Source organism: Stenotrophomonas sp. As-7 (assembly GCF_030291015.1).
Taxonomy (GTDB): domain Bacteria; phylum Pseudomonadota; class Gammaproteobacteria; order Xanthomonadales; family Xanthomonadaceae; genus Stenotrophomonas; species Stenotrophomonas lactitubi.
The window spans coordinates 4,237,425-4,351,044 of the sequence record NZ_CP127405.1; the positions used below are offsets into that span (position 1 = coordinate 4,237,425).

Consider the following 113,620-nt stretch of genomic DNA (forward strand, 5'->3'; position numbering starts at 1 on the left):
CTGGGCCGAATCGGCCAGGCAGACCTTCGGCAGCTGCAACAACAACCAGACCTTCAGCGGCGGTGGCACCCCGGGCCCGAACACGCCGCCATCGGTGTCCACCACCACGCCGGCACAGGGCAGCAGCACCTTCCCGGCCGCCGCCGACCTGGAAGTGGTGTTCAGCGAGACGGTCAACCTCGCCAGCGACGCCTTCGCACTGACCTGCGGCACCTCCGGCAGCGTACCGCTGACCTGGCCGGCCAGCGGCAAGAGCGTGAAGCTGTCGACCAATACCGCGCTGGTCGCCGGTGAAGCCTGCCGCTTCGACATCCGTGCCGCACGCATCACCGATGCGCAGGGTGCCCGCCCGGCGACCGACAGCCGCATCGCCTTCACCGTGGCCACCACCACCGGCAACCCGGACCCGGGCAATCCCGGCGGCCCGGCGGGCTACTACTCGAAGGTCAACACCAGCAGCCCCAGCCAGCTGCGCTGCTCGCTGCACGCCACCATCAAGGGCCACACCGCGTATCCGTACAGCGGCTCGGGCACCAGCACCTGGACCATCCTGGAGATCGCCGACGAAGATCCGAACAACAGCGGCCGGATCCTCGATGCCTATCGCAACCGCAGCTACACCAAGGTGACCGACCGTGCCGGCAGCGGCGGTGGCCTGAAGTACAACCGCGAGCACACCTGGCCCAATTCGCTGGGCTTTGCCAGCACCACCGGCGACAAGGGCCTGCCGTACGCGCCCTACACCGACACCCACATGCTGTACCTGACCGACGCACAGTGGAACGCCGACCGCGGCAACAAGCCGTTCGGCAAGTGCGATGCCAACTGTGGCGAGCGTGCCACCGAGGCCAACAACGGCCAGGGCGGCGGCAGCGGTGGTTACCCGGGCAATTCGAACTGGGTGCGCACGCCGGATGGCAATGCCGGTACCTTCGAGGTGTGGGGCCATCGCAAGGGCGACATGGCACGTGCGGTGATGTACATGGCCATCCGCTATGAAGGGGGCAAGGATGCGGCCACCGGCCAGTCCGAACCGGACCTGGAACTGACCGACGACCGCAGCAAGATCGTCAAGACCAGCAGTTCGCCGGCCTACATGGGGCTGCTGTCGACCCTGATCGACTGGCACCTGTCCGATCCGCCGGATGCCGCCGAGCAGGCGCGCAATGACGTGATCTACAGCTTCCAGGGCAATCGCAACCCGTTCATCGACCACCCCGAGTGGGCCACCCCGGCCCTGTTCACCTCGGCCAAGCCGGCCACCTGCCAGCTGGCCAACTGACCGCGCAACGCTGCGGTCCACTGCCGTCGCCGGGCCCTGCCCCGGCGACGGCCCTATACTCGACGGTCATGTCGAACGTCGATCCCGTCCTGCTGCTGTTGACCACCTGCCCGGACCGGGCCAGTGCCGAGCGCATCGCGCACGCGCTGGTCGCCGAGCACCTGGCTGCCTGCGTCACCCGCCTGGACGGCGCACAGTCGACGTACCGCTGGCAGGGCGAGGTCACCACCGACGCCGAACTGCAGCTGCTGGTGAAGACCACCGCAAGCCGTGTCGATGAAGCCATCGCCCGGATCGTCGAACTGCATCCGTATGAACTCCCGGAGTGCATTGCGGTCGAAACCCGGGCCGGCCTGCCGGCGTATCTGGACTGGATCCGGGCACAGACCCGGGAGGACACTGATTGAAGACTCTGTTTGCGCGTGGCGCCGCCTTGTGCGCCCTGTTGTGGCTTTCATTGCCGGCCTTCGCGCTGGATGAAAAAGATCTGCTGCCGGTGGACCAGGCGTTCGCGCTGACCGCCAGCGCGCCCGAACGTGGCCAGATCCAACTGCAGTTCAAGATCGCCCCCGGCTATTACCTGTATCGCCACCGCACCACGGTGAAGGCCGATCCTGCCTTCAATGCCGCTGCGCTGCAGATGCCCGCAGGCAAGAAGCACCACGACGATTTCTTCGGTGAGGTGGAGACCTACCGCGAGCGCCTGCAGGCCACCCTGCCCGGCGCGCCCACCGATGCCGCCGGCACCATCAGCCTGGAAGTGCGTTACCAGGGCTGCGCCGATGCCGGTGTGTGCTACCCGCCGCAGAAGCGCGTAGTGCAGGTGACCCTGCCCGGCGCGGGCGGTGCGGCTGCCACGCTGCCGACCGCACGCGCCACCGGCGCCAGTGCGTTCAACAACCCGTTGGCTGGCGCCGGCAGTGGCGGTGGCCTGCGGCTGCCGGGCACCAGCAACAGCCAGGCACTGCCGCTGCCGTCGGAACAGGCATTCGGCTTCGATGCCATCGCCAGCGATGGCAACACGCTGCTGCTGCGCTTCAGCCCGGCACCGGGCTATTACCTCTATCGCGACCGCACCTCGCTGAAGCTGGAAGGCAGCCCCGGGGTACTGGCCGACAAGCCGCGTTGGCCGGCGGCGCAATCGCACCGCGACGAGCACTTCGGTGACGTGGCGGTCTATTTCAACCAGGTGGAAGTGCCGGTGCCGTTGCGCCGCAGCCGCGCCGAGGCCGTAGACAGCACGCTGGTGGTGACCTTCCAGGGCTGCCAGACCGATGGCATCTGCTACCCGCCGATGACCCGCCGGGTGAAGTTGTCGATCCCCGCCGGCAAGGCCAACGCCACCAGTGATGCACCTGCTGCACGCGACGAAGTGATCCGTTCGCTGCCCGCTTCGACCGCTGCCAGCACCCGCGAGGCCGCCAACGGCACGCCGCTGCGCCTGCTTCCGACCGTGCCCAACGACGCGCCGGCCGCCACGGGTGGTGCCGACGCCAGCAGCGGCGCGCGCGATGCCTTCGCTGCCGACGCGCAGCAGGACAATGCGCTGCGTACCAAGGCCCCCAGCCGCGTGCCGAAAACCGACAGCTCGTTGCTGTGGGTACTGCTGCTGGCGCTGGGCGGTGGCCTGGTGCTGAATCTGATGCCCTGCGTGCTGCCGATCCTGTCGCTGAAAGTGCTGAGCCTGGCGCAGAGCGGCGAAAGCCCCGAACGCGCCCGCAGCCATGCCATGTGGTACACGCTGGGCGTGCTGGTTGCCTTCGCAGTGATCGGCGCGCTGATGGTCGGCCTGCGCATGCTCGGCAACGCGGTCGGCATCGGTTTCCAGCTGCAGCATCCCGGCGTGGTCGCGGCGTTGGCCTACATCATGTTCGCGGTGGGCCTGAGCCTGTCCGGCGTGTTCACCATGGGCGGCGGCATCGGCAACTTCGGCCAGTCGCTGGCGCGACGCAGTGGCCCGGCCGGCGACTTCTTCACCGGCGTGCTGGCCTGCGTGGTCGGAAGTGCCTGCGTGGGTCCGTTCTTCGGTCCGGCGGTGGCCTATGCCTTCGTTGCACCGCCGGTGGCGGCGATGCTGGTGTTCCTGTTCCTCGGCCTGGGCCTGGCCCTGCCGTTCCTGCTGATCGGTTTCGTGCCGGCGCTGGCCCGTCGCCTGCCCAAGCCGGGCCAGTGGATGGAAACCCTGAAGCACGTGCTGGCCTTCCCGATGTATGCCGCCGCATTGTGGCTGCTGTGGGTGCTGGGCAAGCAGCGCGGTGTGGATGGCATGGCGCTGGCGCTGGGTGGCCTGCTGCTGCTCACCGGTGGCCTGTGGCTGTTCGAGCGCAGCCGCTGGCGCAGCCAGCGCGCGGCCGGGCTGCTGGGCGTGCTGCTGGTGATCGCGGCGCTGGTGCCGGTGTGGGCCGTGACCCAGCTGGCACCGCCGGCTCGTGCCGCGCAGGCGAGCAGCGAGAACGTGGTGGAGTATTCGCCGCAGATGCTGGACCGCCTGCGCGCCGACAACCGCGTGGTGTTCGTCAACATGACCGCCGACTGGTGCGTGAGCTGCAAGGCCAACGAGCGCGCGGTGCTGTCGCGTCCGGAGTTCAAGGAACTGCTCAAGCGTACCAACGCGGTGTACATGCGCGGCGACTACACCAATGTGGACCCGCAGATCACCGCCTTCCTGGATGAGCACAAGGCCGTGGGCGTGCCGCTGTACGTGGTATACGGCCCCGGCGCACCGCCGACGGTGCTGCCCACCCTGCTGACCCAGGCGCTGGTGGAAGAAGCGCTGCTGCGCACCGCACGATGAAGTGGCAACGGCCAGCACTGCTGTGGACAGCGGTGCTGGCTGCCGGGCTTGGTCTGTGGGCCGGCAATCGGCTGGCGCCGGCGCCGGCGGCGCAAACCCCAGCGCCTGTTGCCGTGTCACCGCCAGCGCTGCCGATGCTGCGCCCTGGTGATCCGCTGCCGGCGCTGGTCCTGCCCAATGGCGAAGGCCACGCGCTGGATATCCGCGAACGCTTCAAGGGCCGGCCATTGCTGGTCAATGTCTGGGCCAGCTGGTGCGGCCCGTGCGTGGAAGAAATGCCCGAGCTGGCCCGCTTTGCCGAGGGCCAGGGCACGCGCGGCGTACAGGTGTTGGGCATGGCGCTGGATACACCGGACGGCGTGCGCGATTTCCTGCAGCGGGTGCCGGTGAACTATCCCATCGTGCTGGATACCCCGGGCCCACGCGATGCCAGCGTGCAGTTGGGCAATGCGCAGGGCCTGCTGCCGTACAGCGTGCTGTTCGATGCGCAGGGCCGGATGGTGAAGGCCAAGCTCGGCCCGTTCGCGCACGGCGAGATCGAAGGCTGGGCGAAGTAAGGTCGGCAGGGCTGCGCCCTGCACCTGCAGAAGCCGAATCAACGGCAACAGCGGGCGTCCGTGGGATGGCGGGGCGGTGTCGGAGTGCGGGGACGCCGCAAGTACGTCCTTGTAGGCTTGGCCGCGGCATCCATGCCGCGGACACCCCGCACTCCGACACCGCCCCACCTCTGACAGATTTCCGGCGTCTGATGGATCCACCTCATGCGTGGATGAATCTCCATCGGAATCGAATATTTCGACAATTGAACGAAGAGCATCCACGCATGGCGTGGATCTACCGTGTCGACCAAGGTCGACACCCACCAAGAGCAGGCCATGCCATTCCGACAGACCGCGGAAATCTGTCGAAGGCGGGGTGGGTCCGGTTGCGGGGGCGTGAGCGCCATGGATGGCGCGACCGAGCTTACAGGGACGTACTTGCAGCGTCCCCCGCAACCGGACCCACCCCGCCATCCCACGGAATGCACGCTTCTGCCGTTGCTTCGGCTGTTGCCGTTGAGGTTGCCGGCCAGCGGCCGGCACTATCGCTTCGGCGGGTGCAGGGCGCAGCCCTGCCGGCAACCCCTCCTTGACCGCAGCGGCCCGCGACCCGGAGAATTACGAGATTAATTCTCATTTGCTGTTGCGCAGGATGCGGGCGGCAGCCTCGACGGCCCTCGATCCCGATGTTCAAGAACGTCCTGTTCCAACTGCACTGGCTGCTGGGCATCAGCGCGGGTGCCATCCTGGCCGTGATGGGCCTGAGCGGCGCCGTCCTGTCGTTCGAGGATGAGCTGCTGCGCGCAGCAAATCCTGGCTTCGCCGCCATCGCCGAACACCATGCCGACAACCAGCAACCGCTCGCGTTAAGTGAACTGGTGCCGTTGCTGCAGGCGGGCAGCGAGCGGCCGCTGCAGCGGCTGCGGGTGGATGCCAGCGGCCAGCGACCGTCTGTCGCGCGCTTTGCCGGTGGCAAGGACCACTGGGTGTATTTCGACCCCTACAGCGGCGAGCGCTTCAGTGCGCTGCGCGGGCAGGCTTTCTTCGATTTCGTCGAGGACCTGCACCGCCATATGGTTGCCGGCGAACGCGGCTCGTGGATCACCGGCAGCTGCGCGATCGCCCTGCTGTTCTTCACCCTGTCCGGGTTGTACCTGCGCTGGCCGCGTCGCTGGTGGCACTTGCGCAGCTGGTTGGCGGTGGAGTGGGCGCGCAAGGGCCGCGGCTTCCTGTGGAGCCTGCATTCGGTGATCGGCACCTGGGTACTGCTGATCTACCTGATGAGCGCGCTGACCGGGTTGTGGTGGTCGTTCGACTGGTACCGCAACGGGCTGACCCAGCTGCTGGGTGTCGCGCCACACGCCAAGCACAGACTCGCCACGGATCTTCCCCTGGATCTGCACAATGTCGAGGCCACGCTGTATGCGCTGCCCGGTGTGCGTCAGGGCTTCATCGACCTGCGCCTGCCGGAGAAGCCCGGTCAAGCGCTCAACGTGAGGGTGATGTCGGCTGACCCCGCTCAACGCGGTGGCCATCACGACCGGGCGCATGACCTGCTGCAGCTCGACCCGGCCACCGGCGCGGTTCTCGACGCGCGCCCGTACGCACGCCAGGGGGCCGGCGGCCAGCTCACCACCAGCATGTTCGCCCTGCACTCGGGCAGCTTCTTCGGCATGCCCGGACGCATCGTGGTGATGCTCAGCAGCCTGGGCATGTGCCTGTTCTTCGTCACCGGTTGGCTGCTGTACCTGGACCGCCGCCGCGGCCAGCGCGCCGCGCGCGCGCTGCGGCAGACCGTTCCGGCAGCAGCACTCCACGCCGGGGGCACACCGTGGCTGGTGGTGCATGCCAGCCAGAGCGGCCTGGCCGAACAGTTGGCCTGGCGTGCGGCGGCACAGCTGCAGGCGGCCGGCCACGGGGTGCAGGTACTGCCGCTTGCGCGCGTGACTGCCACGCAGCTGCAAGCCACCACACAGGCGCTGTTCGTGCTCAGCACCTTCGGTGATGGCGAGCCACCGGACAACGCACGGCGCAGCGCGCGCCAACTGCTGGCACAGATGCCGGCGTTGTCCGGACTGCGCTACGGCATGCTGGCATTGGGCGACCACCAGTACGAGCGGTTCTGCGGATTCGGCATGCAGATGGACTACTGGCTGACCCGCGCGGGCGCACAGCCGTTGTTCGCGCGAATCGATGTCGATGCAGCTTCGGTGGCGGCGCTGCGCCAGTGGCAGATGCAGCTGACCGGGCTGACCGGCATCGACACCGATGACAGCGTGCTGCCAGCCGCCACGGTGATGCATGACTGGCGTCTGCTCGGCCGCACCCTGCTCAACGCCGGCAGCATCGGTGGCCAGATCTGGAAGATCCGCTTGGCACCACCGGCTGATGTCGATTGGCAGGCCGGCGACATCCTGCATATCGCGCCACGCCATGACGCGCTGCATGTGCACACAGTGCTGCGGGCGCATGGCCTGGATCCCGTGCAGACGGTACTTATCGACGGTGCTGCGAAAACGCTGTTGGAACAGGCCAGCGAACGCGCGCTGCCCGAAGCCGGCAGTGCAGTGCGAATACAGGATGCAGGGCAGTGGCTGTCAGGCCTGCCAACACTGCCCGGGCGTGAATACTCCATCGCCTCATGCGCCGCCGATGGCGAGGTGGAACTGGTGGTCCGGCTGGTCCACGACGCAGCAGGTCGCGCGGGGCTGGGCTCGGGCTGGTTGGCGCTGCATGCGCCGTTGAAGGGTGCGGTTGCGGCCCGCGTGCATCGCAACCCTGGCTTCCATCGGCAGCCAGGTGCACCAATGGTGCTGATCGGCAACGGCACGGGCATCGCCGGCCTGCGCAGCCTGCTGCGCGAAGCGGCGCATCACGGTGAGCACGGTCATTGGCTGCTGTTCGGCGAGCGCCAGCGCGCGCACGACTTCCTGTTCGCCGAGGAAATCATCCGATGGCAGGCTGACGCGCACCTGCTGCGGTTGGATCAGGCGTACTCGCGTGATGTCGACGATGGCAGCTACGTGCAGCATCGCCTGCGTGCTGCGGTGGATGAACTGCACGCGTGGCTGGCACGCGGTGCGGTGATCCATGTGTGTGGATCGCTGCATGGCATGGCCGAAGGCGTGGATCAGGTGCTGCGCGAGGCACTGGGCGATGAAGCGGTGGAACTGCTGCTGGAGAACGGACGGTACCGGCGCGACGTGTATTGAGTCCATTCGCCGGGCATGGCCCGGCGTTACCCGTCATGGGTTTCAACAGTAGCGCCGGGCCATGCCCGGCGAAGGCGATCAGGCCATCACGCTGCCGCGCGCGGGCGTCGCTCGGGCAGTAGTCGGAACGCTGCAACCGCTTCGGCCAGCGCCTGCACCTGGGCCTGCATCTGCGCGGTCGATGCGCCGGCCTCTTCCACCAGGCTCGCGTTGCGCTGCGTGCTGGCCTCCATCTGCACGACGGTCTGGTTCACCTGGGCGATGCCCGCATGTTGCTCGTGCGACGCACTGCGGATACCCGCCAGCAACCCGGCCAACTGCTGCACGCTGCTGACGATCTCGTCCATCGTGGCGCCCGCCTGCTCGGCCTGCGTACTGCCCTGGCCTACCCGCGCCACCGAGTCCTCGATCAGTCCCTTGATCTGCTTGGCCGCGTCCGCACTACGCTGGGCCAGCAAGCGGACTTCGGCCGCCACCACCGCGAAGCTGCGACCCTGCTCGCCTGCACGCGCCGCCTCCACCGCCGCGTTGAGGGCCAGGATATTGGTCTGGAACGCGATGCCATCGATCAGCTGGATGATGTCGCCGATGCGACGCGACGACGCGCTGATGCCCTGCATGGTCGCCACCACCTGGCCGACCGCAGTGCCGCCACGCTCGGCAACCTTGGCGGCGTCGCGTACCAGTCCATCGGCCAGCCCCGCCGCGTCGGCATTGCGGCCGACGGTGTCGGTCAGCTCATGCATGGATGCCGCGGTTTCCTCCAGGTTGGCCGCTTGCTGCTCGGTGCGCTGGGACAGATCGTGATGGCCGGCGACGATCTCGCTGACACCCACATCCAGGCGCACCGTGGCCTGCTGGATACGGGTGACGATGTGGCCCAGCTGCGCGACAGTGGCGTTGGCATCGTCACGCATGCGGGCGAACACGCCCTGCAGGTCGCCCTCCATGCGTACGCTCAGGTCACCGCGTGCCAGTGCGGCCAGCAGCGCCTGCAGGTCGCCCAGGTTGGTCTCGAAAGTGGACAGCAGGCGATTGATGCTGGTCGACAGCGTGCGTACGAACCCCTGCTTGCCCTCCAGCGCGATGCGACCCTGCAGCTCGCCATGCGCCGCCGCATCGACCAGTGCCGCCACTTCGGTTTCCAGCAGCGTTTCAAGCGCGCGGCTGCGCCATTCCACCGCAACGCCAAGGAAATGGTCGTCCTCGACGATGGCATTGGCGATCAACTGATACCGGGTACCGGCGTGGCCGATCTCACGCTCTTCGCGCTGACGGACACCGATCAGTCCCGCCAGCGCCGGATGCAGGCGGACCGCGTCGCTGCCGAGCAATGCCTCTGCGGGAAGCGCCAGCAGCTGCAGCAGCGCCGGGTTTGCGTAGGCCACCTGCCCTTCCGCATCAACCACCATCAAGCCGGTCTGGGCACTGTCCAGCGCCTGCCGCACGCGCGTGTTGCCGCGTGCCAACGCGCGTTCGGTCTCGGTGCGCGCACGCAGGCGCTGCTGCATGTCGACCAGGCGCTGCGCGAGCTGGCCGATCTCATCATTGGCGTTGTGCACGCGCAGCGTGGTGTCGAGCCGGTCATCCGCGATATCGCCTGCAAAGCGCAGGGTGTCCTGGATCGGTCGACGCACCGCGCGCACCACGAGTACCAGGCTGGTGATCAGCACGCTGGCCACCAGCAGCAGGGTAGCCACGAACAGCACGCTGGCCATCCTTGCACCCGATCGCTGACGCAGTTGTGCCTGTTCCAGTGCTGCAACCTGAGCCTGCTGGAAAGCGGTCAATGCCGGGCCCACGGCCGCCGCAGTCTCAAGCAGCGACTGTGCCTCCACGTCCAGGCCGACGCGTGCAGCGGTATAGCCCAGCAATGCGGCCTGGTAGGCCTCCATTCCGTTGCGCACGCGCTCCTGCACGTCAGCTGGCAGGCCGGCCAACGCCAGATCGAAGGGCAGCTTTTCTTCGCTGGCACGATCGGCGTGGGTGGAATCGCCATCGAGCAGCAGCAATGCTTCCTGGCGCCGCATCCGCTGCACATGCAGGGACAGCGCAGGGCGCTCCAGCGCATCCACCTGCGCCTGCAGCGCGTCGGCGGCCTGCTGCAGTTGAGCGGCCAGACCAGCGTCGCCGCGCCCCATCTCATCCACCCGTTCGAACAACGCGGCGATGCCCTGTGAGAAGGCATCGACAGCCTCGGCCATCGCCTGCAGCACCTTGCGCCGGCCCGCGTCCATCGGCATGCCACGCAACGCCTGCAGGTCCTGCTTCAACATCTGTTGCGTGGCCAGCAACTGGCTGCGGTCCGCATCATCGAAACTGCGCGCATACTGGGTCTGCAGGCGCCGGGCCTCGGCCACCCGGGCGGCCAGCGAAGCAACGCGGTTACTGCCGTGCTGGTAGCTGGCCTGATCGCGTGCCGCCTGCGTGCTCGCATGGCTGGTCCAGGCGTGGACGGCGGCGATGGCCACCAGGCCCAGGCTGCAGACCAGCAACGTCGCCTTGAGCTTGTCGGCGACGCTGAGCCGATGTGGCTGCAGCCAGCGCAGCAGGCCAGGGAAACGGGAACGCAACCCGACAACGCGGCTACGCAGGGACCGAAGGTGGGGAACGACGGCCGACATGACAGACTCCAGGCGGAAGGACGCACCTTTATCGACCGGTTGCAGCGGAACTTTAGCGCTGAACTGAATCCTGCCGCGCGCAGTGACCAGTCGCCGCTGTTGTACCGGCCGCAGGCGACGGGGGGATGACACCGGCGAGGCACACTTGACCTCAACCCCGGTTGCGGTAGCACAGTGGAGCCCCCCGCCCGTGGTGCCTGCCATGTCCATCGACGTCCCCCGCTACCTGCAGCGCCTGCAGCTGGATGCCCCGCCACCGCTCACGCTGGCCGGGCTGACCCTGCTGCAGCAGCGCCACAACGCCCTGCTGCCGTTCGAGACCCTTACCAGCCTGCTGCGCGATGCGGTCGCCATCGACCTGGACAGCGTCCAGCACAAGCTGCTGCACGCGCAGCGCGGCGGCTACTGCTTCGAACTCAATGGCGCGTTCCTGGCCCTGCTGCAGGCCCTGGGCTTCGATGCGCAGCCGCTGAGCGCACGGGTGCTGCTGTCGGCTGCAGAGGGCGAGCTGACCGCGCGTACGCACCTGCTCCTGCGGGTGCGTCTGCAGGAAGCGGACTGGTTGGTCGATACCGGCTTCGGCAGCCTGACCCCGACCGTGCCACTGCGCCTGCATGAGACCGCAGTCCAGGACACACCGCATGAGCGCTACCGCGTGCAGCGGCTGGAGGATGGCGACTTCATGCTTGCCGCCGAAGCAGGGGATGACTGGCGGGCGCTGTACCGCTTCGACCTGCAGCCACCGGCGCCGATCGATAACGAAGTGGGCAACTGGTACGTGTGTACGCATCCGCAGTCGAGCTTTCCTGGCCAACTGCGTGCATCACTGACCGGGCCGGATTGGCGACGCACCATCGGCAGCGGCAACTACACCGAATATCGCCCGGGCCGGGTACCGGCCAAGCGCCCGCTGCGCGATGTGCAGGACGTGCGCGAGGTGCTGCAGCAGGGCTTCGGCATGCGCCTTCCGGACGATCCGCGATTGGATCCGGCCATTGCCGACTGGCTGCAGCGATCGCGCGCCGCGTCCGTGTAGCGCCACGCGATGTTCGGCTGCTGACCTCTGGGCTATGAGGTGACGGGCGCCTGCAGGGCGATCCGGTTGCCCTCGCTGTCGCGGATCTCGGCCACCCGCCAGTCACCGGCCACGTCCGGGCCGAAGCACAGCACCGCGCCAGCCTGAAGGGCACGCTGCAGGCTGTGATCCAGATCGTCCACGCCCAGGTAGATACGCGGACCCTGCTCCGAGGGCAGGTAGTCAGCACCGTGCACCAGCGCCATGCTGGCACCCGCGCCCCTATCGTTGAATGGCAGGTACGCCATCCGGCAGTCATGCACGGTGATCGGCGTATCGATGTCCACCTGCAGCCATTGCCGGTAGAACGCCATGGCACGGTCCAGGTCGGCAGCGGGAACTTCAACGTGCAGGATGGGATTCATGGTGATCAGGCTGGGCATGCAGGCGGATGAAACACAGGATCGCAGCTCTGCACACCACACGATACGGCCACAGCTGGCATGCTGGAACGCCCCGCCGTACCGGAGTCCACCAATGTCCCTGGCCGATCACCGTCATGCGTTGGCCCCGCTCGGCTACCTGCGCGTAGCCATCAACCTCGGCAACCCGGTGCTGGCCCAAGGCGACGCCGATGCACCACGCGGGCCATCGGTGGAACTGGCCACCGCGCTGGCACAGCGGCTGGGTGTGCAGGCCCGCTTCAGTTGCCACAACGCCGCCGCATCAGTGGTGGCAGCGGCGAGCGACGATGCGTGGGACCTGGCCTTCCTGGCGGTGGACCCGGCACGCGCCGACCGCATTGCCTTCAGTGCACCGTATGTGGAGATCGAAGGAACCTACCTGGTGCGCAATGACAGCCCAGCACGGCAGGTTGCAGATCTCGATCGCGACGGGCTGCGCATCGCAGTGGGCCGCGGCGCCGCCTATGATCTGTTCCTCAGCCGCGAGCTGCAGCAGGCAACGATTGAGCGTGCCGATACCTCGGCCGCGGCCATAACCCTGTTCGACCAGCAGCGGCTGGATGCAGCGGCCGGCGTACGCCAACCCCTGCAGGCCTGGGCACAGGCGCATGCCGGCCATCGCGTGCTGGCAGATCGCTTCACCGTGATCCAGCAGGCGGTCGCAGCGCCCGTTGCTCGACCCGCAGCGGCGTTGCAGGCAGTGTTCGCGGAAGTGGAGGCCATCAAGGCCGGGCCGTTGCTGGGCGAAGCCTTTGCACGTGCCGGGCAGGCGGTCACGCTGGTGCGCTGACGCACACTCCCCGTCACTACGCTCGCTTGGCGCTATCCCGCGTCCGCGGCCTGCATGTGCCGCACATGCTCGGCTGCCTGCGCGTGCAGCCATTCGCGGAAGGCCAGGAAGCCACGGTGGCGTATCGAGCGCTGCGGGTACACCAGCCAATGCGGCCATGCGGTTTTCAGGCGCAGGTCCGACAACGCAACCAACTGGCCGGAATCCAGCAGCAGGCGCGCCCGCGTGACCCGTCCCAGCGCAACACCAACGCCGTCCAGTGCGGCGCGATGGTGGGCCTCGGAATCATCCAGCACCGCCACGAACCGCGCAGGCGGGCGTTCGCCGATCAGCGCGAACCATGCGCCCCACGCGCCGTCGGGGTCTCCCAGCAGCGGCCACTGCGCCAACGGGACGTGGCCGATGCCGCCCATGCGCTCGATCAGTGCAGGGCTGGCCATGGGCAGCAGCCATTCGTCGAACAACGGTTCCACCACCAGTCCCGGCCATTGTCCGCTGCCCAGCCGCAGTGCTGCATCGAACTGCAGTTGCCGGTCGAAGTCGATCAGCCGCTCGCTCGACTGCAGATTGATTTCGATTTGTGGATGCGCGGCCACGAAGTTGCCCAGCCGTGGCACCAGCCATGCGCTGGCCATCGACGGCACGGCACTGAGGGTGAGCACATGCTCGGGTCGCGCAGCGTAGGGCTGGAAGGCGTCGTTGATCGCATCCAAGTGGGGGCCGACCTGATCCAGCAGCCGCTGCCCTTCCAGGGTCAAGGCCACACCCCGCGCCTGCCGTATCAGCAGCGGCTGGCCCAGGCGCTCTTCGAGCTGGCGCATCTGATGGCTGAGCGCACTGACCGTCAGGTTCATCGACGCGGCGGCGCGGGACAGGTTGCCCAGGCGTGCGGCAGCGACGAAGCCCTGCAGGGCATGCAGCGGTGGGCGGGACATAAGCCTTGAATTCCTCTCAAGTCGACCTTGCGGAAATGTCGCTTTTTGCGCCCCCATGCTGCCCCTATCGTGCATTCCACTCAAGTGGAGGCACGATCATGAACATCTTCAGCGGTCTGTTGTTCCTGCAGGGTCATGTGACCAACGTTGCCCTGGCCCAGCGCCTGGCCGAACCGGTTCCCGCAGCGCCCGATGCGCGCCAGACACCGCGGCCGGCCAACGTCCCGGCCACCTCGGGAAGTGTCACCACCCGCGCTGCAGGTGCTCCGGCAACCACGGCTCCGGATCGATAGCGAGCGCGCGATACGCATCGATGGCTTCGCGCAGTGCGGCCACACCGACCGGCGTGCGCAGGCTTTCCTCTTCCGGCACCTGCGCTGCGGCCCAGTCATGCAGCCGGTCCAGACGCTGGACCATCGCCGCCCGCAGCCACAGCCGCAGCGGATACGTGTGATAGCCCTGCTGTGCCAGCGCACGTACCGCCTCGGCCAAGGCGGCGTTGGCCCCGCGCACCCATTCGGTGCGCCCACCAGCCTTGTCCTGCACCGTCATCGGCGCCGGCGCACGATGCAGCTTGAAGGGCCGGCGCAACTGCAGTTCCAGGTCACGCGCATCCCGCTCTGATTCCGCCTCGACCAGCGCGCCCGCTTCCAGATCGAAGAACTCGAACCAGCGCCTATGCAGCGCACTGATCCGACCCAGCGGATCGCGCGAGAAACCAATCTTCGCGTAGTCCTCCCAGGCACAGGGAAAGACATAAGCGAACACGCGTCCATCGATGCGGATATCGGAGTCCATGGCCACAGGATCACCTGACGGGCATTCGCAGGATGTGCAGCCAATGCCCACGACAGGCAAGCTTCCGGCTACGCTTGCACGCCATGCCTTCATCACACGCCCCTCGCCTGCCGGTGTCATCGATCACGATCGATGCCCTCTCCCTCGACATCCTCCAGCAGCAGCATGCGGAACTGCGACGACCGCCGGCCTCGCTGACCAAGCTGATGACGGCCTACACCGCGTATGACCTGCTCGCGCAGTCGGGCGGTTCGTGGTCGGACACGATCGCCATCGATCCGTGCGACGTACACGAGGTGGCCGACGATGAAACGCGGATGGGCCTGGTGCCCGGTGAACGCATCGCCCTCGGCAGACTGCTGGAGGGCCTGATGGTGGTTTCCGGCAACGATGCCGCGCTCGCCCTGGCCCGTCACCTGGCCGGATCGCAGGCGGCGTTCGCGCAGCACATGAACGACCACGCGCGGGCGCTGGGCCTGCACGATACGCACTTCATCTCCGCGTCCGGCATCACCACCCCGGGCCATCTGTCGACCGCGCGCGACATGGCGATGCTGGCCGCCCACCTGCTTGCCCGCTACCCCGATCTGCTGGCAATCACCGCACAGCGCAGCTTCGCGCACCGCACGCTGCAGAAGGCGAACCAGAACGCCCTGCTCGGCGAAAACGGTGTGGATGGCTTGAAGACCGGTTACACCCAGGCTGCGGGTTTCTGCCTGGCGGCCACCGCCCGTCGCTGGTGCGCTGGACACGCCCTGCCGCTGCGCCTGATCAACGTGGTGCTGGGCGCTGATTCCCGTGCGTCGCGCGATGAGCAGGTGCGGGCGCAGCTTGATGCGGGCTTTGCCATTGCCGCGGCGGCCGAGGCCCAGCGTGTGTGACGGGCAGACCGGGCAGACACCACGGGCAATGCGCTCTATAGTCCAGCGCCCGAAGGAGTACCCCATCGATGGATCGACGTCTCTTGTGCTGGATGCTTGCGCTGTTCTGCACGTTCTCTGCGGCACTCACCCATGCCGGTGAACTCGCTCCTGCCGAGAGCGACGCGCTGCAGAAGGACGTGCGATCGCTGCTGTCCACGTTCGCCCGCGTCGATACCGATGCCATGATCGCGCGCACCCATCCCAGCGTGAAGCGGTTTGCCGGCGGCGATGCGGCCTATGCCAAGGCCGCACGCGATGCGATGAAGACACTCGACGACATGGGCGTGAAGGTCATCAGCGATGATGTCGGTGAACCGACCCGCACCTATGCTGCCGGCGCCGAAGAAGTCTGCTTCGTGCCACGGACCACGGTGTTCACCGTCGACGCGCAGACGGTGAAAAGCCTCGCCTTCATGGTCGCCATCCGGCCGGTGGGCGGTACGCAGTGGCGCTACATCGATGGTGCCGCGATGCAGGCGATGCCGGAGCTGCTGCGACAGCTGTTGCCGGACCTGCAGCCTGACGTGCCACTGCCCCCGGTCCGCGTCGAGCAACTCCAGGTCGCTCCGCGCACATGATTCAGGTGCTGCGCTTGACGATGGCGACGATCACCCGCTCCAGCTCGGCCTCGGCGGCCGCATGTTCCACCGCATCGGCCGCAACCGCTTCAGACAGGGTTTCGGCGGCACCAAGGATGGCCCAGAGGCCGCTGGCCGGTACGACCTCTCCCGCTGCGAACGGTCCCAGCCACTGCGCGCACTTGTCGATGAAATCCTGCTGATAGCGACGGCGCACCTCCCGCAGTTCCGGCGATCCCGCCAGCGCAGCGAGAATGTCCTGGATCTCGCTGCCCTGTGACAGCACGCAATCGATATAGCCGGAGGCAATGGCATGCGCACGCTCCTTCAGCCGCGCCTTCGCGCTGCCGATGCGCTCATCGAAGACCACGGTCTGCCTCTGGTCATAGTCGGCATACAGCGCGGCCAGCAAACCGTTGCGGGTTTCGAAGTGGTCGTAGGCCAGCGGTTTGGCAACACCTGCCGCCTCCGCCAGACGACCCAACGTCAGCGCATCGGTTCCCTCTTCGCCGACCAGCGCCCACGCCACGTCCAGCAGCTGGCGGGCACGCTGTTCGCGGGTCAAGCGACGACGGGGCTCAGGCACGGCAGGGCTGGAAGACAAGGGTGATCGTCAGAGTGCAGGGGTTCCGATCTTACGTCCGATGTCCACCGCCGTCTGCAGATGCGTTGCGGCCATGCCGCTGTCGGCATCCAGCAGCAGCGTGGATGACAGCACCGGCGCTCCGCAGTAATCGAAGATGCCCTGGTCGATCTGGGTCTTCATCGCCTCGCCATAGCCGCGCCGGTCGATCATCTGCTGGCCGGCGCCGCCCAGCCCCACCAGATGCACCTGCAGCCGCTGCATCTTCTTTTCCACCTTGCCATCGGCACCTTCGTCATAGGCCCAGCCCTGGGTGAACACGCGATCGATCCAGCCCTTCAGCAGCGCCGGGAACGACCACCAGTAGAGCGGATAGACCAGCACGAGCGTGTCGGCCGCATCCAGCCGTGCGTGCTCGGCAGCCACATCGGCCGGCAGCGTCGTGGTCCTGCGGAAGAAGGCGTGGTCCTGCGCGTTGAAGCGTGGATCGAAACCTTCCGCCATCAGATCCACGGTGGTGACCGTGTTGCCGGCATTGGCGTTGACGATGGCCTCGCCGATCCGCGCCGCTACGGCGTGGGTGAGCGAGGAAGGTTCAGGGTGGGCGACAACGATATGGGTGTGCATGAGGGGGCTCTCGATCTCTTTAGTTACCAATAGTAACTATTGAGCGCACAGGCAACAGCATCACTGATAGGACGCTGTCGCGCGGCTCATGTGAGAACCCTGCATGCATGGGAACCCATGCCCTCCATGCAGCGTTCACCGAACCTGCTCCGGACTGCAACGGACGCCCACGTAAGGTCACCGCTCTCCCCCAGCAAAGGTGTCGACGCATGGCCATCAAGACCGCAGAAGACCTGTTCATCCACGAACTGTCCGATATCTACAGCGCCGAGAAGCAGCTGACCAAGGCTCTGCCGCGGCTGGCCCGCGCAGCAGAAAATCCCGAACTGGCCACCGCCTTCGAGACCCACCTGGAAGAAACCCAGGGCCAGATCGAACGCATCGACCGGGTTGTCGAGCTGCTGGGCATCCGCCTCAAGCGGATCAAGTGCGCGGCAATGGAAGGCCTGGTAGAGGAAGGAAAGGAAGTGATCGATACCATCGACGAAGGGCCGGTGCGCGATGCCGCCTTGATCGGTGGTGCACAGAAGGTCGAGCACTACGAAATCGCGTCCTACGGCACCATCGCCGCCCTGGCCAAGCAGCTGGGCTACAAAGAGGCGCTGCCGCTGCTGCTGGAAACGTTGGAAGAAGAAAAGGCCACTGACGAGAAACTGACGTTGCTGGCCAAGAGCGGCGGTAACGCGCGGGCTGCTCAGGCCGCCTGATTCCATGGCAGACGCATGGCCGAGGCCGCCAGGGAGGGCGGCCACGGCCAGCAGCAGAACACGCAGATCACAGTTGCGCCTTCGCGCCGAAAGCACACCAGGCAGCCATGGTCTTGATGCTGGAAAGCAGAAACTTTACGCACCACCGCAGCATTCGCACGACAACACACCATGCAAAGCAGCAATGAACGACCCGCGACACTTCCGCGCCTGCTCCTTGTGGAAGACCAGCTCGATCTGGCCGATCTGATGGAACAGGCCCTGACCGACGAAGGCAATGAGATAGCCCACGCCAACAGTGTCTTCGAGGCATTGGGCATGCTCGACAGTGGCCACTTCGACGGCGCTGTGCTGGACGTGGAACTTCGCGACGGCGTGGTGTTTCCCGTTGCCGATCGGCTGCTGGAGCTCGGCATCCCCTATCTTTTCGCTTCGGCGGTATACGACCAGCTGGTGCCGGTCAGGCATCGGTGTGCGCCCTTCCTGGCCAAGCCGTTCCATGTGCAGGGCCTGCAGCGCGCGGTACGTGAAGCGCTCGGCAGGACGCCCCCCTCACCTGCACCGTCGCACTGACCGGCCCGTACCTACGGCTTGAACAACCCGTTGAGCTCGGCACCTGACGGGGTGCCCGGCAGTGCGTCGAATGATCCGCTGCCGAGCATCTGCTCCGATGCCCTGAGGAAGCCTGCCCACGCACTGCGGGCCAGCGCACCGCCGACACTGACCCGGCGCACGCCAAGGCCGGCCGCCTGCTGCAGCGTCATCTGCCCGGGCGAACCGATCAGCAGGTTGACCGGCTTGCCACCGGCGGCATCCACTACGGCGCGGATCTGCGCTGCGCTGCGGATGCCAGGCGCATACAGGCAATCCGCACCCGCCTGCGCATAGGCGCGGATGCGGGCCAACGTGTCGTCCAGGTCAGGCCGCCCGACAAAGAAGTTTTCCGCGCGCCCCACCAGCATCACGTCGTGCCCGCTTTCGTCGATGGCACGGCGCGCTGCGCTGAGGCGCGCCACGCTGTCTTCGATGCTGCGCAGCGGATGTTCCGCATCGCCGGTGGAATCCTCGATCGACAGGCCGGCCACCCCGGTGTCGATCGCCATCGACACACTCTCGTGCACCGCCTCCGGGCTGCTGCCGAAACCATCTTCGAAGTCGGCGTTCACTGGCAGATCGGTTGCCGCCGCCATCGTCCGCAGATGGGCGAGGATCTCATCGCGACCCATCGCCCCATCAGGCTGCCCGTGGGCCCAGGCGTGGCCGGAGCTGGTGGTGGCCAATGCCTGCGCACCCAGCCGCGCCAGCGCCACGGCACTGCCAACATCCCATGGATTGGGCAGCAGGAAGCATCCGGATGCATGAAGCGCCCTGAAGGCAGCGCGGCGGTTCTGGATTGCGTCGGCACTCATCACGGACTCCTGGTTGATACGCCTTCCCAAGCTGCCAGCAGGACAACGATCACTTGGCAGCGCGCTTCACGCCACCGCCGCCCGGTGCCGCTGTCGTCTGCAACTGCAGCCCCTGCAGCACCGCCTTGTCCAGCTTCGCCGCCACGCCAACACTGCGCCCGGCCAGGTTGGCCACCTGGTACTGCACCGCCACGCCCAGCACCTGGGTCGCCTCGGACAACGTCAATCCATAGGCCTGGCGCAGCCACTGCAGCATGCCCGAGGTGGCGATGCGCAGCGCATCATCGCTGGAGCCGCCCTGGCCCAGGGTCATGATCTGCGTTGCCGATTCCACCCGCGGCGTTGTGATCGCATGCTGCTTCAGCAGCTCGACCTTCACCTCCACATCCAGCGACGTCTCCAGCGCCCACTGCGTGGTTTCGCCATCGCCCTGCAACGCATGGCCATCACCCAGGTACATCAGCGCGCCGGGCTGCTGCACGGGCAGGTAGACCGTATTGCCTTCGACCACGGCGTTGAAATCCATGTTGCCGCCGAAATCGGCGGTATCGCCGGTGGAGAAGGGTGGATAGCCGAAGCCGGGCGCCAGCGCCAGGCCGCCGAGCATCGGCTTCACCGGCACTTCGAAATGCCGCAGGCCACCACTTGCGCCCTGCGGACGGGCGACGCCCCTGCTGCGGTCCAGTTGCCAGCGCACGGGCTTGCCCAGCCCGCTGGCTTCGGCGGCCACCCGCGGTGTCTTCAAGCGCCCCACCAGGCCATCCAGGCTGTCGGCATGGTCGCGGTTGAGCTTCAGCGAGGTCAGCGTGATCGCCAGCGTATCGCCCGGTTCGGCACCGACCACGAAGAACGGCCCCACCTGCGGATTGCCGAACAGCGCACGGGTAACGCCGTTCTCGTCCACGCCGCCAGAATCCAGCGTGCGGGTCTGCACCGAGTCTCCCGGCCAGATCACCAGCACCGGCGCGCGGTCGGCGCTGAACGTATTGGAATAGTCGGTCGGCGTGAACACATGGCGTTGCGGTGCGGTCGAGGCCCGCGCCGGTACTTTCCAGGTACTGAAGGCGTGGACGGCACGCGCGTCGCGGTTGTTGGTGTCCGGCTGATCGCTCTGTCCCTGCATCCGCGCACCGTCAATGCGCCCATCGAACTGGTAGCGCTGGCCCTGGCTGTCCGTTGCGGTGAACACCATCTGTCCGGCGCTCAGGGTGCCGGTGACCGGGTCGGCATCCAGCCGACCGGCGATACGCCCGCCCTGCACGTCCAGATGCAGGGTCTGGTAGTTCCTGTTGCCCCACAGGTCGGTGGCAACGATCCATTGTTCGGCAGCCAGCGCATTCAAAGGCAGCATTGCCAGCAGAAGTGCGGGCAATCGCAGGGAGATAGGCAAGGCGGGCATCCGTGAACGCCGACATGGCGGGTAGGCGCAGTGTAGGAATGCCATGGCAACCTCCGCAGTGTCGAACGTAATGCGGCCCGGCAGCATCTCCCGGGCAGGGGGATGGTCGGCACGCGCAATTTCCTCTATCTATAGGAAGCCTCCCCGCGCCCGTCCGCCACGCAACCACGCGGACGAGGGCATTTTTCAAACAATTGTTTTAAACACCACTAATTTCGCCGAACTGGACAGCATCCTCAGCTTCCGCCAGACTGCCGCCCTTTCCCGTCAATCGGATCCCATGGCGAAGCTGCTGGTCCTGCATGGCCCCAACCTCAACCTGCTCGGCACCCGCGAGCCGGAGGTCTACGGCCACACCACGCTGGCGGACATCGACCAGGCGCTGGTCGCCCAGGCCGCTGCCGCAGGTCATGCGCTGGAGAGCCTGCAGTCCAACGCCGAGCACGTGCTGGTGGATCGTGTGCAGGCCGCGCGCAACGACGGAACCGCCTTCATCCTGATCAACCCGGCCGCCTTCACGCATACCTCGGTTGCCCTGCGCGATGCGCTGGCGGCGGTGGCCGTGCCGTTCATCGAGATCCACCTGTCCAACCCGCATACCCGCGAACCCTTCCGCCAGCACAGCTATTTCAGCGACAAGGCCGTTGGCGTGGTGTGTGGCTTCGGCGCCGACAGCTACCGCTATGCGATGGACGCGGCGTTGGCACGCGTGCAGGCTGCCGCCGCGTCATGAGCCTGTCGCGCGTCCTCGCCAGCGTTGTGCTGTGGGCCGGCCTGTGCGGCGTTGCCGCCGCGTCCGACCGTGAGGTCGAAGGCATCGACTGCGCGCACCCGACCACCACGATGGAGAGCGACCTGTGCGCCTCGGACGTGGCAGCGGCCGCCGACGTCGAACTCAATGCCGTCTACGCCCAGGCCCGCAGGCAGCTGCGCACGCCGGCCAACGGTGGCAGCTGCAGCTACTGCGGCAACGCCGAACAGGAACTGGTGCTGGCCCAGCGCGCATGGATGCAGCTGCGCGATCACGACTGCCAGGCGGTGTACGCCCTCAATTCCGACGGCACCGCGCGCAATGGCGCACAGATGCGCTGCCTGATCACCCTCGCGCGCGACCGTACCCGGCAGCTGCGCGACTTCTACGAACTGCTTTGACCCGAGCGCAACGCGCTTCCCACCACACTGACATCAAAGAGCAAAGAGGCCACCATGGATCTCCGCAAAATCAAGAAGCTGATCGACCTGCTGGAAGAGTCGAACCTGGCTGAAATCGAAATCAAGGAAGGCGAAGAGTCGGTGCGCCTGTCGCGCGCTCCGGTGTCCGGCTACGGCATGATGCAGGCCCAGCCGCAGATGATGATGGCCGCCCCGGCCGTCGCCCAGCCGGCTACCCCGGCAATGCCGATGCAGTCGCCGACCGAAGCCTCCACCGGCGGCACCGCCAAGCCGGGCAACGCGCTGCCGGAAGGCCACGTGCTGCGCTCGCCGATGGTCGGCACCTTCTACGCCTCGTCCGCACCGGACAAGCCGGCGTTCGTCAGCATCGGCCAGCAGGTCAAGGCCGGCGAGACGTTGGCCATCATCGAAGCGATGAAGATGTTCAACCCGATCGAAGCCGATGCGTCGGGCACCATCGTCGCCATCCTCGGCGAGAACGGCCAGCCGGTGGAATTCGACCAGCCGCTGTTCGTGATCGGCTAAGGGGCGGCTGCCATGCTCGACAAAGTCGTCATCGCCAACCGAGGGGAAATCGCGCTGCGCATCCTGCGCGCGTGCAACACCCTGGGCATCCGCACGGTGGCCGTGCACTCCACGGTCGACCGCAACCTCAAGCACGTGGCCATGGCCGATGAATCGGTCTGCATCGGTCCGGCGCCGTCGGCGGAAAGCTACCTCAACATTCCGGCGTTGATCGCCGCGGCCGAGGTCACCGACGCCCAGGCCATCCACCCGGGGTATGGCTTCCTGTCCGAGAACGCCAACTTCGCCGAGCGCGTGGAAGAGTCCGGCTTCATCTTCATCGGCCCGAAGGCAGACACCATCCGCCTGATGGGCGACAAGGTCGAAGCGATCCGCGCCATGAAGTCCGCCGGTGTGCCGTGCGTGCCCGGCTCGGGCGGCCCGCTCGGCGATGACATCGTCGCCAACACCAAGATCGCCCGTGAGATCGGCTACCCGGTCATCATCAAGGCGGCCGGCGGCGGCGGTGGCCGCGGCATGCGCGTGGTGCACGCCGAAGCCTCGCTGAAGACCTCCATCGAGACCACCAAGAGCGAGGCCAAGGCCGCGTTCGGCAATGGCGAGGTCTACATGGAGAAGTTCCTGGAGAATCCGCGCCACGTGGAGATCCAGGTACTGGCCGACGGCCAGGGCAATGCCATCCATCTCGGCGAGCGCGACTGCTCGATGCAGCGTCGTCACCAGAAGGTGGTCGAGGAAGCACCGGCACCGGGCATCACCACCGAGCAGCGCGAGCAGATCGGCAAGGTGTGCGTGGAAGCCTGCATCCGCATCGGCTACCGCGGCGCCGGCACCTTCGAGTTCCTGTACGAAGACGGCCGTTTCTACTTCATCGAGATGAACACCCGCATCCAGGTGGAGCACCCGGTCACCGAGATGGTCACCGGCATCGACCTGGTCGCCGAACAGCTGAAGATCGCTGCCGGCCAGAAGCTGTCGATCAAGCAGAGCGACGTGGTGCTGAGCGGTCATGCGATCGAGTGCCGCATCAACGCCGAAGACGCCGAAACCTTCGTGCCGAGCCCGGGCACCATCACCGGCTTCCACGCACCGGGTGGCCCCGGCGTGCGCGTCGATACCCACATCTACAGTGGCTACCGCGTGCCGTCGAACTACGACTCGATGATCGGCAAGCTGATCGTGCACGGCCCGGACCGCGAGACCGCCATCGCCCGCATGCGGGTGGCGCTGAGCGAGATGGTGGTCGATGGCATCAAGACCAACATCGCCCTGCAGCAGCGCATCATGCGTGACAAGGGCTTCCAGGCCGGTGGCCAGAACATCCACTATCTGGAAAAGCGCCTTGCCGAGCGCAAGAGCAAGCCGATCGCGTTGACCTGATCGGCTGCGGTTGTCGCTGCACACGAAAAGGGCGGGGATTTCCCTGCCCTTTTCTGTTTACCGTCCGGTAGCGCGCCGGGCCATGCCCGGCGCTACCTTCAACGCTTGTCGGCAACTTCCGCAGGAATCTGCGAGTTCGCCAAAGGACGCACGCCGTTCGGCGAGGTCGGATCGACGATCACCATGGTCTCGCTGGAGCCATCCGGCCACACCACCTGGAAGGTGCTGCCAGCCGGCAACGACGAGAACGGCACGCCACTCTGCGCGCGGTAAACGGCGGCAACCTGGCTGGCGCCTGCACGGCGCACGTCTTCCTGTGTCTTCACCGAGGTCAGTTCCACCTTCGACAGACGCCGGTAGCGGTCCTCGTAGGTGTCGATCATCAGCAGGCCTACCGCACCTGCCGAATACGCCACAAACAACACCACCCAGAACCAGAACTTGGCCCCATGCAGGAATCGACGGTAATTCATCGTCCGTCCCTCGTTCCAATCAATCGCTTGATCCATTCCTTCATTTTCCCCGCACCTTGCCGCGAAACCGCGGCGTCATACACAAAATCACGGAAGTCCTGCGTTCCATCCGGCGAACAGATCCCTCCATTCGCACAAAAGCTGTTGACCAGCACGCTGTCGGCTCCACAGGGAAGACCGAGTTCGCAGGCCGCAACCCGCCATGCCAGTTCACTGAGCTGTTCTCCGGCGACCATGCCGACGAGCGCCTTGTCGCCGGCCGCGCGCAACCCCATGCCCGGCGCGATCGCCATATAGGCTTCCGGATCGCGCGAGGTACGTACGCGCTCGACCAGGTCACGACGGTACTGCTCGTTGTCGTGCAGCGGCTCACCTTCCGCAAACAGTGCCGCTTCGGCAGCGAGGTTGCCCTGCTGGGCCGCACGACGCCGCTCGCCGAGCACCAGCGCCGGCCCCAGCTTGTCGCCGGGCACGAAGCCACCGCAGCGCTGCGCCACCCGCTCGCGCGCCTCCACCATCTCCGGTGCAGCACTCAGGCCAAGGCCGGACAGCACGTTGTTGTCCAAGCGGTAGCCACCCGGATCAACGGCGTACTGCGCGCAGTAGTCGTAGACCCGGCTGAGCATCCAGCGCGCCTCGTGGTTGCCCTGGTCGGCCTGCACACGCAGGCGCTGCGCGTAGGCGTACAGATCGGTGGCACCTTCGATGTCGGCGCGGATGTCCAGCGGCAGGCCCGAAGGCAGCGCGGTGCCACGTTCAAAAGCGGCGAGGCGGCGTGCCAGGGCTTCCGGCATCACCGGTGCCAGCGTCCCCTGCGTATCGCCGGCCTGGGCAGCCAGCGGCACATCGACGTGCGCGACCATGTCCCGGCTGTGGCCATTGGCCCGATAACCGGCCACGCCCAGCACGGCCACGGCCGGCAGGACGAGCAACCAGGTTTTCAGGGTCGGGGCGAAAGCCATCGGCAACGGTCGGTGGTACGGCGCACAGGAAAGCGCCGAGTTTAGCAAGGCCCGTCAGGCCTGTCTGAATCGGCTTCGTTCATCTCAAGGCATACGGAGACGCCCTGATGGTCTAGCATGGCCCCCTTTCCCGCGATTGCCCTCACCGCCATGCCGTTTCTGGAACTGACCCTGCGTTGCACCGAAGCCACCCAGCCCCGCTATGAGAATGCGCTGGAGGACGTCGGCGCGCTGGCGGTGACCCTGCTTGATGCCCAAGCCGACACCAGCAACGAGCAGGCCATCCTGGAACCCGGCGTGGGTGAGACTCCGCTGTGGGACACCCTCGTGCTCAGCGCGCTGTTCCCGGCCGACAGCAACGCCCTGCTGCTGCTGGCCGCGCTGGAAGCGTTCGACCCGGAGCTGGACTGGAGCAGCGGCAGCTTCCGCGCCGTGGAAGACCAGGACTGGGAGCGCGCGTGGCTGGACCAGTTCCAGCCGATGGACTTCGGCAGCCGCACCTGGATCGTGCCGTGGAACCATGAGCTGCCGGAGGCCGCGCAGGCTGCCGACGCCGCCATCGTGCGCCTCGACCCGGGCCTGGCGTTCGGCTCGGGCACCCACCCGACCACCGCGCTGTGCCTGCGCTGGCTGGACCAGTTGGCCGTTGATGGCCAGCTGCGGGGCCAGCGCGTACTCGACTTCGGCTGTGGCTCGGGCATTCTCGCCCTGGCCGCGTTGAAGCTTGGTGCCGCCCAGGCCATCGGCGTGGACAACGACCCGCAGGCGCTGATCGCCACCGCCGACAATGCCGAACGCAATGGCGAACAGGCACGCATGCAGGTGTACCTGCCGCAGGACGAGCCGGTTGCCACCTATCCGATCGTGGTCGCCAACATCCTGGCCTCCGCGCTGGATGCACTGGCCGAACTGCTGGCCGCCCGTGTCGCCACCGGTGGTCGCATTGCCCTGTCGGGCATCCTGCATGGCCAGGAAGACGAACTGCTGCAGCGCTATGCGGCGTGGTTCGACGACCTGCAGGCCACCCAGGACGGCGACTGGATGCGTATCACCGGCGTACGCCGCGCCTGATCGTGGTTGAATGACCGCTGGATCCGAGCCCGCGCCCTGAGCATGTCCGAGCCGAACCCACCGCGCCGTCCCCTGGCCACGTTCCTGCGCACCGCGCAGGAACGCGATGCCACGCCTGAAGCCACCGGACCGCGCGAACCGGTGGCGACCGATGCAGCGCCGGTGATCGACGACATCGACCCGGCAACGGACATCGTGGCGGCAACAGAAGCAGAATCGCTGGTTGCCGATGATCCAATAATCGAACCGGCCTTCACTGCCACACCCGGCATCGTTGCCACCGTCGCCGATGCGCCCAGCTTCCTCGGCGCGCGCCCACGGGCGCAGCCAACCCCTCGCTGGCATTGGCTGCTGGTGGCCGCATTGGCGCTGCTGCTGTTGCTGCAGAGCGTGCTTGCCGATCGTGCACGGCTGGCCGCCGATGCCGGCACCCGGCCGTGGATCGGCGCGCTGTGCAACGTGCTGCGCTGCACGCTGCCCGCCTGGCGCGAGCCCGCTGCGTTCACCATGACCAGCCGTGAAATCCGCCCGTTGCCGGCCCAGGCGGGCGTCCTGCAGATCCAGGCCAGCATCCGCAACGACGCGCGCTGGCCGCAGGCATGGCCGGATCTGCGCCTGTCGCTGTCCGATGCCGATGGTCGCGTGATCGGCACCGGCGTGTTCACACCGGCGCAGTACCTCGGTGAAAACCCCGGGGCGGCCCCGCTGGAACCGGGTCAAAGCGCACGCATCGCCTTCCGTGTGCAGGAGCCTGCCGCATCCACGGTCGCATTCACCTTCGAGTTCCTTTGACCTTGGCCGGACCGTCCGGCCGTGGCAGGTCGGGCACGCTCGCGCTAGACTGACCACCATCACCTCATCCGGTCCGGCGCCCCGCGTGCATGGACCAACCAGATCGGGAACCCCCTTGAACGCTGTCCTTTCTCGTCCTGACAACAGTCGTGGCGCTGCCCGGCCACCGCTGCGCGAACACGTGGCCCAGTCCGTGCGCCGTTACCTGCGCGACCTCGATGGATGCGATGCGGACGATGTCTACGAAATCGTGCTGCGCGAGATGGAGATTCCACTGTTCGTGGAAGTGCTCAACCATTGCGAAGGCAACCAGAGCCGCGCGGCCGCGATGCTGGGCATCCACCGCGCCACCCTGCGCAAGAAGCTGAAGGAATACGGCATCAGCGCGTAAGCGCAGCACGCCGGGCATGGCCCGGCGCTACCGATTCCGGGTCCGCCTGGTTCCAGTAGATCCACGCCATGCGTGGATGGCCCTCCGGCGGAATCAGCCGCCGCCGCCCGCCTTCCAGTAATACCGCACCACGTGGAAGAACACCGGCGCGGCGAAGCACACTGAATCCAGCCGATCGAGCATGCCGCCATGGCCCTCGATCATGTTGCCCCAGTCCTTGATGCCGCGGTCGCGCTTGATCGCCGACATCACCAGGCCGCCCCAGAACCCCATCAGGTTGATCAGCAGCGACAGGCCGAACGCCTGCAGTGGCGTGAACGGGGTGATCCACCAGAGCGCGGCTCCCAGCGCGCTGGCACAGAGCACGCCGCCGACGAAGCCCTCCACCGTCTTCGACGGCGACAGCTTCGGCGCGATCAGGTGCTTGCCCAGCAGCTTGCCCCAGATGTACTGCAGCACGTCCGACGACTGCACCACGATCACCAGGAAGGCGAACAGCAGCACGTTGCGCGCCGGATCGTAGCCCGGCACACGCAGGTTCAGCAGCAGCGGCACGTGCGAGATGCAGAACACGCAGATCATCAGGCCCCACTGCACCTTCGACGTGCGCTCCAGGTAGTGGGTGGTATCACCGCCGATGGTGGCCAGGATCGGCAGGAACAGGAACGCATATACCGGAATCAACAGCGTGTACATGCCATACCAGTCGATCCACACGAGGTAGTACTGCCACGGCAGCACGATGTAGAACGCGGCCAGCAAGGCGTAGTAATCGCCTGATCGTGTCGGTGCCAGGGTGATGAACTCACGCAGTGCGAACAGCGAGATGATCGCGAACAGCACGATCACGCCGGCGCGTCCGAAGAACAGCGCCAGCCCCACCACGATGGCCATTACCCACCACGCGCGGATACGCGAGACCAGGTTGGCGATCACCGCGCTGGGCTTGCCGCGCTGGCGCCAGCGCAGGGTTTCTGACACCAGCGTGGCCAGCACCAGCACCGCACCCACACCGGCGAACAGCAGGCCGGTCTGCTGGCCCACACTGCGTGCGGCCAGATCACCGGACATATCGATCATGAAGCTCATGCGCGGCCTCCGTTCGGGGCCAGGGCCAGCAGCGCCTGCCGGCTGCGCGCCAGGAACGCGGCCTTGTCCTCATCGGCCTGCAGCCGCAGCGGCGTACCGAAGGTCGCCGTGCACAGCAGCGGCAGCGGCAGGAAACGCCCCTTCGGCATCACCCGCTTGAGGTTGTCGATCCACACCGGCACGAACTCCAGCTCCGGGCGTTGCCGGGCCAGGTGGTAGATGCCGCTCTTGAACGGCAGCAGCGGCTCATCGCCGATGTTGCGCGTGCCTTCCGGAAACAGGATCAACGAACAGCCCTCATCCACCGCATCACGCAGCACCTGCAGAGGATCCTGATGGCGGTTGCCCGCCTCACGTTCCACCAGCACGCCATTGAACACCGCGTCGATCAGATAGCGACGCAGACCATCGCGCTGCCAGTACTCGGCGGCGGCGACCGGCCGCACCTGGCGCCGCAGTGCCGGCGGCATCGACGACCAGATCAGCACGAAATCACCATGGCTGGCATGGTTGCCGTAGTAGACGCGGTGCTCGCTGGACGGCGCGCAGCCGACCCACAGCGCGCGTGCGCCGGTCACTACATGGATGGCCGCACTGCAGGCGCGGGCGATCAGTTCAGCGAACATCGGCACCTCCGGTCAGGTCTGCGGCCACAGCACGGCCAGCAGCAGGGCAGCGAACTGCAGCAGCGTGGCGGCGTACTGGCGCATCAGCAGGCGACGCATGCCGATCCAGCGTCCGTCCCAGCCACGCGTCGGCGCCTGTGCGTCCAGCCTGCGCAGGCCGGCCGTATGCAGTGCCTGGTCCACCCGTTGTGCCGCGTCTTCGCCCTGCAGGCCCTCCTGCTGCAGCAAGCGCAACAGGCTGGCATCCAACTGCACCCGCACCGCGTAATACGCCTGCACAACGCCTGCAACCAGGCTCAGCAGCAGCAACCCAGCGGCGAACATCGCCAGGCCCGGCTCGATGCCCAGCAGCAACAGCGCCACCAGCAGCAGTCCCAGCGACAACGCGGCAGGCAAACGTCCCTGTCGCAGCAGCAGATGCATCATCGGCAGATCGGGCACAGCGCTCATGCAGCGGTCTCCTGCGCGGCAGCGGCCGCGATCACCTGTAGATGAACGTCATGCAGCACGATGCTCGGCCGCGCGGTGCGTACCATCGCCACCGCTTCGGCCACATCGCGCGCACGGCCGCTGCGCAGCAACCAGGTCGCCACGCTGGCCGCGCTGCGCGAATAGCCCAGTGCACAGCAGACCAGCACGGGGCCATGATCGCGCAGGCGTTCGATGGCGTCCGCCGCGGCACGCAGCTGCGCCGCCGATGGCACCACCAGGTCCAGCATCGGCACGCTGGCATACGCTGCCCCTGGCGCACGACAGGAAAGCTCGGCACAGGTGTCGACCACGCCCACCAAGGGCACGGGCAGTGCAGCACTGGGCAGGCGACCCAGCCAGACCGCGTCGATGACCGGCACCGGCTGCGGCGCGCGGCGCGTCCACAACCGCGAGTTGATCCACGCCGCACCCAGGTACGGTGCCAGCAGCCAGCGCGCCGCCATCGTCAACCGGCCATCGGCGCGCTTCTGGAACACCGCCGTGCCCAGCCCGGCATAGGCCAACGACACCAGCAGCAACGACACCATCGGCCACAGCAGCCACAACGCGGTGCCGCGCAACATCACCACCGGCACCAGCAGCAGGCCGGCACCGAGTGCATACACCGCCGCCAGCCGCCAACGTTTCGGGTCGCCCGTGGCCTGCCACGCACGCAGCGGCGGCGTGCCCTGCTCCGGCCACAGCCACACGCACAGCCAGCCGGCCAGCAGCCCGGTGGGAATGTCGATGAAGTGGTGCTGGAACGTGGTCAGCACCGAAATGCCGATCAGCAGCGCCCATACGTGCAGCAGCAGCCGCCAGGCCCCGTGCAGGTACTGCGCGAACTTCACCCACAGCACGATCAGCAGCACGATGTGCAGCGACGGCGCCTGGTTGAAGGGCTTGTCGAAGCCCAACAGCACATCGAACAACCAGCCGAACACACCGCCGATTTCCGGTCGCTCGAAACTGAAGCGCAATGGCCACAGCAGGAAGCACGTCACTGCGATCACCTGCGCACTGAGCAGGCGCAACGCGTGCCGGTCCAGCTCCAGCCGACGCCGGCACAGGAAGAACGAAATCGCATAGAACAGGTCGATCGACCAGTACGGCACGATCGTCCACGGTACGAACGGAATCCGCGTTTCCCAGGCAAATGCCATCACCGGCAGCTGGGCGTGGCGGCCAGCCATCCAGTTGGCAAAGCCATAGCTGGCGAAGAAGAACGGCCCCAGCAGGGCCAGCCACAGCAGGGCGCGCCGCCACGGACGCGCCTCGCTCGGTGATGCGGTTGCCACCAGCGTCGCCATCACGCGATCCGGCGTGCCAGCGATACGGTGAAGATGCCGAAGTCATCGATACGCTGGGCCACCTTCTGGAAGCCGGCCAGGCGCACCAGTTCGTCCATCTCGTGCTGGGTACGGCGGCGCATCACCCACGCCGCGCCACCACGGTGGCTGGTCAGTGCACGCGCGATGAACTCCAGCTGCGGATGCCACGGCTGCCCGGTATAGGCCAGGTAACCGCCCACCGGCACCGTCGCGGCGATGCCCTGCAGCGAACGCAGCACCGCATCGTTGTCCGGGAACAGTTCGTACAGGCCGGACACCACCGCCAGCGTCGGCGCCGGGTCCACTGCCGCCAGCTGCGCCGGATCGAACGCATCGCCCTGTTCGAAGCGGGCGATGTCGGCCGCGCCAAGGCGCTCGATCAAGGCCTTGCCCTGGGTCACGTTCAGATCGCTGAAATCGCGCAGCACGATGCGGTCGGCACGCTGCTCGCCCTGGCCAAGTGCTTCCAGCACGTAACGTCCATGGCCGGCAGCCACGTCCAGCACGCGCACCGGTGCGCCCTGCCCGCGCAGTCGCTGGGCGGCATCGCGCAGCAGCTCCTGCAGGTGCTTGCCGCGCACGCGGATGCCGCGCCAACCGATCGCATCCAGATAGTTGCGGTCGACCATCCGGCCCAGCGGGCCCTTGCCCCGCGCCTCATCACGGTAGATGTAGTCCAGCGTGCTGCCCGAGTCGAAACCGGTCTGCAGGCCCAGCGCGATGCCTTCGGACAGCGTGCCACCGAAGCGCAGGCCACCGCGCACCACGCGCCAGCGCAGGTCGGCCAGGCTGTTGCGCTCCGGCGGCCACGACAGGATCTCCGATTCTTCGAAGGTCGGGCCATGCCGATGCGCATCGCGCCGCGACAGTTCCTGCAGCGGTTCGGCAAAGCGCGCCTGGATGAAGCTGCGGACGCGAGCCAGTGCCGGTGCACGGTCGCGCTCGCCCAGGGTGTCGTGGAAGAAGCCCGGCAGGTGCACGCGCTCCTTGATCGGGCTGGACAGACGTTCGTAGAAACGGTCCTGCGGGCCGCGATGCACCACGAAGTCCGAACCGGACACCAGCAATTGCACCGGCACGCTGATCGCCTGCGCGTCGGCCACGATGCGGTCGGCGGCTTCGTACAGGCCCAGCAGTACGCGCACCGAGATCGGCCGGGTGATCAGCGGATCGGTGCGGTAGCTTTCCACCCGTGCCGGGTCGTGGGTCAGCCACTGCGGCTTGACGTAGCTGTTGACGAAGAAGTTGCCGCGCAACTTCTGCATCAGCGCCAGCCCAGCGCGTGCGAACGGCACGTACAGCTTCACCTTGAAGGCGGGCGAGGCCATCACCAGCGCGCGCAACCGCGGCGCGTAATCGTGCACCCAGGTGGCGGCAACCACTGCGCCCACGCTTTGTGCGATGACCACGATGTCCTCCACCGCGATGCCATGCTCGGCACCGATGTGGGCGATGAAGCTGTCCAGGTCGCGTACCAGCGCCGGGAAGCCCGGTGCGTCGCCGCGCGTGCCGGGCGAGCGGCCGTTGCCGCGTGCATCCCATGCAAAGAAAGCCGTGTCGGGCAGGTCCAGTTCGTCGACCAGATGGGTGACCCGGCCAGAGTGTTCATGGCCGCGATGCAGCAGCACGATGGCCTTGGCCGGCGTGGTTGCCGTGGTGCTCGGCCAGTACCGGTAGAACAGCGGTACCTGGTCGAAGCTGTGGAATTCCCGTTCCTGCGCCTGACGCATGCAATCTCCGTATTGATAGGGCGTGTAGTCTTGTTGTGATTACCGCTGCGGTGTCGCTGCGGCTTCCTTCAATCCCTGGCGTACGCGGTTGACCATCGTCACCCCGCACAACACCGCCATCGCAGCGGCCACGCCACTGACCGTCATCGCACCGCCCCAGCCAAACGCCAGCAGCAGGCCCAGCACGCCAATCACGAACGCGCGGTCGCTCTTGCCCATCGGGCCGTCATAGCGGCGGCTCGCTCCGACCATCAAACCCAGTACGCCGGCGTACTCGCTCAGCGCGGCGGCCCAGGCCAGCAGCCACAGTGCCTCCGCACGCACGCCCGGTACGCTGAGCAGGCTCAGGTACAGCGCCGCGTCGGCGATCACATCGCACAACTCGTTCAGATAGGCGCCCAGCCGCGACTGCTGGCCGAACTCGCGGGCCAGCATGCCGTCAACCGCGTTGAGGGCCATGCGCAGCAGCATCCACAGCGGCAGCGCCAGATACAGCAGCGGCTGGGCGGGGGCGCAGTACCACACGGCAGCAGCCACCAGCAGCGAGACCACGGCCGCAGCCACGGTCACCGCGTTGGCGGTGACGCCCATGCGGTACAGGCCGCGTACGGCCGGACGCAGCAGGTCCTGGAAACGTCCTTTCAATGCATAGATCGACACGATCTGAACCCGCTAATCCTTGGCAGTGCGGGCACAGCCTACCTGATTGCGACAGCGCCACGTATCGAATTGCTCCCAATGCCGGTCCATGCGGGCGCTGCCGAGCGGACCGCGACGGGGGACTGCACCGGCCAATTTCCCCCACCAGCGCCCGCCACCGGCCCCCACCGCCTACAATATCGGCCCCGCTCCGCTGCCGATTGCCCTGTCCCCATGACTGCTGATCTGTTGCCCGTCCGTCGGGCCCTCCTCTCCGTTTCCGACAAGACCGGCCTGGTCGAGCTGGCCACCGCGCTGGCTGCACGCGGCGTGGAGCTGCTGTCCACCGGCGGTACCGCCAAGGCGATCCGCGATGCCGGCCTGGCCGTGAAGGACGTTGCCGAGGTCACCGGCTTCCCGGAAATGATGGATGGCCGGGTCAAGACCCTGCATCCAATGGTGCACGGCGGCCTGCTGGGCCGTTCCGGCCTGGACGACGCGGTGATGGCCGAGCACGGCATCGGCGCCATCGATCTGCTGGTGCTGAACCTGTATCCGTTCGAAGCGGTCACCGCCAAGGCCGACTGCACCCTGGCCGATGCGGTGGAGAACATCGACATCGGTGGCCCGGCGATGCTGCGCTCGGCGGCCAAGAACTTCGCCCGCGTGGCCGTGGCTACCGACCCGTCGCAGTACGCCGAACTGCTGGCATCGCTAGACGCCAACGACGGCCAGCTGTCGGCCGGCACCCGTTTCGCGTTCTCGGTAGCCGCGTTCAACCGCGTCGCCCAGTACGACGCGGCGATCAGCAACTACCTGTCTGCCGTCACCGCCACCGACGCTGCCGTGCCGGTGCGTGCCGAGTACCCGGCGCAGATGAATTCCACCTTTGTGAAGGTGATGGACCTGCGCTACGGCGAGAACCCGCACCAGAGCGGCGCGTTCTACCGCGACCTGCATCCGGTGCCGGGCACGCTGGCCACCTTCCAGCAGCTGCAGGGCAAGGAACTGAGCTACAACAACCTGGCCGATGCCGATGCGGCATGGGAATGCGTGCGTCAGTTCGATGCGCCGGCCTGTGTCATCGTCAAGCATGCAAACCCGTGCGGCGTGGCCGTTGGTGCCGGCAATGGCGATGCCTACGAGCTGGCCTACGCCACCGACCCGACCAGCGCCTTCGGCGGCATCATCGCCTTCAACAAGCCGCTCGACGCTGCTACCGCGCAGGTGATCCTCGACCGCCAGTTCGTGGAAGTGCTGATCGCCCCGGATTACGAACCGGCCGCGCTGGAATACGCGCAGAAGAAGGCCAACGTGCGCGTGCTGCGCATCCCGCATGGTGATGGCCTGAACAACTTCGACAACAAGCGCGTGGGCTCCGGCCTGCTGCTGCAGTCCTCGGACAACCGCGGCATGACCCGCGACGAACTGAAGGTGGTCAGCAAGCTGGCGCCGACCGACAAGCAGTTCACCGACCTGCTGTTCGCCTGGAAGGTCGCCAAGTTCGTGAAGTCCAACGCGATTGTCTATGCCAAGGACAACCGCACCATCGGTGTCGGTGCCGGCCAGATGAGCCGCGTGTACTCCGCGCGCATCGCTGGCATCAAGGCGGCCGATGCGAACCTGGTGGTGGAGGGCTCGGTGATGGCCTCCGATGCATTCTTCCCGTTCCGCGATGGCATCGACGCTGCAGCCGCGGCCGGCATCAAGGCGGTGATCCAGCCGGGCGGCTCGATGCGCGATGCCGAAGTCATCGCCGCCGCCGACGAGCACGGCCTGGCCATGGTGTTCACCGGCGTCCGCCACTTCCGTCACTGATTACTGGAGCGACACGGATGTCTGCAGTCTCTTTGAAACCGCTCGCCGTGCTCGCCTTCGTTGGCACGGCGCTGCTGGCCGGCTGCAAGCCGGCCGCCGAACCCACAGCTGCCCCGCAGGCAGAACCTGCAAAGGCGGCCACCGCCGAGCCCACTGCCCATATCAGCCGCACCGCGCGGCTGCAGGCGTTCCTGACCGGGCGCTACGGCAAGGACGCCAAGCTCTCAGGTGAGTGGCGCGGCACCTGGACCCAGGAAGGCGAAACCCGTCCCGTGGACTGGCAGGTCTGCGCCGAGCAGCCGGTGGTGACCGGCGACAGCTGGCAGCAGCTGCTGGCAGTGTGCGGTGCGCTGGCCGATGGCGCGCACATCGACCCGGGAACCATCGACTTCTTCGTGCTGCATCCCAAGGGCGAAGGCTTCGAAGTCGTGAGCGAACTGACCGGCGAGCGCTTCGGCAGTGGCGGTCAGCCCGGCAGCGCCAGCATCATCCGCGCTGGCAGCGATTTCTACGGCTTCCGCGTCGAAGATGGCTGGTTCGGCCAGGGCTTCTCGCTGCTCTCGCAGTCACTGATCCTGCCGGGGCCAAAGGGACTGGTCGCCACCGGCAACGTGCGCAGCCACATCGACAACGACGCCCAGTACGAATGCGAGAACGTCGACGCGGCCGCCGACCCCGACACTGCCGAGGACTGCCGCACCCGTCGCTTCAGCATCGACTTCGCGCTGCGCTTCGATGACAGCGATCGCAACGCGCGCGTCTGGCCGCTGCTGATCGAGGAAACCGGCAACACCTGCGGCGGCAAGCGGGTGCGGCAGGAGCACCGCTTCACCCTGGACCCGAAGTCCTGGACCTATTCCTTCCCCGAATCACTGCGACGCGAAGGCTGCGAGTGAGCCACGCGCGCCGCCGGGGATATCGACCTTCCCTTCCCACGCAATCTGGAATCTCGTGATGAACGTACTTGTCATCGGCTCTGGCGGCCGCGAACACGCCCTGGCATGGAAGCTGGCCCAGTCCTCCCGTGTCACTGAAGTGCTCGTGGCGCCCGGCAATGCCGGCACCGCCAACGAAGACAAGTGCCGCAACGTCGCGGTGAAGGTCACCGACATCGATGGCCTGCTCGCCCTGGCCCAGGCAGAAGGCGTAGCGCTGACCGTGGTCGGCCCGGAAGTGCCGCTGGTGGCCGGCGTGGTCGACCGTTTCCGCGCCGCCGGCCTGCGCATCTTCGGGCCGACGGCTGCCGCCGCGCAGCTGGAAGGCAGCAAGGCCTACGCCAAGGATTTCCTGGCACGCCACAACATCCCCACCGCGTTCTATTCCGTGCACACCGAGGTGGACGCGGCACTGGCCTACCTGCGCGAGAAGGGCGCGCCGATCGTGGTCAAGGCCGACGGCCTGGCCGCCGGCAAGGGCGTGATCGTGGCGATGACCCTGGCCGAAGCCGAAGACGCGGTGCGTGACATGCTTTCGGGCAACGCCTTCGGCGATGCCGGCGCGCGCGTGGTGATCGAGGAATTCCTCGACGGCGAGGAAGCCAGCTTCATTTCGATGGTCGATGGCGTGCATGCACTGCCGATGGCCACCTCGCAGGATCACAAGCGCGTCGGCGACGGCGACACCGGCCCGAACACCGGTGGCATGGGTGCGTACTCGCCGGCCCCGGTGGTCACGCCCGAGGTGCATGCACGGGTGATGCGCGAGGTGGTCAACCCGACCGTGCAGGGCATGATCGCCGACGGCATTCCGTTCACCGGCTTCCTCTACGCGGGCCTGATGATCGATGCCAGCGGCGCGCCGAAGGTGATCGAGTTCAACGTGCGTTTCGGCGACCCCGAAACCCAGCCGGTGATGCTGCGCCTGCAGTCGGACCTGGTGGAGCTGCTGGAAGCGGCGATCGATGGCCGCCTGGACCAGGTCGACGCGCAGTGGGATCCGCGCCCGTCGCTGGGCGTAGTGTTGGCCGCGAAGCCGTACCCGGAATCGCCGATCACCGGTGAGGTGATATCCGGCCTGGATGAGGTGCCGGCAACGGCCAAGGTGTTCCATGCAGGTACGACGCTGGATGCGCAGGGCCAGGTGCTCAGCGCCGGCGGCCGCGTGCTGTGCGTGGCTGCACTGGGTGACAGCGTGCGCGATGCACAGGCGAACGCCTATGCCGGCGTGGCCAAGGTGAGCTGGGCCAATGCGTTCCACCGCACCGATATCGGCTGGCGTGCGATCGCGCGGGAAGGTTGAGGCAGGCACGGCATCAAGGCATCCACGCATGGCGTGGATCTACTGGTGCTGTACCAGCCCCACAAACAGAAAAGGCCCGGCATTGCCGGGCCTTTTCGTCAATCAGGCGCGTCACCGCCTTACGCGGTAAACAGCGCCTTCATCTTCTTCAGCGCGTTCGCTTCAACCTGGCGGATACGCTCGGCCGACACGCCGTACTCGTCCGCCAGTTCCTGCAGCGTCACCTTGCTGTCCGCATCCAGCCAGCGGCGGCGGATGATGTCGCGCGAACGCGCATCCAGTTCCGCCAGGCCTTCGCGCAGCAGCTGCATCTGGTTGTCTTCGCTGTCCTCGCGCTCGTAGGCCATCGACGGATCTTCGTCATTGGCCACCAGATACGCAGCCGGCGACGGCGGTGCATGGTCGTTGTCTTCGTCGGTCGGCGCATCGAAACCGATATCGCGGCCGGACAGACGCGATTCCATTTCCAGCACTTCGCGCTCGGACACGTTCAGGTCCTTGGCCACCGCGGTGACTTCGGCGGCGTTCATCCAGCCCAGGCGCTTCTTCGACTTGCGCAGGTTGAAGAACAGCTTGCGCTGCGCCTTGGTCGTGGCGACCTTGACGATGCGCCAGTTCTTCAGGATGAACTCGTGCATCTCGGCACGGATCCAATGCACGGCGAAGGACACCAGGCGCACGCCCATGTCGGGGTCGAAGCGCTTGACCGCCTTCATCAGGCCGATGTTGCCTTCCTGGATCAGGTCGCCCAGCGCAAGGCCGTAGCCGTTGTAGCCGCGGGCCACGTGCACCACGAAGCGCAGGTGCGAATGCACCAGCTCACGGGCAGCGTCCAGATCATTGCCGTCGCGGAAGCGACGGGCCAGGTCCTGTTCGTTATCGACCGACAGCACCGGGATCTGGTGCACGGCACCGATATAGGCGTCCAGCGAACCGAGCGCACTGGGAATCGGCAGATTGTTTGCCACAAGGGCAGTAGAGGTGTTCTGGCTCATAGGCACCCATCTTAGCAGTCAGGGAATTGGACTGCTAAAGGAGGAAAAAGTTCCAGCATTCCACTGATGAAACACTGGTCCCAAACAGAGCCCTACCGTAACGCGATTTGATGACAGTGGCGAGCGCGCTTTTCGGGATACACAATCCCTTGTAATTCAATCCCCTGGCCCGGAAAACACGGCCATTCCGGGTCAAAGGGAGCTGAACGGGCGGCGGTTTCGCCCCTCAATCACCGGGCAGCGTTGCCCGCCGTTCAGCCCGAAGGCGCCAGCGAGGCCCGCGGCGGCAGTGACCAGTCGATCGGGGCCTGCCCGCGGCGCTGCAGGTACTCGTTGGCCATCGAAAAATGACGGCAGCCGAGGAAGCCACGGTGGGCCGACAGCGGCGAGGGATGCGGCGATTTCAGCACGCGGTGGCGACCACCATCAATCACCTTGCCCTTCTGCTGCGCGTAGGCGCCCCAGAGCATGAACACCAGGCCCTCGCGCTCGCGGTTGAGCACGTCCACCACGTGGTCGGTGAAGCCTTCCCAGCCGCGCCCCTGGTGGGCGCCGGCCTTGCCCTCTTCCACCGTCAGCACGGCGTTGAGCAGCAGCACGCCGCGCTGTGCCCAGGGAATCAGGCAGCCGTGGTCGGGGCGCGGGATGGCGAGGTCGCCCTCGATCTCCTTGTAGATGTTCAACAGCGACGGCGGCACCGGCACACCCGGCTGCACCGAGAAACTCAGGCCATGGGCCTGTCCACGACCGTGGTACGGGTCCTGGCCGAGGATGACCACTTTCACCTGATCGAACGGGGTGGCATCGAACGCGGCGAAGATCTGCGGGCCGGGCGGAAACACCGCCGCGCCGCTGGCCTTGCGCTGCCGCAGGAAGCTGGACAGCTCGCGCATCTGCGGCTGCAGCAGGTAATCGCCCACACGCTGTTTCCAGCTCGGTTCCAGCTGGATCGCCGGGGTGTCCACTATTTCATCGATCATCGCAACACGTCATCGCAACAGGGGTCCATCATTCAACCGGGCCAGCCGCAGCTGGAACAGCACCTTGGTGATCAACAGGCGCTCTTCGATCGGCTTCAGCACCAGATCGTTGGCGCCAGCCTGCAGCAGGCCGGTCTGGTTGTGCGGATTGCCATCGCCGGTCATCACCAGCACCGGCAGGCGGCGCTTGCCGTAGCCGAAGTCCACGCGCACGCGCTGCACCACGTCACGGCCGCTCAGCTCTCCCTTCAGGGTCACATCGGTCAGCACCAGATCGATGCGATGGCGGCTGCGCCCCAGCGATTCGGCGGTCAGCAGGGTGAACGCTTCTTCGGCGCTGACCACATGCATCACGTTGAGCTGCTGGCGCTCGAGCATGCGCTTGGTCGCCTCGGCCACCACCCGGCTGTCCTCGATATAGAGGATGGTCGCGCCGGGAATGGTCTGCGGCTGCACGTAGCCGCGCACGAACGTCGCCAGGGCCTCGTGGCCCAGCGATTTGTCGAAGTAGTCGGTGACGTACTCGGTGAAACGGCGCTGCTCCAGGTGCTGCTGGGCATCGCCGGAGACCACGATCACCGGCACATAGGCCTGCCCGGCGGCTTCACGCACCGTCCGTGCCAGCGCCAGCCCGTCGCCATCGCGCAGGGTCAGCGAGGTGGTGACCAGATCAACCGGGCCCTGCGCCAGCGCATGTTGGGCGTCTTCGATGCTGTCGCAGCCGATCACCTCCACGCCCGGCAGATCGCGCTGCAGGACGTCGGCGATCAGCTTGCGCACCAGCTTGGAACCGTCAACCACCATCACCCGCGTCGCGGGCCCTTCAAGGTGCTTCAGCGCTTGCGGTTGCATGCCGGTCTCAGGTGTCGGTCGGGCGGGTCTGGCGGAGGAAGTGACCGGTCACCAGCCACGCACCCAGCCAGCCCAGCAGCAAGGTGCCGAGCAGCACCAGGCTGCCATGCAGCAGGTCCAGGCCATGCAGCACGAACGGGCTGCCATAGCTGCGCGACAGTTCGGCCAGGGGTGCGCGCAGGGCGGCACCGGCAATGCCGATCAGGCCCAGCGCGACTGCGCCGGCGCCCAGGCCATACCAGGCGCCCAGGTACAGGAACGGGCGGCGGATGAAGCCATCGCTGGCGCCGAGCAGCTGCAGTACGCCGATTTCCTCGCGGCGGGCCTGGATGTCCAGGCGCACGGTGTTGCCGACCACCAGCGCGGCGCCGACGCCGAGCAGCACCGACAGCACCTGCACCAGCCGCGCGCCGAACGCGAGCCATGCATCCAGGCGCTGGCGCCACAACGCGTCATGCTGGACCAGGTCCGCCCCGGGCAGGCTTTCCAGCGCGCGTGCCAGCCGCGCATCGTCCTGGCCCTGGCCGGGAGTGATCACCAGCAGCGAGGGCAGCGGGTTGTCGTTGAGTGCGTCGATGGCTTCGCCGAGACCGGCCTGGCGCAGTTCCTCCAGGCCCTGTTCCGGCGTGCGCACGGTGACGCTGGCCACATCCGGGCGATCGCGCAGTTCACCGGCCAGGCGCAGCGCACCGGGGCCGTCGACGTCGGCCTTCAGGAAGACGTTGATATCGCGCGACTGCTGCACGCTGCCGGCGAACTGCTTGAGGTTGTCCAGCGCGATCGACAGGCCCAGCGGCAGCGCCAGGGCCAGCGCCATGACCATCACGGTCAGCAGCGTCGCCCACGGTTTGCGGCAGGCGCGGCCGAGGCTGAACACCACGCTGTGCACGTGATGCTGGAACCACACGCCCAGGCGCGACGGCGCAGCGGCTTCGGTGTTTTCGTTCTTGGCCATGGTTACTCCGCCAGATCCTGCGGCGAGATGTCGTCCACCAGCCGGCCGTGGTCGAGGATCAGCACGCGCTTGCGCATGTGGCGCAGCAGCGGCAGGTCATGGCTGACCACCAGCACGCTGGTGCCGCGCGCGGGCAGCTCGGCGAACAGGGACATGATTTCCGCCGCCAGGGTCGGGTCGAGGTTGCCGGTCGGCTCGTCGGCCACCAGCAGCTTGGGTTCGCCGACGATCGCACGGGCGATGCCGACGCGCTGCTGCTCACCAGCCGACAGCTGCGAGGGCAGCGCCTTCTCGCGGTGCCCCAGGCCCATGCGCTCGAGCACCGAACGCACGCGCTTGTTGATGTCGCCACGGCGGGTGCCGCGCAGGATCAGCGGCAGGGCCACGTTCTCGGCGATGGAGCGGTCCATCAGCAGGCGGTGGTCCTGGTAGACCGCGCCGACCGCGCGTCGATGCCGCGGCACATCGCCGCCGCGCACCTTCAGCAGGTTGCGCTCGTCGAACATCACCGCGCCGCGGCTGGGCCGCTCGTCGAGGTGGATCAACTTGAGCAGGGTGCTCTTGCCCGCCCCCGAGTGACCGGTGACGAACAGCATTTCGCCCGGCGCGACCTCGAAGCTGACATCGGTCAGGGCTTCGTGGCCACCGGCGTACTGTTTGCTGACATTGTCGAAGCGCAGGACACTCATGCCCCGATTATGCAGGACCGGCGCGACAGATCGGTAGCGCCGGGCCGCATGGTGGGTGCCGACCGTTGGTCGGCACACCCTTGATGCCACCCGACCAACGGTCGGGTGCTACCGGATCAGTTGCCCGACAGCATCCGGCGGATCTTGCGGCCGATACGGGTCAGGAACGAGTCGCCGGCATCGGCGCTGGTACGCACCGGCTTGGCCACCACCTGCACCGGGGTGACCGGGCCGGCACTGTTGCCGGCGTTGCTTGCCACGCCCTCGGCACCCTCGACCGGACGGCCGTGGCGACGACGACGACGCTTGCGCGGCTTGCGCTCGCCGTCCACCGCACCTTCCGGCGCAACCTCAGCGCGCGGCGGACGCGGGGCCTGCACAGCAGCGGCTTCGGCCGTCACCGCGCCCTCGACGGCTGCGGCGGCAACCTGCTCGCCTTCCACACGCGGCTTGCGCGGGCCACGCGGACGGCGTTCGCCGCTGCGCTCGCCATCACGGCCACCACGCCCGGCGCCAGCACCGCTGCCGGAACGACCGCCACTACGGCCGCCGCCACGACGCTCTTCCTCGGCGGCACGCGCTTCGCGTGCTTCGCGGAAGATCTGGCCGACGCTTTCGTTCTCGTCGCCTTCCTCACCCGGTGCCGGGGCGGCACGCTCCGGGCGCGGCAGCGAGGTCAGGATCTCGCTGGTGACCGCTTCAACCGGGATCTTCTGCTCGATGTAGGCCTCGATGTCCGGCAGGCCCATCGCGTACCGCTCGCAGGCGAAGCTGATGGCATCGCCTTCCTCGCCCAGGCGGGCGGTACGGCCGATGCGGTGCACGTAGTCTTCGGCGTCGAACGGCAGGTCGTAGTTGTAGACGTACTTGATGCCGTCGATGTGCAGGCCGCGGGCGGCCACGTCGGTCGCCACCAGGATTTCCAGCTGGCCCTTCTGGAAGCGGTTGAGCAGGCTCTCACGCTTCTTCTGCGGCACGTCGCCGGACAGCACGCCGACGCGGTAGCCAGCACGTTCCAGCGAGCGCGCCACGCGCTCGACGAACACCTTGGTGTTGACGAAGACCATGGTGCGCGCGCCTTCGCTGCGCGACAGCAGGCCCAGCAGCAGCGGGATCTTCTCTTCGTCGGCCGGGAAATAGATGCGCTGGCGCACGCGCGCGGCGGTGATGGTCTCGGCTTCGACCACCAGCTTCTGCGGCTCGTTCATGTGCTCATAGGCCAGCTCGAGCACGCGGTGGCTCAAGGTGGCGCTGAACAGCAGGGTCTGGCGGGTGGAACGCTCCGGCATGCGGCGCAGCAGGAAGCGGATGTCCTTGATGAAGCCCAGGTCGAACATGCGGTCGGCTTCGTCCAGCACGCAGATCTCGCAGGCGTGCAGCGAGACCACCTTGTGCTGCTTGACGTAGTCGATCAGGCGGCCGGGGGTGGCGATGATCACGTCCACGCCCTGCTGCAGGATCTCGCGCTGCTTGTCGTAATCCACGCCGCCGTACACCAGGGCGAAACGCAGGCCGAGGTCGGAACCGAACTTGACCGCATCCTTGTGGATCTGGATGGCCAGTTCGCGGGTCGGGGCCAGGATCAGCGCGCGCGGATCTTCCGGCTTGCGATCGGCCAGCGCCGGACGCGTCAGCAGGCGGTTCACGACAGCGACCAGGAAGGCCAGCGTCTTGCCGGTGCCGGTCTGGGCCTGGCCGGCGACGTCGCCACCGGGCAGCGCGACCGGCAGGGTCAGCGCCTGGATGGGCGTGCAGCGGGTGAATCCGGCTCCTTCAAGACCGGCCTGCAGGGCCGGATGCAGATCGAAGGAGGAAAAAGTCAAATCGGTCAGCGGTTTGTCGCTCATGTGTCCGTCTTGGTATGGCCACGCGCCTGCGGGCGGCGGCACTGAAATCTGTCTGGGGCTCCGTCGCAAACTGCGGCCCCTGCGGCGGGTCGGGCTGGCCGGGACCCCTCGGGTCCGCGCGCCGCACAATGCCCCAGTTTACCGCACTCGGGCCGGCAAACCGGAATCAGGCGTCTCAGAGCTTACGGAGACGCACCTCTTCACCCCGCAGTACCGCGCTTGAACAGCGGCGCATGCGCCCATGGCCTACCGCGCCAGCACCCCCATTTCAGCCATGGACAGTGAAATCGGACACATACCGTGCTCAACCCCGATCACGATACGCTGGGTTCCAGCCAGCATCTGTCCGCGCCCTGCGATAGGGGTACACTGCCGGCCGTGAGCGTCCAGGCATCCCGCCGAACGCACCGTGGCAGTCCGCCGCGAGGCAACGACGAGGGTCACGCCACCGGGCATGGCCCAGTTCACCCACCTCCGGCCTGGCCGGGTGCAATCCAAGACGAGAAACCAAGATGAGCGACAAGGTTGTACACGTCGGCGATGCCGACTTTGATAGCGCCGTACTGAATTCCAAGGAACCGGTGCTGGTCGATTTCTGGGCCGAATGGTGTGGCCCCTGCAAGATGATCGCCCCGGCACTGGACGAACTGGCTGATGCCTACCAGGGCCGCGCCAAGATCGCCAAGGTCAACGTGGACAACAACCGCGCGCTGGCCGCCAAGTACCACGTGCGTTCGATTCCCTACCTGGTCGTCTTCAAGGATGGCGAGAAGGTCGGCGAGCAGATTGGTGCCGTTGGCAAGGCCCAGCTGGCCGGCCTGCTGGACAAGGCCCTGGCCTGATCCTGCGGGTGACCGGCAGCCGTTTTCCACGGCTGCCGGGCGGGCGCCCCGGCGCCTGACTGAATACCGTATCCGGCGACCCTTGCGTGGCGCCGCGGGCCGATGATAGTGTCGGCATATCCGGCCGCGTTCGCGTGCCGCATCTTCTGGACGCAGTTTCTTCCAGACCCATTCCCAATGTTCGCCGCCCCAGCCGGGCGCTCGCACCTTCAAGCGAGGAATAACGCTCTTGTCCGATAACACTTCCGAAACCGGTAGCGCTGATGCGCCCGCCGAAAAGCGCGTGCGCAAAGCCCGCGTAACCAAGGCTGCCGCTCCGGCCGCCGCCGAAACCAGCGCTCCGGCGCAGCCTGCCCTGCCGCTGGCAGCCGCGCCCGAAGCGCCGGCACCGGCCGCAGCGCCTTCCGCGCCGAGCGCACCCGCCGCCGAGGCCCCTGCCAGCAGTGGCGGTGGCGAAGGTGGTGAGGGCCGCGAATCCGGCCAGCCGCGGCAGTCGCAGCAGAACAACCAGGGCGGCGGCCAGAACCAGAACCCCTACAACCAGGGCGGCCAGCAGGGCCAGCAGGGCCAGGGCAACCGCCGTGACCGTTTCCGCAACCGCCGCGACCGTGATCGCAATGGCGGTGGCGGTGGTGGCGGCAACGGCGGTCGCTTCCGCGATGACGGCATGCCCAACGACAACGGTGAACAGCAGCCGTTCGTACCGCGTCCGCACGCCAACGTGCCCGAGGGCTTCCCGGTCTATTCGCTGAGCGACCTCAAGCGCATGCCGGCCCAGAAACTGCTGGATATCGCCGAGCAGCTGCAGATTTCCGAAGGCGTGGCCCGTGCCCGCAAGCAGGACGTGATCTTCGCGCTGCTGAAGGTACTGACCCGCCACGGTGACGGCGTGGCCGCCGACGGCGTGCTGGAAATCCTGCCGGACGGCTTTGGCTTCCTGCGCGCGGCCGAAGCCAGCTACCTGGCCGGCCCGGACGATACCTACATCTCGCCCAGCCAGATCCGCCGCTTCAACCTGCGTACCGGCGACCACCTGTCCGGCCGCATCCGCTTCCCGAAGGACGGCGAGCGCTACTTCGCGCTGTCGATCGTGGACACCATCAACGGTGAGCCGCTGGAAGCGTCGAAGAACAAGGTGCTGTTCGAGAACCTGACCCCCCTGTTCCCGCGTCGCCGCTTCACCCTGGAGCGCGGCAACGGTTCCTCGGAAGACATTACCGGTCGCATCCTCGACCTGATGGCACCGCAGGGCAAGGGCCAGCGTTCGCTCATCGTTTCCCAGCCGAAGGCCGGCAAGACGATGATGATGCAGCAGGTCGCCACGGCCATCACCACCAACCATCCGGACGTGCACCTGATCGTGCTGCTGATCGATGAGCGCCCGGAAGAAGTGACCGAAATGCAGCGCACCGTGCGCGGCGAAGTCATCAGCTCGACCTTCGACGAACCGGCCGCGCGCCACGTGCAGGTGGCCGAAATGGTGATCGAGCGCGCCAAGCGCCTGGTAGAGCACAAGAAGGACGTGGTGATCCTGCTCGACTCGATCACCCGCCTGGCACGTGCCTACAACAACGTGGTGCCGAGCTCGGGCAAGGTGCTGACCGGTGGTGTGGACGCCAACGCCCTGCACCGTCCGAAGCGCTTCTTCGGTGCCGCACGCAACGTGGAAGAAGGCGGCAGCCTGACCATCATCGCCACCGCGCTGGTCGATACCGGCTCGAAGATGGACGAGGTGATCTACGAAGAGTTCAAGGGCACCGGCAACAGCGAAGTGCACCTGAGCCGCCGCATCTCTGAAAAGCGCGTGTTCCCGGCCATCGACATCAACCGCTCGGGCACCCGTCGCGAAGACCTGCTGATCGAGCCGGAGCTGCTGCAGAAGATCTGGATCCTGCGCAAGCTGCTGCATCCGATGGATGAAATGACGGCGATGGAATTCCTGCTCGACAAGATGAAGAACACCAAGTCCAACGACGAGTTCTTCGGTTCGATGAAGCGCTGATCGCGCGGCATTGATGCACTACGAAAAGGCCCCGCGATGCGGGGCTTTTTCTTTGGAAGGCGGCAGGACAGACGGCTTCACTTCGCGGGCCGGCGTTTTGGCGATAATCTGCGGGAAAAATGCCTGACTCTCCGCCCCGGCCGTGCTGGCCGGGCCGCCGATTCCCGCTGTCGCCCCATCCGGAGGATCCGGCGGGTCCAGCCCTGCCCGATCCTTCAACCGCATGCGCACACTGTCCCCCCGGCTCAACCTGGGCAAGCTGATCCTTGCCCTGGCCCTGCTCAGCGCCGTCATCGCCCTGGCCAATACGCTGCTTGCCAGCTATCGCGTGCAGCGCGACCAGCTGGTGGGCAACACCCTGGAAGCCAACCGCGTGTATGCCACCAAGCTGGCCGAGACCACGCAGAACTTCCTGCTGGCCGCGCAGCAGCAGCTGGCCTATGCCGCAACCCGGCTAGGCAACAGCGACATGGACCCTGCCCAGGCGCAGGATGAGGCCAGCCGCCTGCAGCTGCAGTCCAGCAGCTTCAACTCCTCGCTGGTGGTGGCCAGCGACGGGCGGGTGATCGCGACCTCGCCGCAGAGCCTGCAGCTGCAGGGCGAGATCCTGCGCAGCGCCGGCAGCAAGGCAGCACTCGATCGGCGCGAGCCGATGATCAGCGATCCCTACCAGTCGGCCACCGGCAAGCTGCTGATCTCGATCTCGCACCCGGTGTTCGACCGCAGCGGCCAGTACCGCGGCTATGTCAGCGGCACCCTGTACCTGCGCCAGCGCAGTGCGCTCAACACCCTGCTGGGTACGCACTACTACCGCGATGGTTCCTACCTGTACGTGGTGGACCGCCATGGACGTCTGATCTATCACAACAACGCCAAGGAAGTGGGCACCTACGCGTTGAACAACCCGGCGGTGAAAGAGGTGATGCGCGGCCAGCGCGGTGCGCAGCAGGTGCTCAACAACCACAAGGTGGCGATGCTGGCCGGTTACGCGCCCGTCGCGGCAACCGGCTGGGGCATTGTCGCGCAGCGCCCGACCGAGGCGACGCTGCAACCGCTGTCACGGCTGATGTCGGCGGTGATCTGGAATGCCATTCCGCTGGGCGTGTTGTCGCTGCTGATCACCTGGTGGTTCGCCCGCCGCATTTCGCTGCCGCTGTGGCAGCTGGCGCGCAACGTGCAGGATGGCGAAGACACCGGCAATGCGATCAGCCACGTCAATGGCATCCGAGCCTGGTACTTCGAAGTGGCGCAGCTGAAACAGGCCGTGCTGTACAGCTTCAGTGCGCTGCAGGATCGGATCGGCACGCTCAACCGGGCCAGCCGCACCGATCCGCTGACCGGCCTGCTCAACCGTCGCGGACTGCAGCAGGCGCTCGACGCACTGCAGGCGCAGGGCCTGCCGTTTGCGATCCTGACGCTGGATATCGACCGCTTCAAGTCGATCAACGACAGCCACGGTCACGACGTCGGTGATGCGGCCATCGTGCATATCGCCGAACAGATGCGCCGCCATTCGCGCGAGACCGACGTGCTGTGCCGCGCCGGTGGCGAGGAGTTCCTGGTGCTGCTGCCGGGCGTTGGCATCGAAGCGGCCCGGCAGACCGGCGAGCGCCTGCGCCAGGCCATCGCCGACGAACCCTTCGCGCCGGTGGGCACGATCACCGTATCGCTGGGTGTGGCCCATTTCCCCAGTTTCCACACCGATCCGGAACAGGCACTGCGCCTGGCCGACAAGGCCCTGTACCTGGCCAAGGAGCAGGGCCGCAACCGGGTCGTGGTGTACCCGCACGCCGATTGAGCACACCGATTGAAGCGGGATGCGCCGGGACCGGTCCGGGGCATCCCGCAATGACGCATCAGCCCAGCGGGGTGAGCAGGCGCGGGCCTTCCTGCGCGCGTCCGACCATGTACACACCGCCTTCGGGCAGCAGATCGGTTCCGGCGACCAGGGCGTCCTCGCCGGTCTTCCACGGCGCCTGCTGGCGCGGGCCGGGGATGTAGGCGGCCCAGCGGCCGTAGCGCTCGCGCGAATCCTCGAAGGCGTAGCGCACCGGTACGCGTACGGTCCAGAAGTCGCGATCCTTTGCCTCGCCAGTGGTGGGTGGGGTGAACGTCCAACGTTTCGCATTCCTGACGCTGGCCTTGGCCAGGATATCGCGTAGCTGGTTCATCGCGCGCGCGGTGCCAATCACGGTCAGATTGGTCTGCTCGGCGATCACATCAGCCACCCTGCCATCACGGCCGACCTTGACCAGCAGCATGACCGTGCCCTCGCCCTGCATCGTCACCGCCATCGGTGGGTACTCCGGCGCGCGCAGTCCGTTGCTGGTCACCTTGTCGGTGCTGACCTCACGCTCGCCACCTGCTTTGCTGAAATTGGCATCGACCAGGCGCACACGCATGCTGCCTTCGTCCGGGTTGTCGGCGATCAGCCGCAGGCGCACCGCAGTGCGTGCCTGTACGGGCTTGCCATCGACCAGCACCGGTTCGAAACGCCAGCCCTGCACGGCGTTGTCCACGAAGCCGGCAATACCCGCATCGACTTTTTCGCGACGGTCGAGCTGGAACATTTCAACCTGGCCTTCGCGGCCGATGTCGATGACGCCGCTGAGGGTCATGCTTGCCTCGGCCTGCTTGCGTACCTCGCGCGCGGTCTGCGCAGCGGCGGTATCGATCAGCACCGCACCGCCACCCACGGCAAGGGCCAACGCCAGGAAAAGAGAAGAACGCATCACAGCCACTCCTTGTGCATGAAAACGATGAAGTCTGACGCCCGGGCCGATGCAACCTGGGGTCGGTTGGCCGACATCACTGCTCGGCAAGCGGGGTCAACAGACGCAGCCCGCGGGTGGCGCCGTCGACCATGTACACGCCGCCGGCCGGCAACAGGTCACTGCCGACCTGCGCGGCATCCCCGGTGGTGCGCCACGGGGCCTGCTGGCGCGGGCCGGGAATGTAGGCCTGCCAGCGCCCGTAGGGGCTGGGCGGTTGCCTGCTGCCCGTCTCGCTCAGCGCGAAGGTGACCGGCACGCGCACGGTCCAGAACGCCAGGCCTTTGTCCTCACCGGAGGTCGGCGGCGTGAACGTCCACTTGCGGGCCTCGCTGATGCTGGCCTTGGCCAGCATGTCGCGCATCTTCTTCATTGCGTGCTCGGGGGCGACCACGCCCATGTTCACCTGTTCGGCGACGACATCGGCAACCGCGCCGTCACGCTCGACCTTGACCAGCAGCATCACCTCGCCCTGTGCACCGACGCGGAAAGCCGCTTCCGGATAGCGCGGAGGCCGCATCTGGTTGGCAGTCACCGCGTCGGTGGCCTTTTCGTCGTACTCGCTGAAGTCCACGCTGGTCATGCGCACTTCGGTGTTGCCGTCAGCCCCGGGCCGGCCCAGCAGACGCACGCGCAACGGTGCATGTTTCGCCACGGGCTTGCCGTCCACCAGCGTGGGCTCGAACTGCCACTTGCGGATCGTGCCGTCCACGAACGCAGCGATGGCAGGCGCGATCGACGCCCGCTGGTCGAGCACCAGGCCGGTGACCGCGCCATCTGCGGCGACATCGATGTTGCCGGTCAAGACCATGCTGGCTTCAGCGGTGGCCCGCACCGCGCGCGTACTCTGCGCTGCGGCATCGGTGCTGAGCAGGGAGCCAGCGGTGCCGATCGCAAGCGCGAAGGCGAGAAACAGCGGAGAACGCATCATGGCCCGATCCTTGGTGATGAAGATGCCGAGATTACCCGAGTTTCCAGCCGCCGGTACAGCCGATCACGCCAACCGCTGCACAGTCGAATACGGGGGTGTGTCCGGATAATCACCCGCCGCAAAGCGCGCCTGCAGCGCCTGCCACCAGGCGGGGTCGAACAGATGCCGATAGTGCTCGCGTACCGCCGCCAGCTCCTGCGCCGGCAAGCCCATGAATGGCCCGAACCGCTCCGGGAACACATCGCGCGGACCGACATGGAACCAGGGCTCGTCGGCCATCGCTTCTTCGGCGGAGCTTGGCCTGGGCCAGGCGCGGAATACGCAGTCGCTGACCAGGCACAACTCGTCGTAGTCGTAGAACACGGCACGGCCGTGGCGCGACACGCCGAAGTTCTTCGGCAGCATGTCACCGGGGAAAATGTTGTTGCGCGCCATGTCGGTTATCGCCTGCGCATAGTCGAGCACGGCTGCACGCACGGCCTCGCCAGCCTGCTCGCGCAGGTAGAGGTTCAGTGGCCGGAAGCGACGCTGCACGTAGCACAACGCGATCTCCACCTCGTCGCCGTCCACGCGCACGCTCTGCGCGCACTGCTGCAGCAGCTCGTCCAGCAACGCCGGGGCAAAGCGTTCGCGCGGGAAACGCAGGTGCCGGTAGGGCTGTGCATCGAGCAGGCGGCCAACACGATCGAGGTTGAACACCAGCGCGTACTTTTCCTCCACCTGCTGGCGCGACATCGCCTTGGGCCAGGCAAAGCGGTCGCGGATCAGCTTGAACACCAGCGGATAGCTGGGCAGGGTGAACACCGCCATGACCATGCCCGGTGTGCCTTCGGCATGCGCCAGGCGCTCGTTCGGGTGTTCATTGAAGTGGCGGAAGAACGTCCGGTAGCGCTCGGTCTTGCCCTGCTTGGCGCGTCCGAGCACGGTGTAGATCTCGTCGATCGGCTTGCCCGGCAGCAGGCTGCGCAGGAACACCACGGCATCGCCAACGGTGCCCAGGTCGGCCTGGAAATAGCTGCGTGACACGCCGAACAGGTGGGCCACATCGCGACGCCGGGTCAGCACGGCATCGGCACGCAGGCCCTGGTCATCGTTGACCAGCGCGATCACGCACGGCGAGAAACGGTGTTCGCCGAACACGCGGCCGACCAGATAGGCGCGACGCTCGCGGTAGAACACGGTATCGAGCAGTTCGATGCTGCGTACTGGCGTGTCGCCCCAGTGCGCCAGATCGTCCTGCAGGCGCACGGCGATGGCGGCGGCACAGCGCAGCTGGTGCGCATAGGGAACATCAAAGCGGTAGTCGGCCAGCACCCGCTGCAGCGCCTCCACCGGCCGCGTCGGCGAAATGGCATAGGTATGCCGCGCCACCGGATGCGTGATTGCATCGGAGGGCTCGACATCGAAGGCGATGAACTCCACTTCCGGATCCACGCCACGGATGGCGAACAGCCGCCGCGCCAGGGTGTTGTAGAAGGTCTTGTACAGCTCTGCGTCGATCAGATCCTGCAGCAGAGCGCTGTAGTGCGCGTTCACCTGCAACCACAGCGCGCGTTCGCTGATGGCGTCACCGGCCAGCCGTCGCAGTGCATCCATCTGCTCGGCGATGCACTGGTCGTAGAGGGCGATGCGCTCCACCGCATCGTGGCGCGCCGCTGCCCAGTCACGCTGCTCGAAGCGCTTCCGCGCGCGGGCCGTGATCACCGCGAAACGAGTGTGGTACTGCTCGAAACCATCGCGGATGGCACCGGCAATGCGCGGCGCCAGCTCGGCAGCGATGTCAGGCTTGGACATGCACAGCTCACCCGGGAAGACCGGCTCCACCATACGCTGGCGTGGGGTAGCTTGTGTAGCGCCGAGCCATGTTCGGCTGCTTCTGCCTGGGAGAACCAGACAAACGCAACCATTCCTACAGACCCGGCGCCCCCCTGCTGCTTACCATTTCAGGCCAAGTAACGGCAAAAGGTGACGCATGCAGCAAATGACCCTGATCCCACGCATGGAGGAAGGCAACGTAATCCCGCAGCGCGCCCGCGACGGCTACATCAGCGCGACAGCGCTTTGCCAGTCCGTCGGCAAGCGCTGGTCCGACTACCGCGCATTGAAATCGACAGGCGAGTTCATCGAGGAGCTGACCACGCAGACCGGGCTTGCGGAGGACCAGCTCATCCACGTGGTGTCCGGGGGCAATGCGGCGATGCAGGGCACCTGGATCCACCCCTACCTGGCCATCAATCTCGGCCAGTGGCTGTCGCGCAAGTTCGCGGTGAAGGTATCGCAGTGGGTGGTGGAATGGCAGCAGGGCCGTGCGAACGCGGTCATGCCCGCCCACATCGAGCGCTACATGCAGAACCGTTCGAAGGTACCTTATACGCACTTCTCGATGTTGAACGAGCTGACCCTGAACCTGATTGCGCCGCTCGAACAGGCCGGCTACACCCTGCCGCAGGAGCTGGTGCCGGACATCTCCGAGGGCCGGTTGTTCTGCAAGTGGCTGCGCGATCACAAGGGTATCGAGCCCAACACCTTCGACACCTATGAGCACAGCTATCCAGACGGCCGCAACGTGCAGGCAAAGCTCTATCCGAACGAGCTCTACGAAGACTTCCGCCGGCACTTCAACGAAACCTGGCTTCCCCTGCACGCGCCCAGATACTTTGCTGCGCGCGACACGCAGGCGCTGACGTTCGTACGTACGCTCCTGCTGCCTTCGACGTGACATCGCACCGGAACGATCCCTGGCGTGCCGTGCAGCAGCCAGGGATCGACGCCATCGAGCCGGTTCAGATCGCCAGCTCGGCCTCCACGTCCTGCACCTTGCGCCGCGCCAGGGCGAGGTTGGACTTGGTCCGGTCCAGCACGATGTAGAAGAACAGGCCCTTCTTCTTCGCCACCGGGCGCATGATGTGGTACGCCTTTCCGAGCGAGATCAGGATGTCCTCGATGCAATCGTTGAGGTTGAGCGAGGCCGCGGTTTTCATCTTCGCGCGGATCACTTCGGTATTGCCGGCGGCAGCCACTTCCATGTCCATGCCCGAACCGGCCTCGCCCAGCAGCATGCCGCTCTCGTAGTCGACCAGCGCCACGGCCTGCGCGCCATCGATGCCCATCAGTGCAGCCAACGAATCATTCAATCCAGCCACGTTGCACCCCTCTCAATGTTGGTTCGAGCCCCTCGTTCCCCTGCGGCCGGGCTCACGATCCGCTGAGTTCGGCCAGGATCGCCTGGCCACATTCCCTGCTCTGCCACAGCACCTGGCCGATCACGCTGCGCTGGTCGCAGGCCGCCATCAGCAGCAGCGGTGCTCGACCTTCGGCCTGGATCGCGAGCATCAGTACCTTGCCGCCGGCGGCCTCCAGCATCAGCGTCTGCAGATCGCCCAGTGCCAGCTCGCGCCCCACCGCCGCAGCCAGGGCCAGCATTGCGCTGGTCATCGCCGCCAGGCGTTCACCGCGCCCCTCCGCACCAGCGCTGACCAGGGCAAAGCCATCGACACTGGCCAGCACCACGGTCCGTACCCCTTCCACCCGTTGCTGCAGGTCCTGCAGCAACGGTTGCAGGCGCTCACGCTGCTGCGCGTCCGGCAACGGCGCGCCTTGTCCATCAGCCATGTGCGGCCACCAGTGCATGCGCTTCCATTTCGCTCATCAGTACGTCCATCAGCAGCAGTCCTTGTTCGCGGTCACGGGCGTCCACGGCCAGCAACGGCAGCGGCTGGCCATCGAGGCGGGCGCGATCGGCCCAGTCATCCAGTGCCGCTGCCGGCACCTGGTCGAGATGGGTCACCGCCACCACCAGGGCCAATGCCGGACCGAACGGGCGCAGCACCTGCAGGTAAGCGTCCAGCTCAGCGGCCACCCCGGCCCGACGCGCGTCGAGCAGCAGCACGGCACCGCGCGCGCCCTGCAGCAGGATCGGCCACAGGAAATCGAAGCGCTGCTGGCCGGGCGTGCCGTAGAGACGCAGGCGCTCGCCGTTGGGCAGGTCGATATCGGCGTAGTCCAGCGCCACCGTGGTCGACGCCTTGTCCGCACCCGCGCGGTCGCTGTTGGCTACATCGGTGTCGACAACCGCGCCGGCGGCGATGCTGCGTACCAAGGTCGACTTGCCGCTGCCCATGCCGCCGAGCACCACCACCTTGTGCTCACGCATCGCGGTCACTCCCGCGCAGCGTGCGCCACAGGCGTGCGAGCAGGCTGGTGTCGGCAGTGCTGGCACGTGCGCCCGACAGCGGTGCGGCAGGCGCGACCTGCAGCTGTGCATAACCGCACAGGTAGGCGGCGTGGATGAAATCGCGCACGGCGGCGGCGGGAAGATCCAGCAGCATCGCGCATTCGTCCACCGTGCAGGCACGCTTGAGCAGCAGCGAACACAGACGGAAGCCATCGTGATCGTGGCCGAGCACGCGGAAATCCGGCCAGCGCAGCAGCTTCACCGACGCCCCGCGCAGGCGCTCGTCCAAGGCCTGCCAGTGGCGGCTGCGCTGTGCCCATTGCCACAGCAGCGGACGCAGCGGCAATCGCGTGCGGTCACCCGCCAGTGCCTGCAGCTGCGCCAGCTGCAATGCATCCAGAAACAGATGCTCGAAGCCCTGTGCCAGACGTTCCACCAGCACCGTGGCCGGCTCGTGCAGCAGCACCGCCTGGTCCTGTTCCAGATCCAGCAGCAACAGCGGCTCTGCGCCCTCGCCCAACAGCGCCTGGCCCTGCCGCAATGGCAGGCGCTCGCGCAATAGACGGGTGATCGCGTGCGCACCGTCCGCCAGGCGGATCGGTGTCGCTGCGGCACCGGCCTGCATGCCGCGTAGTGCGCGTCCTATCGCGCCATCATCCAATACGTCCTGGCCACCATCGCCTTCGCGCAACTGGCCACCGAGGTCTTCGATCCAGCAGTGCAGCCGCGGGCGCTGCTGGCGCATGCGTAGTGCCGCGTTGCGCAGCGCTGGCGTATCGCGGATCACCAGCAGGTCGCAGTCGTCCAGGTCCTGGCTGCGGCGGATCTGCCCGTCGGGCAACGCCGAGGCCAGCCGCAACCGTTGCAGCAGGGCCTGTTCGCCTTGGATATCGGTTCCCACTACGAGCACGCGTGCCATCCGTGTTCCCCGTGCGACCACCTCCCCGGCGGTCTCGCATCGCCAAGGCTAGGCCATGGCTTGCCGCCATCGTCGTGATCGACTGCTCATATTGGTGGCAGTAGTGAACAGGCACGCGTCCGTTCTGCGACGGCCATCGCGGGCAAGTTTCATGCCGTGTTGACGGCATTCCGACAGACGACGGATTTCACGGTTTTTGGCCCGAGTAGACCTACGCCACGGGTGGGGTCAGCTCCCTCTGCGGTGCAGAGGGATCTGACCCCGGCCCTCAAAAAAGAAACCCGCGCCGGAGCGCGGGTTTCAAGGTCACGACCGGGCAGCGATGGATCAGCCGCGCAACTGTTCCAGCGCAGCATTGAAGGTCGCGCTCGGACGCATCGCGGCAGCGGCCTTGGCCACGTCCGGACGGTAGTAGCCACCGATGTCCACGGCCTTGCCCTGCACCGCGATCAGCTCGTCGACGATCTTCTGCTCGTTGTCGGCCAGCGCCTTCGCCAACGGAGCGAAGCGTGCCTGCAGTGCAGCGTCTTCGTTCTGCGCAGCCAGCGCCTGCGCCCAGTACAGGGCGATGTAGAAGTGGCTGCCACGGTTGTCGATGCCACCCAGCTTGCGCGACGGCGACTTGTCGTTGTCCAGGAACTGACCGTTGGCCTCGTCCAGCGCCTTGGCCAGCACGCGGGCAGCGGCGTTGTCGTAACGATTGCCGAGGTGCTCCAGCGACGCAGCCAGGGCCAGGAATTCACCCAGCGAATCCCAACGCAGGTAGTCCTCTTCGACGAACTGCTGCACGTGCTTCGGGGCCGAACCACCGGCGCCGGTCTCGAACAGGCCACCACCGGCCATCAGCGGCACGATCGACAGCATCTTGGCGCTGGTACCCAGCTCCATGATCGGGAACAGGTCGGTGAGGTAATCGCGCAGCACGTTGCCGGTCACCGAAATGGTGTCCTCGCCCTTGCGGATGCGGGCCAGCGAGAACGCGGTCGCTTCCACCGGCGGCAGGATGCGGATGTCCAGGCCGTTGGTGTCGTGGTCCTTCAGGTACGTCTCGACCTTGGCGATGACCTGCGCGTCGTGGGCACGGGCGGCGTCCAGCCAGAACACGGCCGGGGTGCTGCTCAGGCGGGCGCGTTCGACGGCCAGCTTGACCCAGTCCTGGATCGGCGCGTCCTTGGTCTGGCACATGCGCCAGATATCGCCCGCTTCCACGGCGTGTTCGAACACCACCGCGCCGGCGTCGTCGGTGACCTTGACCACGCCGTCGGCAGCGATCTGGAAGGTCTTGTCGTGCGAACCGTACTCTTCAGCCTTCTGCGCCATCAGGCCGACGTTGGGCACCGAGCCCATGGTGGCCGGGTTGAAGGCACCGTTGGCCTTGCAGTCGTCGATGACGGCCTGGTACACACCGGCATAGCAGCGGTCCGGAATGACCGCCTTGGTATCCTGCAGCTTGCCTTCGGCGTTCCACATCTTGCCGGAGTCGCGGATCATCGCCGGCATCGAGGCGTCGACGATCACGTCGCTCGGCACGTGCAGGTTGGTGATGCCCTTGTCCGAGTTGACCATGGCCACGCCCGGGCGCTGTGCATACTCGGCGGCCAGGTCGGCTTCGATGGCGGTGCGGGTGGCTTCGGGCAGCGACGGCAGGCGCGCGGCCAGGTCACCGATGCCGTTGTTGGCATCGAAACCGGCCTGCTTGAGCACGTCGGCGTGCTTGGCCAGCACGTCCTTGTAGAACTCGTTGACCGCTACGCCGAACATGATCGGGTCGGAGACCTTCATCATGGTCGCCTTCAGGTGCAGCGAGAACAGCACGCCCTGGGCCTTGGCATCGGCGATCTGCTCGCCGATGAAAGCGGCCAGTGCCTTGCGGCTCATCACCGCGGCGTCGACGATCTCGCCGGCCTTGACCGCGGTCTTTTCCTTCAGCACGACGGTGCTGCCGTCGTTGCCGTGGAAGGTGATCTTCAGCGACCCGGCGTTGGCCAGCGTGGCCGACTTCTCGCTGCCGTAGAAATCGCCGGCGGCCATGTGCGCGACGTGCGACTTCGAATCGGACGCCCAGGCGCCCATACGGTGCGGATGCTTGCGGGCGTAGTTCTTCACCGACAGCGGTGCGCGCCGATCGGAGTTGCCTTCGCGCAGCACCGGATTGACCGCACTGCCCTTGACCTTGTCGTAGCGCGCCTTGTAGTCGCGCTGCTGGTCGTCGGCCGGGGTTTCCGGATAATCCGGCAGCGGATAACCCTGGTCCTGCAGTTCCTTGATGGCCGCCTTCAGCTGCGGCACCGAGGCGGAGATGTTCGGCAGCTTGATGATGTTGGCGTCGGGGGTGGTCGCCAGCTGGCCCAGCTCGGCCAGGTCATCGTTGACCTTCTGCGCATCGCTCAGCAGTTCCGGGAACAGCGAGAGGATGCGGCCGGACAGCGAGATGTCACGGGTTTCCACCGCGATGCCGGCGGTGGAGGTGTAGGCGTCGACGATCGGCAGCAGCGACTGGGTGGCCAGGAACGGTGCTTCGTCGGTCAGCGTGTAGAGGATCTTGGACATGGGGGACTTGGACTCTGTAGCAGTGCTCAGGGGAAGGCCGGCGCCAGCGCCGGGCCACGTGCAACCGTGTCGCTTTTCTCCGCCGCCGTCAGGGTGGGCGCGCGCCGGGGAAACCCCTGCATTGTCGCGTTTTCAGCCGCGCGGGGCAAAGCCGCGCCATACGCGGCGGTACTGGACCGCTGTGTTTCGTCATTGGCTCGCTTCCGGCCTGGAAACTGAGACTTGATGGCTAGTTCGACTTCTCGCGCGTTGAGGCACGCATGACCCACTCCGACAATCGCTGCCCCCACTCGGCACGCCTCGGACAGATCAATGTTTGTGAGCGCTTGCTTTGTTGGAAGCTGCAGATGCGGAATCCCCCAACGACGGTGGCGAGGCTGGCGAGTTCATCTGCTGTCGCTGCAGCACCTCGGATGTGCAGCGAACCGGCACCAGACACGCTGGGTCGAACGTAAACGTCGTACCGGGTGGAACGTCCTTCCGCCTTTGCGTATCCCGACACGGCGAATCCGCTCTCTGTGAAACGCAGCTCCGGCGTGCTTCCGGGAGCGGGCCTTTCAGGTGCATCGCCCTCGTAGATCAACGCGACTTCCCGATCCTCGCGTCTGACGCGGTGCACGCCGAAGTCAACAGGTGCCTCATAGGTCACGGACATGCCTGTCGGCACCCGTAGACAGGCCCCGTATAGGAAGTGGTCGCAACTGTAGCTCCACAGACTAGATTCCTGGGCCCACGAAGTGAGCGGGCACAGGAAAGCGAAGAAAACCAGAATCCGTGCAAGCATCTCAACGCTCCCGTTTCTGAACCGCCGAATCCCCCTCCACGATTCCACCGATGGCATGGCTGTCAATCACACCAGGAACCCTATTCATGATTCCGTCGCCGCCCGCAGGATTTGGCTGCCCCGTCGTCTTGTCATAAAGATCATCCACACCGCCAAGATGTGACATTTCATGAGGAACAACACCCTTGTCAAATCTATCCAGAACATTGATCTCGGCCTTCTTTCCGCCTAACTCCGCGAAACTCCGTCCGCTGCGGTGGGAGGTTTCCCCGTTGACAAGTTTTATCTCATTACGGGCGGCCCGCGGGGTCCGTTTATCAATGTCAGTGACCTCGACCGTCACGCGCGTCTCCTTTCCGCCAATATCATAGGTTCCTGACATTGATGCCACCTGCTCTTTGAAGGTCGCTATGTTCTTGGGTGTCGCACCATCCCCTGAAAACTTTGTTGGGAAGCTGATTTTTACCGAACCGTCCTTCATCCGCGTAACCACAGGAACTCTGCCGTCCGGATCGACAAAGTTGTAAGGACTGCTATTGGCGTATCGGTACCTGTTGAAGAGGGAAGACTTCCCACCATAGGCAGCGACGGGATCTACACTGAGAAAAGCACCGATTTCGGGAGAGTAGTATCGTTGCTGCATATAATTGAGACCTGTCGTGGAATCAAACACATGGCCTGAGTAACCAGGACCATCTGCCGCGGCGATTCCAACGACAGAGCCATAAGGTTCGTATGCAAATCTCTCGATCACGTTCCCGTGTGAGTCCGTAATAGCCACCGGACTCCCAAGTGCATCCGTATGAACATAGGTGACTACTTCACCGTCCGCCGACGCCATTGCCAGCGTGAGAACAATCCAGTCGAGCATCCCATCCCTCCCACATTTTCGTATCCCGTTCAGCGTACCCGAGATCCCCCTCGATCAAGCATCGCCCAGAAAAAAAGACGCAGCCTCGCGGCTGCGTCCATCGTGAGTCCAACCGGGAGAGAGTCGGCGGGACTTACTTGACCTCGAACTCCTGCGGCGTTCCGGCCGCCTTACCATCAACCATGACTTCGGCGCGGTACTTGCCGGCCGGCCAGCCATTGGCATTCTTGAAGGTGATGTTGGTGGTCTCGGCACCGCTGGTGTTCAGGGTTGCGTTCTGCTCGCCGGCCACCTGGCCATCCTGGAAGGTCAGCTTGGCGCCGACGGTGACATTGTTGGCTGCGCCATCGGTCTTCACCGAGACGACCACATCATCCTTCGGCGCGAACAGGGCGGCAGTGGCCACCGACTTGTCAGCAGCGGCAGACTTGCCGACGGTGACCGCCGACACCGCTACGGCCGATGCAGCCATCGGCGGCGGCGCGCCGGTCATCGGCGCGGGCGCTTCGGCCGGCGTGGTCGCTGCCGGAGCCGCGTTGTTGTCTGCGGTTTCTTCCTTCTTCTTGCAGCCCACCAGGGCGACACTGCCCAGCAGCGCGGCCAGCAGGGCATTCTGAAGCGGGGTCGTCTTGATCATTCGGGGTTCCTCACAGGGATTGTCGAACGGCGATTGGATCGCCGGCATTACTTCGGCGGCAGTTTCAGGGTCTGGCCCGGGAAGATCTTGTCCGGGTCGTCGAGCACATCGCGGTTGGCTTCGAAGATCTTCTTCCAGGCGTTGGCATCGCCCAGGTGCTGCTTGGCGATCTTCGACAGCGAATCACCCTTCTGCACGGTGTAGGTGCCACCGCTGACCACCTCGGCGGTACTGTCCACCGAGGCACTGACGCCGGAGAAGTCCGCCTTGGGGACCTGCTGGGCGGTACTGTCGACGCTGCCACTGACGCCGGAGAAATCGGCTTTCTTCTCGGTACTCATCCACACACTCCCGTCTGTATGACTACATGGCTGGCACGGTGTCATAGAGGTTGTTAAATGGGGATGGTGCCGATGTGAAGCCGCCCCCCGGGGCGGCTGAACAATCGAGGCGGAACGCCCCCGATGGGCTCGCCGGGCATGGCCCGGCACTACCCGCCACAAGGCGGCCCCACGGTAGCGCCGGGCCATGCCCGGCGACGCTTATTGCCGCAGTTCGCGGTAGGTCGCGGCCGGGGCGGCGATGCCGTGGCTGGCGCGCCACGGGTTGATGTCCAGGCCACCGCGACGGGTATAGCGGGCTTCCACCTCCAGCCACTGCGGTCGGCAGCGCGCGGACACTTCACTGAAGATGCGCTCGACGCACTGCTCGTGGAATTCGGCGTGCTCGCGGTAGCTGACCAGGTAGCGCAGCAGGCCGGCACGATCGATCTGCGGGCCGCGATAGCGCACGCTGACGGTGGCCCAGTCCGGCTGACCGGTGACCGGGCAGTTGGACTTCAGCAGGGCCGAGACCAGAGTCTCCTCCACCAGCGCATCGGCGTTGGCCGACAGATAGTCCGCCTGCGGCGGGCCATAGCAGTCGATGTCCACATCAAGGCCGTCGATCAACTCGCCCAGCGGCGACTCGCGCAGCGCCGGCAGCCCGAACGTGACCTGGACCGGGGCACCGGCGCAGGCCGACAGGTCGGCGACGAGACGCTCACGCAGGGCTTCGGCACTGTCCAGGCGGGTGCTGTTGAGCGAGTTCAGGTACAGCTTGAACGACTTCGACTCGATCAGCCGCGACGAGGTGCACGGCACCTGCACGGTGGCGACGGCGACCTGCGGTTTGCCACGCGGGTCGAGCCAGCTCAGCTCGAAGGCGTGCCAGCGGTCGTGGCCGACGAACGGCAGCGCGGCCTCGTCCAGGCCGATCTCGGCGCGGGCGCCGACGCGGGGGATGGGAAACAGCAGGCCGGGATCGTACTGCGACGGGTAACTGACCTCGCGACCGAGGCTGGAGTCCTGTGGGGTGTTCATGGTGCTTATTGTATCGCGCGCAGGGCGGGCCCTCGGCCGGGTCGGCCAACGGCGGAGCCCCTCCGTGGTGGGTGGGTTGGTCGCGTACAGCCGGGATTCTGGGTTTGGCCGGGCGGGGAGGCTGGGCAGGGGGCGCTGCAAGTACGTCCATGTAAGCTCGGTCGCCGCATCCATGCGGCTCACGCCCCTGCCCAGCCTCCCCGCCCGGCCTCTGACAGTTTCCTGCGCGCGGCCGCCACCACGGGAAAGATCAGGAAAATCAAAATCAAAAGCCGATGCTTCAGACGTTCATGACGTCCGCCGTGTCGACCAAGGTCGACACCTACCAAAGCAGGATGTCGTTCCGACAGCAGCAGGAAACTGTCGAAGGCGGGGTGGGTCCGGTGGCAGGGGCGTGAGCGCCATGGATGGCGCGACCGAGGCTACAGGGACGTACTTGCGCCGTCCCCTGCCACCGGATCCACCCCGCCATCCCTCGGATAGCCAGCTTTTGCCGTTGCTCCGGCTGTTGCCGTTGCCTCGGCGGGTGCAGGGCTGCAGGCCCTGCCTGCAACCCTCACCCCGCCGGGGTGCCGGCGCCGTGCAGGTAATCCAGGCTCACCTGCAGCAGCGCGCGGAATCCGACATCCAGCGCCTTCTCATCCAGCAGGAACTTCGGCGAATGATTGGCCGGCGCCGTCGCCGGGTCGATGCCCACGCTGGTGGAGCCGACGAAGAAGAACATGCCCGGCACTTCCTTGGCGTACAGCGAGAAATCCTCCGCGCCCATCTGCAGCGGCGGCTCGTACACGTTGTCCTTGCCCACCACCGCCTGCAGGCTTGGCAGCATCTTCGCGGTCAACGCCGGGTCGTTCACCGTGGCCGGGTTGCCTTCCGATTCGTAGATGTCGGTCACCGCCTTGGCCCCGTGCGCGGCAGCCGTATGCTCGGCCACGTTGCGCAGGTCGGCGAAGATCTGCTGGCGCATGCCTTCGTCGAAGGTGCGGATGGTGCCGACCATCTCCACTTCATCGGGAATGATGTTGTAGCGGATGCCGCCGTTGATCGCGCCGAAGGTCAGCACCGCCGGCTGCTTGGAGAGGTTGGCGCGGCGGCTGACGATGGTCTGTGCGGTGCCGATCAGATCGGCAGTGGCCACAATCGGGTCGACGCCGTTCCACGGTGCCGAGCCATGCGTCTGCCGGCCGATCACCTTGATGCCGAAACGATCGGACGCGGCCATCAGCGGGCCACCGCGCACCGCGATCTGCCCTGCCTGCACGCTGGAGAACACATGCAGGCCGAATACGGCTTCCGGCTTGAAGTCGGCAAACAGGCCTTCCTTCAGCATCAGCGCTGCACCGCCCTCTTCCGGCGGCGGCGCACCTTCCTCGGACGGCTGGAAGATCAGCATCACCTGGCCCGGCAGATCCTTCTTCATCGCCACCAGCGCTTCGGCCACGCCCAGCAGGGTGGCGGTGTGCGCGTCATGACCACAGGCGTGCATCACGCCTACGGTCTGCCCGCGGTACTGCGCAGTGGCCTTGGAGGCGAACGGCAAGCCGGTCTGCTCGGTCACCGGCAGTGCGTCCATGTCGGCGCGCAGGGCGATCTTCGGGCCGGGCTTGCCGCCTTCGATGATCGCCACCACGCCGTGGTGGGCGATGCCGGTCTTCGGCTTCAGGCCCATCGCACGCAGGCGCTTGGCGACCTCGGCGGAGGTGCGCTCCTCGCGATTGGACAGTTCCGGGTGCTGATGGAAATCGCGTCGCCATTCAACCACCTTGGCCTGCAGGCGCTGCGCGGCAGCGGTCACTTCCGGGCGCTGGGCGTCCTCGGCATGGGCAAGGGCCGGCAGGGCCAGCAGCAGGGCGGACAGCAGCAACGAACGGCGCATCTCGATCTCCACGGAAGGGGTCTGCACCTGAATGTAGGGCAACCTCGCCGCTACGGGAACCTCCACCGTCGCCCACCGGTCTGAGCGCCCGTCCCATCCGTCATGCAGGAAACCCGGTGGGCCACAGGTATGCTTTGCGCATTGCCACCCGGGGTGCCACCCCGTCCAGCCCTCTTGGAGTCTTGAATGTCACGTGTTTGGAAGATCGTGCTGCTGGTCGTGGCGGTACTGGTGCTGGCCGTGGTCGGCCTGCGCGTACTCGGTGGCGGCAAGGACAAGGCCGCGGGGCAGGAAGCAGGCGCCCGTGAGGGTGGTGAAGATCCCGATGCCGGCCCGGTGCCGGTGACCGTGGTCGATGCCGTACGCCAGGACGTGCCGGTGTATGCCAGCGCGCTGGGCACGGTGACCGCGATGAACACCGTGACCGTCAGCCCGCAGGTGGGCGGCCAGCTGATGAGCCTCAATTTCCGCGAAGGCCAGGAAGTGAAGAAGGGCGACGTGCTGGCGGTGATCGACCCGCGCACCGCCCAGGCCAGCTATGACCAGGCCGTTGCCTCCAAGCGCCAGAACGAAGCCCTGCTGGCCACCGCGCGCTCGAACTACCAGCGCTCGAACGCGCCGGAGTACCGCCAGTTCGTGGCCAAGACCGATCTGGATACACAACGAAACCAGGTGGCACAGTACGAAAGCGCAGTGGCGGCCAATGAAGCCAGCATGCGTTCGGCGCAGGTGCAGCTGCAGTACACCAAGGTCACCGCGCCGATCACCGGTATCGCCGGCATCCGCGCGGTCGACGCCGGCAATGTGGTCAACGCCGGCACCGCACTGGTCACCCTGACCCAGATCCATCCGATCCACGTGCTGTTCAACCTGCCCGAACGCCAGCTCGGCGACGTGCGCCAAGCGCAGACCGCCGGCAGCGTGCCGGTCGCAGCGCTGGACCGCGCCGATTCGCACGTGCTCAGCGGCGACGGCAAGCTGGATGTGGTCGACAACCTGATCAGCGCCGACAGCGGCACCTTCAAGGCGCGCGCGGTGTTCGACAACACCGACAACGGCCTGTGGCCGGGCCAGTTCGTCAATGTGCGCATGCAGTTGCGCACCATCGGCGGCGGCGTGGTGATCCCCACCCAGGCAGTGCTGCGTGGCCCAGACGGCGAGTACGTCTACGTCGTGCAGGGCGACAACACGGTGAAGATGCAGACTGTGCGCAGTGGCGTGGAAGTGGGCGACAGCCAGGTGCAGATCGCCGAAGGCCTGAAAGGTGGCGAGCGCGTGGTCAGCGAAGGCCAGTTCCGCCTGAAGCCGGGCAGCAAGGTGACCGCGCTGAAGCCGGGCGAGACGCCGGCTGCACCGACCGAGGCCGAACTGAAGGCCGCCGAACAGAAGAGTGGTGGCGGTCGCCGCGGTGGTGGCCCGCGCTGAGCGCAGGCCCCTGCTCTTCCCCGCGCCGGCGATCCCGCCGGCGCTGCCATTGAAGTGCCAGCAAGGATCAGTCCGTGGGCTTTTCGACGATCTTCATCCGCCGCCCGATTGCCACCTCGCTGTTGATGGCGGGCTTGTTGCTCCTGGGCATCCTCGGTTACCGCAAGCTGCCGGTGTCGGCGCTGCCGGAAATCGATGCGCCCAGCCTGGTGGTGACCACCCAGTACCCCGGTGCCAACGCCACCACCATGGCCTCGCTGGTGACCACGCCGCTGGAGCGCCAGTTCGGGCAGATCTCCGGGCTGGAACTGATGACCTCCGATTCCTCGGCGGGGTTGTCCACGATCATCCTGCAGTTCTCGATGGACCGCGACATCGACATCGCCGCACAGGATGTGCAGGCGGCGATCCGCCAGGCCACCCTGCCCTCGTCGCTGCCGTACCAGCCGGTCTACAACCGGGTGAATCCGGCAGACGCGGCCATCGTCACCCTCAAGCTGACCTCCGATACGCGGCCGCTGCGCGACGTCAACAACTACGCGGACTCGATCCTCGCCCAGCGCCTGTCGCAGGTGCAGGGCGTGGGCCTGGTGTCGATCGCCGGCAACGTGCGTCCGGCCGTGCGCATCCAGGTCAATCCGGCGCAGCTGTCCAACATGGGCCTGACCCTGGAAGAGCTGCGCAGCGCGCTCACCCAGGCCAACGTCAACGCGCCGAAGGGCTCGTTGAACGGCAAGACCCAGTCCTACAGCATCGGCACCAACGACCAGCTGGCCAGTGCCGCCGAGTACCGCGACACCATCATCAGCTACAGGAACGGCCGCCCGGTGCGGCTGTCCGACGTGGCCGAAGTGATCGATGGCGTGGAGAACGACCAGCTGGCCGCATGGGCCGATGGCAAGCCGGCGGTGCTGCTGGAAGTGCGCCGCCAGCCCGGCGCCAACATCGTGCAGACCGTGGAGCGCATCCGCGCGCTGCTGCCGCAGCTGCAGGGCGTGCTGCCGGCCGACGTGCACCTGGACGTGTTCTCCGACCGCACCGAAACCATCCGCGCGTCGGTGCATGAAGTGCAGTTCACCCTGATCCTGACCATCGGCCTGGTGGTGGCGGTGATCTTCGTGTTCCTGCGCCGGTTCTGGGCCACGATCATTCCCTCGGTGGCGGTGCCGTTGTCGCTGGCCGGCACCTTCGCGGTGATGGCCTTTACCGGCATGTCGCTGGACAACCTCTCGCTGATGGCCCTGGTGGTGGCCACCGGCTTCGTGGTCGACGATGCGATCGTGATGATCGAGAACATCGTGCGCTACATCGAACAAGGCAAGAGTGGCAAGGAAGCGGCCGAGATCGGTGCGCGCCAGATCGGCTTCACCGTGCTGTCGCTGACGGTTTCACTGGTGGCGGTGTTCCTGCCGCTGCTGCTGATGCCCGGCGTCACCGGCCGCCTGTTCCACGAGTTCGCCTGGGTGCTGAGCATCGCCGTGGTGCTGTCGATGCTGATCTCGCTGACGCTCACCCCGATGATGTGCGCCTACCTGCTCAAGCCCGATGCGCTGCCCGAGGGCGAGGACGCGCACGAGCGTGCCGCCGCGGCCGGCAAGCAGAACCTGTGGACGCGCACCGTCGGCCTGTACGAGCGCAGCCTGGACTGGGTGCTGGAACACCAGCCCCTCACCCTGGCCGTGGCCGCTGCCGCGCTGGTGTTGACCGTGCTGCTGTACGTGTTGATTCCCAAGGGCCTGTTGCCCGAACAGGACACCGGCCTGATCACCGCCGTGGTCCAGGCCGACCAGAACATCGCGTTCCCGCAGATGGAGCAGCGTACCAAGCAGGTGGCCGAAGCGCTGCGCAAGGACCCGGACGTGACCGGCGTATCGGCCTTCATCGGCGCCGGCAGCATGAATCCCACCCTCAACCAGGGCCAGCTGTCGATCGTGCTGAAAGAGCGCGGCGAGCGCGATGGACTGGATGACATCCTGCCGCGCCTGCAGAAGTCCGTCGCCGGCATTCCCGGCGTGGCGCTGTACCTGAAGCCGGTACAAGACGTGACCCTGGACACCCGCGTGGCCGCCACCGAGTACCAGTACTCGCTGTCGGACGTGGACAGCGCGGAGGTGGCACTGCAGGCCAACCGCCTGACCCAGGCGCTGCGCCAGCGCCCGGAACTGGCCGACGTCGACAACAACCTGTCCAACCAGGGCCGCGCACTGGAATTGAACATCGACCGCGACAAGGCCAGCGTGCTGGGCGTGCCGATGCAGACCATCGACGACACGCTCTACGATGCGTTCGGCCAGCGCCAGATCTCGACCATCTTCACCGAGCTCAACCAGTACCGGGTGGTGCTGGAAGTGGCGCCGCAGTTCCGCACCAGCACTGCGCTGATGGAACAGCTGGCGGTCGCCTCCAATGGTGCCGGCGCGCTGACCGGTACCAATGCGACCAGCTTCGGCCAGGTCACCTCGTCCAACTCGTCCACCGCCACCGGTATCGGCGCGCAGAACACCGGCATCACCGTCGGTGCGGGCAGCATCATCCCGCTGTCGGCGCTGGCCGAGGCCAAGGTGTCCAGCGCGCCGCTGCTGGTCAGCCACCAGCAGCAGCTGCCTGCGGTGACGGTGTCGTTCAACGTCGCCCCGGGCTATTCGCTGTCCGATGCGGTCAAGGCCATCGAAGAGACCAAGACCAGCCTGGACATGCCGGCACACGTGCATGCGCAGTTCATCGGCAAGGCCGCCGAATTCACCGGCAGCCAGACCGACGTGGTGTGGCTGCTGCTGGCGTCGCTGGTGGTGATCTACATCGTGCTGGGCGTGCTGTACGAGAGCTACATCCACCCGATCACGATCATCTCGACCCTGCCGCCGGCCGGCGTCGGCGCGCTGCTGGCACTGATGGTCTGTGGCCTGAGCCTGTCGGTGGACGGCATCGTCGGCATCGTGCTGCTGATCGGCATCGTCAAGAAGAACGGCATCATGATGGTCGACTTCGCCATCGAGGCGCGGCGCACCGGCGCCAACGCGCGCGAGGCCATCCGCCGCGCCTGCCTGCTGCGCTTCCGCCCGATCATGATGACCACCGCGGCGGCCATGCTCGGCGCGTTGCCGCTGGCGCTGGGCACCGGCATCGGCTCGGAACTGCGTCGCCCGCTGGGCATCGCCATCGTCGGCGGCCTGCTGCTGTCACAGCTGGTGACCCTGTACACCACGCCGGTGATCTACCTGTACATGGAGCGCTTCTCGGAATGGCTTGCACGTCGCCGTGAACAGCGCGCGCTGCGTGATGGCACGGTGCAGGAGCCGCAGGCATGACCCTGGCCCCGCACCTCCGGCGGGCCGCACGATGAATCTGTCCGGCCCCTTCATCCGCCGTCCGATCGGCACTGCCCTGCTGGCCATCGGCTTGTTCATGGTCGGCGTGATCTGCTACCTGCGGCTCGGCGTGTCGGCACTGCCGAACATCGAGATCCCGGTGATCTTCGTGCACGCCAGCCAGTCCGGTGCGGACGCAGCGACCATGGCCTCCACGGTGACCGCGCCGCTGGAGCGCCACCTCGGCCAGCTGCCGGGCATCGACCGCATGCGCTCGTCGAGCTCGGAAGGCAGCTCGCTGGTGTTCATGATCTTCCAGAGCGACCGCGACATCGATTCGGCTGCGCTGGACGTACAGACAGCGATCAATTCGGCGCAGGCCGACCTGCCCTCGGGCATGGGCTCGCCGATGTACCAGAAGGCGAACCCGAACGACGACCCGGTGATCGCCATCGCGCTGACGTCGCAGACGCAGTCCGCCGATGAGCTGTACAACGTCGCCGACTCGCTGCTGGCCCAGCGCATCCGCCAGATCGGTGGTGTCGCCTCGGTGGATATCGCCGGTGCCTCGACGCCGGCGGTGCGCGTGGACGTCAACCTGCGCCTGATGAACGCGCTGGGACTGACCGCCGACGACCTGCGCAATGCCGTGCGCGCGGCCAACGTGACCTCGCCCACCGGCTTCCTCAGCGATGGCAACACCACCACCGCGATCATCGCCAACGACTCGGTCGCCCGCGCCGCCGACTTCGCAGATCTGGTGGTGAAGACCCAGGGCGATGGCCGGGTGATCCGCCTGAAGGACATCGCCAACGTCTACGACGGCCAGCAGGATGCCTACCAGGCCGCGTGGTTCGACCACAAACCGGCCGTGGTGATGTATGTGTTCACCCGTGCCGGCGCCAACATCGTCGAGACCGTGGACCGGGTGAAAGCGCAGATTCCCGCCTTGCGCGATTACCTGCAGCCGGGCACCACGATGACGCCCTACTTCGACCGCACCCCGACCATCCGGTCGTCGCTGCATGAAGTGCAGATCACCCTGCTGATCAGCCTGGCGATGGTGGTGCTGACGATGGCGCTGTTCCTGCGCCGGTTGGCACCGACGCTGATCGCTGCGGTCACCGTGCCGCTGTCACTGGCCGGTGCCGCGCTGGTGATGTACGTGATGGGTTTCACCCTGAACAACCTGAGCCTGCTGGCGCTGGTGATCGCGATCGGCTTCGTGGTCGACGATGCGATCGTGGTGATCGAGAACATCATGCGCCACCTCGACGAGGGCATGCCGCGGATGCAGGCGGCCTTCGCCGGTGCGCGCGAAATCGGCTTCACCATCGTCTCGATCACCGCCTCGCTTGTGGCGGTGTTCATCCCGTTGCTGTTCGCCAGCGGCATGATGGGCGCGTTCTTCCGCGAGTTCACCGTGACCCTGGTGGCGGCGATCGTGGTGTCGATGATCGTTTCGCTGACGCTGACCCCGGCGCTGTGCAGCCGCTTCCTCAGCGCACACGACCAGAAGGCGGCACCATCGCGCTTCGGCCGCTGGCTCGATGCCGGTCACGAGCGGATGCTGCGCATCTACACCGTGTTCCTTGATTTCTCGCTGCGCCATGCGTTGCTGCTGTCGTTGACGCCGTTGATCCTGATCGGCGTCACCATCTTCCTGTTCGGTGCGGTGAAGAAGGGTGCGTTCCCGCCGCAGGACACCGGCCTGATCTGGGGCCGCGCCAACTCCAGTGCGACGGTGTCCTTCGAGGACATGGTCAGCCGCCAGCGGCGCATCACCGACATGCTGATGGCCGACCCGGCGGTGAAGACCGTGGGCGTACGCCTGGGCAGTGGCCGCCAGGGCTCCAGCGCACAGTTCAACGTCGAACTGAAGTCGCGCAAGGAAGGCCGTCGCGAAACCACAGCGCATGCACTGGCGCGGTTGAGTGCGAAGGCTGACCGCTACCCGGACCTGCAGCTGCGCCTGCGCGCGATCCAGGACCTGCCCAGCAATGATGGTGGCGGCAACAGCCAGGGCGCGCAGTACCGCGTCTCGCTGCAGGGCAACGATCTGGCCGCGCTGCAGGAATGGCTGCCCAAGCTGCAGGCGGCATTGAAGAAGAACCCGAAGCTGCGTGATGTCGGCACCGACGTCGACAATGCCGGGCTGCGCCAGAACATCGAGATCGACCGTGCCAAGGCCGCGCGCCTGGGCATCTCGGTCGGCGCCATCGACGGTGCGCTGTACGGCGCCTTCGGCCAGCGCCAGATCTCCACCATCTACTCGGACATCAACCAGTACAGCGTGGTGGTCAATGCGCTGCCATCGCAGACCGCCACGCCCGCGGCGCTGGACGAAGTGCATGTGCGCGCACGCAACGGCGAGATGGTGCCGATCACCGCGGTGGCCAGACAGGCGCCGGGCCTGGCGCCCTCGCAGATCACCCATGAAAACCAGTACACGACGATGGATCTGAGTTACAACCTCGCCCCCGGCGTCAGCATGGGCGAGGCCAAGGCCATCATCGACAGCACCGTGGCCGGCATGCGCATGCCCGGCGACATCCGCCTGGCCGATGACGCGGGCTTCGGCTTCAACTCCGACCCCAGCGACATGCTGATCCTGGTACTGGCGGCGATCCTCACCGTCTATCTGGTACTGGGCATCCTGTACGAAAGCCTGATCCACCCGGTGACGATCCTGTCCACGCTGCCGGCAGCCGGCGTGGGTGCGTTGCTGGCGTTGTTCGGCACCAACACCGAACTGTCGGTGATCTCGATGATCGCGCTGGTGCTGCTGATCGGCATCGTCAAGAAGAACGCGATCATGATGATCGACTTCGCCCTGGTGGCGCAGCGCGAACATGGGCTGACTCCGCGCGAGGCGGCACGCGAAGCCAGCATCGTGCGTTTCCGCCCGATCATGATGACCACGATGGTGGCGATCCTGGCCGCGGTGCCGCTGGCGATCGGCCTGGGTGAAGGTTCGGAACTGCGTCGCCCGCTGGGCATCGCGATGATCGGTGGTTTGCTGTTCTCGCAGAGCCTGACCCTGCTCAGCACGCCGGCGCTGTACGTGATCTTCTCGTGCCTGGCCGAGCGCTGGAAGGCGCGGCGCGCGCGCAGGCGTGAAGCGAAGCTGCTCAGGCGCGCGCAGCGGGCGTAGCAAGGCCCATCCACGCATGGCGTGGATCTACTGCAACACCTGCCTCTGGTGGGTGCGGACCGTTGGTCCGCACCCCGATGGCATTTGACGCGCTGTAACGAAAAGAGAACAATTCTCATCCAGCCATGGTCCTGCGCCCCCTTGCGGCGCCCCGCTGCCGTTGCCGGCACGCCTGTGTGATCCCAGCCACCGACCTTTCCCCCCTGCATGGGCGGATGGCCCGTGGCCGCCCGCCGAGGATCTCCATCGATGTTGCCCATCCGCTCCCCCCGCCTGGCCGTGCTGGCCGTAGCGCTGTCCGCCGCCTGCACTGCCCACGCCGAATCCCCGGCCGAATCCCGCAGCGCCACCGATCTGGACGCAGTCAAGGTCATCGCCGAGCGTACCCACACCGAGGCTGGCGCCCTGGGCGATCGCGCCCTGCGTGATACCCCGTTTGCGATCACCGCGGTCGGCCGTGAGCAGATCGAACAGCGCCAGGTCGTGTCGCTGGGCGAAGCCTTCCTGCTCGACCCCTCGGTCACCACGCAGGTAAGCGCGTATGCCAGCGGCTGGAGCTCGCCGATCCGCAACCGCGGCATCGACCTGAACTTCGACAGCTACCGGGTCAACGGCCTGCAGGTCTCGTCCTGGGGCACCGAATGGCCGCTGGAAGTGATGGAACAGGTCGATCTGCTGAAGGGCCCCGGTGGGTTCCTGTACGGCTTCGGCGCACCTGGCGGCATCGTCAACTACATCACCAAGAAGCCGACCGAAGTACCGACCTTCTCCGCCCAGCTCGGCTGGCGCGAGCAGGGCATCGTCAGCGGCGGCATCGACGTCGGTGGCCGCTTCGGCAACGAGCAGATGTTCGGCTACCGCTTCAACGCGTACCAGGAGAAGGGCGAAACCTTCAACGGCGGCCATGTCGATCGCAAGGTCGGCGCGCTGTCGCTGGACGCGCGCCTGAGTGATGCGCTCACCTGGACCTTCGACGGCGTATTCCAGTCGCGCGACCTGCGCGAGGAATCACCGCAGTACTACTTCCGTGGCCTGACGTCGCTGCCGCGGCCGATCGCCGGCGATGTCGACAACAGCGTGCCTGGCACTTACTACGACACCCGTTCCAGCCTGCTGTCCACCGCACTGAACTGGCAGATCAACAGCGACTGGAAGGCCAGCCTGAGCTATGGCGTCACCACCTCGTGGAACGACGTCAACAAGATCTTCGCCTACATCGATGACCTCAACGGCGACTACGACGTCAATGTCTACGAACTCGGCGGCAAGAGCGAGTGGAAGCTGGCGCAGGCACTGGTGCAGGGCAGCTTCGGCACGGGCCCGCTGCGGCACCAGCTGGTGGCCGGCGTCAGCCACCAGACCGGGCTGGGCTGGGACCGTCCTTACGAGTTCAGCCTGATCGGCCGCGCCAACCTGTACCAGCGCCATGACATCCGCCACGACGCAGTCGGTTCGCGGGTGATGAGCCGCGGTGACGAGACCGTGCAGCAGGCGGTGTTCGTCAGCGATACCGTCGACCTCGGCCATGGCTGGTCGGTGCTGGCCGGCTGGCGCTACAACGATTTCGAGACCAAGGGCGCGTACCACACCTATCCGGTCACCCCGACCTATGCGGTGATGTTCAAGCCCAGCGAGGCCGTCACCCTGTATGCCAGCTACATCGAGTCGCTGGAAGCCGGCGGCCGCGTGGGCAACAGCTACGTCAATGCCGGCGATGTGCTCGACCCCACCATCAGCAAGCAGTACGAGATCGGCGCCAAGGTTGAAGCGGATCGCTGGAACGCGAACGTCGCTGCGTTCCGCCTGGAGCGCGGCGCCAACATCGATCAGCTGACCGATGCAGGCAAGCGCCTGGTGCAGGATGGCATCACCCTGTACGAAGGCATCGAAGCCAGCGCCGACCTGCACCTGACCGATGCGCTGACCGTCGGCGGTGGCGTGACCTGGCTGGACCCGACCTACGACAAGCTGTCCCCGGGCAGCGCGGCGCAGCAAGGCAACCGCACCGTCGGTGCTGCACGCTGGAGCGGCGTGCTGCACGCCACCTACCAGCTGCCGTGGGTGGACGGGCTGGAGACCTATGCCGCCGTGCGCTACTACGGCGATGTCTGGTATGACGCCGACAACACCCTGAAGCTGCCCGACTACACGCTCGTCAATGCCGGCATCGGCTACCGCCTGCTGGCCTCCGGCCATCCGGTGACCCTGCGTGCCAGCGTGGAGAACCTGGCCAACCGCAGGTACTGGTCCAATGCGGGCGTCGGCCTGCCGCGCACCTTCGCGCTGAGCGTGCGGTTCGACATGTAAGCAACCGGCAAACGGTAGTGCCGGCCGCTGGCCGGCTCCTCGCACCTTCGTCCGGGCTCATGAGGAGCCGGCCAGCGGCTGGCACTACCTGGCATCGAGCGGAAAATCATCCACGCATGGCGTGGATCTACCATTTCACGCGCGGCCCGCAATAATGGAGGTCGATCCTTCCGCCGAGCCTGCATGTCCGCACGCGAATCCCGCCTCAGCCGCCTGTGGGCCCACGAGAAGGCCAGCTATGGCCTGCGGGTGTTCATTGCCCTGACAGCGGCCCTGGCCGTGTGCTGGCACCTGGATGCACTGACCGCTCTGCCCGGCGTGTTCCTGGGCATCATCGCCAGCGCCATTGCCGAGACCGATGACAACTGGTGGGGCCGGACCAAGGCCGTGCTGCTGTCGCTGCTGTGCTTCTGCCTGGCGGCGGCCTCGGTGATCTGGCTGTTCCCCTGGCCGTGGATCTTCATCACGGCCCTGGCGCTGTCCACGTTCGGCCTGACACTGCTCGGTGCACTCGGCGAGCGCTACGCGTCCATCGCCCAGGCGACCGTCACCCTGGCCATCTACACCATGATCGGCCTGGAGCAGCATGGCGCCCACGACCTGCACAGTGCGCTGGATGCGGTCAGCCACCTGCTGGCGGGCGCGGTCTGGTACGGGTTGCTGTCGATTCTGTGGACCACGCTGTTCGCCAACCGGCCGGTGCGCGAGCGCGTGGCGCGCCTGTACGTGGAACTGGGCCGTTACCTGCAGCTCAAGGCCGCTCTGTTCGAACCCGTGCGCGAGGCGGACCTGCAGCGCCGCCAGCTCGACCTGGCCGAGCAGAACCGCCGCGTGGTCGGTGCGCTGAACGAAGCGAAGACGGCGATCCTGGCACGCTTTGGCCGCTCCGGCCGGCCCGGCGTCAACTCCGGCCTGTACCTGCGCCTGTACTACATGGCACAGGATTTCCATGAGCGCGCCAGCTCCTCCCACTATCCGTACGGCGCGCTGGTCGATGCGTTCTTCCACAGCGACGTGCTGTACCGCTGCCAGCGCCTGCTGGACCTGCAGGGCCAGGCCTGTGCACGGCTGGGCGAAGCGATCCGGCTGCGCCGCCCGTTCGTCTACGGCGAGAGCAACCAGCAGGCTGGGCGCGACCTGGCCGATGCGCTGACCTACCTGCGCGACCAGCAACGCCCGCAGTGGCAGCGTCTGCTCGGCTCGCTGGACCTGCTGGTGCACAACCTGCGCAGCATCGAGCGCCGCCTGCTCGATGCCGAACGTTCCGAAGCCAGCCTGGACAACGTCGACACCCGTCTGCGCGACAGCAACCCGCACACCCTGCGCGAAATGGGCGTGCGCCTGCGCCAGCAGCTCACCCCGGGCTCGGTGCTGTTCCGCCATGGCCTGCGCATGGCGCTGGCACTGATCGCCGGTTTCGTTGCCATCCGTCTGTTCAATGCACAGAACGGCTCGTGGGTGCTGCTGACCATCGTGTTCGTGTGCCGGCCCAGTTTCGGCGCCACCCGCCAGCGCCTGGCCCAGCGCATCGTCGGCACGCTGGCCGGCCTGGTACTGACCTGGGCGCTGCTGCAGCTGTTCCCCCGGCTGGAGATCCAGCTGCTGATCGCGCTGCTGTCGGCGCTGCTGTTCTTCTTCACCCGTACCGACCGCTATCTGGTCGCCTCGGCCGCCATCACGGTGATGGCGCTGACCTGCTTCAACCTGATCGGCGACGGCTTCGTACTGATCGTGCCGCGCATGGTCGATACGATCCTCGGCTGCGCGATCGCAGCCGCCGCCGCGTTCCTGATCCTGCCGGACTGGCAGGGCCGACAGTTGCACCGCGTGCTGGCGCGGGTGCTGGATACCGCCGCCCGTTATCTGGAATCGGTGCTGGGTCAGTACCGCAGCGGCATGCGCGACGATCTGGCCTACCGCATCGCCCGCCGCGACATGCACAACGCCGATGCCGCACTGTCCACCGCTTTGTCGAACATGCTGCGCGAACCGGGCCACGTGCGTCGCAACCTCGATTCGGGTTTCCACTTCCTGGCGTTGTCCAACACCCTGCTCGGGCACCTGTCGGCGCTGGGTGCGCACCGCGACCAGGTCGACAGCTATGCGGGTGATCCACTGGCGCTGGCCGCTGGCGAGCGGGTGCGCAAAGCGCTGCAGCAGCTGGCGTCGGCATTGACTGCGCAGCAGCCGGTGTCGGAAGAAGACAACGATGCCGATCGTGCGGTGGCGGCGGAACTGGAACAGCTCGATGAGACGATGCCGCCGAAACTGCAGCTGATCCGCACGCAGATGGCGCTGGTGCTGCGGATGCTGCCGAAGGTGAGAGCGGCGGCGAATGGCGCGGTGCGTGGTTTGAGCTGACGGCATCCACGCGTGGCGTGGATCTACGGGTACGGCTGACGGCCGTGCAACATCGTGTTGCGTCCACAGCGGCATTCCGATCACGCCCCGGCGCCGATACTGCCGTGTCGCCCACGCAGGATCTCCCCCATGAAGATCGAACTCAACGACCGCACCGCGCTGGTCACCGCCTCCACCGCTGGCATCGGCCACGCCATCGCGCAGGGGCTCGCCGCCGCCGGTGCGCAGGTCATCCTCAATGGCCGCAGCGCCGACAGCGTGGAACGCGCGCGCCAGCGCCTGCTGGCTGCCCTTCCCGGTGCCAACGTGCTGGGCGTGGCTGCCGACCTGTCCGACGCCAGCGGTGTCGACACCCTGCTGGCCGCCCTGCCGGGGAAGGTCGACATCCTGGTCAACAATGCCGGCATCTTCGGCCCGCAGGATTTCTTCGAAACCGACGATGCCACCTGGGAGCAGTACTGGCAGACCAACGTCATGTCCGGCGTGCGCCTGTCGCGCGCCCTGCTGCCGGCGATGGTCGACGCCGGCTGGGGCCGCGTGCTGTTCATCTCCTCCGAATCGGCACGCAACATTCCGGCCGACATGATCCATTACGGCGTCAGCAAGACTGCGCAGCTGTCGCTGTCGCGCGGCCTGGCCAAGCGCGTGGCCGGCAGCGGCGTCACCGTCAATGCGGTGCTGCCCGGCCCGACGTTGTCCGACGGCTTCGCAACGATGTTCGAAGAAGAACGCGCGCGTAGCGGCAAGCCGCTGGAACAGATCGGCCGTGAGTTCGTGATGGCCCATCGTCCTGCGTCGGTGATCCAGCGCGCGGCCACGGTCGAGGAAGTGGCCAGCATGGTGGTCTACCTTGCCTCGCCGCAGGCGTCGGCCACCTCCGGCGCAGCGTTGCGGGTCGACGGCGGCGTGGTCGACGATATCGTCTGAGGTTCTCAGGTGTGCGGACCAACGGTCCGCACCCACCGTCCGTACCCAGGGGGTCTGAGTAGATCCACGCCATGCGTGGATGCATGCCGCCACGGTCCCGACAGATGGGCAGGAATGCTAGGCTGCGCCGGTCCAAGGAGGTTCCATGTCCGGTCACAACCAGTTCGCCCTGCTGCGCCAGCGCCGTTTCCTGCCGTTCTTCATCGTGCAGGGGTTGGGTGCCTTCAACGACAACGTGTACCGGCAGGCGATCATCGGCCTGCTGTTCTACCTCGGCGTTGCCGAGAGCGAGCGCACGCTCTACACCAACCTGGCGCCGGCGCTGTTCATCCTGCCCTACTTCCTGTTCTCCGCCCTGGCCGGGCAGATCGCGGAAAAGCTGGAGAAATCGCGACTGATCGTGATCACCACCACCATGGAGATCGTGATCATGACGCTGGCCGCGGTGGGCTTTCTCACCGAGAGCCTGCCGGTGCTGCTGGTGGCCCTGTTCTGCACGGGCCTGCAATCCACCCTGTTCGGTCCGGTGAAGTACTCGGTGCTGCCCTCGGTACTGCGCCCGGAAGAACTGACCGGTGGCAATGGCCTGGTCGAGATGGGCACGTCGATGTCGATCCTGACCGGCATGATCGTCGGCGGCCTGGTGTTCACTCTGGCCGGCACCCATGGCCCGATCGTGGCTGCCACGGCGGTCATCGCGCTGGCGATCTGCGGCAACCTGGCCGCGCGCATGATCCCCAAGGTCGATGCCGGCGCCCCTGATCTGAAGATCAACTGGAACCCGATCCCCGAATCGCTGGCCGTGCTGCGCATGGCCAGGAAACAGAAATCGGTACGCAACGCCATCCTCGGCGTGTCCTGGTTCTGGTTCGTCGGCACCATCCTCACCGCGCAGCTGCCGTCCTATGCGGTCACCAACCTCGGTGGCGAGCCCACCCTGTACATCTTCGCGCTGGCGCTATTCTCGGTCGGCACCGGCGTCGGTTCGCTGCTGTGCGAAAAGCTGTCGGCACGCACCGTGGAGATCGGCCTGGTGCCACTGGGCGCGTTCGGCATGACCGCGTTCCTGCTGGACCTGTACTTCGCACGCGCCGGTGAAGCCACCGCGCAGGGCCTGTCGGTCACCCAGTTCGTGCATCAAACCGGCAGCATCCGCATCATCGTCGACCTGCTCGGCATCGGCCTGTTCACCGGTTTCTTCGTGGTGCCGCTGTTCGCATTGATCCAGAGCCGCACGCCGAAATCGGAGATGTCGCGCGTGTTCGCCGCGCTGAACATCCAGAACTCCGGCTTCATCGTCGCAGCGGCGGTACTTGGCCTGCTCACCCAGCGCCTGCTCGGCTGGACCATCCCGCAGCTGTTCCTGGCATTGGCCATCGCCAACGCGGTGGTAGCGATCTACATCTTCACCATCGTCCCCGAATTCCTGATGCGTTTCCTCAGCTGGGTGATGGTGCGCACGCTGTATCGCCTGCGCCCGCATGGCATCGAGGGCAACGTACCCGATGAAGGTGCCGCACTGCTGGTCTGCAACCACGTCAGCTACATGGACGCGCTGATCCTGTCGGCGACGATTCCGCGCCCGGTGCGATTCGTCATGTACTACAAGATCTTCAACATCCCGGTGATGCGCTGGATTTTCCGCACCGCCAAGGCGATTCCGATCGCCGGTGCGCGCGAAGATCCTGCGCTGATGCAGCGTGCGTTCGATGAAGTCGATGCCGCACTCGCCGAGGGCGAGCTGGTGTGCATCTTCCCGGAAGGCGCATTGACCCGCGACGGCACGATGGCACCGTTCAAATCCGGCGTGGAGAAGATCCTCGAACGCCGCCCGGTGCCGGTGGTGCCGATGGCCCTGCGCGGCATGTGGTCGAGCATGTGGAGCCGCCGCGATACCCGCCTGGGCCGCATGCGCGTGCCCCGCCGGTTCCGGGCGACCGTAGAGGTGGTCGCGGCACCGGCCGTGGATGGCCATTCGACCGATGCCGCCGCCCTGGAAGCCCAGGTCCGCACCCTGCGCGGCGATCTCGCCTGAGGGGCCGATCACGCCGCAGCGTGCCCTGAAAGCCGGCGCCAAGCGCCGGCTTTTTCTTGTCCCGTCAAGCACCAAAGGCGACGGGATCTGGCTGTAACCGCATACATGCGTCGCAGGTTGCGGTAGATTACGCACCCACAGGGGGGAGGTTCGGCCTGTCTACGACACGCCGACCGCCAAGGAATGGAGTCTTGCTTTGAATCAACCGCCACCGCTCAGCCGTCCGGTCTACATCCCCAACCATCTGGTCTGGGCGATCCTGACGACGCTGTTCTGCTGCCTGCCGTTGGGCGTGGTGTCGATCGTGTATGCCGCCCAGGTCGATGGTCGCCGCGCGGCCGGTGACCTGCCGGGGGCCTACAGCGCGTCGCGCAAGGCGGGCTGGTGGGCAGTGGCTTCGGCCGTTGCCCTGCCGGTCCTGTTGCTGTTGTGGTTCGGGCTGTTCGGCGGCTTGGCCGTGCTGGGCGCTCTATCCGACCTTTGATTCACCACCACCACCCATCGAGGAGCTTGAACCATGAACACCAGTACCCCGCAGGTCCCCAACAATCTGGTCTGGGCCATCCTGTCCACCCTGTTCTGCTGCCTGCCGGCCGGCATCGTGTCGATCGTCTACGCCGCCCAGGTCAACGGCAAGCTGGCTGCTGGCGACGTCGCCGGTGCCCGTGATTCGGCCGACAAGGCCAAGAAGTGGGCCATGTGGTCGGCCATCGCCGCCGTCGTCGTCATGGTGCTGTACTTCATCGTGATCATGGCCGTTGGCGGCCTGGGCGCCCTGAGCGGCGGCAACGGCAGCTACTGATGCCCGCGACGGGGTCCGGCCACGCGCCGGATCCCGCTCCTGCATGTCCGCACTTCCCGCTCGTTCCCGCCTGGCCCGCTGGGCCCCGCTGCTGGCCGCTTCCGGCCTGGCTGCGGGTGCCGCCGTGGTCCTGCGCCACGTCAATCCGTATGTCTCCGGCAATCCGCTGCCGGGCTGCCCGCTGTATGCACTGACCGGCTTCTACTGCCCCGGCTGCGGCAGCACGCGCTGCCTGTATTCACTGGTCCACTTCGACCTGCCCGGCGCGATGGCGATGAACCCGTTGCTGGTCATCAGCCTGCCCTTCCTGTTCCTGATGCTGCTCAACATGGCTGGCGTGCGCCCGCGCGTGCTCGATCCGCTGATGCGGGTACTGGCCAGTCCCACGTTCTGGCTGTGGCTGCTGCCGGGCTATGCCGTGCTGCGCAACCTGCCGTGGGCGCCGTTCACCGCGCTGGCTCCGGTGTAGTTTCCAGCCAACGGCGCAGCCCCTCGTGGTGGTCGTTGAAGGCAGAAGCCGTTGGGGTTGGCCGGGCGGGTGGGCTGCGCAGGGGCGCCGTAAACCCATCCATGGGGGCTCGGGCGCGCCATCCATGGCGCTTACGCCCCTGCGCAACCCACCCGCCCGGCCACAGACAATTTCCGTGCGCGTCCACCACGGAAAAGAAAGAGAAGATCAAAAGCGGAAGCGGATCGCTTCGCTCTGCATCCACGCATGGCGTGGATCTACCGTGTCGACCAAGGTCGACACCTACCAACAGCCGCCGGAATCTGTCGGGGGTGGGGCTGCAAGCCCTGCAAAGCAACTAGGTCACCCAGCCTGCTATCACCAGCACGGCAAGCGCCGCCAGCCACAGCAGCAGCATCCGCCACACCAGGCTCATCGCATCACGCAGGTCCGGCAGCCGCTGCCACACCGGCAGCAGGCCGGCTTCGGTGTAATCGTGTGCATCTTCGCGCAGTTCGGCATTGACGCTGGCACGCGCCACCGCGCCCAGGAAACCAATGTCGCCGGCCAAGCGCTCACCATGCGCCTGGCGCCATGCCTTCCAGGCGGTGTCGAAGTTGCCCACCAGGGCCATCGAGAACGCCATCAACTGGGCCACCGGCCACTCGATCCAGCCCAGCAGCCGCTGCGCCAGCGCCAGCGGTTCCACCGGCACGCGCGCACGCATCGGGCTTTCCGCCATCAATGCCAGCAGGCGATAACCGAGCGCACCCACCGGCCCCAGCAGCAGGAACCAGAACAGCACCGCGAACCAGCGCCGCAGTGCGTTGAGCACGGTCGCTTCGACCAGCGAAGGAACATCCTCGCGCAGGCTGCCACCGGCCGACTGCAGGTTGCGTACCGCCGCCTGCCGGGTCGGTGCATCGTCGGCATCGATGATTGCTTCGATGTCGCGGTCCAGATCCCGCGGGCCCCAGCACCAGGCCAGCACGGCCACGCCCAGCAGCAGCGCCGGCAGGCCGAACAGCACCCCGCGCAGCAGCCAGGCGACCAGTGCCATCAGCAGCAGTGGCGGTACGATCGCCAGCGCCACGCCGGCGGCCCCCTGCCAGGCCCGACCACCGTGCGCGTCCAGCCAGCCCAGCCAGCGCCGGAAGCCGTCGAAACGGCGCAGCGACGCGGCAGCGGCCGGGGCGACATGGCCGAGGGCCAGTGCCACCAACACGGCGACCAGGGTGGTGAACATGGCAGGTCTCCCTACGAGCAAGCGTTCGGCGTCGCTACCTTACCTGTCGCAGCGCCGCCGTCAGCGGTGAACCGTACTGTAACCGGCAGCGTGTTCAGGTGGCGGCAATGCTGGCGCCGCCGGACGCCGGTTGCTGGCGGTACCAATGCTCGATCAGGCCCCGCGAAATGGAGATCGGCGGCGACAGACGGATGCCTTCACCATCGTCCTCGACGTCACGTGCGAGGGCAGCTCCCACCTCTTCGGCGCTGAACCAGCGCGCGTCTTCCAGCTCCCCATCCACGGTCGGCACGTCGTCCTGTGCCTGCGCCCGGAAACCGACCATCAATGCACCGGGGAACGGCCAGGGCTGCGAGCCCAGGTACTGGCAGGCGGTCACCCGCACCTTGCTCTCTTCGTGCACTTCGCGCGCTACGGTCTGTTCGAAGGTCTCGCCCGGCTCGACAAAGCCGGCCAGCACCGAATAGCGGCGCGGCGCCCAGTTGGACTGGCGGCCCAGCAACAGCCGTCCCTGGTTTTCCACGGCGACGATCACTGCCGGATCAACGCGCGGGTAGTGCTCGGTCGCGCACTGCGGGCAGCGGCCGACGAAGCCGCCACGGGCGAACGTCACGGCCGTGCCGCAGACGCCGCAGAAGCGGGTGCGCGACTGCCAGTAGGACATGCCGCGGGCATAGCTGAAGGCGGTGGCATCGGCCACGGTCCACAGCAGTGCGGCCTGGCGCAGATCGAGGCGGCGTGGGGCGGTGACGGTCACGCTGGCAGCTTCCACCGAGAACCACGCCTGCTCGCCACGCAGGCCGAGGAAGATGGCGACACCGGGCCCGCCACCGACATCAGCGCCGGTCAGCGCCAACGGCTGGTCGTCATCACCGGTGAAGGCGGTGCCGTCCTGGTCCAGGACAAGAATGCGCGCATCCGGCCACAGGCGCGCCAGAGCATCGGCATCTTCGCGCATGGCATCGGCGCGCTCCAACGGTTCACCCACGAAGGCAAAACCGGAAAGCGGCGAAGGAGAAGTGAGCATCCAGCTAGCCTGCCGCCAATCGATGCGGGTGGCAAGGTCGGCGCTGTGCGCAATCTGCTGTTGTGGTTGCAGGACAGGCCATCCACGCATGGCGTGGATCTACCGAAGGCACCGCGCGGGGCGCATGCCCCACGCCCTGCAATTACATGCTGAAACTGCTGCCGCAGCCGCAGGTGGTCTTGGCGTTCGGATTGCGGATCACGAACTGCGCACCGGTCAGGCTCTCGGTGTAATCCACCTCGGCGCCCATCAGGTACTGCAGGCTGAGCGGATCGACCAGCAGGGTGACCCCGCTGGTCTGCACCGCCAGGTCATCGCCGGCACGGTTCTCATCGAACTCGAACCCGTACTGGAAGCCCGAACAGCCGCCACCCTCGATGTACACGCGCAACGACAGGTCGGGGTTGCCCTCGTCCTGGATCAGTTCCTTGACCTTGGCCGCAGCGGCCTCGGTGAAGTTCAGCGGCCGATCCAGCGACTGGTAGTCGGGCGCGGCGGCCGGCGTGGCGCCGGGGAGGGAGACGAGCGTGTTCATGGGCTCAGCATGGGGGCGCAGGCGGTGGCTTTCAAGCCATCGCCTCGGCCAGCTTGCGGCGCGCGGCGGTGTCGCCCTTGCCGTCACCGGCGTCCTGGCTCTCCGGCGCTGGCAGGGCCTGCATCGGGGCGCTGGCATGGATCAGCCGGCCGTTCAGCTGGGCGCCCGCATTCATTTCCACTACCTGGTAATGAACGTTGCCGTTGACCCGGGCACTCGGGGTCAGTTCGACCTTCTCGGTGGCATGCACGTCGCCGTCCAGACGGCCACTGATGACCACCACCTGGGCACGGATCTCGCCTTCGATCACGCCGTGCTCGGCGAGGGTCAGGGTCGCCGCGCTGGCGCCCTCCTGGGCAATCACCTTGCCGTGGATGCGACCTTCCACGTACAGGCCACCACTGAATTCCACATCGCCACGGATCACCACCTGGTTGCCGATCAGGGCATCCACCACCAGTTGGCCATCACGGCTGGATTTGCTGCTTCCGAACATCTGCCTACTCCCCTTTGCTGGCCGGTGCGCCGGCCTGTTTCCAGTCGAATACCTGCGTGGTGCCCCCCGCACCACTCCCCAATGTCACCTTCACCCGTTGCGGGGTGAAGTCAGCCGGCAGCATCACGCTGCCGGTGAGCTGCTGGAAGTACCGGAACGAGTAATCCTGTCCCGGCACCTTGCTGCGCTGGTGCAGCTCGTCCCAGCTGATGGTGGCCAGCTTGCCGTTCTTCACGCCTTCCACCGTGAAACGCATCTGCCCCTGGCTGATCGCCCCCCGGTTGAGGTTCTGGGTCAGCACCACGCTGTACTGCCAGGTGCCGGCCGATTCCGGGCTGAATTCAATCGAATGGGTGTTCAGGCCCTTGCGCTGGCTGGTCGAGCCCACCAGGCGTTCGTAGAAGGCGACGTCAGCACGCAGGCCAGCGATCTCTTCATCGCGCTCGGCCAGCGAAGACTGCACTTCGTTGTTGGCGGCGCGGCTGATGCGGTCCGACGCTTCCAGCGTGGCCTGCTTCTGCTGCAGCTCGGTCAACTGGGTCTGCAGGGTATCGGCGCGCTTCTCGGCAACCTGCACGCGCTGGCCCTGTTCACCGCGCGGCGCACCCAGCCAGCAGCCACCCAGCACCGCAAGCACCAGGCTCAGTAGCCAGATGCCCGCGATCACCAGCAGGCGACGGCGGTCGGCAGGTGGTTGCGGGGCACCGGGAAGGCGGACCTGCACACGCATGGGAGGGCGGTTGTTCATGGGTAGTCTCCGTGGCATCGCAGTGGCGACGCCAGTACGGCCCCTGGGGCAAACGACGGGCTAGTGTATGACAGGAACGGCAGGTTTCCCCCGTGCCGGCCGGCACCGGGCGGTGGCATTCAGCCACTCCATCGTCGATAGTGTGGCACCCCGCACAGTTCCGCCGCCGGAGCCCGCCATGACCGAAGCCCACCTGTTCGTGATCGGCATCCTGCTGGCCTGGCTGGCCGGTATCCGCGTCTACCTCACCGTATTCGGCGTCGGCATTGCCGGCCTGCTCGGCTGGGTCGACCTGCCACCGGCACTGCAGGCCACCGAGTCGTGGTGGGTGCTGGGCACGTCGGCGGCGCTGGCCATCGCCGAATTCTTCGCGGACAAGATTCCCGGCGTCGATTCAGCCTGGGACCTGGTGCAGACCCTGGCGCGCGTACCCGCCGGTGCCTTCCTCGCAGCAGCGACATTGTCACCCGATGGCGATCTGGGCACCGGTGCACTGGTGGCCGGCGCGGGCGTTGCACTGGCCAGCCACGGCCTGAAGGCCGGCACCCGCGCCCTGCTCAACACATCGCCGGAGCCGGCCAGCAACTGGATCGCCTCGGCGGCCGAAGATACCGTGGTGATCGGCGGGCTGGCGCTCGCGCTGGCGCATCCATGGATCGCGCTGGTGGTGGTGCTGGCCTGCAGCCTGGCCGGTGCATTGCTGGTCTGGCTGGTCTGGCGCACCCTGTGGAAAAGCGTGCGCTGGTTGGCACGTGGCGGCAGCGACGACGGACAACGGCAACCCGGTACCGGCTGATCGGCGGGCTTGTCGCATAATGGCCACGAACACCAGGAGCATCGATGGCCGCAAACGAATCCGCCACGGGCCCCCGCCCGGGACGCGCTGAAACCCCTCCGGCCGATCATTGGCAACGTTGGGCCGCCCCCTTGGCTGCGGCCACGCCTGCCGAGGCACCGCCGTCAGCGACCGTGCAGATGCCGGCCTCGTCAGCACCCAGCGACGGTACCCGACTGGCTGCTCCGCCGCCGCTGCCCTCCGCCGCAGCACTGCCAGAGGCGGGCAACAATGACATGGCGCCTGTCGACGCCGACTCGCCCTACCGCGTGCTGATCGTCGAAGACGACCGTGCCCAGGCGCTGTTCGCGCAGAGCGTGCTGCATGGCGCCGGCATGCAGGCGATCGTGCTCGGCGACGCCGATGGCGTGCAGCAGGCCATCCGCGAGCAACGCCCGGACCTGATCCTGATGGATCTGCACCTGCCCGGGCTGGATGGCATGCGGCTGACCGCGATGATCCGCCAGCAGCCCGGCATGCAGCTGCTGCCGATCGTATTCCTCAGCGGCGATCCGGACCCGGAGCGCCAGTTCGAAGTGCTCGACTGCGGCGCCGACGATTACCTGAGCAAGCCGATCCGGCCGCGCCACCTGATCGCCGCGGTGGCCAACCGTATCCGCCGCGCACGCGCGCAGGCCGCAACCCTGCCGGGTGCCAACGGCGCACCGGCGACCAGCAACCCGGAAACCGGGCTGCCCACGCGCCACCACGTGCTGCAGCAGCTCAACGCAACGCTTGCCCAGCACGAACGCGGTGGCGTGTTCTTCGTGGAAATCTCCAGCGCGCTGGGCCTGCGCGAGCGCTACGGCTACGCGGCCTTCGAGCGGCTGATGGTGCAGGCCGGGCAACGCCTTGCCGAAGCCGGCCATCCGCACCTGTTGGCGCGCCTGAACGACAACAGCTTCCTGCTGCTGGCACGCAACACCGATGAGGAGAGCCTGGAAGCGATCGCCGGCACCCTGCGCGAGCAGCTGTCCGCGCGCGCCTTCGTGATCCGCGACGACGAATCGGTGCACCTGCGTGGCGTGGTCGGCTACGCGCCGCTGTCGCCGGGTTTCGACGATGCCAGCAGCGCCCTGGAAGCGGTCGAACGCACCACCCTGCAGGCACGCCTGCTCAGCGCCGGTGTGGCGGGCCACGTGCACCGCCAGGTGACCACCGAGCAGGAGCACCTGGCGCTGCTGGAAGGCCAGCTGGAGCTCGCTTACCAGCCGATCGTCGCCGTCGCCGGCGGCAGCAGCGCGCAGTACCAGCTGCTGCTGCGCCTGCGCCGGACCGATGGCAGCGTGCTGACCGCCGGCCAGGTGATTCCGGCGGCCGAAGCTGCCGGCCGCATCGCCGACCTCGACCAGCAGGTGCTGGAGCATGCGATGGGCCTGCTCGACCTGTATCGCCATGCCACCCAACCGCTGAACCTGTTCGTTTCGCAGTCGCTGCGTACCCTGCAGCGCGATGCCTTCGCCGACTGGCTGCTGGAATCGCTGCAGCAACGCCGCCTGCCCGGCAGCGCGCTGGTGATCGACGTGCGCCTGCCCGATGCGCTGATCCACACCGTGCCGTTGCAGCAGTTCTGCCAGCGCATGGCCAGCGTCGGCGTGCGCTTCTGCCTGAGCCAGTTCGAACCGGGCAGCGAAGCCCTGGCCCTGCTCACCCAGCTGCCGCTGTCGTTCGTGCGCATGGCCGCACGCTTTTCCAGCAGCCACTCCAACCCGGATACGCGCGAAGAACTGCGCCAATCGATCGAGCAGGCGCATGCAGCCGGCCTGCAGATCATCGGCCAGCAGATCGAGGATCCGCAGGCAGCGGCCGCGATGTGGGTCGGTGGTGTCGATTACATCCAGGGCAACATGGTGCAGTCGGCCGGCAGCGACCTGAACTTCGACTTCCACAACGCGGTGCTCTGAGTGGCATCGACGGTCGCGCTGCTGGCGGTGCTGGCCTTGGCCATCATCGCCCTGCTGGTACAGGGCCTGCGATTGCGTTCGCGCGGTCACGCGCTGGCGGTACTGCAGCGCGACCGCATCACCCTGATCAGCGAGCGCGACCAGCTGCGGCGCACCACCGAGCGCCAGGGCCAGCTGGAACATCAGCTGCTGCAGGCCAAGCAGGCGGCCGAAGCGGCGGTGCTGGCCAAGGGCGAGTTCCTGGCCACCATGAGCCATGAGATCCGCACGCCGCTCAACGGCATCCTGCCGATGCTGGAGCTGATCGCCCGTGGTCCACTCGGCGAGGACCAGCGGCAGATGCTGGCCACTGCCTCGGCCAGCTCGCAGCAGCTGCTGCGCATCGTCGATGACATCCTCGATTACTCGCGACTGGAAGCGCAGGCACTGGAACTGGAGATCACCAGCTTCAACCTGCGCGAGCTGCTCGACGGCGTGGTGCAGCTGCTGCAGCGCGCCGCCGAAGCCAAGGGCCTGACGCTGAGCCTGCAACTGGATCCGGCCGTGCGCCTGCCGGTACGCGGCGACCCGGTGCGCCTGCGCCAGGTACTGGGCAACCTGCTGGCCAATGCCATCAAATTCACCGCACGTGGCCAGGTGCAGCTGCGCGTGCAGCGGCTGGGCGAAGGCCCCGCCCAGCACCAGCTGCGTTTCGAAGTGGTCGACACCGGCATCGGCATCGATGAGGCCCAGCAGGCGCGGCTGTTCCAGTCCTTCAGCCAGGCCGACGCGTCCACCACCCGCATCTACGGTGGCACCGGCCTGGGCCTGGCCATCTGCAAGCGCATCACCGACCTGATGCATGGCGACATCGGCGTGCGGTCCACCCCGGGACAGGGTGCAACCTTCTGGTTCGAAATACCGCTGCTGAAGGTCCCCGGCGATCTGCCGGCGCTGGCACGCTCGCCGGCAGCGCTGCTGCTGTACACCGCCGATACGCAGCTGCAGCTACGCGTCGAACGCATCGCCGCGCACCACGGCCTGCAGGTACAGCTGCTGGCCAGCATCGATGAGGCAATGGAACGCCTGCGCGCAGCGCCACGTCCGGGCCAGAGCACGCCGGCATGGCTGCTGATCGACGCGCGCCAACGCCGCAATGGCGAGGCGGCCCTGCAGCGGGCCCTGGCCGAGCGCGGTGCCGACGACACGCTGCAGGTACTGTGGCTGCAGGACGATCCGATCACGCTGCGACCGCGCCAGCAGCAGCTGCACAGCACATTCAACGATGCCGCCCTGCACGCACTGCTGGCGCAGCCAACCGCCATCGCGCGTCCGGCAGCGCTGCTGGCCAACGCCGAAGACGCACAGCCGGCCGCCATGCTGCCGTCATTGGATCTGCGTGTCCTGCTGGTCGAGGACAATACGGTCAACCGGATGGTGGCCGAGCACCTGCTGCGGGTCTTCCAGTGCCAGGTGCGCAACGCCGCCGACGGCGAGCAGGCCCTCGCACTGTTGCGCGAAGGTGGAATCGACGTCGTGCTGATGGACTGCCAGATGCCGGTGCTCGACGGCTACGGCGCAACACAGCGCTGGCGCGAGGAAGAAGCCGATGCGGGGCGCACGCGGCTGCCGATCATCGCGATGACTGCGAATGCCATGGCGGGTGATCGCGAACGTTGCCTGCAGGCAGGCATGGACGACTATCTGTCCAAGCCGATCGCGCGGGAGGCGCTGCATGCGTTGCTGCAACGTTGGGGCCAGGCATCCGCGGATCGCGCACATGCAGCGCTGCCGGAACCTGTGCAATTGCCCGCAGCGCCGAGCGCGCCCGACGGCGAAGGCCCGCGCGATGAACGAGCACGCTCGATCCCGATTCCACAGCCGGTGCTTGATCGCAGCGTGCTGGATGAGCTGCACGCGGTGATCGGCGATGCCGCTGCGCAGATCGTGACGGTATTCCTGGAAGACGCACCGCAGTTGGTGCAGCAGTTGCAGCAGGCAGCGCAGGGCAACGACATCGAACGCCTGCAGGCGCTGTCGCACAGCCTGAAATCCTCCAGTGCCAACGTCGGTGCGCTGTCGCTGTCAGCAGTGGCGCGGCGGATCGAACACGAAGCCCGCAGTGGCAGCCTGCAGCGCCCTGCCGTGGCAGTAGCGCTGCTGGTGGCGGAGTTCGCCCGCGCACGCGTGGCGCTGACCGGCTATCTCGCCGGCCAGGCCCGCTGAATCACTCTTCGAGCTTGCTCAGCAGGTACTTCGGCTCACCGATGCGCTCGATCAGCTCCAGCTGGGTTTCCAGCCAGTCGATGTGCTCTTCCTCGGAGTCGAGGATCTTCACGAACAGCTGGCGGCTGACGTAGTCGCCGACCGAATCGGCGTAGGCCACCGCTTCGCGCAGAGTGACCACCCCATCGCGTTCCAGCGACAGATCGCACTGCAGGATCTCGGTCGGGTTCTCACCGATACGCAGCTTGCCCAGCGCCTGGAAGTTCGGCAGGCCTTCGAGGAACAGGATGCGATCGGCGAGCATGTCGGCATGCTTCATTTCCTCGATCGATTCCTTGTACTCGTGTTCGGCCAGTTCCTTGATGCCCCAGTTCTTCAGCATCTTGGCGTGCAGGAAGTACTGGTTGATCGCGGTCAGCTCGTTGTAGAGGACCTTGTTGAGGAATTCGATGACCTTGGTGTCGCCCTTCATGGGGATGCTCCTGCACGCTGAAATCGCGGGCACTGTAACGCCTTGCGCGCGCGCGTGAAGGAACGCGAATCGTGCGCATTGGCCAGTGCGGCCAGCAATGAATATCAGGAGAGCGCGGCGTCAACGCGCCGCGAAACGACTCAGGCGACCTGCGCCAGGCCCAGTACCGGCAGCGGCAGATCGTGGGTGGCACGTGCCTTGGCCAGCAGATCGCCGGCCATGTCCAGGCAGGAACCGCAGGTCGCGCCGCATCCGGTACGCATGGTCAGCTCGGCCACCGACGTGACGCCATGGCTGGCGGCTTCGCGGATCTGGTGGTCGGTAACACCGTTGCAGATGCAGACGTACACGGGCGGGAACCAGGGCAGCAGGCCAGTAGCGGCCTGGTCGCTATTCCAATGGAAACGAGAATGGTTGTCAATCAGAGACCTGAACCATTCTCGATACGGTTCAGCGTCCCGCCGAACCCGCCCGCGATGAGGGGGCTACAGACGCAGCAGCCCTAGCGCCAGCACCGGTGCACTGAAGAAGACGATCAGCCACTGCACGCCCCCGCCTGCCGCTCTCAGCCGCAGCAGGTGGTCCGCCAGCAACAGCGCACCTGCACAGGTCGCGAAGGCGAGGCACGCCCCCAGCGCAAGCGGCATCCATGCGAGGTCGCCGAGAACCACCACGCTCAACAACAGCCAGGGGAGGCTTGCCAGGCGGACAACCAGTCCTTGCCGGAAATAGCCGGCAGCGCTGCGTTGCGACCGATCGACCCGCTCGTTGCGCAGCCTGCGCGTCAAACCGCCCCCGGTTCACCCTTGGCTTTCCGCGGCCAGTACCCGCCGCGCATGGGTGTGCGCTTCCTGGGCCTGTCATGGCCGGCGGCGTGGCCTGGCATCCAGGCCTCGGCAGCGCTCTTGGGCATGGCACTGATGCCCTGCCCCGCCACCCCCTGGGCCAACGGCGCCAGATGCCGCAGGGCGCGCGCATAGACGCCACGCTTGAACACCACCACATGCTCCACCGGGTACCAGAAGTCGACCCAGCGCCAATGATCGAACTCGGGCGAGTCGGTATGGTCCAGGCTGACGTGGGCCTCGTCACCGGTCAGGCGCAGCAGGAACCAGACCTGCTTCTGGCCGATGCAGACCTGGCGTTCATTGCGGCGGATGGCACGCGCCGGCAGCTTGTAACGCAGCCAGCCCGGTGTCGCCCCGAGCACTTCAACGTGCTCCGGCAACAGCCCGGTCTCTTCCTGCAGTTCACGATACATGGCCTCGACAGGCGTCTCGTCGGTGTTCATGCCACCCTGCGGGAACTGCCAGCCATCCCGGCGCACACGTCGTGCCCAGAACACCTGCCCGTCCTGCCGCATCAGCACGATGCCGACGTTCGGTCGATAGCCGTCCGGATCGATCACGATGCGGACTCCTAAGAAAATCTACTGGTTGGGACTATCCCATGCCGTCTGTCGGGCCACAAGCTCGATACAAAGGTGTTGACAGTCCTTGTACACATCAGCAGAATAGCGGGCTCACCAAGGCTATGTAGCTCAGCCGGTTAGAGCACAGCACTCATAATGCTGGGGTCGGTGGTTCGAGTCCACCCATAGCCACCACACTGAAAATCAAGTTGTTTTTCAGCGTGAAGAGTGAGAAAATAGTTACACGTTACATTGCCCCTTAGCCAAGCGGTAAGGCACCTGACTCTGACTCAGGCATCGGTGGTTCGAATCCATCAGGGGCAGCCAAATTAAACGCGAAAGGCCAGATCGAAAGATCTGGCCTTTTGCGTTCGATCTGGTCACGCATTCCACCTTATCCCCGCGCCTGTCGGCGCACCCCTTGAACATCAAGGGGCCTCTCCTTCAGACAGAACTCCGGGGTCGGGTATGCGGAACCACGAGGAGCGCGGGCCGCTGGCCGGCAACCTCGAAATGCACACCCCCAGAACGACAAAAGCCCGGCCGAAGCCGGGCTTTTGCTTTTCCAGCCAGCGGGCTCCCGAAGGAGCCCAACCAGGCGCGGCAGATCAGCGCTTGGAGAACTGGGTGGCGCGGCGGGCCTTGTGCAGACCGACCTTCTTACGTTCGACTTCGCGGGCATCGCGGGTCATGAAGCCGGCCTTGCGCAGCTCGGACTTCAGGGTTTCGTCGTACTCGACCAGAGCACGGGCGATGCCCAGACGGATCGCACCGGCCTGGCCGGTGGTGCCGCCGCCAGCGGCGGTGACCAGGATGTCGAAGCTCTCGGTGTTCTTGGTCAGCTCGAGCGGCTGGCGCACGATCATGCGAGCGGTCTCACGGCCGAAGAACTCGTCCAGCGGACGGCCATTGACGGTGATGTTGCCCGAACCCTTGCGCAGGAACACGCGAGCGGTGGAGGACTTGCGGCGGCCAGTGCCGTAGTTTTGAGTGATAGCCATGATTAGATATCCAGAACCTGCGGCTGCTGTGCGGCGTGCGGATGCTCAGTGCCGGCGTAGACCTTGAGCTTGCGGTACATCTGGCGACCCAGCGTGCCCTTCGGCAGCATGCCCTTGACGGCGGTCTCGATCACGCGCTCCGGGTGGCGCTCAAGCGCCTGGGCGAGGGATTCGGTCTTCAGGTTGCCGATGTAACCGGTGAAACGGTGATACATCTTGTCCTGCAGCTTCTTGCCGGTGACGACAATCTTTTCTGCATTGATGACGACCAGGTAGTCGCCGGTATCAACGTGCGGGGTGTAGACCGGCTTGTGCTTGCCACGCAGACGGCGGGCCAGCTCGGTGCAGAGACGGCCCAGGGTCTTGCCCTCGGCGTCAACGAGGTACCAGTCGCGCTGGACGGTCTCGTTCTTGGCAGTGAAAGTGCTCATGAAGAACTCTTGGTTAGGTCGGGCTCATTGCGGCGAAGGACTCGCCGGAACTCTGCCACGCGTTGTGAAAGGTGGAGCGTAAGGGGCGGCATTGTACGCAGCTTGGCTGGCGGGTGCAAGCCGGCATCCGCCCCGGGTTGGCAGGGGGCCGGGGCCGGGCGAGAATCGGGCCTCCCCCGCTCCACGCCGTGCCGCCATGACCGTGCTTCGCCAGACCACCCCGCTGGACCACCTGCTGACCGAGGCGCAGCGCGCCCTGGACACGGTGTTCGGCAACCCGCCGGCCAGCCGCCCTTATCCGGCCACGGACACCGGCGAGCCCGGCATGGACAGCGCGCAGCGTCGCCACGCGGCCGGGCTGATGCGGATCAACCATGTCGGTGAGGTCTGCGCCCAGGGCCTGTATTTCGGCCAGGCCGCGGTGGCGCGCGATCCGGCGACCCGCGAGCATCTGCTGGAAGCGGCCCAGGAAGAGACCGATCATCTGGCGTGGTGCGCCACCCGCCTGGGCGAGCTGGACAGCCGCCCGAGCCTGTTCAATCCGCTCTGGTACGCCGGCAGCTACACCATCGGCACCCTGGCCGGGCTGCGTGGCGATGGCTGGAACCTGGGTTTCGTGGTCGAGACCGAGCGCCAGGTGGAAGCCCATCTGGACGAACACCTGGTCGACCTGCCGGCCGGCGACCTGCGCAGCCGCGCGGTCATCCGGGTGATGAAGGAAGACGAGGCCCGGCATGCCGAGCACGCCGAGCAGGCCGGCGCACGCCGCCTGCCGTTCCCGATTCCCGGCGCGATGGCGCTGGCCTCAAAGGTGATGAAGACCATTGCCTACCGCATTTGAGGGGAGCCCCCACCAACGGTGGGGCCCACCAAACCTCACGGTGGGGCCCGACGTTGGTCGGGCCACCTTTCAGTTGGGCGACACCAGCTTCAGGCCAATCACGCCGGCCACGATCAGGCCCACGCAGGCCAGGCGTGCCGGCGAGGCGCTGTCGTTGAACAGATAGATGCCCAGCACCGTCACGCCCATGGCGCCGATGCCGGTCCAGATCGCATAGGCCGTGCCGACCGGAATGTTCTTCATCGCCTGGCTCATCAGGTACAGGCTGATCAGGGCCGACACCACCGTCAGGGCGGTCGGCACGGGTTTGCTGAAACCTTCGGAGTACTTCATTCCAAGGGCGAATCCGATCTCGAACAGACCGGCCAGCAGCAGATAGATCCAGGGCATGGGTGGGGGCTCCTTACCTTTTTTGAGAAAAACGAAACGGCCCGGTGTTTTCACACCGGGCCGTAGGTCGGTACATCGCCGTGGAACTGAAGATTGCGCCAAGCGCAGGCTCCACGGGGCGGGGCGTCCCGCCTGGGTGGCGATGCCTGACGGCATCGCGCATGGGTCACTCAGCCAGGTTGCGGCCGTGGAACAGCTCTTCGATCTCACGACGCAGCAGCGCCTCGATCTTCATGCGTTCCTTGAACGAGATGTTCTTGGCCTTCTCCTCGAACAGGTACTGGTCCAGGTCGAAGTCCTTCAGGTGCATCTTCGTGTGGAAGATGTTTTCCTGGTAGACGTTAACGTCGAACATCTCGTAACGCGACTTGATGTTCTTGGCCAGGAAGTTCTGGATCGAGTTGATCTTGTGATCGATGTAGTGCTTTTTGCCCTTCACATCACGCGTGAAGCCACGGACACGGTAGTCCATGATCACGATGTCCGATTCCAGGCTCTCGATCAGGTAGTTCAGTGCCTTCAACGGCGAAATGACGCCGCAGGTAGCCACGTCGATATCGGCGCGGAAGGTGGCAATGCCTTCCTGCGGGTGCGTTTCCGGATAGGTGTGCACGGTGATGTGCGACTTGTCCATGTGCGCGACCACGGCATCGGAAATCAACTCCTTGCCGGCCTGCTTCTTGTCGATCACCGGCTCTTCGGAGATCAGGATCGTCACCGAGGCACCCTGCGGATCGTAATCCTGGCGCGCCACGTTGAGGATGTTGGCGCCGATGATCTCAGCGACATCGGTCAAGATTTGAGTAAGCCTGTCGGCGTTGTACTCTTCATCGATGTATTCAATGTAACGCTGACGCTCCTCTTCGGTGCGCGCGTAACACACGTCATAGATGTTGAAGCTCAGCGCCTTGGTGAGGTTGTTGAAACCCTGCAACCTCAGGCGAGGCAACGGCTTGACCACGGCGGTCGATTCCTGTGTAAGAAGGGAAAGGGTGAATTATGCGGCATAAGTGTCTCCAGGGGGAACGTGAAGACGCTCAGCTTCTGGCACACTGTTTGCCCTTAACAATTGCGCTGGTTAAGCTCCGCTATCGACCCCGTGAATCCGTTCATGCGCAGAGGGAGCGCCCCTATCGTGTCAACCGTGCGCCTAGCTAGCAGCCCATTGGCCTTGGACATCGCAACAATCGACCGCTTTCTGGCCCACAGCCACAGGCGGCGCTATCCCACCCGTACCGACGTCTTCCGACCCGGTGACCCGGCTGGCACCCTGTATTACGTCATCAGCGGCTCGGTTTCGATCATGGCCGAGGAGGAGGAGGACCGTGAGCTGGTGCTGGGCTATTTCGGCGCTGGCGAGTTCGTCGGCGAGATGGGCCTGTTCGTGGAGTCGGACCGCCGCGAGGTGATCCTGCGCACCCGGACTGCCTGTGAGCTGGCCGAAATCAGCTACGAGCGGCTGCATCAACTGTTCCTCGGCCCGCTGTCGGCTGATGCCCCGCGCCTGCTGTACGCGCTGGGCCAGCAGATCTCCAAGCGCCTGCTGGACACCAGCCGCAAGGCCAGCCGTCTGGCCTTCCTGGATGTCACCGACCGTATCGTGCGCACCCTGCACGATCTGGCGCAGGAGCCGGAGTCGATGACTCACCCGCAGGGCAGCCAGCTGCGCGTCTCACGCCAGGAACTGGCCCGTCTGGTCGGCTGCTCGCGCGAAATGGCCGGCCGGGTGTTGAAGAAGCTGCAGACCGACGGCCTGCTGCACGCCCGCGGCAAGACCGTGGTGCTGTACGGCACCCGTTGATCGACAGATGTCCGCCGGGCATGGCCCGGCGCTACCCCAAGGTCTCCACCACGGTAGCGCCGGGTCATGCCCGGCGGGTCGTCGTACGTGCGACACGCCATCGCATGTCGCGCACACCCGCATCCGCTAGGCTCGATCCATGGAGCTGAGCAGCGAATTCTGGTGGTTCATCCTCATCGGCCTCGGCGCACAGCTGGTCGATGGCGCGCTGGGCATGGCATTCGGACTGGTTTCTTCATCAGTGCTGCTCAGCATGGGGCTGCCTCCCGCACAGGTCAGCGCCAGCGTGCATACCGCTGAAGTGTTCACCACCGGGGCCTCCGGTGTGTCGCATCTGGTCGCCGGCAATGTCGACAAACGCCTGTTCTTCCGCCTCGCCCTGCCCGGCGCACTGGGCGGTGCACTCGGCGCGTACGTGCTGACACAGGTCCCTGGCGACCTGATCCGCCCGCTGATCTACCTGTACCTGCTGGTGCTGGCCATCATCATCCTGGCCCGCGCGGCCGGCCGCTGGATGCCCAAGGGCGAGATCCGCCGGGTGCCGGTGCTGGGTTTCTTCGCCGGCCTGCTCGATGCCAGCGGCGGCGGCGGCTGGGGCCCGGTGGCCACCTCCACCCTGCTGGCCCGCGGCGGTCAGGCCAGGACCACGATCGGCACCGTCAACGCGGCCGAGTTCGTGGTCACCTTGACCATTTCGGCCACGTTCCTGCTGTCGATGGGCATGCAGCACCTGCAGATCGTCGCCGGCCTGCTGATCGGCGGCATGATGGCCGCGCCGGTGGCGGCGGTGCTGGTGAAGCGGGTGAAGGAACGCTGGGTACTGGTCGCAGTGGGCGTGCTGGTGCTGGGCATCAGCCTGTTCCAGGTGGGCCATGCGCTGTTCGGGTATCTGTACCGCTGAGCGCTCGCCGGGCATGGCCCGGCGCTACCCGCGTGGGATGCGGTAGTGCCGGCCGCTGGCCGGCAACCTCATGGCCTGCGGAAGCGCGTGCACGGTTGCCGGCCAGCGCCCGGCACTACCGGATCCTTGCCCCACGCCCGGCGGGCAGGCGGGATCGATTACGCCTTGTCGCCGCCCCGGTCCACGCAACCCCAGTTGAGGATGCGGGTGCCGGCCGGCAGCACGCGACGGAAGAATTCCACCTTGGCAGGCTTCGGATTGACCACCACCGGCGCTTTCGCCGCAAGCAGCAGCGGCAGGTCGGCAGTGCTGTCTGAGTAGGCGATATCGATGTCGCCGTAGCCGCGCTCGCGCAGCATGCGCATCTTCTCTTCGTTGTGGCAGTGACGGGTCGGCCCTACCCCGCCCAGACGCGGCCCCACTTCGGTGCCGATCACCGGCACGTCCTGGTGGGCGACGAAGGCCAGGATCGCGCGGGCAAGCTCCGGCGGTGCGCCGGTGGCCACCACCACGCGATCGCCCTTGGCACGGTGCGCGGCGAACACCTCCAGCGCCTGCGGCAGCAGCTTGGCGCGCATCTGCGCCTCGTTGCGCAGCACGTAGGCATCGATCACCTTGTTGAACTCGCGGGCGCGATGCAGGCCGAAGCTGCCGATCCAGACGTAGACCGAAATGCCGGCACGGCGGGTCGGCAGCATCGCTACCATCGGCCCGGCAATCGGAGTGACCAGCAACGCCGCCAGCATCCGCAGCGGGTTGCGCTTGATCAGCGAGGCGAACAGGTGGGTACCCGAATCGCCGTCATACAGGGTGTGGTCGAAGTCGAAGACCACCAGCGGCGCATCCTCGCGCGGCGTTGGATAGTACGTTTTCATGCTGCGAAGAATAGCTGACGCAGACCCTCGCCCGGCTCTTCCACGCGCATGAAGGCCTCGCCGACCAGGAACGAGTGGATGCCGGCATCGCGCATCAGCGCCACATCCTGCGGGCCGAGAATGCCACTCTCGGTGACCAGCAGGCGGTCGCGCGGCACGGCCAGGCGCATGTCCAGGGTGGTCTGCAGCGACACCTCGAAGGTGCGCAGGTTGCGGTTGTTGATGCCGATCATCGGCGCCGGCACCTGCAGCGCACGCTCCAGCTCGTCGATGTCGTGCACTTCCACCAGCACATCCATGCCCAGCGACATCGCCAGTTCGGACAGCGTGGCCAGCTGCGTATCGTCCAGCGCGGCGACGATCAGCAGGATGCAGTCGGCGCCGAGCACGCGCGCCTCGACCACCTGGTAGGCGTCGATCACGAAGTCCTTGCGCAGCACCGGCAGCGTGCAGGCTTCGCGCGCCTGCTGCAGGTAGGCATCGGCCCCCTGGAAGAAATCGACATCGGTCAGCACCGACAGGCAGCTGGCGCCGCCGAACTCGTAGCTGACCGCGATGTCGGCCGGGCGGAAGTCGGGGCGGATCACGCCCTTGGACGGGCTGGCCTTCTTCACTTCGGCAATCACCGCTGGATCGCCATTGGCGACGGCGGCCTGCAGCGCGCGCACGAAGCCGCGCACCGGTGGCGCCTCGGCCAGCGCCGCCTGCAGCTCCTCAAGCGGGCGCTGGGCGCGGCGCTGGGCTACTTCTTCGGCCTTGCGGGCCAGGATCGTCTGCAGGATATCGCTCATCGTCGTCGGGTCGGTGCTGGGGCGGTGAGGACGACCATTATCGGCCATCGGGTGGGTCAGGCTGAACCGCGCGCTCAGGCAACCAGCGCGCGGGTGGTATCGACATACTGCTGCAGGCGGGCACGGGCGCTGCCATCGGCGATGACCGCGCGGGCGCGGGCCAGGCCGTCGCCGATATCGCTGGCCACGCCGGCCACGTACAACGCCGCGCCCGCATTCAGGGCGACGATGTCCAGTGCCGGGCCCGGCTCGTTGTCGAGCACCGCACGCAGCATGGCGATGGACTGTTCCGGGCCGTCCACGCGCAGGTTGCGGCTGGCCGACATGGCGATGCCGAAGTCTTCCGGGTGGATCTCGTACTCGCGCACCTTGCCGTCGCGCAGCTCACCCACCAGGGTGCCCGCGCCCAGCGAGATCTCGTCCATGTTGTCGCGGCCCCACACCACCATCGCGCGCTCGGCGCCCAGTTCGCGCAGCACGCGCGCCTGGATGCCCACCAGATCGGGGTGGAACACGCCCATCAGCACCGACGGCGCATTGGCCGGGTTGGTCAGCGGACCGAGGATGTTGAAGATGGTGCGCACCCCCATCTCGCGACGCACCGGCGCCACCACCTTCATCGACGGGTGGTGGATCGGCGCGAACATGAAGCCGATGCCGGTCTGTTCGATGGCCGCGGCCACCTGCGCAGGCTGCAGCTCGATCGCCGCGCCCAGTGCTTCGACCGCATCGGCACTGCCCGACTTGGACGACACGCTGCGGTTGCCGTGCTTGGCCACGCGCGCGCCGGCGGCAGCGGCAACGAACATCGCGCAGGTGGAGATGTTGAAGGTATGCGAGCCATCGCCACCGGTGCCGACGATGTCGACCAGGTGGGTGGTATCGGCGACCGGCACGGCCAGCGCGAATTCGCGCATCACCGTTGCGGCGGCGGCGATCTCGTCGATGGTTTCCTTCTTCACGCGCAGGCCGGTGAGGATGGCGGCGGTCATCATCGGCGAGACGTCGCCGCGCATGATCTGCCGCATCAGGTCGACCATTTCGTCGAAGAAGATTTCGCGATGCTCGATGGTGCGTTGCAGGGCTTCCTGGGGGGAGAAGCTCATCGGAATACTCCTTGGATCAGGCAGCCGGGCGCTGCAGGAAATTTCGCAGCAGGGCGTGGCCGTGTTCGGTGAGGATCGATTCGGGATGGAACTGCACGCCCTCGACCGGGAACTGGCGGTGGCGCAGGCCCATGATCTCTTCGATCGAGCCATCCTCGTTCTCGGTCCACGCAGTCACTTCCAGCGCATCGGGCAGGCTGTTCTTGTCCACCACCAGCGAGTGGTAGCGGGTGGCTTGGTAACCGTCCGGCAGGCCGGCGAACACGCCCTTGCCTTCGTGCCGGATCGGCGAGGTCTTGCCGTGCATGATGTTGCCGGCACGGATGACCGTACCGCCATAGACCTGGCCGATACCCTGGTGGCCCAGGCACACGCCGAGGATCGGCGTGGTCGGCCCCAGGCGCTGGATCAGCTCCAGCGACACGCCCGCTTCGTTGGGCGTGCACGGGCCGGGCGAGATGACGATGCGCTCGGGCTTCTGCGCGGCGATCTCGTCCACGCTCATCGCATCGTTGCGCACCACCTTCACCTCGGCACCCAGCGTCTGCAGGTACTGCACGAGGTTGTAGGTGAAGCTGTCGTAGTTGTCGATCATCCACAACATGGTCAGGTTCCGTCGCTTATCAGGAAAATGGCGTACACGTTTTCGGTGTAGGTGATGGGGCCGGCTTCGATGGATTCGGGCAGGCGCGAGCCCGTGGTCTCAATGCTGTTCATCGGCGCCTCGGGCGAGGGCGGCGAAGGCGGCGTCACCAGATCGTCGCTGCTGGGCCAGCTGCCCGCTTGGATTCCGTAGGCGAAGTTCGGCGCCACATCGGAAATGCTGTACAGACCGCGCAACTGGGTGCCGTAGGCCTTGGCCAGGCCCTGCGCGGACTCGCGGGTCTTGGCTGCGGCCTCGCCCTTGAGTTCACGGCGCAGCGCCACCTCGCCCGAGTACGTCGGGGCCAGGCTGCTGACCTGTACGTTCTCGTTGGCCTTCAGCGCCCCCAGCACATCCTGCATCGCCTTCACGCTGGCGAAGCTGGCGCGCAGCTGGCGTGACACGCGGGTACCGATGAAGACCTGCCGGCTCTGCTCATAGCGCGTGGCGGGGCCGATGCGCAGGTTGTCCGCGCGCACGCTGCCCTCCACCGCTTTGTGCTGCTTGAACAGCGCCAGCACGCGTGCGACGTTGTCCTGCACGCGGCGACGCGCGGCATCGGCATCCATATCGGTCTCTTCGATGTTCAACTGCAGGCCGAACCGGTCCGGCATCACCGTGCGGGTACCCTGCCCCTTCACCAGCAGGTGCGGCTGCGAGGGAATGGTGTTGGCCTGCGCCCACGCAGACGGGGCCATCGTGGCTAGCAGCGACGACCACAGCAGAACGCTCAGCAGCTTCATGCGGTACTCCTTGTCTTGAATGGAAACAGCGAAGGGTGCTGCGGCTCAGGCCACAGCACAGGGAAACTCACAGGCCCTTGGCGGCCTGGGCGACGGCGCGGAACAGCGCGCGGCCCTTGTTCATCGTCTCGTCCCATTCCTTGTCCGGGTCGGAGTCGTAGACGATGCCGGCGCCGGCCTGCACGTACAGGCGGCCATCCTTGATCACCGCAGTGCGGATCGCGATCGCGGTATCGGCATCGCCGTGCCAGCCGATGTAGCCGATGCTGCCGGCGTAGACATTGCGCTTGATCGGTTCCAGCTCGCGGATCACTTCCAGCGCGCGGATCTTCGGCGCGCCGCTGACCGTACCGGCCGGGAAGGTGGCGCGCAGCACGTCGGCATAGCTCAGGCCCGGCTGCAGCTGCCCGGTCACTTCGCTGACGATGTGCATGACATGGCTGTAGCGTTCGATCACGAACTGCTCGCCCACTTCGACGGTGCCGGCCTTGGACACGCGGCCGGCGTCATTGCGGCCCAGGTCGATCAGCATCAGGTGCTCGGCGCGTTCCTTCGGATCGGCCAGCAGCTCGACCTCCAGCGCCTGGTCCAGCTCCGGCGTGGCGCCGCGCGGACGGGTACCGGCGATCGGGCGCACGGTCACTTCACCGTCCTGCAGGCGCACCAGGATTTCCGGCGAGGAGCCGACCACCTGCAGATCGCCGACATCGAGGAAATACATATACGGCGACGGGTTCAGTGCACGCAGCGCGCGATACACATCCACCGGGCGCGCCTTGAACGGCACGCTCAGGCGCTGGCTGAGCACCACCTGGAAGATGTCGCCGGCACGGATGTATTCCTTGCTGCGCTGGACCGCGTCGACGAAGCCCTCGCGGGTGAAACCGGAAACGAAATCGGACTCGTCCAGCACGTCGCTGGTCAGCGGTGCCGGATAGCCTGCACCCGGCGCACGCAGTTTGGCGGTCAGTGCATCCAGGCGGGCCTGGGCCTGCTCGAAGGCGCCTTCGACACGCGGGTCGGCATGCACGATCAGGTACAGCCGGCCCTTCAAGTTGTCGAACACTGCCAGCTCATCGGAGTGCAGCAGCAGGATGTCCGGGGTGCCCAGTTCGTCACGGCCGGCCGGCGAGGCCAGGCGCGGCTCGATGTAGCCGATGCATTCGAAGCCGAACCAGCCGACCAGGCCACCTGTGAAGCCCGGCAAGCCTTCCAGCTTGGGCACCGAGTGGGCGCTGCGCAGCGCCTCGACCTCGGCGAACGGGTCGGCCACCTCACGGGTTTCCACCACATCGCCGTGCTCGCGTACGGTCAGGGTGAGGCCGTGGAAGGCGTACACGCGGCGTGCCGGCAGGCCGATGATCGAGTAACGACCAAAGCGCTCGCCGCCTTCGACGGATTCAAACAGGTAGGTATTGGGGCCGTCGGCGAGCTTCAGATAGACCGAAAGCGGCGTGTCCAGGTCGGACAGCACTTCGCGGACAACGGGAATATGGGTGTGGCCTTCAGCGGCCTGCTGCTGAAACTGAGCGTGCGAGATCAAGACGACTTTCCTTCCGGGACACAGCGTTATGGGGACGGACGACGGCAACAGGCCACCATCGCCACCAACGGCGTGCGGAAGAAAGGGTATGCGGGGTCGTCAGGCTGGACACCCAATGACTGTATCGCAGCTTTGGCCGCAGGGAAACCCTTTGGCGACGGGCGGCTTGTCTTCGCCCTAGCCCATCCGCCGCGCCTGTTCCTGGGTCTCCTGCACCTGCTGCTGGGCCAGCGACACCCCCTGCGCCTGCTCGCGATTGGCATTGATCGCGTCGATCTGGGCGGTGCTCGCGCTGAGCGGCTGGGCCATGCCCGCCGCCACATCAACGTGGGCATGGCGGCGGTGCGCGGCGTTCAGGTCGGGCGTATCCACCGCGAAGGCGCGGCTGTGATCGTCGCTGAGCACCACGTGGGAAATGGACTCCAGCCCCTCGCGCTTGGCCTGCACGGCCAGTGCACCGGCGAGCTGATCGCTCTGCACGTTCGGCACGCGGTTGTGGGCGGCATCCAGAGCGTGCACGCCGGTCTGTGCGCCATTGAACAACCGGTAATCGGTGTGGCCAGGGTCGTTGATGCCGGGCCCACGCGCAGCCGGTTCTGCCGCCACGCCGGCGCGACGGCCATCCTCCGGATGCTGTATGCGCTGGTGCTGCTCGACCAGCTTGCGGGCGGCGGCTTCCTGCTTGATCAGTTCCGAATCCAGGCTGGGGATGACGGTCGGATCCATGCCATGGCGGGCGGTGGCCTCGCTGAAGGCCGGCATCATGCCGCGGATGACACGTTCGGACCTGTCGAGGTTGTGCAGCTTCATTGCGTCCAACGGCAGGTTGCCGGTCGGCACGTGGGTCGCGGCGGCAGCCCCCATGCCCACCGCGGCACCACCCAGCGTGGACAGGGTGATCGGCGCCTTGGCGGTGATGCCCTTCACTTGCGACGCCACCAGGTCATAGCCACGATCGACATGGGCGCCGGCGGTGGCGAATCCGTTCTGCAGCTTGCCGGCCACCCATTGGCCGTCGTGGCTGATGGCAGCGGCCACGCGTTCACCCGCTGCGCGTGTGCCTGCGGCGTCGGCGACGGCCTGTTTCGTCGCGTGCTGCGCATGCTGCTCACCGTGGTCACGGGCAGCGTCGGCCTGCTTGGCAAGCCGGCCGGCGACGTTGTCCGCGCCCACCCGGTCAGCCACCCACGACAGGGCGGACAGGCCATGGGAGCGGGTCTGCGATTCGACGCGGTGCAGGGTGGCTTCGATGCTGCCGGTCAGTTCACGCCCCGAAGCAATCACCGTACTGGTCGCCCGGGTGCTCACCTGCAGGCTGGTGGACCCCATGTTCACCACCTGGCCGATGACCATGCCTTCGGTCTTCAGTACGCGCTCGACACCATCGCCCACCTTGTCCAGCGCATGGGCAGTGGCGGCGCCGGCCCGTTCAACCTGCTCGCCGGCCAGGCGACCGCCGCGCATGCCGTACGCCGTGGCGTGCAGCACGGAGGACAGCGGGCCCGCCAGCTCCGCCACCTGGCTGGGCGGCGCCACATGCGGGCGATCGACGAGTGCCCCGTGCGCGTCGCGGGTCTTGGGCTCAAGCAACAGTTCGAGGCGCCCTGCCGCGAGCGGAATATCGCGCAGCGCCTGCTGACCCGGCTGGCTCGCCAGTTGTTCGATGAACTGTGCAGCGGAGGTCTGCGCGCCCGGAGGCAGCATCTCGCGCAGCTTTTCGCCGACGACCTTCTGCATGGCCGGATCCTTCAGCACCATGCCCAGTTCGTTGGCAAGCACACCGTAGCCACGACGCTGATGCTCGCTCAGGCGGTGCATGCCGTTCTGCACATCGTTCAGCACCTCACCGGTGGTCTGATAGGTGTGCACGGACTGCTGCGTGTCGAAGGTCGGCAGGCCGTTATCCTTGGCATAACGCGCCGGGGTTGCCGGATGCAGGCCGGCGGCGTTGAACGTGGTGGCACGTGCGCCGGTGACTGCGGACGCGGCGGAAGCCATGCCTCCACCGAGGGAGTGACCGGCGATTTCGAAGCCGCCTGGCAGGCGCCTGTTCATGGCTACGGCAAGTTCCATCGCGCGATCGTAATAGTCGCTGCGCATGCCGATGCCCTGCTGACCGTTGTTGAGGAAATCCTCGCCGCCGGATTCACGTTTTCCATTGGGCGCCAGAGGGTCAAGAATCTCACCCGTAGATCCCTTGTAGACCACGACAGGTTTCGCATCCTCACCGAAGACGCGCTTGTCGGGGATGTAGATCTCGGCGCGGAATCCGGACTCAGGCGGCTGCAGGAGGTTCCGGATCGCATCGTCAGTCAGGTCGATCCCAGCCGCGCGCAACGCGACGGGATCCGAACTTGCACGCGTCCACCCCATAGGCGGCTCGCCAGCATGCTTCGCTGACTGATACACGTCGGAGGCGAGTCCAGACATCTCACGTGCGTGGTATGTCTCCTGCAAGCGATCTGCATCTTCGTTGTGGCCGCTTGCGCGCAACTGCTCCACAAGCTCGCGCTGTTCCTGGACTGCGCGTGCCCGCGCGTCAATGTCGTGATCCTTCATGGCAAGCTCCATCCACCTTGAGGGGACATGCCCCCGCGACACATATCGATTATCAGATCCGTTTGCTAATGTCACGTCTCGAGCACCGTTGCGGAATCAACATGCCCATTCATGTTTTTGAAAGTGTGAAACGGATGTTCCCGATAGTGGTCTGCGCCATCTTTCTGATGGTAAGCGGATGCGCCCTTTCGTCGAGCCATGGCGCCGAACAGTACTTCGACGGAAAAAACCTTGAGCTTGCGATAGCAACCGAGCATGGCGATTCGGACACCGTTCGGCACCTGATAAAGGACGAAGGAGTCGATCCGGACAAGGTCTTCGCTGGTGATGCTGGAATCCCCCTGGTGGCGTGGCCTCTTCGGGCGAAAAATCTTGATGGGCTACGCGCTCTCCTGGACAACGGCGCAGATCCGAATGCACGCGCATACAAGACGGTGGATGGACGCAGGCTTGGTTACAACAATGCGATGGTCTACGCGGCAAAGATGGACGACCCTCGCTTCCTTGAGCTGCTGCTGAAGCACGGCGGAGACCCCAACACGCGCAATTCGGCGAATGAAACCCTGCTGTTTCAAGCTTTCGTCAGTGGAAACCAGTGGAAGAACATCCAGGTACTCATTGAGAACGGAGCCAACATCAACGAATCGAACCGGGGCCTGGAGGATGACACCGTTCTGAGTTGGTACACGGGAAGAGGCGGATTTGACTACGCCTACTGGTTGCTGGAGCACGGCGCAGACCCCACGATCCCCGAGCATGTAGCGGAAAGTTCGGGAAAGTCTGCTCGGCAATTGATGGTCGAAGAGATCTACTGGGAGATCACCACGCCGGACAACCTGCCGTGGCAGAAGAAATGCCAGCAGTGGCTGATCGAACGCAACATTCCCCGCCCGCCGATGCCCGAACACATCCGCAGGAAGCGTGAAGCCTTCAAATTCCCGAGCAAGGAAGAAGACATTCCGCTGCTGTAAGGAGATCAGACATGGACGTTCACCTCCGACGCTTCTTTGTGCATTACGCCCTTCTGGCAGCAGCGCTGCTCCTGCTTTCGGGCTGCACGCCACAGTCAACGCATGGTGCCAGCGGTTACTTCAAGGGAAGGGCACTTGAGCTGGCCGTTGCCAGCGAGCAAGGGGATGCCGAGACGATCACGCACCTGATAAAGGACGAAGGAGTCGATCCGGACAAGATCTTCGCTCGTGATGCTGGAATCCCCCTGGTGGCGTGGCCTCTTCGGGCGAAGAATCTTGATGGGCTACGCGCCCTCCTGGACAACGGCGCAGATCCAAATGCCCGCGCCTACAAGGTCGTGGATGGCCGCAGACTTGGCTACAACAACGCCATGGTCTATGCCGCAAAGCTGGACGACCCGCGATACCTGCAATTGCTGCTTCAGCACGGTGGAGACCCCAACACGCGGAACTCAGCGGGCGAAACGTTGCTGTTTCAAGCCTTCATTGCGGGCAATCAGTGGGAAAACGTGAAACTGCTGATTGAGAATGGAGCGAACATCAATGAATCCAATCGCGGCACCGCCGACACAGTACTGAGCTGGTACACCACCCGGGGTGGATTCGAGCATGCCTATTGGCTGCTGGAACACGGGGCAGACCCTACGGTACTGCTGAAATCCTCCGTCGGCGCCCCCGACAGAATGCTGATCGCCGAGCACATCTTCTGGGGCATCACTACACCCGATCTTCTACCATGGCAGAGGAAGTGCCAGCAGTGGCTCGTCACGCGCGACATCCCTCGTCCCCCGATGCCGAAAGGCATCCGCGACAAACGTGAAGCCTTCGGCTTCCCCACGAAAGAAGAAGATATTCCGCTGCCGTAATTCCTGTATCAGCGGCCGGAAAGCAGCACACATTCCTCCGGCAGGTGCATCCGCACCCTGCCCGGCACGCATTCGATGCGGAAGCTGCGTGCCTGCACCGGTTCGCCGTCCAGGTTCAAGGTCAGCGGCTGCGGTGCGTCGATCTGCAGCCACGGCAGCTGCGCGCGCGTGGCGACGCGTTCCAGCGCCGCTTCCTTGCCGCCGGTCAGCATCTGCCCAAGAGTAGCGGCGACTTCACCGTCCAGTTCCGGCACCACGGTGACGTCCAGCAGACCGTCGTCGATCAGTGCCTGCGGGCACAGCTGCTGACCACCACCGGCCTGGCGGCCGTTGCCGATACCCAGCGCGATGAACCCACCTTCCCACTGGAAATCCGGCCCGCTCAGGCGCGCGGTGATCGGTTCGATGCGCCCGAGCTTGGCGATGCCGGTGATGACATACGCCAGACCGCCGAGCATCTTCTTCAAGCCCGCATCGGTTTCCACCGTGACCTGGGTACCGAAGCCGCCGCTGGCGAGGTTGGCGCACCACCATGGCTTGCCGTCGGCATCGACACGCAGCAGGTCCATCGGACGCGGCGTGCCGCCGGCAATCAGTGCGAAGGCCTCCTGCGGCTCCACCGGAATACCGGCAGCGGTAGCGAAATCGTTGGCGGTGCCCATCGGCACCAACGCCAGCGACGGCAGCGCCCCAGCCGGCTCGTCACGATGCGCCAGCGTCTCGGCCACCGCGCTCAGCGTGCCGTCGCCACCGGCCGCCACGATCACGTCCACGCCGTGGTCGATGGCCTCGGCCACGTAGCGCTCGGCGTCACCGTCTTCCCAGGTCACCCGCACTTCCAGCTGCACGCCACGGTCGCGCCAGTGGCCCACGGCCTCGCGCAGGTCGTCGTTGCCTGCGGACTTGCCGTTGAGGATCAGGCGCCAGCGCGGTGTGCTCATGCGGTACATCCAGGGAAAGGCGGCACAGGCTAGCAATCGCGCGTTCGGGGCCAGTGAAAGACGCTGGCAACCGTTCAGGTCAGATGGTTGGGCTCGCCAATGCGGGATGTCATGCAGGTGTCATCGGCGGCCCGGAGAATGGAAGGCCATAGCAGGGACGACGGATGGAGGCAGGATCAGCCTCCCACGCATGCAGCAAGGCCACGCCGGTGTTTGGCGTGGCCTTTTTTTTGCCTGCCAGGCGCATCCACGCATGGCGTGGATCTACTGTGCCCACGCACCGTCTTCAGTAGATCCACGCCATGCGTGGATGCATTCCGCCTCAACCGTTGGCGAAATCGTGCAGCGCCTCGCCTTCCAGGCGGTACACCGTCCACTCGTCCTGCGGCTTGGCGCCGGCTGCGGTGTAGAAGTCGATGGCCGGCGTGTTCCAGTCCAGCACCGACCACTCGAAGCGCCCGCACCCTTCAGCCACCGCCTGGCGGGCGATGTACTTCAGCAGCGCCTTGCCCGCACCGGAACCACGCTTTTCCGGGCTCACGTACAGGTCTTCGAGGTAGATGCCCTTGCGGCCCAGCCAGGTGGAATAGTTGTAGAAATACACCGCGTAGCCGATGGCTTCGCCGTTCGCCTCGCAGATCAGCGCGCGGGCGGTGGCGTCGGCGCCGAACAGGCTTTCAGCGATGCCGATTTCATCGGTCTGCACCGAATGCTCGGCCTTCTCGTAGATCGCCAGTTCGCGGATGAAGCGCAGGATCAGGCCGGCGTCGGCGACGGTGGCCGGGCGGATGTTCAACACGGCCACCGTGCTCATGGCTCAGCCCCGTGCCGCAGCGACGTTGGCGCGCATCTGCGCGATCACGTCCTGGTAGCTGGTCTTGGCGTTGAAGATGGCCGAGCCGGCAACAAAGGTGTCGGCACCGGCGGCAGCGATCTCACCGATGTTGTCGGCCTTCACGCCACCGTCGATCTCCAGGCGGATGTCACGGCCGCTGGCGTCGATCTTCTTGCGCACCACGCGCAGCTTGTCCAATGCCGACGGAATGAACGCCTGGCCGCCGAAGCCCGGGTTGACCGACATCAGCAGCACCAGGTCGAGGTCGTCCAGCACCCAGTCGAGGATATCCACCGGGGTGGCCGGGTTCAGCACGATGCCCGGCTTGCAGCCCAGCGAGCGGATCAGCTGGATGGTGCGGTGCACGTGGCGGCTGGCCTCCGGGTGGAAGCTGATGTAGGTGGCGCCGGCCTCGGCGAAGTCCGGGATGATGCGGTCCACCGGTTCGACCATCAGGTGCACGTCGATCGGCGCGGTGACGCCGTGCTTGCGCAGCGCCTGGCAGACCATCGGGCCGATGGTCAGGTTCGGCACGTAGTGGTTGTCCATCACGTCGAAATGGACCCAATCGGCGCCAGCGGCCAGGACGTTGTCGACTTCTTCGCCCAGGCGGGCGAAGTTGGCCGAGAGGATGGAAGGAGCGATGAGGCAGTTGGACATGGCCGGGGCCTTCGGAACGGGGAAAGGGGTCTCCCGCCCGCAGGCGGGACTGTGGGGTCAGCGCTTGCGCAGGGTCTTGATGCGGTCGTAGGCGGCGTTGATGCGCCGCGACTTCTGCTCGGCCTGCTGCTGCAGCTCGGGGGCGGCGCCGCCCAGCTTGTCGGGGTGGTACTGGGAGATCAGCTTGCGGTAGGCGCGCTCGACCTCGGCATCGGTGGCCTCGGAGGTCAGCCCCAGCTCGCGGTAGGGGTTCTCCTTGTTCAGGCGGAACCAGTCGCTGTCAAAGGCATGTCCCAGCAACAGGCCTACCACCGCGCCGAACAGCGGATTGGGCCGGAACAACAGGGCCCCGGCGATGAAACCGAGCAGTTTTCCGTACCAGCGCATGGCGCTCCGGGGTCGGCCGACGAAATGGACGCTCATTTTACGTCACAGCGGGCCCGGACCGCTTTACACTAGGCCGCCCGCTGGTCAGCGGGCCCGCCGGGTCCGTTGGGCAGCCGTATCGACGAAGCCCCAGGAGTGCCCGTGCCAACCACGCTGTTGCAATCCGATCTCCCCGGCCTGCCCTTGCGCCACCGCGGCAAGGTGCGTGATGTGTTCGATATCCCGCGCGAGCGGCTGCCGGCCGGTACCCCGCCGGGGGACTACCTGTTGATGGTCGCCACCGATCGCCTGTCGGCGTTCGACGTGGTCCTGCCCGACCCGATCCCGGGCAAGGGCGAGATGCTCTGCCAGGTGTCCAACTTCTGGTTCGCCAAGACCGCGCACCTGATGCCCAACCACCTGACCGGCATCGACGTGGCCAGCGTGCTGCCCGAGGGCGTGGACGCGGCCCTGTACGCCAAGCGCGCGGTGGTCACCCGCAAGCTGAAGCCGGTACCGGTGGAAGCGATCGCCCGCGGTTACCTGATCGGCAGCGGCTGGAAGGACTACCAGCGCACCGGCAAGGTCAGCGGCATCGACCTGCCCGACGGCCTGCGCCAGGCCGAGCAGCTGCCCGAGCCGATCTTCACCCCCTCGACCAAGGCCGCCGTGGGTGACCATGACGAGAACATCGACTTCGACGCGATGGTGAAGACGGTCGGTGCGGAGATGGCCGAGCGCGTGCGCGACGCCACGCTGCGCATCTACAAGTTCGCGGCCGATTACGCACGCGAGCACGGCATCATCCTGGCCGACACCAAGTTCGAGTTTGGTACCGACGCCGATGGCCGCCTGTACATCATGGACGAGATGCTGACGCCGGATTCCTCGCGCTACTGGCCGGCCGACGAGTACGAAGTGGGCACCAGCCCGCCGAGCTACGACAAGCAGTTCGTGCGTGACTACCTGGAGACGCTGGACTGGGGCAAGACCGCCCCGGGCCCGAGCATCCCGGCCGAGATCATCGAGCGCACCCGCGCCAAGTACGCCGAGGCGCTGCAGCGCCTGGCCGGAATCAGCGTCGACTGATTCCCCTGCGCCCCCGGCCGGCCTGGCTGGGGGCGTTCTGAATGCGGTGGTGCCGGCCGCTGGCCGGCAACCTCGGCGGACCTGCAGCCAGGCATGGCCTGGCTCTACTGTCGGCCCCGGCCGGGGTATGCTGGCCGCATGCAGACCACCACCCAGCTTGCGCGTCCGATCGACCGCTACTTCGCCAGCTACTCCGACGATCACCGCAATGTGGTCAACCAACGCATCCACGTGGTGGCGGTGCCGGCGATCCTGTGGTCGGTGGTGGCCCTGCTGTGGTGCGTGCCGCCGCTGATCACCTGGTTCCAGTACGGCATCTGGTCGGCGTTCGCGATGTTCAGCGCCTGGTGCTTCTACAACAGGCTGTCGCGCCCGCTGGGCATCGGCATGCTCATCCAGTTCTTCGTGTTCGGCTGCCTGTGCCGGCTGCTGGAAGCGGAAATCGGCCTGCACAATCTGTTCTGGCTGGCGATCGGCGTCTTCGTCGTCGCCTGGATCGCGCAGTTCATCGGCCACAAGTTCGAAGGCCGCAAGCCCAGCTTCCTGACCGACCTGACCTACCTGCTGATCGGCCCGGCCTGGGTGATGGCCAAGGCCTATCGCAAGCTCGACTGGCGCTACTGACCGGCGTCACCGCATCGACGCCTTCGTTTCCTGAACGGGCAGATGCCATCACCCACACTGCACGGCGCGCCTGCCAGCCTGCCGTGGTGACCTCCTCTCCCAGCCCCGCCCGACGGCGGCGGTCCCTGTGCGACAGGGGCTGCGGTCTCCCTGCGTGGGCGTAGGGTGGACCCGTCAGCCAGGTCCTGACGGGGCATCCACGCGGCATGCTGCATCGCAGAAAAAATGAATCAGCGCACGTTACATGCAATTGATCGCTGTTCAATGGGTTTCGGCGACATTTGGCAGCCTGTTATGCTCCCTGACCTGCTCGTGAATCATGGATTCCCTGCATGCTCCCCAGCCTGCCCCTGCTGCTGGCCCTGCCGTTCCTCATGGCAGTGGCTGTCGCAGCCTTCCCCCGTAGTTCGCGCTCGACTGCTGCCTGGCTGGCGGCGCTGGCGCCGTTGGGCGGGCTGGCGATCCTCGCCTGGCTGACCCCATCGGTGCTCGACGGCCAGGTGGTGCGGACGATGGTTCCGTGGCTGCCGCAGATCGGCCTGGACTTCACCCTGCGCCTGGATGGTCTGGCCTGGATGTTCGCCGGGCTGGTGCTGGGCATCGGTGCGCTGGTGGTGCTGTATGCGCGCTACTACCTGAGCCCGCAGGACAGCGCGCACCGCTTCTATACCTACCTGTTGCTGTTCATGGGCGCCATGCTGGGCATGGTGCTGTCGGGCAACCTGTTGCTGCTGATGATCTTCTGGGAAATGACCAGCATCAGCTCGTTCCTGCTGATCGGTTTCTGGTCGCATCGCCAGGACGCCCGCGAGGGCGCGCGGATGGCGCTGGTGATCACCGGCGGCGGCGGCCTGGCCCTGCTGGCCGGCGTGCTGCTGATCGGCCGCATCGTCGGCAGCTTCGACCTGGACGTGGTGCTGGCCGCCGGTGAGCAGATCCGCGCCAGCGCGCTGTACCCCTATGCGTTGTTCCTGGTGCTGGCGGGCATCTTCACCAAGAGCGCCCAGTTCCCGTTCCACTTCTGGCTGCCGCACGCGATGGCCGCGCCCACCCCGGTGTCGGCCTACCTGCACTCGGCCACCATGGTGAAGGCCGGCGTGTTCCTGCTGGCGCGCCTGCATCCGGCATTGGCCGGCAGCGATCTGTTCTTCTACACGGTCAGCGGCATCGGTGCGCTCACCCTGCTGATCGGTGCCTGGAACGCGATCTTCCAGCATGACCTGAAAGGCTTGCTGGCCTATTCGACGATCTCGCACCTGGGCCTGATCACCCTGCTGTTCGGCCTGTCCACGCCGATGGCGGTGGTCGCCGGCGTGTTCCACATCCTCAACCACGCGACCTTCAAGGCGTCGCTGTTCATGGCCGCCGGCATCATCGACCACGAGACCGGTACCCGTGACATGCGCAAGCTCGGTGGCCTGCGCAGGCTGATGCCGTTCACCAGCGCGCTGGCGATCATCGCCTCGCTGGCGATGGCCGGCATCCCGCTGCTCAATGGCTTCCTGTCCAAGGAAATGCTGTTCGCCGAAGCGCTCTCGGCCGGTGGCACCGACACCATGCGCACGGCGGTGTCGATCGCCGCGCTGCTGGCCGGTGTGTTCGGCGTGGCCTACAGCCTGCGCTTCGTGCACGACACCTTCTTCGGCAAGGGCCCGCATGGCCTGGACCGTGTGCCACACGAGCCGCCGCGCTGGATGAAGGTGCCGGTGGAGATCCTGGTGGTGATCTGCGTGGCGGTGGGTATCGCCCCGGCACTGACGGTGGCGCCGGTACTGCACGCGGCGGCGGCCTCGATCCTCGGCAGCGCGATGCCCGAGTACAACCTGTCGATCTGGCATGGCTTCAACCTGCCGCTGGCGATGAGCGCCGCGGGCGTGGTCGGTGGCGTGGCCCTCTACTTCGGCCTGCGCAAGCTGATCGACCTGCATGGGGTAACCAACACCACGCCGGGGCGCAACGTCTTCCACCACCAGCTGGACCTGCTGTCGGCCGGTGCGCAGCGGTTGACCGCCGGCATCGCCAACGGCAGCCTGCAGCGCATGCTGCTGGGCTTGGTGCTGGTGGCGATCGTGGTCGCCGCTGCGCCCTACATCGCCAACCCGGCCTCGCCGGAATGGACCAGACCGCAGCCCATCCCGCTGCTGGGCTGGGCACTGTGGCTGGTGATGATGTCCTGCGCGGTGGCGACGCTGCGCATGTACAAGCAGCGCCTGCTGGCGGTGCTGCTGGTCGGCGGTGTCGGCCTGATGGTGGCGCTGACCTTCGTGTTCCTGTCCGCACCGGACCTGGCACTGACCCAGCTGCTGGTGGAGATGGTGACCTTGGTGCTGATGCTGCTGGGCATGAACTACCTGCCCGCACAGTCGGGCCCGGAGCGGCCGCGCTGGCGCAAGCGCCGTGATGCGCTGATCGCGATCGTGGCCGGTGCCGGCCTCGGCGCGCTGGCCTACAGCGCGATGACGCTGCCGCCGAACACCATGGCCGGCGAACTGCTTGCCCGCGCACTGCCCGAGGCGTACGGCCAGAACGTGGTCAACGTGATCCTGGTCGACTTCCGCGGTTTCGATACCTTC

Annotated in this window: 107 protein-coding genes and 2 tRNA genes (2 of these 109 only partly in view); 49 read left to right on the forward strand and 60 right to left on the reverse strand. The window is 66.4% G+C overall.

Annotation, left to right across the window (positions count from 1 at the left end):
* From QP457_RS19340 to QP457_RS19360, 5 genes are all read left to right on the forward strand, one after another.
* A protein-coding gene (locus tag QP457_RS19340; RefSeq protein WP_205405574.1) for an endonuclease crosses the window boundary here: on the forward strand, window positions 1-1,282 show its 3' portion. Its footprint begins 509 nt before the window's first position; 1,282 of the gene's 1,791 nt are visible here — the last part of the coding sequence; its start codon lies beyond the left edge, outside the window; the stop codon is at window positions 1,280-1,282.
* A 68-nt stretch (window positions 1,283-1,350) separates the two neighbouring features.
* The gene (gene cutA / locus QP457_RS19345) at window positions 1,351-1,689 is read left to right on the forward strand and encodes a divalent-cation tolerance protein CutA (protein WP_099820496.1); all 339 of its coding nucleotides are present in this window, start codon (window positions 1,351-1,353) and stop codon (window positions 1,687-1,689) included.
* Entirely contained in the window at window positions 1,686-4,076 is a 2,391-nt protein-coding gene (locus tag QP457_RS19350) for a protein-disulfide reductase DsbD domain-containing protein (RefSeq protein ID WP_205405575.1), read from the forward strand. Before cutA ends, QP457_RS19350 begins: the two co-directional genes overlap by 4 nt.
* On the forward strand, window positions 4,073-4,633 hold the full coding sequence (locus tag QP457_RS19355; RefSeq protein WP_205405576.1) for a TlpA disulfide reductase family protein: 561 nt from the start codon (window positions 4,073-4,075) through the stop codon (window positions 4,631-4,633). The genes QP457_RS19350 and QP457_RS19355 overlap by 4 nt, the downstream gene beginning before the upstream one ends.
* A gap of 668 nt (window positions 4,634-5,301) precedes the next feature.
* The gene (locus tag QP457_RS19360; RefSeq protein WP_205405128.1) at window positions 5,302-7,827 is read left to right on the forward strand and encodes a sulfite reductase flavoprotein subunit alpha; all 2,526 of its coding nucleotides are present in this window, start codon (window positions 5,302-5,304) and stop codon (window positions 7,825-7,827) included.
* Window positions 7,828-7,913: 86 nt separating this feature from the next.
* On the opposite strand, the gene QP457_RS19365 is transcribed toward QP457_RS19360, so the two are convergent.
* Window positions 7,914-10,451: a methyl-accepting chemotaxis protein gene (locus QP457_RS19365; protein WP_205405129.1), complete on the reverse strand. Its 2,538-nt coding sequence runs from the start codon at window positions 10,449-10,451 to the stop codon at window positions 7,914-7,916.
* Between the two features lie 202 nt (window positions 10,452-10,653).
* Between QP457_RS19365 and QP457_RS19370 the strand changes: the two genes are divergently transcribed.
* Complete coding sequence (locus tag QP457_RS19370) at window positions 10,654-11,487, forward strand: arylamine N-acetyltransferase (protein WP_205405130.1); 834 nt, start codon at window positions 10,654-10,656, stop codon at window positions 11,485-11,487.
* A gap of 32 nt (window positions 11,488-11,519) precedes the next feature.
* Here the strand turns inward: QP457_RS19370 and QP457_RS19375 are convergent, their stop codons facing one another.
* Entirely contained in the window at window positions 11,520-11,891 is a 372-nt protein-coding gene (locus QP457_RS19375) for a VOC family protein (RefSeq protein WP_205405131.1), read from the reverse strand.
* Between the two features lie 112 nt (window positions 11,892-12,003).
* Between QP457_RS19375 and QP457_RS19380 the strand changes: the two genes are divergently transcribed.
* Window positions 12,004-12,720 (forward strand): transporter substrate-binding domain-containing protein, encoded by a 717-nt coding sequence (locus QP457_RS19380; RefSeq protein WP_205405132.1) that lies wholly within the window; start codon window positions 12,004-12,006, stop codon window positions 12,718-12,720.
* 32 nt (window positions 12,721-12,752) lie between these two features.
* Here QP457_RS19380 and QP457_RS19385 read toward each other — a convergent pair whose 3' ends face one another.
* The gene (locus QP457_RS19385; RefSeq protein WP_205405133.1) at window positions 12,753-13,655 is read right to left on the reverse strand and encodes a LysR substrate-binding domain-containing protein; all 903 of its coding nucleotides are present in this window, start codon (window positions 13,653-13,655) and stop codon (window positions 12,753-12,755) included.
* Window positions 13,656-13,753: 98 nt separating this feature from the next.
* Here QP457_RS19385 and QP457_RS19390 point away from each other — a divergent pair, with 98 nt between their 5' ends.
* The gene (locus QP457_RS19390; protein ID WP_205405134.1) at window positions 13,754-13,948 is read left to right on the forward strand and encodes a hypothetical protein; all 195 of its coding nucleotides are present in this window, start codon (window positions 13,754-13,756) and stop codon (window positions 13,946-13,948) included.
* Here the strand turns inward: QP457_RS19390 and QP457_RS19395 are convergent.
* Window positions 13,899-14,453 (reverse strand): GIY-YIG nuclease family protein, encoded by a 555-nt coding sequence (locus QP457_RS19395; RefSeq protein WP_180165320.1) that lies wholly within the window; start codon window positions 14,451-14,453, stop codon window positions 13,899-13,901. The two genes, QP457_RS19390 and QP457_RS19395, sit on opposite strands and share 50 nt — an antisense overlap.
* 83 nt (window positions 14,454-14,536) lie before the next feature.
* On the opposite strand from QP457_RS19395, the gene QP457_RS19400 reads away from it, so the two are divergent.
* Both QP457_RS19400 and QP457_RS19405 read left to right on the forward strand, forming a co-directional pair.
* Complete coding sequence (locus tag QP457_RS19400) at window positions 14,537-15,334, forward strand: serine hydrolase (RefSeq protein ID WP_205405135.1); 798 nt, start codon at window positions 14,537-14,539, stop codon at window positions 15,332-15,334.
* Window positions 15,335-15,402: 68 nt separating this feature from the next.
* The gene (locus QP457_RS19405; RefSeq protein ID WP_205405136.1) at window positions 15,403-15,954 is read left to right on the forward strand and encodes a hypothetical protein; all 552 of its coding nucleotides are present in this window, start codon (window positions 15,403-15,405) and stop codon (window positions 15,952-15,954) included.
* 1 nt (window position 15,955) lies between these two features.
* On the opposite strand, the gene QP457_RS19410 is transcribed toward QP457_RS19405, so the two are convergent.
* Window positions 15,956-16,519, reverse strand: coding sequence for a TetR/AcrR family transcriptional regulator (locus QP457_RS19410; RefSeq protein WP_205405155.1), 564 nt, complete (start codon window positions 16,517-16,519; stop codon window positions 15,956-15,958).
* A 48-nt stretch (window positions 16,520-16,567) separates the two neighbouring features.
* Window positions 16,568-17,164, reverse strand: a complete 597-nt coding sequence (locus QP457_RS19415) for an NAD(P)H-dependent oxidoreductase (RefSeq protein WP_205405137.1) — start codon at window positions 17,162-17,164, stop codon at window positions 16,568-16,570.
* 209 nt (window positions 17,165-17,373) lie between these two features.
* On the opposite strand from QP457_RS19415, the gene QP457_RS19420 reads away from it, so the two are divergent.
* Window positions 17,374-17,871 carry a DUF892 family protein gene (locus QP457_RS19420; RefSeq protein ID WP_100553777.1) on the forward strand — a complete coding sequence of 166 codons (498 nt, stop codon included), beginning with the start codon at window positions 17,374-17,376 and terminating at the stop codon, window positions 17,869-17,871.
* 171 nt (window positions 17,872-18,042) lie between these two features.
* On the forward strand, window positions 18,043-18,444 hold the full coding sequence (locus QP457_RS19425) for a response regulator (RefSeq protein ID WP_205405138.1): 402 nt from the start codon (window positions 18,043-18,045) through the stop codon (window positions 18,442-18,444).
* 11 nt (window positions 18,445-18,455) lie between these two features.
* On the opposite strand, the gene QP457_RS19430 is transcribed toward QP457_RS19425, so the two are convergent.
* Complete coding sequence (locus QP457_RS19430) at window positions 18,456-19,283, reverse strand: isocitrate lyase/phosphoenolpyruvate mutase family protein (RefSeq protein ID WP_205405139.1); 828 nt, start codon at window positions 19,281-19,283, stop codon at window positions 18,456-18,458.
* A 46-nt stretch (window positions 19,284-19,329) separates the two neighbouring features.
* Entirely contained in the window at window positions 19,330-20,670 is a 1,341-nt protein-coding gene (locus QP457_RS19435) for an acetamidase/formamidase family protein (protein ID WP_205405140.1), read from the reverse strand.
* Window positions 20,671-20,959: 289 nt separating this feature from the next.
* Between QP457_RS19435 and aroQ the strand changes: the two genes are divergently transcribed.
* The 4 genes from aroQ to accC are packed head-to-tail and all read left to right on the forward strand — an operon-like array spanning window position 20,960 to window position 23,757.
* Window positions 20,960-21,412 carry a type II 3-dehydroquinate dehydratase gene (gene aroQ, locus QP457_RS19440; protein WP_100462212.1) on the forward strand — a complete coding sequence of 151 codons (453 nt, stop codon included), beginning with the start codon at window positions 20,960-20,962 and terminating at the stop codon, window positions 21,410-21,412.
* Window positions 21,409-21,831 carry a lysozyme inhibitor LprI family protein gene (locus QP457_RS19445; RefSeq protein ID WP_205405141.1) on the forward strand — a complete coding sequence of 141 codons (423 nt, stop codon included), beginning with the start codon at window positions 21,409-21,411 and terminating at the stop codon, window positions 21,829-21,831. Before aroQ ends, QP457_RS19445 begins: the two co-directional genes overlap by 4 nt.
* Window positions 21,832-21,885: 54 nt before the next feature.
* Entirely contained in the window at window positions 21,886-22,377 is a 492-nt protein-coding gene (gene accB / locus QP457_RS19450) for an acetyl-CoA carboxylase biotin carboxyl carrier protein (RefSeq protein ID WP_180165303.1), read from the forward strand.
* 12 nt (window positions 22,378-22,389) lie between these two features.
* Window positions 22,390-23,757, forward strand: a complete 1,368-nt coding sequence (accC, locus tag QP457_RS19455) for an acetyl-CoA carboxylase biotin carboxylase subunit (RefSeq protein WP_099820474.1) — start codon at window positions 22,390-22,392, stop codon at window positions 23,755-23,757.
* 98 nt (window positions 23,758-23,855) lie between these two features.
* Here accC and QP457_RS19460 read toward each other — a convergent pair whose 3' ends face one another.
* Together QP457_RS19460 and QP457_RS19465 are read right to left on the reverse strand one after the other, a co-directional pair.
* Window positions 23,856-24,230, reverse strand: a complete 375-nt coding sequence (locus QP457_RS19460) for a hypothetical protein (RefSeq protein ID WP_100462209.1) — start codon at window positions 24,228-24,230, stop codon at window positions 23,856-23,858.
* A complete protein-coding gene (locus tag QP457_RS19465; RefSeq protein WP_180165301.1) occupies window positions 24,227-25,192 on the reverse strand; it encodes a hypothetical protein in 966 nt (321 codons plus the stop codon). Before QP457_RS19465 ends, QP457_RS19460 begins: the two co-directional genes overlap by 4 nt.
* 150 nt (window positions 25,193-25,342) lie before the next feature.
* On the opposite strand from QP457_RS19465, the gene prmA reads away from it, so the two are divergent.
* From prmA to fis, 3 genes are all read left to right on the forward strand, one after another.
* Window positions 25,343-26,263, forward strand: a complete 921-nt coding sequence (gene prmA / locus QP457_RS19470) for a 50S ribosomal protein L11 methyltransferase (RefSeq protein WP_180165630.1) — start codon at window positions 25,343-25,345, stop codon at window positions 26,261-26,263.
* 42 nt (window positions 26,264-26,305) lie between these two features.
* Window positions 26,306-27,055, forward strand: a complete 750-nt coding sequence (locus QP457_RS19475; RefSeq protein WP_180165300.1) for a DUF3426 domain-containing protein — start codon at window positions 26,306-26,308, stop codon at window positions 27,053-27,055.
* A gap of 115 nt (window positions 27,056-27,170) precedes the next feature.
* On the forward strand, window positions 27,171-27,446 hold the full coding sequence (gene fis / locus QP457_RS19480) for a DNA-binding transcriptional regulator Fis (RefSeq protein WP_006397198.1): 276 nt from the start codon (window positions 27,171-27,173) through the stop codon (window positions 27,444-27,446).
* A gap of 93 nt (window positions 27,447-27,539) precedes the next feature.
* On the opposite strand, the gene QP457_RS19485 is transcribed toward fis, so the two are convergent.
* The 6 genes from QP457_RS19485 to QP457_RS19510 are packed head-to-tail and all read right to left on the reverse strand — an operon-like array spanning window position 27,540 to window position 33,353.
* On the reverse strand, window positions 27,540-28,535 hold the full coding sequence (locus QP457_RS19485) for a phosphatidate cytidylyltransferase (RefSeq protein WP_100553783.1): 996 nt from the start codon (window positions 28,533-28,535) through the stop codon (window positions 27,540-27,542).
* Window positions 28,532-29,161, reverse strand: coding sequence for a lysophospholipid acyltransferase family protein (locus QP457_RS19490; RefSeq protein WP_025878621.1), 630 nt, complete (start codon window positions 29,159-29,161; stop codon window positions 28,532-28,534). Before QP457_RS19490 ends, QP457_RS19485 begins: the two co-directional genes overlap by 4 nt.
* A gap of 12 nt (window positions 29,162-29,173) precedes the next feature.
* Window positions 29,174-29,611, reverse strand: a complete 438-nt coding sequence (locus tag QP457_RS19495; protein ID WP_180165298.1) for a hypothetical protein — start codon at window positions 29,609-29,611, stop codon at window positions 29,174-29,176.
* Window positions 29,608-30,942, reverse strand: a complete 1,335-nt coding sequence (locus QP457_RS19500) for a phosphatase PAP2/dual specificity phosphatase family protein (RefSeq protein ID WP_205405142.1) — start codon at window positions 30,940-30,942, stop codon at window positions 29,608-29,610. The genes QP457_RS19495 and QP457_RS19500 overlap by 4 nt, the downstream gene beginning before the upstream one ends.
* A complete protein-coding gene (locus tag QP457_RS19505; RefSeq protein WP_180165294.1) occupies window positions 30,942-32,693 on the reverse strand; it encodes a bifunctional alpha/beta hydrolase/class I SAM-dependent methyltransferase in 1,752 nt (583 codons plus the stop codon). Before QP457_RS19505 ends, QP457_RS19500 begins: the two co-directional genes overlap by 1 nt.
* 39 nt (window positions 32,694-32,732) lie before the next feature.
* Window positions 32,733-33,353: a CDP-alcohol phosphatidyltransferase family protein gene (locus QP457_RS19510; RefSeq protein WP_180165292.1), complete on the reverse strand. Its 621-nt coding sequence runs from the start codon at window positions 33,351-33,353 to the stop codon at window positions 32,733-32,735.
* Between the two features lie 213 nt (window positions 33,354-33,566).
* On the opposite strand from QP457_RS19510, the gene purH reads away from it, so the two are divergent.
* From purH to purD, 3 genes are read left to right on the forward strand one after another with little or no spacing between them, the layout of a single operon-like run.
* Window positions 33,567-35,150, forward strand: coding sequence for a bifunctional phosphoribosylaminoimidazolecarboxamide formyltransferase/IMP cyclohydrolase (purH, locus tag QP457_RS19515; RefSeq protein WP_205405143.1), 1,584 nt, complete (start codon window positions 33,567-33,569; stop codon window positions 35,148-35,150).
* Between the two features lie 17 nt (window positions 35,151-35,167).
* On the forward strand, window positions 35,168-36,046 hold the full coding sequence (locus QP457_RS19520) for a hypothetical protein (protein ID WP_205405144.1): 879 nt from the start codon (window positions 35,168-35,170) through the stop codon (window positions 36,044-36,046).
* 58 nt (window positions 36,047-36,104) lie between these two features.
* On the forward strand, window positions 36,105-37,388 hold the full coding sequence (gene purD, locus QP457_RS19525; protein ID WP_205405145.1) for a phosphoribosylamine--glycine ligase: 1,284 nt from the start codon (window positions 36,105-36,107) through the stop codon (window positions 37,386-37,388).
* Window positions 37,389-37,507: 119 nt separating this feature from the next.
* On the opposite strand, the gene rpoH is transcribed toward purD, so the two are convergent.
* The 6 genes from rpoH to rhlB form a co-directional block, all read right to left on the reverse strand.
* A complete protein-coding gene (gene rpoH / locus QP457_RS19530) occupies window positions 37,508-38,383 on the reverse strand; it encodes an RNA polymerase sigma factor RpoH (RefSeq protein WP_100462199.1) in 876 nt (291 codons plus the stop codon).
* A gap of 254 nt (window positions 38,384-38,637) precedes the next feature.
* A complete protein-coding gene (ung, locus tag QP457_RS19535; protein ID WP_205405146.1) occupies window positions 38,638-39,363 on the reverse strand; it encodes a uracil-DNA glycosylase in 726 nt (241 codons plus the stop codon).
* 9 nt (window positions 39,364-39,372) lie between these two features.
* Window positions 39,373-40,215, reverse strand: a complete 843-nt coding sequence (locus QP457_RS19540; protein WP_100553793.1) for a response regulator — start codon at window positions 40,213-40,215, stop codon at window positions 39,373-39,375.
* Between the two features lie 7 nt (window positions 40,216-40,222).
* A complete protein-coding gene (ftsX, locus tag QP457_RS19545; RefSeq protein WP_089237302.1) occupies window positions 40,223-41,170 on the reverse strand; it encodes a permease-like cell division protein FtsX in 948 nt (315 codons plus the stop codon).
* A 2-nt stretch (window positions 41,171-41,172) separates the two neighbouring features.
* Window positions 41,173-41,859, reverse strand: coding sequence for a cell division ATP-binding protein FtsE (gene ftsE, locus QP457_RS19550; RefSeq protein WP_025878609.1), 687 nt, complete (start codon window positions 41,857-41,859; stop codon window positions 41,173-41,175).
* Between the two features lie 116 nt (window positions 41,860-41,975).
* Window positions 41,976-43,706 carry an ATP-dependent RNA helicase RhlB gene (gene rhlB / locus QP457_RS19555; protein ID WP_180165280.1) on the reverse strand — a complete coding sequence of 577 codons (1,731 nt, stop codon included), beginning with the start codon at window positions 43,704-43,706 and terminating at the stop codon, window positions 41,976-41,978.
* Window positions 43,707-44,218: 512 nt separating this feature from the next.
* On the opposite strand from rhlB, the gene trxA reads away from it, so the two are divergent.
* The 3 genes from trxA to QP457_RS19570 all read left to right on the forward strand — a co-directional run bounded on the left by trxA (window position 44,219) and on the right by QP457_RS19570 (window position 48,348).
* A complete protein-coding gene (trxA, locus tag QP457_RS19560) occupies window positions 44,219-44,548 on the forward strand; it encodes a thioredoxin (protein WP_025878607.1) in 330 nt (109 codons plus the stop codon).
* Window positions 44,549-44,777: 229 nt separating this feature from the next.
* The gene (gene rho / locus QP457_RS19565) at window positions 44,778-46,550 is read left to right on the forward strand and encodes a transcription termination factor Rho (RefSeq protein WP_180165278.1); all 1,773 of its coding nucleotides are present in this window, start codon (window positions 44,778-44,780) and stop codon (window positions 46,548-46,550) included.
* 223 nt (window positions 46,551-46,773) lie between these two features.
* Window positions 46,774-48,348: a sensor domain-containing diguanylate cyclase gene (locus QP457_RS19570; RefSeq protein ID WP_180165276.1), complete on the forward strand. Its 1,575-nt coding sequence runs from the start codon at window positions 46,774-46,776 to the stop codon at window positions 48,346-48,348.
* 58 nt (window positions 48,349-48,406) lie between these two features.
* Here QP457_RS19570 and QP457_RS19575 read toward each other — a convergent pair whose 3' ends face one another.
* From QP457_RS19575 to aceK, 3 genes are all read right to left on the reverse strand, one after another.
* The gene (locus tag QP457_RS19575; RefSeq protein WP_240196525.1) at window positions 48,407-49,282 is read right to left on the reverse strand and encodes an energy transducer TonB; all 876 of its coding nucleotides are present in this window, start codon (window positions 49,280-49,282) and stop codon (window positions 48,407-48,409) included.
* Window positions 49,283-49,358: 76 nt separating this feature from the next.
* Window positions 49,359-50,252: an energy transducer TonB gene (locus QP457_RS19580; RefSeq protein WP_180165272.1), complete on the reverse strand. Its 894-nt coding sequence runs from the start codon at window positions 50,250-50,252 to the stop codon at window positions 49,359-49,361.
* Window positions 50,253-50,315: 63 nt separating this feature from the next.
* Window positions 50,316-52,046 (reverse strand): bifunctional isocitrate dehydrogenase kinase/phosphatase, encoded by a 1,731-nt coding sequence (gene aceK / locus QP457_RS19585; RefSeq protein ID WP_205405148.1) that lies wholly within the window; start codon window positions 52,044-52,046, stop codon window positions 50,316-50,318.
* 178 nt (window positions 52,047-52,224) lie between these two features.
* On the opposite strand from aceK, the gene QP457_RS19590 reads away from it, so the two are divergent.
* Window positions 52,225-52,971, forward strand: coding sequence for a KilA-N domain-containing protein (locus tag QP457_RS19590; protein ID WP_205405149.1), 747 nt, complete (start codon window positions 52,225-52,227; stop codon window positions 52,969-52,971).
* A gap of 64 nt (window positions 52,972-53,035) precedes the next feature.
* Here the strand turns inward: QP457_RS19590 and QP457_RS19595 are convergent, their stop codons facing one another.
* The 11 genes from QP457_RS19595 to QP457_RS19645 form a co-directional block, all read right to left on the reverse strand.
* Window positions 53,036-53,395, reverse strand: coding sequence for a hypothetical protein (locus QP457_RS19595; protein ID WP_205405150.1), 360 nt, complete (start codon window positions 53,393-53,395; stop codon window positions 53,036-53,038).
* Window positions 53,396-53,447: 52 nt separating this feature from the next.
* Window positions 53,448-53,864, reverse strand: a complete 417-nt coding sequence (locus tag QP457_RS19600) for a roadblock/LC7 domain-containing protein (protein WP_032976421.1) — start codon at window positions 53,862-53,864, stop codon at window positions 53,448-53,450.
* A complete protein-coding gene (locus tag QP457_RS19605; RefSeq protein WP_089237316.1) occupies window positions 53,857-54,405 on the reverse strand; it encodes an ATP/GTP-binding protein in 549 nt (182 codons plus the stop codon). Before QP457_RS19605 ends, QP457_RS19600 begins: the two co-directional genes overlap by 8 nt.
* On the reverse strand, window positions 54,398-55,345 hold the full coding sequence (locus QP457_RS19610) for a hypothetical protein (RefSeq protein WP_205405151.1): 948 nt from the start codon (window positions 55,343-55,345) through the stop codon (window positions 54,398-54,400). The genes QP457_RS19605 and QP457_RS19610 overlap by 8 nt, the downstream gene beginning before the upstream one ends.
* A 327-nt stretch (window positions 55,346-55,672) precedes the next feature.
* The gene (locus QP457_RS19615; RefSeq protein ID WP_205405152.1) at window positions 55,673-57,895 is read right to left on the reverse strand and encodes an NADP-dependent isocitrate dehydrogenase; all 2,223 of its coding nucleotides are present in this window, start codon (window positions 57,893-57,895) and stop codon (window positions 55,673-55,675) included.
* 229 nt (window positions 57,896-58,124) lie between these two features.
* Entirely contained in the window at window positions 58,125-58,550 is a 426-nt protein-coding gene (locus QP457_RS19620) for a hypothetical protein (RefSeq protein WP_286040862.1), read from the reverse strand.
* Window positions 58,551-58,680: 130 nt separating this feature from the next.
* Window positions 58,681-59,550, reverse strand: coding sequence for an RHS repeat-associated core domain-containing protein (locus QP457_RS19625; RefSeq protein ID WP_205405153.1), 870 nt, complete (start codon window positions 59,548-59,550; stop codon window positions 58,681-58,683).
* Window positions 59,551-59,683: 133 nt separating this feature from the next.
* The gene (locus QP457_RS19630; protein ID WP_205405154.1) at window positions 59,684-60,187 is read right to left on the reverse strand and encodes a hypothetical protein; all 504 of its coding nucleotides are present in this window, start codon (window positions 60,185-60,187) and stop codon (window positions 59,684-59,686) included.
* A gap of 47 nt (window positions 60,188-60,234) precedes the next feature.
* The gene (locus tag QP457_RS19635; protein WP_025878595.1) at window positions 60,235-60,528 is read right to left on the reverse strand and encodes a LysM peptidoglycan-binding domain-containing protein; all 294 of its coding nucleotides are present in this window, start codon (window positions 60,526-60,528) and stop codon (window positions 60,235-60,237) included.
* 201 nt (window positions 60,529-60,729) lie between these two features.
* Window positions 60,730-61,548 carry an NADPH-dependent 7-cyano-7-deazaguanine reductase QueF gene (queF, locus tag QP457_RS19640; RefSeq protein ID WP_205407011.1) on the reverse strand — a complete coding sequence of 273 codons (819 nt, stop codon included), beginning with the start codon at window positions 61,546-61,548 and terminating at the stop codon, window positions 60,730-60,732.
* A gap of 556 nt (window positions 61,549-62,104) precedes the next feature.
* Window positions 62,105-63,424, reverse strand: a complete 1,320-nt coding sequence (locus QP457_RS19645) for a M20 family metallopeptidase (protein WP_176022107.1) — start codon at window positions 63,422-63,424, stop codon at window positions 62,105-62,107.
* 186 nt (window positions 63,425-63,610) lie between these two features.
* Between QP457_RS19645 and QP457_RS19650 the strand changes: the two genes are divergently transcribed.
* The 10 genes from QP457_RS19650 (at window position 63,611) to QP457_RS19695 (ending at window position 80,212) form a co-directional block, all read left to right on the forward strand.
* Window positions 63,611-64,849, forward strand: a complete 1,239-nt coding sequence (locus QP457_RS19650) for an efflux RND transporter periplasmic adaptor subunit (RefSeq protein WP_205405202.1) — start codon at window positions 63,611-63,613, stop codon at window positions 64,847-64,849.
* 74 nt (window positions 64,850-64,923) lie between these two features.
* On the forward strand, window positions 64,924-68,157 hold the full coding sequence (locus tag QP457_RS19655; protein WP_205405203.1) for an efflux RND transporter permease subunit: 3,234 nt from the start codon (window positions 64,924-64,926) through the stop codon (window positions 68,155-68,157).
* Window positions 68,158-68,188: 31 nt separating this feature from the next.
* Entirely contained in the window at window positions 68,189-71,311 is a 3,123-nt protein-coding gene (locus QP457_RS19660; protein ID WP_205405204.1) for an efflux RND transporter permease subunit, read from the forward strand.
* A 249-nt stretch (window positions 71,312-71,560) separates the two neighbouring features.
* Complete coding sequence (locus QP457_RS19665; protein ID WP_205405205.1) at window positions 71,561-73,618, forward strand: TonB-dependent receptor; 2,058 nt, start codon at window positions 71,561-71,563, stop codon at window positions 73,616-73,618.
* Between the two features lie 183 nt (window positions 73,619-73,801).
* Window positions 73,802-75,979 carry a YccS family putative transporter gene (gene yccS, locus QP457_RS19670; RefSeq protein ID WP_100462181.1) on the forward strand — a complete coding sequence of 726 codons (2,178 nt, stop codon included), beginning with the start codon at window positions 73,802-73,804 and terminating at the stop codon, window positions 75,977-75,979.
* A 129-nt stretch (window positions 75,980-76,108) separates the two neighbouring features.
* Window positions 76,109-76,906: an SDR family oxidoreductase gene (locus QP457_RS19675; RefSeq protein WP_205405206.1), complete on the forward strand. Its 798-nt coding sequence runs from the start codon at window positions 76,109-76,111 to the stop codon at window positions 76,904-76,906.
* Window positions 76,907-77,051: 145 nt separating this feature from the next.
* Window positions 77,052-78,941, forward strand: a complete 1,890-nt coding sequence (locus QP457_RS19680; RefSeq protein WP_191077719.1) for an MFS transporter — start codon at window positions 77,052-77,054, stop codon at window positions 78,939-78,941.
* A gap of 196 nt (window positions 78,942-79,137) precedes the next feature.
* A complete protein-coding gene (locus QP457_RS19685) occupies window positions 79,138-79,425 on the forward strand; it encodes a CD225/dispanin family protein (RefSeq protein WP_089237339.1) in 288 nt (95 codons plus the stop codon).
* Window positions 79,426-79,458: 33 nt separating this feature from the next.
* A complete protein-coding gene (locus QP457_RS19690) occupies window positions 79,459-79,743 on the forward strand; it encodes a CD225/dispanin family protein (protein WP_100462178.1) in 285 nt (94 codons plus the stop codon).
* Between the two features lie 43 nt (window positions 79,744-79,786).
* A complete protein-coding gene (locus tag QP457_RS19695; RefSeq protein ID WP_089237343.1) occupies window positions 79,787-80,212 on the forward strand; it encodes a DUF2752 domain-containing protein in 426 nt (141 codons plus the stop codon).
* A gap of 337 nt (window positions 80,213-80,549) precedes the next feature.
* Here QP457_RS19695 and ampE read toward each other — a convergent pair whose 3' ends face one another.
* The 5 genes from ampE to QP457_RS19720 all read right to left on the reverse strand — a co-directional run bounded on the left by ampE (window position 80,550) and on the right by QP457_RS19720 (window position 84,243).
* Window positions 80,550-81,437: a regulatory signaling modulator protein AmpE gene (ampE, locus tag QP457_RS19700; protein WP_191077718.1), complete on the reverse strand. Its 888-nt coding sequence runs from the start codon at window positions 81,435-81,437 to the stop codon at window positions 80,550-80,552.
* A gap of 94 nt (window positions 81,438-81,531) precedes the next feature.
* Window positions 81,532-82,464: an NAD(+) diphosphatase gene (gene nudC / locus QP457_RS19705; RefSeq protein WP_089237348.1), complete on the reverse strand. Its 933-nt coding sequence runs from the start codon at window positions 82,462-82,464 to the stop codon at window positions 81,532-81,534.
* Between the two features lie 142 nt (window positions 82,465-82,606).
* Window positions 82,607-82,999, reverse strand: a complete 393-nt coding sequence (gene erpA, locus QP457_RS19710) for an iron-sulfur cluster insertion protein ErpA (protein WP_025874631.1) — start codon at window positions 82,997-82,999, stop codon at window positions 82,607-82,609.
* Between the two features lie 31 nt (window positions 83,000-83,030).
* Window positions 83,031-83,495, reverse strand: a complete 465-nt coding sequence (locus QP457_RS19715; RefSeq protein ID WP_089237350.1) for a polymer-forming cytoskeletal protein — start codon at window positions 83,493-83,495, stop codon at window positions 83,031-83,033.
* A 4-nt stretch (window positions 83,496-83,499) separates the two neighbouring features.
* Window positions 83,500-84,243: a DUF6776 family protein gene (locus QP457_RS19720; protein WP_089237352.1), complete on the reverse strand. Its 744-nt coding sequence runs from the start codon at window positions 84,241-84,243 to the stop codon at window positions 83,500-83,502.
* A 178-nt stretch (window positions 84,244-84,421) separates the two neighbouring features.
* On the opposite strand from QP457_RS19720, the gene QP457_RS19725 reads away from it, so the two are divergent.
* From QP457_RS19725 to QP457_RS19735, 3 genes are read left to right on the forward strand one after another with little or no spacing between them, the layout of a single operon-like run.
* Window positions 84,422-85,039, forward strand: coding sequence for a DUF4126 domain-containing protein (locus tag QP457_RS19725; protein WP_205405207.1), 618 nt, complete (start codon window positions 84,422-84,424; stop codon window positions 85,037-85,039).
* Window positions 85,040-85,083: 44 nt separating this feature from the next.
* Window positions 85,084-86,982: an EAL domain-containing protein gene (locus QP457_RS19730; RefSeq protein WP_205405208.1), complete on the forward strand. Its 1,899-nt coding sequence runs from the start codon at window positions 85,084-85,086 to the stop codon at window positions 86,980-86,982.
* The gene (locus QP457_RS19735) at window positions 86,983-89,187 is read left to right on the forward strand and encodes a hybrid sensor histidine kinase/response regulator (protein ID WP_205405209.1); all 2,205 of its coding nucleotides are present in this window, start codon (window positions 86,983-86,985) and stop codon (window positions 89,185-89,187) included.
* Between the two features lies 1 nt (window position 89,188).
* Here the strand turns inward: QP457_RS19735 and bfr are convergent, their stop codons facing one another.
* The 4 genes from bfr to QP457_RS19755 form a co-directional block, all read right to left on the reverse strand.
* A complete protein-coding gene (bfr, locus tag QP457_RS19740) occupies window positions 89,189-89,659 on the reverse strand; it encodes a bacterioferritin (protein WP_025874625.1) in 471 nt (156 codons plus the stop codon).
* 140 nt (window positions 89,660-89,799) lie between these two features.
* Window positions 89,800-90,009 carry a bacterioferritin-associated ferredoxin gene (locus QP457_RS19745; RefSeq protein ID WP_089237360.1) on the reverse strand — a complete coding sequence of 70 codons (210 nt, stop codon included), beginning with the start codon at window positions 90,007-90,009 and terminating at the stop codon, window positions 89,800-89,802.
* 135 nt (window positions 90,010-90,144) lie between these two features.
* Window positions 90,145-90,447 (reverse strand): hypothetical protein, encoded by a 303-nt coding sequence (locus QP457_RS19750; protein WP_240196533.1) that lies wholly within the window; start codon window positions 90,445-90,447, stop codon window positions 90,145-90,147.
* A complete protein-coding gene (locus QP457_RS19755) occupies window positions 90,444-91,067 on the reverse strand; it encodes an RNA pyrophosphohydrolase (RefSeq protein ID WP_025874624.1) in 624 nt (207 codons plus the stop codon). The genes QP457_RS19750 and QP457_RS19755 overlap by 4 nt, the downstream gene beginning before the upstream one ends.
* Before the next feature lie 121 nt (window positions 91,068-91,188).
* Between QP457_RS19755 and QP457_RS19760 the strand changes: the two genes are divergently transcribed.
* Window positions 91,189-91,265 (forward strand) — tRNA-Met (locus QP457_RS19760).
* 58 nt (window positions 91,266-91,323) lie between these two features.
* Window positions 91,324-91,397: transfer RNA gene (locus QP457_RS19765), tRNA-Gln, on the forward strand.
* A gap of 281 nt (window positions 91,398-91,678) precedes the next feature.
* On the opposite strand, the gene rpsI is transcribed toward QP457_RS19765, so the two are convergent.
* A complete protein-coding gene (rpsI, locus tag QP457_RS19770) occupies window positions 91,679-92,071 on the reverse strand; it encodes a 30S ribosomal protein S9 (protein ID WP_005411311.1) in 393 nt (130 codons plus the stop codon).
* A 2-nt stretch (window positions 92,072-92,073) separates the two neighbouring features.
* The gene (gene rplM / locus QP457_RS19775) at window positions 92,074-92,502 is read right to left on the reverse strand and encodes a 50S ribosomal protein L13 (protein ID WP_025874623.1); all 429 of its coding nucleotides are present in this window, start codon (window positions 92,500-92,502) and stop codon (window positions 92,074-92,076) included.
* Window positions 92,503-92,698: 196 nt separating this feature from the next.
* Between rplM and coq7 the strand changes: the two genes are divergently transcribed.
* Window positions 92,699-93,343, forward strand: coding sequence for a 2-polyprenyl-3-methyl-6-methoxy-1,4-benzoquinone monooxygenase (gene coq7, locus QP457_RS19780; protein ID WP_100462173.1), 645 nt, complete (start codon window positions 92,699-92,701; stop codon window positions 93,341-93,343).
* 69 nt (window positions 93,344-93,412) lie between these two features.
* Here the strand turns inward: coq7 and sugE are convergent, their stop codons facing one another.
* Together sugE and speD are read right to left on the reverse strand one after the other, a co-directional pair.
* Entirely contained in the window at window positions 93,413-93,733 is a 321-nt protein-coding gene (sugE, locus tag QP457_RS19785; protein WP_025874621.1) for a quaternary ammonium compound efflux SMR transporter SugE, read from the reverse strand.
* Between the two features lie 166 nt (window positions 93,734-93,899).
* Window positions 93,900-94,694: an adenosylmethionine decarboxylase gene (gene speD / locus QP457_RS19790; RefSeq protein ID WP_025874620.1), complete on the reverse strand. Its 795-nt coding sequence runs from the start codon at window positions 94,692-94,694 to the stop codon at window positions 93,900-93,902.
* 150 nt (window positions 94,695-94,844) lie between these two features.
* Here speD and crp point away from each other — a divergent pair, with 150 nt between their 5' ends.
* Entirely contained in the window at window positions 94,845-95,534 is a 690-nt protein-coding gene (gene crp / locus QP457_RS19795) for a cAMP-activated global transcriptional regulator CRP (protein ID WP_089238148.1), read from the forward strand.
* A 139-nt stretch (window positions 95,535-95,673) separates the two neighbouring features.
* Window positions 95,674-96,435 (forward strand): sulfite exporter TauE/SafE family protein, encoded by a 762-nt coding sequence (locus QP457_RS19800; RefSeq protein WP_180165232.1) that lies wholly within the window; start codon window positions 95,674-95,676, stop codon window positions 96,433-96,435.
* A 158-nt stretch (window positions 96,436-96,593) separates the two neighbouring features.
* On the opposite strand, the gene QP457_RS19805 is transcribed toward QP457_RS19800, so the two are convergent.
* From QP457_RS19805 to QP457_RS19835, 7 genes are all read right to left on the reverse strand, one after another.
* Window positions 96,594-97,310 carry a haloacid dehalogenase-like hydrolase gene (locus QP457_RS19805; RefSeq protein ID WP_099819691.1) on the reverse strand — a complete coding sequence of 239 codons (717 nt, stop codon included), beginning with the start codon at window positions 97,308-97,310 and terminating at the stop codon, window positions 96,594-96,596.
* Window positions 97,307-98,101 carry an indole-3-glycerol phosphate synthase TrpC gene (trpC, locus tag QP457_RS19810; protein ID WP_205405210.1) on the reverse strand — a complete coding sequence of 265 codons (795 nt, stop codon included), beginning with the start codon at window positions 98,099-98,101 and terminating at the stop codon, window positions 97,307-97,309. Before trpC ends, QP457_RS19805 begins: the two co-directional genes overlap by 4 nt.
* Window positions 98,102-98,175: 74 nt before the next feature.
* The gene (gene trpD / locus QP457_RS19815; protein ID WP_089237368.1) at window positions 98,176-99,207 is read right to left on the reverse strand and encodes an anthranilate phosphoribosyltransferase; all 1,032 of its coding nucleotides are present in this window, start codon (window positions 99,205-99,207) and stop codon (window positions 98,176-98,178) included.
* A 16-nt stretch (window positions 99,208-99,223) separates the two neighbouring features.
* Window positions 99,224-99,811: an aminodeoxychorismate/anthranilate synthase component II gene (locus QP457_RS19820; RefSeq protein WP_088101793.1), complete on the reverse strand. Its 588-nt coding sequence runs from the start codon at window positions 99,809-99,811 to the stop codon at window positions 99,224-99,226.
* A 2-nt stretch (window positions 99,812-99,813) separates the two neighbouring features.
* Window positions 99,814-100,593, reverse strand: coding sequence for an SIMPL domain-containing protein (locus QP457_RS19825; RefSeq protein WP_205405211.1), 780 nt, complete (start codon window positions 100,591-100,593; stop codon window positions 99,814-99,816).
* A 67-nt stretch (window positions 100,594-100,660) separates the two neighbouring features.
* Window positions 100,661-102,136, reverse strand: a complete 1,476-nt coding sequence (gene trpE / locus QP457_RS19830; protein ID WP_180165224.1) for an anthranilate synthase component I — start codon at window positions 102,134-102,136, stop codon at window positions 100,661-100,663.
* A 177-nt stretch (window positions 102,137-102,313) separates the two neighbouring features.
* Window positions 102,314-104,770 carry an XVIPCD domain-containing protein gene (locus QP457_RS19835; protein ID WP_286040886.1) on the reverse strand — a complete coding sequence of 819 codons (2,457 nt, stop codon included), beginning with the start codon at window positions 104,768-104,770 and terminating at the stop codon, window positions 102,314-102,316.
* 26 nt (window positions 104,771-104,796) lie between these two features.
* Between QP457_RS19835 and QP457_RS19840 the strand changes: the two genes are divergently transcribed.
* Window positions 104,797-105,666: an ankyrin repeat domain-containing protein gene (locus QP457_RS19840; RefSeq protein WP_240196536.1), complete on the forward strand. Its 870-nt coding sequence runs from the start codon at window positions 104,797-104,799 to the stop codon at window positions 105,664-105,666.
* A gap of 11 nt (window positions 105,667-105,677) precedes the next feature.
* A complete protein-coding gene (locus QP457_RS19845; protein WP_205405213.1) occupies window positions 105,678-106,532 on the forward strand; it encodes an ankyrin repeat domain-containing protein in 855 nt (284 codons plus the stop codon).
* Between the two features lie 8 nt (window positions 106,533-106,540).
* Here the strand turns inward: QP457_RS19845 and yegS are convergent, their stop codons facing one another.
* The 4 genes from yegS to QP457_RS19865 all read right to left on the reverse strand — a co-directional run bounded on the left by yegS (window position 106,541) and on the right by QP457_RS19865 (window position 109,355).
* On the reverse strand, window positions 106,541-107,473 hold the full coding sequence (gene yegS, locus QP457_RS19850) for a lipid kinase YegS (protein ID WP_205405214.1): 933 nt from the start codon (window positions 107,471-107,473) through the stop codon (window positions 106,541-106,543).
* Window positions 107,474-107,795: 322 nt separating this feature from the next.
* Window positions 107,796-108,278 carry a GNAT family N-acetyltransferase gene (locus QP457_RS19855; RefSeq protein ID WP_089238150.1) on the reverse strand — a complete coding sequence of 161 codons (483 nt, stop codon included), beginning with the start codon at window positions 108,276-108,278 and terminating at the stop codon, window positions 107,796-107,798.
* Between the two features lie 12 nt (window positions 108,279-108,290).
* Window positions 108,291-108,968 carry a ribulose-phosphate 3-epimerase gene (gene rpe, locus QP457_RS19860; protein ID WP_180165218.1) on the reverse strand — a complete coding sequence of 226 codons (678 nt, stop codon included), beginning with the start codon at window positions 108,966-108,968 and terminating at the stop codon, window positions 108,291-108,293.
* A gap of 57 nt (window positions 108,969-109,025) precedes the next feature.
* Window positions 109,026-109,355, reverse strand: coding sequence for a DnaJ domain-containing protein (locus QP457_RS19865; RefSeq protein WP_025874605.1), 330 nt, complete (start codon window positions 109,353-109,355; stop codon window positions 109,026-109,028).
* Window positions 109,356-109,496: 141 nt separating this feature from the next.
* On the opposite strand from QP457_RS19865, the gene QP457_RS19870 reads away from it, so the two are divergent.
* From QP457_RS19870 to QP457_RS19880, 3 genes are all read left to right on the forward strand, one after another.
* Window positions 109,497-110,423, forward strand: a complete 927-nt coding sequence (locus tag QP457_RS19870) for a phosphoribosylaminoimidazolesuccinocarboxamide synthase (RefSeq protein WP_049467558.1) — start codon at window positions 109,497-109,499, stop codon at window positions 110,421-110,423.
* 138 nt (window positions 110,424-110,561) lie between these two features.
* Complete coding sequence (locus QP457_RS19875; protein WP_205405215.1) at window positions 110,562-111,047, forward strand: Mpo1-like protein; 486 nt, start codon at window positions 110,562-110,564, stop codon at window positions 111,045-111,047.
* A gap of 332 nt (window positions 111,048-111,379) precedes the next feature.
* Window positions 111,380-113,620: the 5' portion of a monovalent cation/H+ antiporter subunit A gene (locus QP457_RS19880; RefSeq protein WP_205405216.1), read on the forward strand. The gene runs 588 nt beyond the window's last position; the window shows 2,241 of its 2,829 coding nt (coding positions 1-2,241); it begins with the start codon at window positions 111,380-111,382; its stop codon lies beyond the right edge, outside the window.

Excerpts from the sequence above, each read along its gene's own strand:
- cutA (WP_099820496.1), top strand. The coding sequence starts at position 1,351 with ATGTCGAACGTCGATCCCGTCCTGCTGCTGTTGACCACCTGCCCGGAC.
- QP457_RS19355 (WP_205405576.1), top strand. The coding sequence starts at position 4,073 with ATGAAGTGGCAACGGCCAGCACTGCTGTGGACAGCGGTGCTGGCTGCC.
- QP457_RS19360 (WP_205405128.1), top strand. The coding sequence starts at position 5,302 with ATGTTCAAGAACGTCCTGTTCCAACTGCACTGGCTGCTGGGCATCAGC.
- QP457_RS19365 (WP_205405129.1), bottom strand. The coding sequence starts at position 10,451 with ATGTCGGCCGTCGTTCCCCACCTTCGGTCCCTGCGTAGCCGCGTTGTC.
- QP457_RS19370 (WP_205405130.1), top strand. The coding sequence starts at position 10,654 with ATGTCCATCGACGTCCCCCGCTACCTGCAGCGCCTGCAGCTGGATGCC.
- QP457_RS19375 (WP_205405131.1), bottom strand. The coding sequence starts at position 11,891 with ATGAATCCCATCCTGCACGTTGAAGTTCCCGCTGCCGACCTGGACCGT.
- QP457_RS19380 (WP_205405132.1), top strand. The coding sequence starts at position 12,004 with ATGTCCCTGGCCGATCACCGTCATGCGTTGGCCCCGCTCGGCTACCTG.
- QP457_RS19385 (WP_205405133.1), bottom strand. The coding sequence starts at position 13,655 with ATGTCCCGCCCACCGCTGCATGCCCTGCAGGGCTTCGTCGCTGCCGCA.
- QP457_RS19390 (WP_205405134.1), top strand. The coding sequence starts at position 13,754 with ATGAACATCTTCAGCGGTCTGTTGTTCCTGCAGGGTCATGTGACCAAC.
- QP457_RS19395 (WP_180165320.1), bottom strand. The coding sequence starts at position 14,453 with ATGGACTCCGATATCCGCATCGATGGACGCGTGTTCGCTTATGTCTTT.
- QP457_RS19400 (WP_205405135.1), top strand. The coding sequence starts at position 14,537 with ATGCCTTCATCACACGCCCCTCGCCTGCCGGTGTCATCGATCACGATC.
- QP457_RS19405 (WP_205405136.1), top strand. The coding sequence starts at position 15,403 with ATGGATCGACGTCTCTTGTGCTGGATGCTTGCGCTGTTCTGCACGTTC.
- QP457_RS19415 (WP_205405137.1), bottom strand. The coding sequence starts at position 17,164 with ATGCACACCCATATCGTTGTCGCCCACCCTGAACCTTCCTCGCTCACC.
- QP457_RS19420 (WP_100553777.1), top strand. The coding sequence starts at position 17,374 with ATGGCCATCAAGACCGCAGAAGACCTGTTCATCCACGAACTGTCCGAT.
- QP457_RS19425 (WP_205405138.1), top strand. The coding sequence starts at position 18,043 with ATGCAAAGCAGCAATGAACGACCCGCGACACTTCCGCGCCTGCTCCTT.
- aroQ (WP_100462212.1), top strand. The coding sequence starts at position 20,960 with ATGGCGAAGCTGCTGGTCCTGCATGGCCCCAACCTCAACCTGCTCGGC.
- QP457_RS19445 (WP_205405141.1), top strand. The coding sequence starts at position 21,409 with ATGAGCCTGTCGCGCGTCCTCGCCAGCGTTGTGCTGTGGGCCGGCCTG.
- accB (WP_180165303.1), top strand. The coding sequence starts at position 21,886 with ATGGATCTCCGCAAAATCAAGAAGCTGATCGACCTGCTGGAAGAGTCG.
- accC (WP_099820474.1), top strand. The coding sequence starts at position 22,390 with ATGCTCGACAAAGTCGTCATCGCCAACCGAGGGGAAATCGCGCTGCGC.
- QP457_RS19460 (WP_100462209.1), bottom strand. The coding sequence starts at position 24,230 with ATGAATTACCGTCGATTCCTGCATGGGGCCAAGTTCTGGTTCTGGGTG.
- QP457_RS19465 (WP_180165301.1), bottom strand. The coding sequence starts at position 25,192 with ATGGCTTTCGCCCCGACCCTGAAAACCTGGTTGCTCGTCCTGCCGGCC.
- prmA (WP_180165630.1), top strand. The coding sequence starts at position 25,343 with ATGCCGTTTCTGGAACTGACCCTGCGTTGCACCGAAGCCACCCAGCCC.
- QP457_RS19475 (WP_180165300.1), top strand. The coding sequence starts at position 26,306 with ATGTCCGAGCCGAACCCACCGCGCCGTCCCCTGGCCACGTTCCTGCGC.
- QP457_RS19485 (WP_100553783.1), bottom strand. The coding sequence starts at position 28,535 with ATGAGCTTCATGATCGATATGTCCGGTGATCTGGCCGCACGCAGTGTG.
- QP457_RS19490 (WP_025878621.1), bottom strand. The coding sequence starts at position 29,161 with ATGTTCGCTGAACTGATCGCCCGCGCCTGCAGTGCGGCCATCCATGTA.
- QP457_RS19495 (WP_180165298.1), bottom strand. The coding sequence starts at position 29,611 with ATGAGCGCTGTGCCCGATCTGCCGATGATGCATCTGCTGCTGCGACAG.
- QP457_RS19500 (WP_205405142.1), bottom strand. The coding sequence starts at position 30,942 with ATGGCGACGCTGGTGGCAACCGCATCACCGAGCGAGGCGCGTCCGTGG.
- QP457_RS19505 (WP_180165294.1), bottom strand. The coding sequence starts at position 32,693 with ATGCGTCAGGCGCAGGAACGGGAATTCCACAGCTTCGACCAGGTACCG.
- purH (WP_205405143.1), top strand. The coding sequence starts at position 33,567 with ATGACTGCTGATCTGTTGCCCGTCCGTCGGGCCCTCCTCTCCGTTTCC.
- QP457_RS19520 (WP_205405144.1), top strand. The coding sequence starts at position 35,168 with ATGTCTGCAGTCTCTTTGAAACCGCTCGCCGTGCTCGCCTTCGTTGGC.
- purD (WP_205405145.1), top strand. The coding sequence starts at position 36,105 with ATGAACGTACTTGTCATCGGCTCTGGCGGCCGCGAACACGCCCTGGCA.
- rpoH (WP_100462199.1), bottom strand. The coding sequence starts at position 38,383 with ATGAGCCAGAACACCTCTACTGCCCTTGTGGCAAACAATCTGCCGATT.
- ung (WP_205405146.1), bottom strand. The coding sequence starts at position 39,363 with ATGATCGATGAAATAGTGGACACCCCGGCGATCCAGCTGGAACCGAGC.
- QP457_RS19540 (WP_100553793.1), bottom strand. The coding sequence starts at position 40,215 with ATGCAACCGCAAGCGCTGAAGCACCTTGAAGGGCCCGCGACGCGGGTG.
- ftsX (WP_089237302.1), bottom strand. The coding sequence starts at position 41,170 with ATGGCCAAGAACGAAAACACCGAAGCCGCTGCGCCGTCGCGCCTGGGC.
- ftsE (WP_025878609.1), bottom strand. The coding sequence starts at position 41,859 with ATGAGTGTCCTGCGCTTCGACAATGTCAGCAAACAGTACGCCGGTGGC.
- rhlB (WP_180165280.1), bottom strand. The coding sequence starts at position 43,706 with ATGAGCGACAAACCGCTGACCGATTTGACTTTTTCCTCCTTCGATCTG.
- trxA (WP_025878607.1), top strand. The coding sequence starts at position 44,219 with ATGAGCGACAAGGTTGTACACGTCGGCGATGCCGACTTTGATAGCGCC.
- QP457_RS19570 (WP_180165276.1), top strand. The coding sequence starts at position 46,774 with ATGCGCACACTGTCCCCCCGGCTCAACCTGGGCAAGCTGATCCTTGCC.
- QP457_RS19575 (WP_240196525.1), bottom strand. The coding sequence starts at position 49,282 with ATGCGTTCTTCTCTTTTCCTGGCGTTGGCCCTTGCCGTGGGTGGCGGT.
- QP457_RS19580 (WP_180165272.1), bottom strand. The coding sequence starts at position 50,252 with ATGATGCGTTCTCCGCTGTTTCTCGCCTTCGCGCTTGCGATCGGCACC.
- aceK (WP_205405148.1), bottom strand. The coding sequence starts at position 52,046 with ATGTCCAAGCCTGACATCGCTGCCGAGCTGGCGCCGCGCATTGCCGGT.
- QP457_RS19590 (WP_205405149.1), top strand. The coding sequence starts at position 52,225 with ATGCAGCAAATGACCCTGATCCCACGCATGGAGGAAGGCAACGTAATC.
- QP457_RS19600 (WP_032976421.1), bottom strand. The coding sequence starts at position 53,864 with ATGGCTGATGGACAAGGCGCGCCGTTGCCGGACGCGCAGCAGCGTGAG.
- QP457_RS19605 (WP_089237316.1), bottom strand. The coding sequence starts at position 54,405 with ATGCGTGAGCACAAGGTGGTGGTGCTCGGCGGCATGGGCAGCGGCAAG.
- QP457_RS19610 (WP_205405151.1), bottom strand. The coding sequence starts at position 55,345 with ATGGCACGCGTGCTCGTAGTGGGAACCGATATCCAAGGCGAACAGGCC.
- QP457_RS19615 (WP_205405152.1), bottom strand. The coding sequence starts at position 57,895 with ATGTCCAAGATCCTCTACACGCTGACCGACGAAGCACCGTTCCTGGCC.
- QP457_RS19620 (WP_286040862.1), bottom strand. The coding sequence starts at position 58,550 with ATGTCCGTGACCTATGAGGCACCTGTTGACTTCGGCGTGCACCGCGTC.
- QP457_RS19625 (WP_205405153.1), bottom strand. The coding sequence starts at position 59,550 with ATGCTCGACTGGATTGTTCTCACGCTGGCAATGGCGTCGGCGGACGGT.
- QP457_RS19630 (WP_205405154.1), bottom strand. The coding sequence starts at position 60,187 with ATGATCAAGACGACCCCGCTTCAGAATGCCCTGCTGGCCGCGCTGCTG.
- QP457_RS19635 (WP_025878595.1), bottom strand. The coding sequence starts at position 60,528 with ATGAGTACCGAGAAGAAAGCCGATTTCTCCGGCGTCAGTGGCAGCGTC.
- queF (WP_205407011.1), bottom strand. The coding sequence starts at position 61,548 with ATGAACACCCCACAGGACTCCAGCCTCGGTCGCGAGGTCAGTTACCCG.
- QP457_RS19645 (WP_176022107.1), bottom strand. The coding sequence starts at position 63,424 with ATGCGCCGTTCGTTGCTGCTGTCCGCCCTGCTGCTGGCCCTGCCGGCC.
- QP457_RS19650 (WP_205405202.1), top strand. The coding sequence starts at position 63,611 with ATGTCACGTGTTTGGAAGATCGTGCTGCTGGTCGTGGCGGTACTGGTG.
- QP457_RS19660 (WP_205405204.1), top strand. The coding sequence starts at position 68,189 with ATGAATCTGTCCGGCCCCTTCATCCGCCGTCCGATCGGCACTGCCCTG.
- QP457_RS19665 (WP_205405205.1), top strand. The coding sequence starts at position 71,561 with ATGTTGCCCATCCGCTCCCCCCGCCTGGCCGTGCTGGCCGTAGCGCTG.
- yccS (WP_100462181.1), top strand. The coding sequence starts at position 73,802 with ATGTCCGCACGCGAATCCCGCCTCAGCCGCCTGTGGGCCCACGAGAAG.
- QP457_RS19675 (WP_205405206.1), top strand. The coding sequence starts at position 76,109 with ATGAAGATCGAACTCAACGACCGCACCGCGCTGGTCACCGCCTCCACC.
- QP457_RS19680 (WP_191077719.1), top strand. The coding sequence starts at position 77,052 with ATGTCCGGTCACAACCAGTTCGCCCTGCTGCGCCAGCGCCGTTTCCTG.
- QP457_RS19690 (WP_100462178.1), top strand. The coding sequence starts at position 79,459 with ATGAACACCAGTACCCCGCAGGTCCCCAACAATCTGGTCTGGGCCATC.
- QP457_RS19695 (WP_089237343.1), top strand. The coding sequence starts at position 79,787 with ATGTCCGCACTTCCCGCTCGTTCCCGCCTGGCCCGCTGGGCCCCGCTG.
- ampE (WP_191077718.1), bottom strand. The coding sequence starts at position 81,437 with ATGTTCACCACCCTGGTCGCCGTGTTGGTGGCACTGGCCCTCGGCCAT.
- nudC (WP_089237348.1), bottom strand. The coding sequence starts at position 82,464 with ATGCTCACTTCTCCTTCGCCGCTTTCCGGTTTTGCCTTCGTGGGTGAA.
- erpA (WP_025874631.1), bottom strand. The coding sequence starts at position 82,999 with ATGAACACGCTCGTCTCCCTCCCCGGCGCCACGCCGGCCGCCGCGCCC.
- QP457_RS19715 (WP_089237350.1), bottom strand. The coding sequence starts at position 83,495 with ATGTTCGGAAGCAGCAAATCCAGCCGTGATGGCCAACTGGTGGTGGAT.
- QP457_RS19720 (WP_089237352.1), bottom strand. The coding sequence starts at position 84,243 with ATGAACAACCGCCCTCCCATGCGTGTGCAGGTCCGCCTTCCCGGTGCC.
- QP457_RS19725 (WP_205405207.1), top strand. The coding sequence starts at position 84,422 with ATGACCGAAGCCCACCTGTTCGTGATCGGCATCCTGCTGGCCTGGCTG.
- QP457_RS19730 (WP_205405208.1), top strand. The coding sequence starts at position 85,084 with ATGGCCGCAAACGAATCCGCCACGGGCCCCCGCCCGGGACGCGCTGAA.
- bfr (WP_025874625.1), bottom strand. The coding sequence starts at position 89,659 with ATGAAGGGCGACACCAAGGTCATCGAATTCCTCAACAAGGTCCTCTAC.
- rpsI (WP_005411311.1), bottom strand. The coding sequence starts at position 92,071 with ATGGCTATCACTCAAAACTACGGCACTGGCCGCCGCAAGTCCTCCACC.
- rplM (WP_025874623.1), bottom strand. The coding sequence starts at position 92,502 with ATGAGCACTTTCACTGCCAAGAACGAGACCGTCCAGCGCGACTGGTAC.
- coq7 (WP_100462173.1), top strand. The coding sequence starts at position 92,699 with ATGACCGTGCTTCGCCAGACCACCCCGCTGGACCACCTGCTGACCGAG.
- sugE (WP_025874621.1), bottom strand. The coding sequence starts at position 93,733 with ATGCCCTGGATCTATCTGCTGCTGGCCGGTCTGTTCGAGATCGGATTC.
- crp (WP_089238148.1), top strand. The coding sequence starts at position 94,845 with ATGCGCAGAGGGAGCGCCCCTATCGTGTCAACCGTGCGCCTAGCTAGC.
- QP457_RS19800 (WP_180165232.1), top strand. The coding sequence starts at position 95,674 with ATGGAGCTGAGCAGCGAATTCTGGTGGTTCATCCTCATCGGCCTCGGC.
- QP457_RS19805 (WP_099819691.1), bottom strand. The coding sequence starts at position 97,310 with ATGAAAACGTACTATCCAACGCCGCGCGAGGATGCGCCGCTGGTGGTC.
- trpC (WP_205405210.1), bottom strand. The coding sequence starts at position 98,101 with ATGAGCGATATCCTGCAGACGATCCTGGCCCGCAAGGCCGAAGAAGTA.
- trpD (WP_089237368.1), bottom strand. The coding sequence starts at position 99,207 with ATGAGCTTCTCCCCCCAGGAAGCCCTGCAACGCACCATCGAGCATCGC.
- QP457_RS19820 (WP_088101793.1), bottom strand. The coding sequence starts at position 99,811 with ATGTTGTGGATGATCGACAACTACGACAGCTTCACCTACAACCTCGTG.
- QP457_RS19825 (WP_205405211.1), bottom strand. The coding sequence starts at position 100,593 with ATGAAGCTGCTGAGCGTTCTGCTGTGGTCGTCGCTGCTAGCCACGATG.
- QP457_RS19840 (WP_240196536.1), top strand. The coding sequence starts at position 104,797 with ATGCCCATTCATGTTTTTGAAAGTGTGAAACGGATGTTCCCGATAGTG.
- QP457_RS19845 (WP_205405213.1), top strand. The coding sequence starts at position 105,678 with ATGGACGTTCACCTCCGACGCTTCTTTGTGCATTACGCCCTTCTGGCA.
- yegS (WP_205405214.1), bottom strand. The coding sequence starts at position 107,473 with ATGAGCACACCGCGCTGGCGCCTGATCCTCAACGGCAAGTCCGCAGGC.
- rpe (WP_180165218.1), bottom strand. The coding sequence starts at position 108,968 with ATGTCCAACTGCCTCATCGCTCCTTCCATCCTCTCGGCCAACTTCGCC.
- QP457_RS19865 (WP_025874605.1), bottom strand. The coding sequence starts at position 109,355 with ATGCGCTGGTACGGAAAACTGCTCGGTTTCATCGCCGGGGCCCTGTTG.
- QP457_RS19875 (WP_205405215.1), top strand. The coding sequence starts at position 110,562 with ATGCAGACCACCACCCAGCTTGCGCGTCCGATCGACCGCTACTTCGCC.